The sequence below is a fragment of the Erythrobacter sp. W36 genome (assembly GCF_057364935.1).
This window is the reverse complement of sequence record NZ_CP200281.1, coordinates 2964286-3079628: the sequence shown is the minus strand read 5'-3', so window position 1 is coordinate 3079628 and position 115343 is coordinate 2964286. Positions and strand designations below refer to the sequence as shown.

Genomic DNA, 115343 nt, shown 5'->3' with positions numbered 1-115343 from the left:
GAGGATGCGCGCGGTAAGGGCCAATCCCTGTTTGAGCGGCTGAAACCCAAAGCCCGCAGCGAGAAAAAGCCTGCGAAAAAACGGCGTGCCAAGAAAACGTCGATCGCTGCGCATAAGGCGTTTGTCCCGCTGCTCGCCGGTTGGGGCGCGGCCCTTGCAGGCCTGTTGGTCGCGGTCCTGCCCGCATCCAGTATCACGGGCATCATGCAAACCGCTCAGTTGACCGTTTTGGGAGGCGCTGGCCGGATCGTGCTTGCATTGCTTGCGGCTTTGTTTGGCGGGTTGATCGCCTTTGCGATTGCCCGCGTTTGGAGCAATTCAGCCTCATCTAACCGCTTTGATAGCGCCGCCGCGCTGGACGGCGATTACGACCGAGTTCGCCCGATCGATCCAAGCGCAGAGCTGGGCAGCGAAAGCCTCGATGCGCCGATTGATCCAGAGCTTGCGGCGGAATTTGCCGCTGAGACGGAAGAGTTTGAAGACGAGCTTGGCGAACCAGAATTTGAGCCTGACGCATTCGAAGCTGAAGCTGAAATTGAAGTTCCCACTGAAGAGTTCACTCCCCTGGAATTCGCAGAGGAAGCACCGCTAGAAGAACCGCTCGACCTGGCCATGATCGCAGAGGTTTTGCCAGAGGATGAATTGGTGCTCGACACCGAGGTTCTCGAGCTCGCAGAAGAGGCCGAAGCACCAGAGCCAGTGGCCGAGACCGCGCCGCCTCTGCCTGCGGACGCGCCAGACTTCTTGCGCGGAGCTGCGCTGGAAAGCCTGCGTCAGATCCCCAAGGACGAGCTCAGCCTGATGCAAATGGTGGAGCGCTTTGCCGCTGCCCTGCACGCGCATCAGGCAATCCACGGCGAAGGCGCTCAGCCGCGCCGCGATGCCGCTCTTGCCGAGGCACTGCGTGCGCTCTCGCTATTCACCGAAGGCGAAGCCAAGATGGCGCAAATCCCAGCCGCCGCTGCGGTGGCCGATGGATCAAGCCTCGACGGCACAGCCGCGCTCGGCGCAAATGGTTTTTCCGAGCGTGCCCAGCAGACCGAGCGCGAATTGCGCGATGCGCTGGCGAAACTGCAAAAGCTCAGCGGCGCTGCTTAACTGTTTTCCGCACGCCCATCCGGGCGCGCGATTTCCTCGCAGCTTGCGGACAAGTCCGCGCTGCTGCGGGCGGCCACAAGGGCCTTGCGGTCGCTGGCGCGACCGTGCTCCGCCACCAAGCCATTTGGGGAAGCGCTGGTTCGACGCCGCAGGCGTCGCAAGGGCCTTGTGCCCGCCCGCAGCGACGCGACCTTCAGGTCGCATGAGCGAGGAAAGCAAAGTGAACGGATGTGAACGCCTAGCGCTTGAGGCTAAACAAAAACGCAACAAAAACCCTGCTTACTTGAGCGGCGCGCAATCGCGCTAAAGCTCAGGCATAGCTATGCGAAAGAATGCTACGTTCTTCGCGGTTGCAAAATCTCGATTCTGTCGGCAAAAGGCTCCCAAGCGATGCAGATCGCGCCCCTCAGGGGCCGTTTTGCGTGCATTTCTGCTTAGCCACAAGCCCACCGGGCCTGTCGCCAGTGCCGGCATCTGACAGAATGGATTTTTCGATGGGACAGCCCGCGGCCCAAGGCCTTTATGACGCTCGAAACGAACACGATGCCTGCGGTGTCGGCATGGTCGCGCATATTAAAGGCGAAAAGAGCCACTCCATCATTGAGCAATCGCTCGAGATTCTGAACCGGATTGACCACCGCGGCGCTGTGGGCGCGGACCCATTGCTGGGCGATGGCGCCGGAATTTTGCTGCAGATTCCAGACCCGTTGTTCCGCAATTGGGCAAACGACGCTGGCCATGATCTGCCCGCAGCGGGCGATTATGCGGTGGCGATGTGCTTCATGCCGCAAGACGCCGCAGCGCGCGCATTTGTGACCGAACAATTTGAGAAATTCACCGCCAAAGAAGGCCAGCGGTTTGTCGGCTGGCGCGATGTCCCGACCACGCTTGATGGCCTGGGCAAGGCGGTGATCGATTCGATGCCCGTGATCCAGCAAGCGGTGATCGCGCGCGGCGAAAACTGCGCCGATCAAGACGCATTTGAGCGCAAGCTGCTGGTGATTCGCAAGCAGGTGCAAAATCCGCTCGCCAAGCTGGCGGTAAAGCACGATCTGCCCGGCCTAACTCAGCTTTACCTGCCAAGCTTCTCCAGCCGCACTATCGTCTACAAAGGCCTGCTGCTGTGCGATCAGGTTGGTAGCTTCTTCAACGATCTGCGCGATCCGGCCTGCGTTTCCGCGCTTGGCCTGGTGCACCAGCGTTTCTCGACCAACACCTTCCCCAGCTGGCGGCTCGCCCACCCGTTCCGCCTGATCGCGCATAATGGCGAGATCAACACGGTGCGCGGCAATGTGAATTGGATGAACGCGCGCCGCCGCACGATGGAAAGCGACCTGCTCGGCGTTGACCTCGATAAGATGTGGCCGATCATTCCGCACGGCCAATCCGACACGGCCTGCCTCGACAATGCGCTCGAGCTACTGCTCGCCGGCGGATATTCACTCGCGCACGCGATGATGATGCTGATCCCAGAGGCGTGGTCCAAGAATGAGCTGATGGATCCAGACCAGCGCGCGTTCTACGAATATCACGCGGCATTGATGGAGCCGTGGGACGGACCCGCCGCCGTCGCCTTCACCGATGGCCGCCAAATCGGCGCGACACTGGATCGTAACGGCCTGCGCCCAGCGCGTTTCTGCGTTACCAAGGACGACATCGTCTGCCTCGCCTCGGAAAGCGGCGTTTTGCCGTTTGCCGAGGAAGACATCACCCGCAAATGGCGCCTGCAACCTGGCAAGATGCTGCTGATCGATCTGGAGCAAGGCCGGATCATCGAGGATGACGAGCTGAAGGCTGATCTGGCGGGCGCAGAGCCCTATGCCGATTGGCTCAAAAAGGCTCAGTTTAAGCTGGAAGATATCGCCGATATCGAGCCGGAACTGTCCGAAGTGGTTGAGCGCGACGAGGCGGATGGCAATTCGCTGCTGAAGCGTCAGCAAGCCTTCGGCTACACTCAGGAAGACATTTCGCGCTTCCTCGAGCCAATGGCGGTGAAGGGCGATGATCCGCTGGGATCGATGGGCACCGACACGCCGATTGCTGTGCTGTCGAACAAATCGCGCTTGCTCTACGATTACTTCAAACAGAACTTTGCGCAGGTCACCAACCCGCCGATTGATCCAATCCGCGAAGAGCTGGTGATGAGCCTGCTGTCGATGATCGGTCCGCGCCCGAACCTGCTTGGCCGAGAAGCTGGCACACATAAGCGGCTGGAGGTCGAACAGCCGATCCTGACCAATGATGATCTGGCCAAGATCCGCACCGTTGAAACCGCGCTGGACGGCGCGTTCCGCTGCGCCACGATCGATATGACTTGGGACGCTGAGGCTGGTGTCGAAGGCATTGAGCTAGCGATCAAGGAAATGTGCTGGGCCGCGACCGAGGCGGTGCTGCAAGATCACAATATTCTGGTGCTGTCAGACCGCGCGCAAAATGCGGACCGCATTCCCATGCCCGCTTTGCTTGCCACGGCTGCTGTGCATCACCATTTGGTGCGCCAAGGCCTGCGGATGCAGACCGGCCTGGTCGTGGAAACCGGCGAAGCGCGCGAAGTGCACCATTTCTGCGTGCTCGCAGGTTACGGCGCAGAGGCGATCAACCCCTACATGGCGTTTGAAACGCTGGAGGATATTCGCCGCAAGAAGCACCTTGAGCTGGACCCACGCGAGGTTGAGCAAAACTACATCAAGGCGATCGGCAAAGGCATCCGCAAGGTCATGTCCAAAATGGGCATCTCGACCTATCAATCCTATTGCGGCGCGCAGATCTTTGACGCGGTTGGCCTGTCCACTCCGTTTGTCGAAAGCTATTTCACCGGCACCTCGACCACCATCGAAGGCGTGGGCTTGGCGCAGGTCGCCGAGGAAAGCGTGCGCCGCCATGCTCAGGCTTATGGCGACAATCCGATCTATGAAAGCATGCTCGATGTGGGCGGCATCTATCAATACCGTCTGCGCGGCGAAGAGCATGCCTGGACGCCAAAGAACGTTGCCGATCTTCAGCACGCCGTGCGCGGTAACAATCCGTCAAACTACGAAGAATTTGCCAAGAGCGTGAACGAGCAATCCGAACGCCTTCTGACCATTCGCGGGCTGATGGAATTCAAGAAAGCCGACGACGCGATCCCGCTCGACGAGGTTGAGCCAGCATCGGAAATCGTCAAACGCTTTAGCACCGGCGCGATGAGCTTTGGCTCGATCAGCCACGAGGCGCATTCGACTTTGGCGGTCGCGATGAACCGCATTGGCGGGCGCTCCAACACTGGCGAAGGCGGCGAGGAACCATTCCGTTTCAAGCCGCTGGACAATGGCGATTCCATGCGCAGCCGGATCAAACAGGTGGCCTCGGGACGGTTTGGCGTCACGACGGAATATCTTGCCAACTCCGACGATATCCAGATCAAGATGGCTCAGGGCGCAAAGCCCGGCGAAGGCGGTCAGCTGCCCGGTCACAAAGTCGACAAACGGATCGGCGCGGTGCGCCATTCGACCCCCGGCGTTGGCCTGATCTCGCCGCCACCGCACCACGATATTTACTCGATCGAAGACCTCGCTCAGCTGATCCACGATTTGAAAAACGTGCAGCCAGAGGCGCGCATTTCGGTCAAGCTCGTGTCTGAAGTGGGCGTGGGCACGGTGGCCGCTGGCGTGTCAAAAGCGCGCGCGGATCATGTGACGATCTCTGGCTATGACGGCGGGACCGGCGCATCGCCGCTGACCAGCCTGACACATGCGGGCAGCCCTTGGGAAATCGGCCTCGCCGAAACTCAGCAAACCCTACTGCTCAACGATCTGCGCAGCCGCATTGCCGTGCAAGTGGACGGCGGCCTGCGCACCGGACGCGACGTTGCCATTGGCGCGCTGCTGGGCGCGGACGAGTTCGGCTTTGCCACAGCGCCGCTGATCGCGGCAGGCTGTATCATGATGCGCAAATGCCACCTCAACACCTGCCCCGTCGGCGTCGCCACGCAGGATCCAGAGCTGCGCAAGCGCTTCACCGGCCAACCAGAGCATGTGGTCAATTACATGTTCTTCGTTGCCGAAGAGCTGCGTCAGATTATGGCTGAAATGGGCTTCCGCACGGTCGATGAAATGGTTGGCCGCGCCGACCGTCTCGATATGAGCCGGATGCACCGCCACTGGAAGGCGAGCGGAATTGATCTCTCGCGTCTACTCCACATGCCAGAGCTTCCGGAAGGAGCCTCATTGCAGCACACCGAGGGCCAGGATCACGGCCTCAGCGGTGCGCTCGATAATGCGCTGATCGCGGATTGCGCAGAGGCGATCCAAGCGAAGAAGCCGGTTCAACTGACTTATGAGATCGCCAACAAAAACCGCACCGCTGGCGCGATGCTGTCTGGCAAGATCGCCGCCGCGCATGGCCACGAAGGCCTGCCGCCAGAGACGATCCGCATCAACTTGAGCGGTGTGGCTGGCCAAAGCTTCGGCGCTTGGCTCGCGCACGGGGTCACGCTTGATCTGTCAGGCGATGCCAATGACTATGTCGGCAAGGGCCTCTCAGGCGGGCGCATCATCGTGCGCCAACCGGATACGGCAAACCGCGACCCGAGCGAGAACATCATCGTTGGCAACACCGTGCTTTACGGCGCGATTGCCGGCGAGGCCTACTTTGGCGGCGTCGGGGGCGAGCGCTTTGCTGTGCGCAATTCCGGCGCGATCGCCGTGGTCGAGGGCGCGGGCGACCATGCCTGCGAATATATGACCGGCGGCGTTGTCGTGGTGCTGGGCAAGACCGGCCGCAACTTTGCCGCTGGCATGAGCGGCGGTGTCGCCTACGTCTATGACCCGGATGGCACGTTCGAGAGCTTGGTGAACAAGGCGCAGGTCGACTTGCTGCCAATCTCCGCAGAGCCTGACGCCGAAGACGGCACTGGACGCCCGGCGCAGCGCGCCAGCTCCGTGCATGATTTCGGCATGGGCGACATGCTGCGCCATGATGCAGAGCGGCTCAAGATCTTGATCGAGCGCCACCAATTGCACACGGGCAGCACCAAAGCTGGCGAATTGCTTGGCAATTGGGAGCAATCGCTGAGCCAATTCGTGAAAGTGATGCCAACAGATTACGCGCGCGCACTAAAAGCTCTCGAAGCTGAGCGCGACGAAGCCGCCTCGGTCGCGGCGGAATAAGGGTAAGAGACAAGACATGGGCAAAGACACCGGATTTCTCGAAATCGAGCGGCGCGAGCGCGACTATCTCGACCCCAAGGAACGGCTGAATAATTACCGCGAATTCGTGGTTCAGCCGGACGACAAAACGCTGTCTAATCAGGCCGCGCGCTGCATGGATTGCGGCATTCCCTATTGTCACAATGGCTGTCCCGTAAACAACATGATCCCGGACTGGAATCATCTGGTTTACGAGAACGATTGGAAGAACGCGCTTTCCGTTCTGCACTCGACCAACAATTTCCCGGAGTTTACTGGCCGCATCTGCCCCGCCCCATGCGAGGCGAGCTGCACGCTCAATATCGTCGACCAGCCCGTGACGATCAAATCGATCGAATGCGCGATTGTCGATCGCGGATGGCAAGAGGGCTGGATCGAGCCGCAAGTGCCCGCCAAGAAAACCGGCAAGACCGTCGCCGTGGTCGGATCAGGCCCGGCGGGCATGGCCTGCGCCCAGCAATTGGCGCGTGCTGGCCACACCGTCACCGTGTTTGAGAAAAGCGACCGGGTCGGCGGATTGCTGCGTTACGGCATTCCTGACTTCAAGATGGAAAAACAGCTGATCAACCGCCGCTGCGTCCAGATGGAGGCCGAAGGGGTTGAGTTCAAAACCAGCAAAGAGGTTGGCGTTGATGTCTCATTCCAGAGCCTCAATGAAAACTACGATGCGATTGTACTGTCCGGCGGCAGCGAAGACGCCCGCGCGCTCTCCATTCCCGGTGCGGAAATGGACGGTGTGCGCCTGGCGATGGAATTCCTAACCCAGCAGAACAAGCGCAATGCCGGCGACGACGAATTGCGCGCCGCCCCGCGCGGCAGCCTGCTCGCGACCGGCAAAGACGTGGTCGTGATCGGCGGCGGTGACACCGGCTCTGACTGCGTCGGCACCTCCAACCGGCAGGGCGCAAAAAGCGTGACCCAGCTGGAGATCATGCCCAAGCCGCCAGAGAAGGAAGACAAGGCGCTGACCTGGCCCGATTGGCCGCTCAAGCTGCGCACCTCCTCCAGCCACGAAGAAGGCGCAAACCGCGATTGGGCGGTTCTGACCAAGCGCGTGGTTGGCGACGGTGAGAAAGTCACCGGTATTGAATGCGCGCGGGTCGAATGGGTTGATGGCCAGATGCGCGAGATCGTCGGCAGTGAGTTCACAATTCCCGCTGATTTGATCCTGCTCGCGATGGGCTTTGTCGGTCCGAAGAAGACCGGCCTGCTCGATCAAGCGGCGGTCGAACTGACAACGCGCGGCAATGTTGCGGCGAATGAAGACGACTACGCGACCAGCGTGGAGAAGGTCTATGCCTGCGGCGATATGCGGCGCGGGCAAAGCCTGGTTGTCTGGGCAATCCGCGAAGGTCGCCAATGCGCACGCAGCGTCGATGAAGCTCTGATGGGTGCGAGCTCTCTGCCGCGCTAGGGGCGCATAACCGGGCGCGTATTTACGTGTGCTTTTGCCCGTATGTCCGGTCAACTTCTTGTCGCTGCAAACAATTGGGCAAGTCACAGGCACTATTGTTACGCAACTCCAAGTCGAAGCTAAGTGCTTGACCCGCCTGTTCTTGTCGGGCACCAAAGCATAATACGGCGGGAGAGAAGCGATTGGCGGCGCACCGGCGCGGCGAATTGCAAAACAACACTATGCGGGTCGCACCGAAAAGTTCGTACAAGCTTCAATTCGCGCGCCTCGCCGCTATTACTGCGGCAATGAGCGCAGCGCTGCTCGCCGCTGCGCAGCCAGTGGCCGCTGAAACGACGCTTCAGGATGAATTCGACGCGGTGTTTGCTGCCGCAGTGGCCGGAGCACCAGCGACTCATTCGGCGCAGGACAATGCAAGCGTCGATGTCGGGACCGCGCCCACTGCGGCATCGCAAAATACAGCAGCACCCGCGCCTCTCCCTGTCCTCGTTCCGGTCGCCGCACCGCAAGCTCCGCCGCCTTCCAAGCCGGTTGAGGCCAAGCTTTCGATCTCGCAATTCGTCGATGTTCCGGTTGCTGGCGATGCGCCCGGCACCTTTCGTTACAGCGGCCGGGCTGATGCCTATATCGACGTTCAGGGCAGCACGCTCGGCCTCGATGACAGCTGGACATTCACGCTGCGGCCCGAGTTCACCTGGGGCAAGGATTCCAATGGCGTCATCGGCCTGATCCCCAGCAACACCGCCCTGTTCCGGGGCGAGGGTGCGGGTGATTTTGACCTCTCGGCCAGCGTCTCCAAGCGCTGGAAATCGGGCACCAAGCTGACCGTGGGCAAGGTCAATGTGCTGGATCTCGGCGGCAAGCTGCCTGTGGTTGGCAGCAATGGGCATTACGGCTTTCAAAACCTCAGCGTCGCTCTGCCGCCATCGGCGATTATCGCCAACACGCTCACCGGCGCGCTGCTGGAGGTGCCGACCGACAATGCGCTTTACCGCCTGTGGGTCTATGATCCGGACTCGCAGTTTGAGCGCACCGGATTTGAGACCGCCTTTGGCAGCGGCGTCGGCTTTCTCGGCTCTGTCACGGTGCCGGTGAAGATTGGCGGCAAACCGGGCTATTACGCGCTCAAACTGTCCGGCTCGACCCGCAATGATATCAATGCAGATTCTCTGCCAGCCGCACTGATCCCGGCGCCGGGATCCAGCTTTGGCAATTCGCGCGGCGAGTTTGCCGCCGTGTTCGCGGGCTATCAATTCCTGGGTGTCTATCCAGAGGCACCGGGCAAAGGCTGGGGCATTTTCGGCCAGGTCTACGGCTCGCTCGGCGATCCGACCTTCCTTGATTACAGCGGTTTTATCGGTGTCTCCGGCAATCCGCGCGGCCGCCCGCAAGACCGATTTGGCGCGGCGGTGTTTCAATATTCCCTGACCGACGAGCTGGTGAGCGTGCTCGCTACCCGGCTGGGCCTAGAAGACGAGCGCGGCGTCGAGCTGTTCTACACTGTGGGCGTCGCTGATAAATTCGAAGTCACCGCCAACGCTCAGCTTATAGACAGCGCGGTCGCAGCGCGCGATACAGGCGTGCTGTTGGGGATGAGGCTGAATGCGACCTTCTAAATTGCGGCGCGCGAAAATGCGTGAGTTTTTCGTGCTCGGTGCACTGGCACTTGGCATTTCGGGATGTACAAACAGCGGCTCCGTGGCAGGCGAGGCACCAGTACAGCCAAGCTCCATATCCGCGGCGCAGGAAACTTCGCCCGCCACTCCGCCAGCCGCAAAACCGGCCAAGCCCGATCCCAATTCCAAGTTTATTGGGCGATACAATGGCGGCTCTTTCGAGACCGCGATGGGCATGGAACTCGCCGCGGATGGGACGTTCGGATGGGGCCTGTCTGTCGGCGGGCTCGACATGCGGGCGCGCGGCACGTGGGATCAGGAGGGCGAATTTGTCATCCTCACTTCCACCCCCAAGCCTGTGCCGCCTGAATTCAGCTTTCTGGATCTGGGGCAAGCCGATGGGATGCGCTTAGTCCAAGTGTCGCGCCCCAATGGCAAGCCATTCACTTACGCTAGTGCCATAATAGAATGCGCCGATGGGACAGTCGAACGTCAGCAGGTTATCGGCGACACATCCTATTATGAAGGCCAAGAAGAACAGCCGCCATGCAGTGATCCGATCGCCATCACCATGGAGCAGAGCAATTACAACATCACCTCGCCGAGATTTGAGCTGGCTGAGCTTGGGTGGGAGCAGGGCAAATCTCTTCGCTTTGAATTCAACCCAAACGACCTGGGCGTGGCCGATTTTACAGGCATGATCGGCGTTTTGGAGGGCAATGTCCTTAAACTCGTGCCGGGCCGAAATTCAGACCCGCGCTTGGGCCAATTGGAGCTGCGCAAAATTGCGCCGCGACCGGATACGGAGCAGGCAGACTAAACCCGGCCACCCGCACATTTCACACAGGTCGGAACGCTGGGGTCGTGGCGCAGGCGCGCTTCGGCGATGTCTTCGCCGCAGGTGGCGCAATATCCCCATTCATCCTCGTTCAAGCGCTGAAGCGCGGAGGCGATGCGCATGCGTTCGCCCGCGCGGCGGCGTTCCTGCGCTTGCGCCCCCAAGAAGCACTGGTGCCTGCTGCTGCATCGCATCCATTCGGCTGAGCCAGCCGACGCTGTCTTGCTGCAAGGTGACAGGCGCACGGCTTTCGCTGCTGATGCGGTCTTCCTCAGCGAGCTCTTCCTGCCGTTTGAGCAGGGCGGTGCGGGCCTCATCCTCAGTCATGATCGGACTTTCCTACAGCACGCGGTTTGAGGCAAGTTTGGGGCATGATTTACTCTGCTGCGCCGCGCCGCAATTCCAACATTTCAAAAGTCACACTTTGCCGCGCGCGGATCGCGATAAGGCGCTCTAATTACGCGTGTTTTCCCCAAAAGTCACAGATTCGAAAATCGCGTCTGTGTTCCAAGCCGCTACAGCGCCCAATCAATCGGTGTGAGGCCGTGGCTCTCAAGGAAGGCGTTGATTTGGCTGAAAGGTTTGGAGCCAAAGAAGCCGCGATAGGCCGACAAGGGGCTGGGGTGCGGGCTCGTGAGCACCAGATGATGCGCGCCGCTGCCAAGGGCCTTCACCCGGCCCGCCTTCTTCGCCGCATGGCTGCCCCACAGCACGAAGACGCAGGGGCTTCCACGCTCCGCCACCGCCGCGACGCAGGCATCGGTGATCGCATCCCAGCCGCGCCCCGCATGGCTGCCCGCTTGCGCAGCCTCAACCGTCAGCGTGTTGTTGAGCAGCAGCACGCCCTGCTTCGCCCATGGGGTGAGATTGCCGGTGGCGGGCGGCGGAATGCCCAGATCGCTCTCCAGCTCCTTGAAGATGTTGGCAAGCGAGGGCGGCGGCTTCACCCCTTCTTGGACGGAGAACGACAGGCCATGCGCCTGACCCGGTCCGTGATAGGGATCCTGACCCAGTACGACGACGCGCACATCCTCCAGCGGCGTCATGGCGAGCGCGGCAAGGCGCTCCCCGCGCGGCGGATAGATCACCTTGCCCGCATCCTCCTGCGCGCGCAGCCATCCGCCAAGCTTACGCGCCTCGGCGCTGGCCAGCACCGGCTCCAGCGCGGCGCGCCAGCTTTCAGGGATGGGATCACTGCTCATCTGTCAAAAGCTACACTGCCAGCGCAGTCCAGCGCCATGTCCCCTTCCCCTCTTTCCCCAATGCTTCTAGGAGACTGAGCCTATGACAGTCCATTTCCATGAAGAAGACCTGCCCGCAGGCGTGCTCGCCGATGGCCCCGTGGCCGTTGATACTGAAACCATGGGCCTGATCACCCACCGTGATCGGCTGTGCGTGGTGCAGATCAGCGACGGCAAGGGGGATGAGCATCTGGTGCGCTTTGACCCGGATAGCGACTATGCTGCGCCCAATCTGAAGGCGGTGCTAGCGGACCCTGCGCGGATAAAGCTCTATCACTATGCGCGCTTCGATCTGGCCGCGATCCATTACTACCTGGGTGTGATGGCCGCGCCGGTGTTCTGCACCAAGATCGCGAGCAAGCTGGTGCGGACCTACACCGACCGGCACGGTTTGAAGAACCTGGCGCATGAGCTGCTCGGTGCGGAGATCTCCAAACAGCAGCAATCGAGCGATTGGGGCGGGCCGGAGCTGAGCGAGGCTCAGCGCGAATATGCCGCTTCTGACGTGCGCTATCTCCACGCCATGCGCGAGGAGCTGATCAAGCGGCTCGAGCGCGAAGGGCGGACCGAGATCGCGCAGGCCTGTTTCGACTTCCTGCCGACGCGCGCGCTGCTCGACATGGCCGGTTGGTCAGAGCACGACATCTTCAGCCACATGTAAGGCGGAGCCGGGCAAAGCACTCTTATGGTCATCAAACGGCGCATCGAAACAAGCAAGGCAAAGGCGCTTCGCGGCAAGCGCCAGGACTTTGCTGCGCCCGGAGGATCGCATGACAGACTGGTCGGCTTCTTGGCCCGCGCCCTGCCGATGGGCGTTGGCATCATGGCAGCATTGATGATCATCACTCCGCTCAGCCCACGCGGAGAAATCTCGTTCCTGCTCGACCGCAACAAAGTGGCAATGATCAACGAACGGCTTAGCGTCGATAACGCCATGTACCGCGGGCGCGATGAGCGCGGGCGGCCATTCTCGATCCAAGCGGGCGAGGCGGTGCAGCGATCCAGCGCGGAAGGCATCGTGCGGATGGACGATCTGATCGCTCAGCTGCTGCTGCCAGAGGGGCCTGCGCGGATCAGCGCACCCGGCGGAGCCTATGACATCGATGAAGAGGTCGTCGATGTCGACGGCGCAGTGCGCCTGCGCGCCGCCGATGGCTACACCATGACCGCGCGCGGGGTCTCCGTTGACCTTGAAGAACGCGCCATGCGCGGCGATGACGGGGTCGAGGGCGCTGTGCCTGCTGGCACGTTCAGCGCCAATACGCTGAGAGCGGACCTGTCGGCGCGCACCATCACGCTGGAAGGCAATGCCAAACTGTCCATGATACCGGGCGAATTGAGGATACCATGACGCACATCGCACCCCTTCACTGATCCGCACTGCGGCCCGCTGGGCGCTTGGCGGATTGGTCGGCACCGCAGCCTTTATGGGCGCGATCCAGGTTGGCGCTCAGGGCATTGCCGCGCATAACAGCCGCGCCCCGGTCGACTTCGACGCAGGCCGAATTGAGCTTCAGGACCGGGAGAACCGCGTCGCGCTGTCAGGCAATGTGATCGTGCGTCAGGCGGGCCTCACCGTGCAATCCAATCGCATGCTGGTGAATTACAGCGACAGCGGATCGCTCGACATTCAGCGCATCACCGCAACCGGCGGCGTTACCGTGTCGCGCGGGAATGAGCGCGCGAGCGGCGATGTTGCGATCTATGACTTTGGCCGCATGGGTCATCACCATGTCGGGCAATGTTCGGCTCGCGCGCGGCGGCGATCGTCTGAACGGCGGTCGCTTGGTGATTGACCTTAGAACCGGGCTATCCAGCGTTGATGGCCGGGCCTCAGGCGGTCCAGCTGGCACAACCCAAGGCTCAGACGGACGGGTCACTGGCAGCTTCTCCGTCCCACAAGACGGCGAATAAGCGGCGCTCAAAAGGCGCGGTCGTGGCGCAGCACGGACAAGGTACGCAAAGTGATCTCCACATCGCGGCGCAAGGTCCAGCCTGCGATATACTCAAGGTCGGATTGAAGTCGATCGGTGAGGTCCGATTCCTGCTCTGTCGCGCCCCGATGCCCGCGCACTTGAGCCAGCCCAGTCAGCCCGGGTTTGAGCGAATGGCGCCGCCAATATTGGCCATCGACCTCCCAAAACAGCTTGTCGCCCGCCTGGCTGCCAAGCGCGTGCGGGCGCGGCCCCACAATCGACATCTCACCGCGCAGAACGTTCCAAAGCTGCGGCAGCTCATCAATGCTGCTTGAGCGAATGAACCGGCCAATGCGGGTGACACGGTCATCATCGCGCGCGGTTGACCGAAATTTATCTTCAACACTCATTCTCATCGTTTTCAGCAAAGTTGATACTTTTTAGCGACTTATCGAATGCAGTGGTTCGCGAAATCATGAAAACACCAAATTGGAGCTAAATTTTAGCTGCCAAATATTTACAAGGCTAAGCAAAAACGCCTAGTTAAAAGAATAACAAAAAATCGTGAGGATGATGCATATTTAGCAATATAGTGTTTAGGGGGCACGAATGATGGCAGCGAAGGCTAATAAAGTTACAAGATCAGACGTTTTGACCGTTGATCAGCAAGAAGTCATGGAACTTGTGGCGCTCAACGTCCCTCTTGGTCAAATCTCGAAGTTGACCGGCAAGAAACCCGACACAGTTCAAAAACTATTCCGATCAGCTTCGGCGGTACTGAATGCAAATGACGATGCCGTATCGGATTACCTCGCTTTCATTGACCAATGGGACAAGGATAATGGCACTCATCTGCTTGAGCCAACCCCTGCTCCGAAAGGAGCTTTCGATCTCTTAGACAAGCAAGCCGAGAGATATTGGGAAAATCACGCTCGCGGAGAAAAGTTAAACGAATCGGATCACCAGGCGTCGAGGCTAGTTGACGAGCACAATGTAGGAAACCCTTCGCATGCTTCCACTAGCTATACAGCGGACAAAATCCGTGTGCTTGGGACTCACCTACTTCGATTAGCGAATGCTATCGAGAACGCATGGTCAACCGACCAATTAGAGACAGCATTAGAGCTACCAGAACGCATTGAAGCTATTGACCACCAAGTCGCTAGATTAGTCGTGGTGGCGGAGATCATTCTTGAGCAAATCCAATTCCGCCGCAAGCTTCTGAACTCTGACTTCTTGGGTGATCCATGTTGGTACATTCTGATTGATTTGTTCATACTCAAAGCGCGTGCGAAGAAGGCGACATGTAAGGAGCTAACTTTCATAACTGGTCGACCTGCAACTTCGACACTACGCTACATAAAGATAGTCGAAGACAATGGCCTCACTGAAAGCAGCAAAGACCCAAATGACCAGCGGCTTACACTGCACGAACTCACGCCGAAGGGTGTGGCAACCGTTGGTAAAGTACTCGAAAAAATCTACATCGACTATCGACAGTTTGAACTAAAGAATAGGGTCGCCTAAACAAGAAGGCGGAGCTAACGCTTGGCAGCAAATCTTGCGATTTCAGCCAGTCCTTGGGCCAGCAGCATCTCCGCCGCTTGGCTGTTCGACAGCAGCGATCTGTGCATCTCGATCAGGCGCGGGATCAGCCGGTCGAGCTTGCGCGCATGCCATTTTGTGAGTTGCTGGCGAATGTCGCGCTCCTCGCGCCAGAATATGCCGAGCTGCGCCTTTTCGCCCTTGCCCAGATTGTCGAGCGAGCCGCGCGGGCCTAGCTTCGCGGTGATCTGAGCCAATTGCGCCGCACGCCGCTCAATCGCCAGCAGCAAACCCACCGGGTTTAGGCCCAGCTCTCGCATCCGGCGGATTTCGCGGTCGATCCGCGGCAGCTCGCCGCCCATCACCGCATTGACCAGCGGTTGGAAACCGTCCTCCTCAGTCGCTGCGCCAATCTCGCCGTAATCCTCGATCAAGGCGGTCTTGGGCTCCAGCGGATCAGCGCCGCAATAAAGCGCCAGCTTGGTCACTTCTGATTGCGCCAGCCGCACATCGAGGCCCGCGGCGCGCGCAATCCGCTCGGCCAAATCGCCGCCCAGTCGTAGACCTGCTGCATCAGCCATCGCCCGCACAGAGACCGCGACGGAGGACAGGTCCGGCGGCCAGAACATCGCGACCATGCCGTCCTTGCGTTTCTCAATCAGCTTGGCCGTGCGCGCTTTGTCAGTCGCGGAAGTGGCGACGATCAGCACCGGAGCCGCCTCGCCTGCGCCCGCGTCGGTCGTCTCAATCAGAGCTTTGACCGCGTCATGGGCTTCATCACCATTGGCGCGGACAAACAAATGGCGCTTATCGCCGAACAAGGAGCCAGATCGGGCCTCGTCCCCCAGCATCGCCGGGTCTCGTTTGAGGTCGCCGCCCGATATTTCGATCCGCTCGCCCGCATCGGGCAGGCCTTCGATGATTTTGGTGGCTGCGGCAGAGGCCCCTGCTTCGTCGGGTCCGCAGAAAAAGAAGATGGAGCAATTGGCCGCGCCGCTGGGGAGGCCGCGTGCAAAGTCGCGCTGGGTCGCCTTCATTGGCCCGCTGGCGCGCTGTCCGCCGCGCTGGCTTGCGTGCGCAGGGTGAGGGCGATCTGGGTCACCATCCGATCCGCCACCTCTTTGGAGAGGTTTTCAAGCGCGGTCTGCTCCGCCGCAATGGTCGCATATTCGGAGCTGACCACATCGATACCAGCGTCGGCCCCGGCGGTCGCATCAAGCAAGATTTCGCCGCTGGCGATGTCGATCAATTGATAGCGCGCGCGCAGGATCCGGCGCTCGCGGCTGATGGTGTCATCATTTAGTACGCCCAGAGCTTCCAGCGCATCATCGAGCCTCACATCGAGCCGGTAGCGCGGGGCGACAGCGCCTGAGACTTGCAAGCGATCTTCCAACGCTCCACGCAGCAGCCAGCCACCGCGCCCGGGAATGGTCGGAATCTGGACGGCGGCCAATCCATTGGTCACCCCGGCATTAGTGCCATCGGCCGAGTAGAGCGGTTGCAGCCCGCAGGACGCCAGAGCCGGTGACAGCGCGAAACACGCGAGCAAGGCAAGCGCGCGGCGCATCACGTAACGATGTTCACCAGTCTATCAGGCACCACGATCACCTTGCGTATCTCTGCTCCATCGAGTGAACGCTGGACCTTCTCGCTCGCGAGCGCAAGCGCTTCGAGGTCTTCTTTCGCAGCCCCTTTGGGCGCGGTCAGGGTATCGCGTAGCTTGCCCTTGTGCTGGACCGCGATGGTCACTTCATCTTCGACCAGCATCGCTGGATCGTGTGCTGGCCAAGCAGCATCGGCGATCAGCCCGCTTTCATTCTGCCTCGACCAGATCTCTTCCGCCAAATGCGGCATCATCGGGCTGACGAGATGCAAGATGGTGCGGATCGCGAAATTGCGGCTTTCGCTGGGCGCTGCTTTTTCCGCCGCTCCGGTAAGCTCGTAAATACGCGCCACCGCTTTGTTAAAGCTCAGCGCCTCAATGTCTTCAGCGACTGCAACAATGGCCTGATGGGCCTTGCGAGCGAGCGCTTTGTCTTCGCCTGAAGCGGCCGGATCGAGGCTTTCGAACAAGCGCCAAAGCCGCTGAACGAACCGACCGCAGCCTTCAATACCGGCCTCTGACCACGGCAAATCGCGCTCTGGCGGGCTGTCTGACAGCATGAACCAGCGCACTGCGTCCGCGCCATATTCATCGATGATCCCATCCGGGTCGACGACGTTCTTCTTCGACTTGGACATCTTGATGACGCGGCCAGCGGTAACGGGCGCGCCATCTTCGATCCGGGTCCAGTCAGCCCCATCCTTGCGTACTTCATCAGGCGACAGCCAGCTGCCATCGCCGAGACTATACGTCTCATGCGTTACCATGCCCTGAGTGAAGAGCGCAGCGAAGGGCTCCGCCACATCGATCTTGCCGATATGCTTCAGAGCGCGGGTCCAGAAGCGGGCATAGAGCAAGTGCAGGATCGCGTGCTCAATCCCGCCAATGTAATGCTCCACCGGCATCCATTTGGCGACTTCGTCCGCGTCGAAGGGCGCATCCACAGGCTGGCTGGCAAAGCGCAGGAAATACCACGAGGAATTGGTGAAGGTGTCGAGCGTATCGGTCTCACGCCGCGCATCGCCGCCGCATTTAGGGCAGGCCGTTTTGCTCCAGGTCGGATGGCGCTCCAGCGGGTTGCCCGGTGTTTCAAAATCGACATCCTCAGGCAGCGTGACCGGCAGCTGATCTTTCGGCACGGGGACAACACCGCAAGTCTCGCAGTGGATGAAGGGGATCGGCGTGCCCCAATAACGTTGGCGAGAGACGCCCCAATCGCGCAGCCGCCAGACAGTGGTGCCTTCGCCCCAACCGTCCGCTTCAGCGCGGGAATTCACCTCGGCCTTCGCATCTTCGACGCTCATGCCATTGAGAAAATCGGAGTTGACGATCACGCCGTCGCCGGTGGCCGCTTCGCCCTCCAATGGGGCATCCGCTTCGCTCACATCGCTGGCGACGACGCGCGCGATTGGCAGTTTGTATTTGGTTGCAAATTCAAAGTCGCGTTGGTCATGGCCGGGCACGCCCATCACCGCGCCTGTGCCGTAATCCATCAGCACGAAGTTGGCGATGAACACCGGCAATGGCTCGCCCGTAAATGGGTGCTTTGCCGTGACGCCGGTATCAAAGCCGAGCTTCTCAGCGGTCTCGAGCTCCGCCGCGGTCGTCCCGCCGCGCTTGCATTCCTCAATGAAGCTCGCCGCCGCCGGATCGCTCGCGCCAACCTGCTGCGCCAGCGGATGGTCGGCTGCGACCGCACAGAAACTCGCGCCGAAAATCGTGTCCGGACGGGTCGAATAGACCGGCAGCTTATCGCCGTTTGAAAGCTCAAACGAAAACTCAAGACCGGTGGATTTGCCGATCCAGTTTTCCTGCATCAGCCGGACCTTCTCTGGCCAATCTTTGAGCTCACCCAGCCCACCGAGCAGTTCGCCAGCAAAATCAGTGATCTTCAAAAACCACTGATCGAGCTTGCGCTTTTCAACCTCGGCGCCGCTGCGCCAGCCCTTGCCATCGATCACCTGCTCATTGGCGAGCACGGTCATGTCGACCGGATCCCAGTTCACCTCGCTGCTGCGGCGGTAAACCAGCCCGGCCTCATACATATCTATGAACAGCGATTGTTCGTGGCCGTAATATTCTGGATCACAGGTCGCTAACTCTCGCGTCCAATCGAGCGCAAAGCCAATGCGCTGCAATTGCGCCTTCATCGCCTCGATATTGGCGCGCGTCCAGGAACCGGGATGGACCTTCTTTTCCATCGCCGCGTTTTCAGCCGGCATGCCGAATGCATCCCACCCCATCGGGTGAAGCACTTCGTGTCCGCGCATTTTCTTATAGCGCGCCAGCACATCGCCCATCGTGTAATTGCGCACATGCCCCATGTGGATGCGGCCCGAGGGATAGGGGAACATCTCAAGGATGAAGCTCTTGGGCTTGGACGAAGAGCTGTCAGCGGTAAAAGTGCCCGCCTCGCTCCACGCACGTTGCCAGCGCCCGTCGGCACTGGACGGATCAAAACGCGTATCAGTCATGAAACCCCGCTAGGGAAATTTGGCTTAGCTGGCTACAGCTTTGCGGCGCAGATCGCGCGCTTTCGTCAGGATAATGTCTTCCAGCTTCTGAACGGTCGCGGCCTGCACCGGCGCATCGACCCATCCGCCGCCCTGAGCGACCTGGCGGCTGGCAGCAACGCGAAGCGCGTCGGCCCGCAAGTCCTGATCGAGAATGGTCACGGTTACTTTCACGCGCTCATTCGGATTGCTCGGGTTCGCATACCAATCGGTGACGATAACGCCGCCCGCGCTGTCCGCTTGAAGCAGCGGCGCGAAGCTGACGGTTTCGAGCGATGCGCGCCACAGGTAGGAATTGACGCCAATCGTATTGACCTGCGAAGCGGCCATATCCGCTTTGGGCCGATCGCTGCCGCCACATGCAGCAAGCGAAGCTGCTCCCAATCCAGCAAGCAGAACGCGGAACGAACGAGAAAGCGTAGTTTGAGCGCGGGTCACAGCGGTAAATTCCTTTTGCATCATCAAATGTCTCTATAGCCTCGCGTGCCAGCGCGGCAAGCGGTCACGCGGCCAGACGGGGCCAATTATCCGCGTATTCTAGCGCTGCAGGCGCCTTTATGGCGGCTGAACTGCGGCATCGGACGGAAAAACATTCTGCAAATCCAATTGTGTGCACAATGCAACAGATTCGCCGGAGTCTTGCCAAAAACGCTAGGGTTCGGCGGGATTCAGCCTCCGGAGGATTGCCTAGTGAGGACTCATGGTTCTACTATTCCTACTGCTGCATAAAAGCGGCGAGTCGTTTTGGGGCAAACTCAGCCAATGTTCAGGCAGGGGATGCTTTGATCAGGACGATAATGATCGAAGGATTTGAGTGAACGCCATGACAGGCAAGGCTAACCAGATTGGAAGTAAGGCGCAGCGCAAGCTGCCGCTGATGCTTGCCGCTGGCGCGCTGGCGCTTGGTGTTCCTTCGACGGGTCTCGCTTTGGTAAGCCTCACAGAGAGCGTGCCTGGACTAGAAGGCTCAGCGCTCGATATTTTCACGCCTGCCTCGGTTGATCCAGAACTTGCCGCGATGTTCGCAAGCAAGGCTGGCGGCGATGGCATGCGCTTCACCCCAGCGGGCGCCGCGAGCGCTGGCAATGGTGACCGCACGGTGACAGTCGCTGTTCGAGTGGACAGCGATATCGCTGAAGCAATCTCCGTGCGCTCTGCAATTGACGCAGCGCCCGGCGTTAGCGGCGGCATCGCAGCCGTTCAGCCAACCCGCTACAATCTCGGCATTGCACGCGGGTATGATAGTTTCGCACGCCCAGTTGCTCTGCCTGATACGGTTCGCAATCTGTCGATGCCTGATCTTGCGACGTTTGAGCCTGCTGGCCCAACCGCCAAGGACAAGCCAAGCCGTCTTCAGCCGCGTATTGAGCTTGAAAGCGACAGTGTCGCTGGCAGCTCGCCCAACACTCTGGGTGCACTTGAGCGGCAGACCCTTGATGTGGGCGGCGCTTACCGGATTTCGCGCAACCTCAACGTGACCGCTGCAGCGTACGCCTGTCGCAAGAGCGCGATCGTTTGGATCCGCTGACCAATGCCGATCAAGACAATCAGGCCGTTTACGTGGGAACTCAGTTTAAGTTCTGATCCACCTCCCGCTCGCTCGGGTAAGGGAAATTCGTATGCAAGACCTCGCTTTCGCGGGGTTTTTTGTTGCCTGACGCTACGGCAAGCCTATCCCTGAGGAGGATAAACGACTCACAGGGATGACAGACATATGAGCAAAGTAGCAATCGTCACCGGGGGCACGCGCGGCATCGGAGAGGCCATCTGCCAGCGCCTCAAGCGCCAAGGCCACACTGTCATCGCCAATTACGGCGGCAATGATGAAAGCGCCCGGGCCTTTACTGAGGCAACCGGCATCCCGTCGATGAAATGGGATGTGGGCGATCACGAAGCCTGCCTCGAAGGCTGCGCCAAAGTGGCCAAAGAGCACGGGCCGGTCGATATCGTCGTCAACAATGCCGGCATCACGCGAGATGGCACGTTGCACAAGATGAGCTTCGACGATTGGAACGATGTTATGCGCGTCAATCTGGGCGGCTGCTTCAACATGGCGAAAGCGACCTTCCCCAGCATGCGCGAGCGCAGCTGGGGGCGGATCGTCAATATTGGCTCCATCAACGGGCAGGCTTACCAATACGGCCAGGTAAACTACGCCGCCGCAAAATCGGGCATTCACGGCTTCACTAAAGCGCTCGCACAGGAAGGCGCCAAATTCGGCGTGACTGTTAACGCCATCGCGCCCGGCTATATCGACACCGATATGGTCGCCGCCGTGCCGGAACCGGTGCTGGAGAAGATCGTCGCCAAGATCCCCGTGGGCCGCCTGGGTCAAGCAGAAGAAATCGCGCGCGGCGTAGCCTTCTTCACCTCCGACAATGGCGCATTCATGACCGGCTCCACCATGAGCATCAACGGCGGCCAGCATATGTATTGAGGTCGGATTGGGTCAGGCGTCCGGTTCGGGATCGGGGTCTCTGGGGGTGAACTCGCCGAGCAGCGCCGCACCTGTCCAAACAGCCAAGGTAATCACGAGTTTCTCGTCCACGCCCTCGATCGCCCTTTCGACCAGGCCCAGCCACGCATATCCAGCCATGAAGATCGTCAATTGTACGGCCAACCAGATCCGCCGCGTGGTCTTGGAGACCATCAGGATGAACCCGATCAAGGTGGCGGTAATGAACAGCAGAATGGCGTAGTCGGCCGAGCTCAGATCGGTCAGTCCGGCAAAATTGACGCCAACAATGGCACCGAAAAACAAGTTGAGCGCATCAACCGAGGCGCGATATTCGGATTCGCGCAAGCGGCCGGTATCGCTCAAGCCTTTTGCGATCTCCTTTGCGCCCTTCGTGATCACCCCTTTGCGATCAGCCATCAGCAATCCCCTTATCCGACCTTGTGCGCATTAAGACTTAGCGCGCTGGCGCGAGATGGGAAGCCCACCGGGGACCATGAGCGGATTTGCAGGGCCCACTACTTCAGGCGAAACTTTGCGCGCGCAGCCTCCACTTTGTCCCGCGCCGCGCAGCCCGGGGCGTGGTCATTCACCAGACCCATCGCCTGCATGAAGGCATAGGCTGTGGTCGGACCGACAAACTTCCATCCGCGCTTCTTCAGATCTTTCGAAAGGGCCGTGGATGCCTCGGTAAAGCCTGGCATGTGCTTGCCATCCCATAGGCGCTCGCGCGGCTCATATCGCCAGAAAAAAGCGGCCAGAGAGCCTTCGTCTTCGACCATTTCAATCGCGCGGCGGGCATTGTTGATCGTCGCCTCGATCTTGCCGCGGTGGCGGATAATGCCTGCGTCTTCCAGCAAGCGCTCGACATCATCTTCGTGAAAATCAGCCACTTTGTGAAAGTCGAAATCATGGAAAGCAGCGCGAAAGTTCTCACGCTTTTCCAGGATCGTCCGCCAGCTCAGACCCGATTGGAATCCTTCCAGGCAGATCTTCTCAAACAAGCGGCGATCATCGCCAACCGGATAGCCCCATTCGCTGTCGTGGTACTGCTGATATTGCGGTGTTGCGCTCGACCATCCGCAACGCGCCACTCCATCTTCGCCCGTGACGATCTCGACCATTTTACCCTCCAAATTGCGGGCCGAGAGCACCAGATCGCCCGGCGCACGTCAATCGCCAATGGGCAACACGCAGTCGGTGCGCTATCGCTGACGGCGCTATGGCGGATACACCTTATCACCCTCCGGTCAAACGCTCGGTCGAGATCGCCGGGCACAAGACCTCGATCAGCCTGGAGCCGGTGTTCTGGGACATGCTGCGCCGTGCAGCGGAGGCAGAAGGGGTTCCAATCAATGCGCTGGTTGGGCGGATCGACGAAGAGCGGATCAAGGCTGAGACCCCGCCAGGCCTCGCCGGAGCGATCCGGATTTGGTTGGTGAGTGGAGTATAGCGCAAGGCACTGACACGTTAGCCAGCTACCAAAACAAAGTTAGCGCTTAGCGGTAACGGCGATAGGCACGCCGCTCTCGCCTCTCTTCATAGCGCTTATCTGCCCATTCTCGGTCAAATTTTGCGAGCTCGCGGTCGCATTCGGCCGCCTTCTCGTAATATTCGCTCCTGCTTTGCGCCTCGCGGAGCTTTTTGTCGCAATCAGCAACCTTGTTGGCGCGATTTTCGTAATAGTCATTCGCGTCAGCAAACGCAGGGCTCGCAACAGACACGAGGAAAGCCGCTGCCCCTCCAAAGACACACAACCGAACTTTCATCTCATATCTCCATGAAGAACAGAGGCAGATATTCTCGCAATCTGGTTGAACCAGAGTTGAACTCATCGAGATCAGTGCAAGTTTTCCGAGGCCCGTTAGTCGTCGACCCGCTCAATGTCGGCGCCGACCAGCTGAAGCTTCTCCTCCAGCCGCTCATAGCCGCGATCAAGGTGATAGATCCGGCGCACTGTCGTCTCGCCTTCCGCTGCGAGCGCCGCGATAATCAGGCTCATCGATGCGCGCAGATCGGTTGCCATCACCTCTGCGCCGGTCAGCTCTGAGGGGCCTTTTACAATCGCGGTGCGGCCCTCGGTCGCGATATCCGCGCTCATCCGGGACAGCTCTGGCACGTGCATGAAACGGTTTTCGAAGATCGTTTCTTTGAGCACGCTGGTGCCATGCGCCTTGCACAGCAGGCTCATCAATTGCGCCTGCATGTCGGTGGCGAGGCCGGGATAGGGCGCGGTGGTGAGGTCAGTGGCTTTCAGCGGTCCATCGGCTCGCACCGTCATGCCGCGCGCGTCCTCTTCGATCTCCACCCCGATATTGCGCAGCGCGTTATTGGTCGCTGTCATCTCGCTGGCATTGGCGCCTTCCAGCCGCACTTCGCCGCCCGTGATCGCCGCCGCACAGGCATAGGAGCCTGCCTCGATCCGGTCGGCCATCACTTTATATGTTGCGCCGTTGAGGCGTTTGACGCCATGAATGGTCAGATCAGATGTGCCAATGCCTTCAATCTCTGCGCCCATCGCGGTGAGCAGATTGCATAGGTCGACAATCTCTGGCTCGCGCGCGGCGTTGAACAATCGGCTCGTGCCGTTGGCGAGCACCGCCGCCATCAATGCGTTTTCTGTCGCTCCGACAGACACCACTGGGAAGTCAAAGTCCCCGCCCGGCAATCCGCCATCAGGAGCAATCGCTTTGACATAACCCTGCGCCAGCTCAATCTCTGCGCCGAACGCCTCGAGCGCCTTAAGGTGCAGGTCAATAGGGCGATTGCCGATTGCGCAGCCGCCCGGCATTGAGACGGTCGCCTCACCCGCGCGCGCGAGCATTGGCCCGAGCACAAGAATCGAGGCGCGCATTTTGCGGACCAAATCATAAGGCGCGACATTTGAGGTCAGGCGCTGAGCCTCAAAGGTGACGACACGTCCAAAATCCTCAGGACGCTTGCCCTGAATGCTCACCGAGACACCGAATTGCCCCATCAAATGCTGAAACCCGTCAATATCGGCAAGCCGCGGCAAATTGCGCAATGTCATCGGCTCTTCGGTCAGCAAAGCGCACGGTATCAGCGTGAGCGCCGCGTTCTTCGCGCCAGAGATCGGAAGAGTTCCTGAAAGGCGATTGCCGCCCCGAATAAGCAATTTGTCCATCGCCATGCCTTAGCCAAAAACGCGTGGCGCGCAAACGGCATCTCCGCTCGCTATACACGCGCCAGTTGACGCGGCTCGCAATGCGTCCGTATCCCTTGGCCCATGACCAATCTCAACACGTCCGCGCCAAAGCCGATCAAGAAAGCGGTTTTCCCCGTTGCCGGCCTCGGCACACGCTTCCTGCCCGCGACCAAAGCGATTCCGAAGGAATTGCTACCCATCGTTGATCGCCCGCTCATTCAATATGCGGTGGACGAGGCGCGCGAGGCGGGCATTGAGCAGATGATCTTCGTCACCGGCCGCGGCAAAACCGCGATCGTTGAGCATTTCGATGTCGCCTATGAGCTCGAAAGCACAATGAGCGAGCGCGGCAAGAATATGGCTGTGCTGGAGCCGACCCGCGCCACCCCCGGCGACATCATCACCGTTCGCCAGCAAGTGCCGATGGGGCTTGGCCATGCGATCTGGTGCGCGCGCGCGATTGTCGGTGATGAGCCCTTTGCGATCTTCCTCCCTGATGAGCTGATGATCGGCAAGCAAGGCGGCAGCGGCTGCATGAAGCAGATGGTAGATGCCTATCAGAAGACCGGCGGCAATCTGATCAGCGTGCTGGAGGTGCCTCAGGACGAGGTGTCGAGTTACGGCGTGATCGATCCGGGCGCGGAGAATGGGGCTTTGACCGAAGTGCGCGGTTTGGTTGAGAAACCCCCGGTTGACGAAGCGCCGTCGAACAAGATCATCTCAGGCCGCTACATTCTCCAACCGGAGGTGATGCGCACGCTGGAGACGCAGGGCAAAGGCGCAGGCGGAGAGATCCAGCTGACCGATGCGATGGCGCGCATGATCGGCTCGCAGCCTTTCCATGCGGTGACCTTCGACGGTAAGCGCTATGATTGCGGCAGCAAATTGGGCTTTGTCGAAGCGACCCTGGCTCTCGCATTGGAACGCGAGGACATGGGCACAGAAGTGCGCGCTATGGCCGAGCGCTTGCTGCGCTAATATCGAGCCTCAAAACAAAACCTCCCGATCAGCGTGAAGCCAACCGGGAGGCGTTGTGAGCTATTGAAGACCGCGAGGCCTTCCTGATCGAGACTATTCAGCGGGCTCTGGGCTTGCGCCGCTACCATCAGCTTCTGGGGCTTCCGAACTTGGCCCGTGATCCGCCTCTGCTTCGATAACCTGCTTCTCAACATCGCTGAGAACCTTGGTCAGCGTTAGCGCTTCGTCGCCGCTCTCTTGCGCAGCCGCTTCGACGAGTGATCCGAGTGAGGAGCCATTCAGCCCCAGCTCTTTCATCAGCCCGTCAAGCACTGGGGCCTGAGCGCGGTAGGCGAGCGCGGCGGAGACCGCATCGGTGGCAAGGTTGCCGGAACCGCCACCTGCGCCGCCGCCATCATTGGCTGCGCCTTTGCCAGAGCCGCCATTGGTGAGCCCGTCAACCTGAACGATCTTGATCGAGTCGATCGCTTCCATAGGTTTCGCGCTTTCACGGATAACCTCGGGCAGCACTTTGAGCAGAGCCAGCTTGGTCTGAAGGCTGATTTGATCCATTGAGAGGATATTGGCCGCCTCGTTGATCGCTTCTTGACCGGCTGCTTCGACTTCAAAGCGGACCCGGTCAGCCTCGGCGCGCAGGATTTCAGCATCCGCGTCACCTTTCGCCTCAAGCCGAGCTGCTTCAGCGCGGTTGGTCGCCGCGTCTTTCTCAGCTTCAGCCTCGACCTTTATGCCAATCGCTTCGCGCTCAGCAACTTTCGCCGCTTCGATCAGTTCGATCTTCTTCTGACGTTCGGCAATCTCGCTTTCACGAGAGGTTGCAACCTGCTCTTCAGCAGCCACCGCTTTGGCGCGGGCCGCGTCGGCCTCTGCTTTGGCCTGGCTTTCCTCACGGCTCTTATTCTGAACCGCGATCTGCTGCTCTTGGCGAGCAATCTCGAGCGCTCGGGTCTGATCGATCCGGGCTTCCTCGACCAAGCGATCCGCCTCAATCTGCTGCGCATCGACCTGCTTTTTCGCTTCGATCTTCGCTGCATCGGCCTCGCGCTGGCGCTCTGCCTGCTCGCGGGCGATTTCCGCCATTTGAGCCGCGCGGCGCACTTCAACTTCGCGTTCCTGAGCAAGCCGCGCGTATTCCTGATCACGGCCGATCTCGAACGATTTGGCGTCCGCCTCAAGGTTCTTCGTTTCCATCTGAACCCGCGTGTCTTGCTCAATATCGTTGCGCAGTTTCTTGCGCGCTTCGATCTGCTCAGTCAGCTTGGTCAGACCTTCCGCGTCAAACGCGTTGTTTGCGTTGAAGTGCTCAATGCTCGTCTGGTCAAGGCCGGTAAGCGAGACCGATTCGAGTTCCAGACCGTTCATCGCCAGATCGTTTGAGGAGACTTGCTGCACCTTCTGGACGAAGTCCGCACGCTGTTCGTGCAGCTCGTTCATGCTCATGCCCGCGGCAACGGAGCGCAGCGCGTCGACGAATTTACCCTCGACGAGATCTTTGAGCATTTCTGGCTGCATCGTGCGCTGACCCAGGGTCTGCGCGGCCATCGCGATCGCTTCGGAGTCGGGACGGACGCGGACGTAGAATTCCGCCTTCACATCAATCCGCAAGCGGTCGAGCGTGATCAGCGCCTCTCCATCGCGGCGAACCACGGCGAGCACCAAAGTGTTCATATTGACCGGCATGGTCTCGTGGAAAATCGGCAGCACCAGCGCGCCGCCATTCATCACGACCTTCTCGCCGCCAACACCGGTCCGCACAAAGGCGATTTCCTTCGACGCCCTGCGGTAAAGCCGCATCAGGAAACCGATTACGATGATGAAGAACAGCAGGCCTGCGCCTATCAGTATCGCTAAGTCTAAAAATTCTGGCATTTTCTCTCCTATGAGGTTTCGATTTTTGGGCTGGGCCTAATTCAACTCGAGCAAGCGGTTTTCATAGCGAATGGCGAAGAACGTTCCTTCTTCGCGGCGCACCAGCAGGACTGTTTCGCCTTCGCGCAATTCCGCGCTCGGATCATGGGGCTCAACCATGACAAAATGAGGTTGTTTGAAACGATCAAGCACTTTGGCCCGCGCAGGTGACCCGGCGCGCGCAGTGCCCGTCTGGATGATCGCATCGCGCCTAATCAAGCTGCTCAGCCCGACCGCGCTCGTCTCATCCTTGGGCAGCAGAGCCCCAACGGGTCTGACGAAAGCAGCATTGGTGGGCACAGCGGCAAGTCCGGCAAGCGGCGCGGCCAACCATGCGGGCAGCGGTGCGCCCAGCAAGCCCGCGATCACGGACTGACCAATCACGCCAATTGACGCGAAGACCAGCAGCAGGCCCGCGAGCCAGATCAGGAAAGGCACTCGGCCAAACCCAAGCAGGCTGAGCAATCCGTCCATAAATCCGCCGGATGTGATGGCTTCGATCCCGTCAGCATCGACATCAACATCGAGGTCTAAATCAACATCGACATCTGTCCCATCAAACATATCCGCCACGCCCACCACTTGCGCGATGGCAATGATTGCGAGCAGCATTAGTGCAATCGCAAATGGCAGGTTGTGTGTCTCAAGCAGGCTCAACGGCCCGTCGCTGCACCAATAGCAACGCCTCTGTTCCAAGTTTTTCCCATGAACGCAGTGTTAACACATGTTGCAAGCAAATAACAGGAAAATCGTAAACACAGCCCGATTAATGCGCCAATACCATCGATATTGTTATGCAGACCTTGTTTTATTGCAAATACTCCCCATATCGAGGGATTAGGTGGCTGCAATTCGCAGTGGCAATGCCTTTAAACCGCCAACAAATGTCGACTTGGCGCGTTTCGCCTCTCCTGCTGGCTCAACACTCTCAATCCGGTCGAGCAATTCTTCAAACAGAATGCGCATTTCAAGACGTGCGAGATGCAAGCCGAGGCATTGATGCGCGCCCGCGCCAAAGGCGAGATGCCGATTGGGCGAGCGGCCCGCATCAAAGCGTCGAGGCTCAGGAAACTGCGCTGGATCATGATTGGCCGCGACATAGTTGATCATCAGCCAATCCCCTTTGCAGATCGTCTGCCCGCCCAGCTCCACATCCTCGGCTGCTGTGCGCATGAAATGCTGCACTGGAGAGGTCCAGCGAATCGCTTCCTCAACGATCCCCGGCAGCAGGCTGCGGTCCGCCTTTACCCGCGCAAATTGCTCTGGATCATGGGCCAGCGCCATCATTGCGCCCGCCGTTGAAGCGCTGGTCGTGTCATGTCCAGCAGCCGCCAGAATGATGTAATAGCCCATCATATCGCGGTCATTTAGCGGCGCGCCATCGACCGTCGCATTGGCGATCACGCTCGCGACATCACTGGTCGGCTTGGCCCGCTTCTGCGCAGTAATCCCGGCAAAATAGGCCTCAAAATCCTTCACCGCACCCGCGACCAGCTGCGTGATCTGCTCCGGCGTCATATTCGCCATGCCCGACTGGTTGAGATCATCATCCTGCCCGCCAAACATCTGCTGGGTCAGCATCAGCATGCGCGGCTCATCCTCTTCCGGCACGCCGAGAATCTGCATCACCACATGCAGGGGATAGGGCGCGGAGACGAGCTTTACGAAGTCAGCCTCTGGTCCAGCCGCAATCAGCCGGTCGACCGTCCGCTTGGCCAGGCTGCGGATCTCCGCCTCTACCGTTCGCAGGTTCTTGGGCATGAACCATTCCTGCGTCAGCTTGCGGTATTTCATGTGGATCGGCGCATCGAAGGTGACGAGGCTGGCGACCATATGTTCGCTGCCGCCAGTCATGGCCTTGGCAAACTCGATCCCCTCATCAAGCGAGAACACCACCGTTTGCGGATTGTTGAGGAAGGTTTGATTGTCTTTCGACACCTGCATCACCGCATCATAGCTGGTCACCAGCCAAAATGGCCGGTGAAAGCCTTCTTGCCCTTCGATCCAAGCCACCGGAGATTCGGCCCGGATCGCATCGAACCGGTCGAGCAGGCTGTCCCATTCCGCATAGCTCGCCGGGTCAATAACCGCGCGGGCGAGCTCCGCGTCCAGCACCGGGGCGCTCGCCATCAGGCCGCGCCCGCCTTTGCCTTGGCCTCATATTCATCGCGCAGCTCCCGCTTATAGAGCTTACCATTGGCCTCGCGCGGCAGATCAGGGCGGAAATCGAACAGCTTGGGCATTTTGATGCGCGCAAGGTTGGGCGCGAGGAATTCGCGCAATTCCGCCTCTAGCTCTTCGCCAGCATCGCCCATATCCACCGGCTGCACCACGGCAACGACCTTCTCGCCCAGATCCGGGCAGGGCGCGCCAATCACCGCGGCATCCATCACCTTGGCGTGGGTTTGCAGCAGGTTTTCGACCTCCTGCGGATAGATATTGACCCCGCCAGAAATGATCATGTGGCTCTTCCTGTCTGTCAGATAGAGAAAGCCGTCTGCATCGACATGGCCAATATCGGCCAATGTCATCCAGCCTTTGGGATGCATCGCCTCAGCGGTCTTGTCAGGATCGTTGTGATAGGTCGGCAGGATATCATTCTCAAAATAGATGAGGCCATCCTCGCCAGGACCAACTTCCTCGCCATCGGGGCCGCAGACATGCAGCTTGCCATGGATCGCGCGGCCAACGCTGCCCGGATGGGTCAGCCAGTCCGGCGCCTTCACCAAGGTCATGCCGATGCCTTCGCTGCCAGCGTAATACTCATTCACGATCGGTCCCCACCATTCGATCATTTCCCGCTTAATCGGCACAGGGCACGGGGCGGCGGCATGCAGTGCGCGCTGGTGGCTGGAGAGGTCGTATTTCGAGCGCGTCTGCTCATCCAATTTCAGGAAACGGACAAAATGGGTCGGCACCCATTGGCTGTCAGTGACCTTGTATTTCTCGATCGCAGCGAGCGCATTTTCCGGATCGAACTTCTCCATCAAGACGATCGTTCCGCCGAGCCGGTGGACTGTCGAGCACCAGCCAATGGGCGCGGCGTGATAAAGCGGCGCGGGCGAGAGATAGATCATAGAGCCATCTGCCGGCATGCCAGCGCCCATCATACCCAGCGCCATGAGCGGGTTGGGCGCCTGCGGATCGGGATCTTCTGGCGGCGCGGGTCGCACGCCTTTCGGCCGTCCGGTCGTGCCGCTGGAGTACAGCATCACCAGACCAGCGGTTTGCTCAGCCAGTGGCTCCGTGCTTTGAGCGCTCAATGCCGCGCCGAATTCCTGCGCATCGCCGCTGTCCATGATCAGCATGTCGAGATCGGGGCATTCCGCTCGCACTGTCTCCAGCACATCGGCGAATGCACCTGAAGTGATCAGCAGCTTGGTCTCGCTGTCCTTCAGAATATAGGCAATCTCTGGCCCTGTCAGCCGGGTAGAGATCGGCACCAGCATCGTGCCCGCGCGCTGTGAACCCCAGATGATGGTGAAGTACTCCATCCGGTTTTCCAGCAGAACCGCGAAAGCTTGATCTGGGTTCACGCCGCGCGCGCGCAGCAAATGCGCAAACTGGTTGGCCTGGCCCTCCATCTCGCCATAGGTCATCGTCTCACCGCTGCTCGCCATGATCACGGCGGCTTGGTCAGGGCGGTTTTGCGCATGCGCAATTGGATGCAGGCTCATCGATATCTCTCCCATGCGGCGCATTGAGGCCGTCAGTTGCGAGGCGAAACCTAGCCTGCGCGGCGCAGCCCGCAAGTCAATTCGAAGAAAATTAGATGCCGTTGAACGAGCGGGAGCGTGCCAAGAAAAAAGGCGGCGGGATAACCCGCCGCCTATGCTCGAACACCCTCTCCAATGTTCGATCCCGCGTTCAGCGGGGAAACTCTCAAAAGCGCGCTAAACCGCTAAGGGCTTATTCGCCGCCGCGTCCTTCAAGGACGGCTTGGCGGTCGAACTGCTGCTGCGCCTGTGTCTCTACCATATAGGGAATAGGATTGACCGCAACCCCGTCGATCCGGACTTCATAATGAAGGTGCGGACCAGTGGAGCGGCCGGTTGAGCCGACATAACCGATGATGTCGCCCTTTTTCACGCGCTCACCAGCGGCAACCGCCAGTTTCGACATGTGAGCATAGCGCGTTTCAAGGTCAGCGCCGTGATCGATGCGGATGTAAAGACCGTAGCTGGAGAACCACTGCGCCTTGCCAACGATACCGTCAGCGGTTGCGAAAATTGGGGTGCCCGTTGGCGCAGCAAGATCGACGCCTTTGTGCGCGCGGCGTTGGCGCAGCACCGGGTGATTGCGCATGCCGTAACCGCTGGTCAGTTTGAAACCGTCCAAAGGCATGCGTGACGGGATAGCGATGCTGGGCTGCTCGGTTGGAGCGTTTGGCCCGGCGCTATCGAGCGCTTGCCAATTGGCGAACAGCTGGCGGAACTGCACGTCGCCGCTCGTCAGATTGTCATCCTGAGCCGCGCGGATCGGTTCGCTAATATCAACAGCAGCGTTAGCTGAACTGTTAGCTGAAGCTGGCGCTGCAGCGGCGATTGCCGCCAAGCCAAATGCGCTCAAAGCAGCTTTAGCAATGTGACGCTTCGTAAGCGTTGTCATCAAATGATGCCCTAAATTTCGGCGAAATGTCGCCCGATTTCGTGTCGAGAGGACTTATTCGGGCTCAAATCTTAAAGAGCAACTTAACTGTAGAACTCCCGCGATAAACCGGCTGCAAGACGGGCTGAGTCGTTAAATGGCGGCTTAACGGCCCCCCGAAAGTAAGTTTTTACTAACCTTTTCCACGTGGATTCGGGTGATTCCTGCGCCTTATCGGCCAATGCGATAAAGTGTTTGGTGCCAAACGCGACATGGCGAATTTCGTCGTCAAGGATTCGCGTCAAAATTTTTGCGCCATTCTCATCGCCCGCTGCCCGAACCCGTTCCAAGGTTGCTGGCGTGACGTCCAATCCGCGCGCCTCCAGCACCATAGGCACAATCGCGAGACGGGCCAGGACATCATGCTTGGTTTCGTCCGCAGCTTGCCACAATCCGCCATGAGCCGAGCAGCGCGCCGTAATAGCTACCCAGCGTCTTGAGCTTGCGGTCGAGCAAAGCGAAATGCATCGCCTCATCGGCGGCAACGCTCAAGAAGTCAGAGACGAATTCCTCGCCCATCTGTTCGCCAAAGCGCCCTGCCATGTCGAGCGCGAGATCGATCGCGACGAACTCTATGTGCGCTAGGCTGTGCCACAAGGCGATCCGGCCGCGCTCTGATCCGCCTTTGCCGCGTTTGGGCATTTGGCTTGGCGCCAACAGCTCCGGCGCGCTGGGCCGCCCGGGCTCATCTGGCATCGTGACGTCAAACTGCCATGCAAGCGCGCCCTTGTTCCAGCGGCGCACGACGTCGCGCGTCGCAAAGCATTTTGCGCGCGGATCAGCGGTCAGCAATGCGCCGCGAATGGCAGAGGCCAAGGATGGCATTGGCGTTGGCATTTTGGCTTAGAGCGCCTTTGCGGCGGCCAGCACTTCTTCAGCGTGGCCTTTGACCTTCACCTTGTTCCAGACCTGCGCAATCTTGCCGTTTGCGCCGACCAGATAGGTGGTCCGGACCATGCCCATATAGGTCTTGCCGTACATCTGTTTCTCAGTCCAAACGCCGAGCGCATCGGACAATCCACCCTCTTCCGCATCGGTCGCGAGAGGGGTCGTGAGATCATGCTTGGCGATGAAGTTCTGGTGCTTCTTCGCGCTGTCCTTGCTGACACCAAGCAGCTGAGTTCCCGCCGCATCAAATTCGCTTTTGAGCGAAGTGAAGTCCTTTGCCTCGGTGGTGCAGCCCGGTGTGTTGTCCTTGGGATAGAAGAACAGCACCAGCTTTTTACCATGGAAATCCGATGGCTTCACCGTGCCGCCATCAGGGGTACCCATTTCAATATCGGGTAGGGCGTCACCAACGCTTGCAAAATCGCTCATTCGTCAATCTCCAATTGGTGCTCGAGAATCGTCTCCCAAGCTTTCGCGACCTCATGCCGCGCCTCGGTGAGGCTGCGCAAGAGGCCTTTGTAATTCTGCGCCTTACAGGCCCGCGCCAGCGCGTCGGCGGCGGCAGACGGAGGCTCCTTGCCATCGGGCGCAAGCAATCGCCCGGCGACCAATATGCGGGTCATCAAGTCATAGGCCGCGATCAGCGGCTGCGGCAAAGCACCCTCTTCCACCAGCATCGGAATGGCCGTGCCCAGGTCTGGATCGAGCCCCTTGCCATCACGCAATTGCAGGAAGTGGATGAGGAACTCAAAATCAACCAAGCCGCCGCGCAGCAGCTTCACATCAAGCGGTCCGCGAGCGGGCTTATGCTGCGCCATTTCGCTGCGCATGGTCAGCACATTGGTTCGCAATTCCGCCGGATCGCGAGGCTTGCACAGAACCCCGGTGATGATTTCGTTGAGCTGGCCGCTCGCCTCCTCCGACCCGATCAAAACCCTCGCTCTTGCCAGCGCCATATGCTCCCAGGTCCAGGCCGCCTCGCGCTGATATTTGGCGAAGGCCTCAAGCGATACTGCGAGCGGGCCCTGGTTCCCTTGCGGACGCAGCCGGGTGTCGACTTCATAGAGCGCGCCTTGCGCTGTAGGGACAGATAAAGCTGCGCTAATACGGCTTGCCAAGCGGTTGTAATAAAGCGTTGCGCCAAGCGAGCGCTCGCCATCGGACTGCGCGTCAAAATCGCCTGAAAACAGATAGATAATATCTAGGTCAGAGGCATGGGTCAGCGCCCCGCCGCCAAATCTGCCCAGACCAAGCACGCAGACCTCGCTGCCTGTGATTTGTCCGTGCACACGCTCAAACTCGTGCGCGGCCGCAGCCGCTGCCACGGTGAGCCCCGCCTCGGCCACGCGAGACAGGCCGCTGGCGATATCAATCGGATCGCTCAGCGCCTCAATCAGCTGAACGCCGAGCGCAAAGCGCTGCTCACCAGTGACCACGCGAATGGCGTCCAATTGCGCCTCATAATCGTCGCGGGCGGCGATCCGCCGCATATCTTCGGAGATTTCAGAAGCAGAACCGGGCAGTTCCAACGCGCTCTCATCGATCAGAATGTCGAGCAATTCCGGGCGGCGGCCAAGCTCGTCGGCCAGCATTGGCGACAATGTGAGCGCACCCACCAATTGCGCGAGCAGCGCAGGGCGCGCGGACAGCAAGTGAAACAGATTGATCGCAGAAGGCGCATTGGCAAGCACACTCTCCCACCGGGTCAGCGCGCGGTCCGGATCATCCGCCCCAGCGAAAGCAGCGATCAATTCCGGCAGCAGCGCATCAAACGCCGCGAGCGCTTGCGGGGTGCGCAGACATTGATAGCGCCCCTCGCGCCACCCCTTGATCCGAGCCGCCAGCGCATCCGGCTCAGCAAAGCCCAGATTGCTCAATTGCTCGGTCAGTGCCTCAGCTTGCGGCGGCTCCGGCACGGGCGGAGAGGCACTGACATCATCGCCGATAAGCTTGTCATATACCGCGCCTGCCGCCTGCGTCAGGCTGTCCAGCTCTGCAATCAGCGCCGCGCCATCTGCCAAACCGTCAAGCCGGGCCACCGCATCGAGCGCTTCGCATTCTGGTAGGATATGCGTCTGGCGATCGTTCACCATTTGCAAGCGGTGCTCAATCACGCGCAGCCTGTCATAGGTCGTGCCTAGCAGGTCCGCCTCACCGCCATCCACGCGCCCAGCCGCCACCAAAGCATCGAGCGCCGCACGCGTCCCCTTCACCCGTAGGCTGGGATCGCGCCCACCGTGAATAAGCTGGTGGGTTTGCGCGAAGAACTCGATCTCGCGAATGCCGCCGCGCCCGCGCTTCACATCAAACCCGGGGCCAGGGCGGCGCGGACCATCATGATTGGCTCGAATTTGCGCTGTGAGCTGGCGGATTTCTTCAATCGCGCCAAAATCCAGACTCGAGCGCCATACGAAGGGCTGGATCCGCTGCAGAAACGCCTCTCCGGCGGCAATATCGCCGGCGCAGGCGCGCGAGCGGATAAAGGCCGCCCGCTCCCAAGCCAATGCGGCGCTTTCATAATGCGAGAGGGCCGCGCCTTCAGACACGGCCAGCGGGCTTACTTCGCTGGCAGGCCGCAGCCGCAGATCGACCCGAAAGGCAAAGCCATCGGCGGTGTTTTCGGACAGCAATTGCACAATCTGACGCGCATAGCGCGCTGCTGCTTCGCCCGGCTCATCCTTGGCGCGGCGCGGCAGCGTTTCTGGATCGTAAAGCAGGATTGGATCGATGTCGGAGGAGTAATTGAGCTCCCTCGCGCCCTGCTTGCCCAGCGCTAAGGCATAGAGCCCTCGCGCCGCTTCGCCATCGGTGCGCTCCGCAATGACATGGGCAGTCGCGCGGTCGAGCGCGCGGTCGGCGCAATCGGACAGCTCCTGCATCACGCGGGTGAGCGAGAAGGCTCCGGCCAGATCGCCAACGCCGAGCGCCACTGACAGGGCAATACGCTCTCGCCGCAAAGCTGCGCCCAAGTCATCTACGCCATCACCAGCGGATTTGGCCCATGCGAGAGCGCCCTTGGCATCTCCGCTGCCCAGCAATTCGGCGAGCGGCGGCATCCGCTCCAGTCCGCGCGCCAGAAACGGCGCCTCGGCCCGCGCCCGCGCCAGTGCTCCATCCCAGTCATGCGAATTTGCCTGCGCCATCTCCGCCTCCATGGCGCGGCAGTGCTTGTCTCGCAAGCGCCCTGGCCATCAATCCGCCTTGCGGGCCGCGCTCCGCTCTGCAAAAGGTGCGCGCAATGATTTTGGATGAGAGGAATCACCGACAATGATCAAACAAGCATTGAAGCTTGGCGGATTGGCCGCTTGCGCACTTGCGCTGACGGCATGCGATGCGATGAGCTCGCTCGGCGGCGACGCTGGCGCGGATGCTTTGGACATTCCAGAAGTCGCGGCAGGCGAGCTGTCTGAAGAGACAATGGTCGACATCACGCGCACGCTTTCCAGCGATGAGTTTGAAGGCCGCATGCCCGGCACCAAGGGCGAGGAACTGACTGTTGCTTTGCTGACCGAACGGTTTGAGGCCGCTGGCCTTCAGCCCGGCAATGGCGAGAGCTGGGTGCAAGAAGTGCCGCTGGTGGAAATCACTGGCAAGAACTTTGCGCCGCTCACCATCACCAATGGCGAGACCGATCTGGTCTATGATTTCGGCAGCGAATGGGTCGGCGTGACCTACCGCGAAGATGCGCAAACGCAGCTGGCCAACAGCGAAATGGTGTTCGTCGGATACGGCATCAACGCGCCAGAGCGTGATTGGAACGATTACGAAGGCGTCGATGTCACAGGCAAGACCGTGGTCGTGCTGGTCAATGACCCTGACTATGAAACATCCGGCCTTGAAGGGAAATTCAACGGCCGCGCGATGACATTTTATGGCCGCTGGACCTACAAATATGAAGAGGCCGCGCGCCAAGGCGCAGCAGGCGTTTTGATTGTCCACGACACCGAACCGGCAAGCTATGGCTGGAACGTGGTGGAAAGCAGCTGGTCCGGCCCGCAAGCCTATCCTGCTCGCGGAGACAATCCGCCACCGCTCACCACGATGAACGGCTGGATCCAGAAAGAGGCAGCCCGCGAATTGCTGGCGGCAGCAGGGCAGGATCTCGATGCGCTGACAGCGGCGGCGAAAACGGAAGAATTTGAAGCGGTTGAACTAGGCATGTCCGCCTCTACCAGCTTTGAAAATGACATTCGCACGTTCCAATCGCAAAATGTGATCGGCATTTTGCCGGGCAGCGAAGCGCCGGGCGAATATGTGATCCACACCGCGCACTGGGATCACCTTGGCCGCTGTAAAGCAGCGCCCGATGGCGATGACATTTGCAACGGAGCAGTCGACAATGCGACCGGCACTGCGGCTCTGGTGGCCTTGGCAGAGGCTCATGCGAAAGCTGGCGCACCTAAGCGCAGCCTCGTGTTCCTGGCCGTAACGGCTGAGGAATCCGGCCTGCTCGGCGCGTATTACTATGCCGCAAACCCAGTGTTCCCGCTCGATCAGACGGTTGGCGGGATCAACATGGACGCCTTCCAAGTGGCTGGCCCAGCGAAAGACGTGACCGTGGTTGGCCCCGGCAAGTCTCAGCTTGATGCCTTCATGATGGGCGCGCTGGAGGCCGATGGCCGCACCATGACACCCAATCCAAACCCAGAGGTCGGCTATTACTACCGCTCTGATCACTTCGCCTTTGCCAAGCAGGGCGTGCCAATGCTCTACATCAATGGCGGGCAAGATCTGGTCGAGGGTGGACGCGATGCAGGCGCAGCAGTGTCCAAGGATTACCGCGACAATCGCTATCACGGGCCAAAGGACGAGTTCAACGAAGAGTGGGACTGGTCCGGCGTGATGAGCGATTTGCAATTGTTCTATCGCATTGGCCGGATGATGGCAGAAAGCAGCAGCTGGCCGAATTGGAACGAGGGCGATGAGTTCAAAGCCGCCCGTGACGAAAGCTGCGCCAGCGCCGAGACGGGCTGCTGATCCAGCATCCGTTTAGCTGACGAATTGAAAGCCGGTTCATGACCGTCCTGATGCCTCCTGAATGGGCGCCGCAGGATTGGTTGTGGATCGGCTTTCCGCATTTGGCCGAGGAATGGCCAGGCTTTCTTGAGGCGGCGCAGGAGCAAATCGCGGCCTTTGCCAATGCTGTCGCTGACAGCGGTCAGGCCGTGCGTCTGCTCGTGCGCGATGAAGCCAATGAAGCCCGCGCCCGCGCTCTGGTGAGCGAAGCAGTTACGCTGGAGCGGCGGGTCTACGGCGATATTTGGTTGCACGACACCGGGCCGCTGATTGTATCCGACAATGGCAAGCGCGCCGCGCGCCGATTTGGCTTCAATGGCTGGGGCGGCAAATATGAGATGGCGGGCGATGAGAGCATTGGCGCGCAATTGGCGCGCGACGCGGGTTTGCCGCTCGAAACCTCGCAAATGATATTGGAGGGCGGCGCGGTTGATGGCGATGGCACCGGATTGTGCGCGGTGACCGAGCAATGCCTTCTCAATCCAAACCGCAATCCGGGCATGTCGCGCGCCGTGATCGAGGCGGAGCTGAAACGCACGCTCGGCTTTGACCAGGTGCTGTGGCTTGGCGATGGCCTCATCAATGACCACACGGACGGCCATGTCGACAATCTGGCGCGCTTTGTCGGTCCTGGCCTGCTCGTTGTTCCTGAGGCGACTGGCGAAAATGATCCCAATGCAGCGATCTATGCAGATGCAAAGCGGCGCGGCGAAGCATTCGGGGTAGAGGTGGTGACCATCCCTTCACCTGGCCTGATCCAGCGCAATGGCGAGGTGGAACCGGCGAGCTATGTGAATTTCGCAATCACCACACATCTGGTGGCGGTGCCGACCTTTGGCTCAGTGCACGATGCGGCGGGCGTCGCGGCGATCGCTGCTCTGTTTCCGGATCGTCACACCATCGGCCTTCCAGCGGATGCCGTGCTCGCTGGCGGCGGCGGATTTCACTGCGCCAGCCAGCAAATGCCCTCAGCGCTAATTTAGGCGATCCTGGTTAATCTTAACGACCTGTTAGCATTTGCCCGCGAACGTAGCCGTCATGGACAAAGCAATCGCCATCACTCGCAAGCCTTTGCAGGTTGCAGCGGCCCATCCGGCCGATATCGCCCGTTCAGTCATCGTGCTGGCATGCGGTGCGGCGTTGATCTTTGCCGGTCAACCACTCCCACTCTAAGCGCCCCTCGCTGTAACCAAGCAGCGCTTTGGCGCGAATATCCCTGCAATGCTCAGCAGATGCTTGTGAGGGACGCGCATGACAAAAACTCTATTCGGTCTGGCCATCGGTTCCGCCGCGCTGGCCATCGCCTCTGTCGCTGCGCCAGATTTCAGCCAAGCGCAAAGCCCGCCTGAGCAAACCGGCACTTTGGGCGAGCCTGTGCTGCTCGAGCTCTTCACCAGTCAGGGCTGTTCTTCCTGTCCGCCAGCGGACCGGCTTTCAGCCAAGCTTGCGCGCGAAGACAGCTTGGTCGTGATCGCTCGCCCGGTCACCTATTGGGACCGTTTGGGCTGGAAAGATACGCTCGCGCGCAAAGACAACACCAACCTCCAACGCGATTATGCACGCCGCGGCCTCGCCGGATATAACGGCGTCTACACCCCGCAATTGGTGGTCGATGGAGAGCTTGGCCAAGTTGGCTCTAACGAGCGCGTCAACCGCCGCCACATAGCGCTGGCGCGCGGTTCGCAAAGCGCCGCCATCCGCATCAAGCCAGCGGGCGGACTGGGCTATGGCATTGGCCTCAGCGGCACGGCGGAGAAACCCGCTGAGCTGGTGTTGATGGCGGTATCGAGCGAGGAAAGCGTCGCGATTGGCCGCGGAGAAAACGGCGGACGCCGCATTTCCTACACCAATGTTCTGCTGGATGAGAAAGTGCTCGCCCGCTGGGATGGCGGCACAGCAAGTGTTGAGCTGCGCCAGGACAGGCTCACCACGCCGGGAGCGGATGCACATGCGCTGGTTTTGCGCGAGCCGAACGGCGGGCGGGTGCTCGCCGCGCGCTGGGTCCGCTAAAACAGGCGGGTGAGAGCCGCAAAGGCCGCGGCGAACAGCACCAGGCCAACAAAGCTCCGCCAGACCGTGTCGCTGACCCGGCCGTAAGCGAGACCGCCGAGCCAATTGCCGAGCAGCACAGCGGGAAACAGCCCAACCGAAAGCAGCACAACGCGCTGATCAATCACGCCAGTCAAAAACCCTGAAATGATCGCCGCAATCGAAGCTATTGTGAAGATCAGCAGCATCGATGCCTTGGCCGTATCGCGCGGGATCGCCCGGCCGACATAATACGGCACAACCGGCGGCCCAGGCATCCCAGCAAAGCCGGTGAGAATGCCGCTGGTCACACCTGTTACACCGGTCTGAACCGGCCCGGGCACGCTGGCTGAACGCTGAGGCAGGAGCACGAGCGCAAAGGCGGACAGCGCCACCATTGCGATCAGCAGCCGTGCAAGATCAGGCGGCGTTACTGACAAGAGCAGCAATCCCGGCGCGGTTGTGACCGCAACCAGGGCGCTGATCATCCAAGCGGACTTTTCAGCGCCCAGAACCAGACGCCGGATCTCCAACATGCCGATAAACAGCATCAGGAAATTGGCGATCATCACCGCCTCAACCGGGGTCAAAGCGAGCGCCAAAACCGGCACCAGCAAAATCGCCATGCCGAACCCGGCCAGCCCGCGCACGAAAGATGCGCCAATGGTCGCTGCAAATGCCGCCGCAATCTGCGCTGCGCTAAGCCCGGCCAGCCAGTCCATGATCTATTCGGTCAAATGCGATTAAGCGCTGAGATCGGGCGGTGTAGCGGCCTTTGTGATCAGCGCCAGCGCATCATCCAAAGACAGCACCTGCTGGTCCTTCTCGCCCAAGGTCCGCAGGGCAATCGTGCCCTCTTCTTCCTCGCGCTTTCCGACCACAAACAGATACGGAACCTTCGCCAGCGAGTGTTCACGCACTTTGTAATTGATCTTCTCATTGCGAAGATCGCCTTCGACCCGGATGCCTGCCGCCTCAAGCTTGGCCATAACCTTAGTGGCATAGCCATCAACGTCCGACACAATCGGGGCAACCACGGCCTGAACCGGGGCGAGCCATGGTGGCAGGCGCCCAGCATAATGCTCGATTAGAATACCGATAAAGCGCTCGTAAGAGCCGAAGATCGCGCGGTGCAACATCACGGGACGGTGCTTGCCGCCATCCTCGCCAATATAGGTCGCATCCAAGCGGTCGGGCAGCACTCGGTCGCCCTGGATCGTGCCAACTTGCCACGTCCGGCCAATCGCATCGGTTAGGTGCCATTCGAGCTTAGGCGCATAAAACGCGCCTTCGCCTGGCAGCTCTTCCCAGCCATATTCTTCATTATCCATGCCCGCCTCGGCCACGGCATCGCGCAATTCCTGCTCCGCCTTGTCCCAGTCGGCATCAGAGCCAAAGCGCTTTTCCGGACGCGTGGCGAGCTTCACATGATAGGTGAAGCCAAAATCCTTATAGACGCCGTTTGCGAGCTCGCAGAATTTGCGCACCTCCTCAACCACTTGGTCTTCGGTGCAGAAAATATGCGCATCATCCTGAGTGAATTGGCGCACCCGCATCAGGCCGTGCAGCGCCCCATGCGGCTCGTTGCGGTGACAGCAGCCCATTTCGCCCAGGCGGATCGGCAGATCGCGATAGGATGTGATGCCTTGCTTAAACACCAGCACGTGGGCCGGGCAGTTCATTGGCTTGATCGCCATCCAATCAGCGTCTTTTTCAACCGCAGGCTTGGCCGGGCCGTCGCCGTCCTCGTCGACTTCGGGCACCATGTCGGGCACGGCAAACATGTTTTCGGCATATTTACCCCAGTGGCCCGATTGCTCCCACTGGCGGATATCCATCAACTGAGGCGTCTTGATTTCGCGGTAGCCGCCGCCATCCATCTTGCGGCGCATATAGGCCTCCAGCTCGCGCCAGATCCGGTAGCCTTTAGGGTGCCAGAAGACGCTGCCATGCGCTTCTTCCTGAAGGTGGAACAGATCCATCTCGCGGCCCAGCTTGCGGTGGTCGCGCTTGGCGGCCTCTTCCAGCCGGTGCAGATGTTGCTTCAGCTGTTTCTTGTTGAGCCAGCCGGTGCCGTAGATCCGCGTCAGCTGGGCATTGCGCTGATCACCGCGCCAATAGGCACCTGCCACCCGCATCAGCTTAAACGCCGCGGGATCAAGCTTGCCGGTGGAGGCCAAATGCGGCCCGCGGCACATATCCAACCACGCGCCGTCGCTGCGCGGTTCGCCCGACCAATAGACCGTCAACTCTTCGTTTTCGGGCAGTTCTTTGGCCCACTCAGCCTTAAACGCCTCGCCGTCCGCTTCCCATTTCGCGATCAGATCAGCGCGCGACCACACTTCGCGCACCAATGGCTTATCCGCGGCAATGATCTCGCGCATTTTCTCTTCAATCGCGGGCAGATCATCCATGCTGAACGGCTCGCGATCAGCCGGGGCCATCACGTCATAGTAAAAGCCATCATCGGTCGCAGGACCAAAGGTGATCTGCGTGCCGGGATAGAGCGCCTGAACGGCCTCAGCCAGAACATGCGCAAAGTCATGGCGCGCCAGTTCCAGTGCATCGGCCTCATCCCGGCTGGTGATGAGCTCAAGCTCCGCATCACCCTCAAACGGGCGGCCAATATCGCGCACCTCGCCGTTGACGCGCGCCGCCAGCGCGGCCTTCGCCAGGCCAGGGCCAATCGCGGCGGCCACATCGGCCGGCGTGCTGCCTTCAGGCATTTCACGCGTGGTGCCATCGGGCAGGCTGATCTTGAGCAGTTCGGTCATCGTTCTTCCGTCTCGTTTGCGTTCACGCCCATGACACACTCATGCGCGCGCTTGAAGAGCGGTGTCTTGGTATTTTCTGCTTTTTCAGGAGGCTGACACCGCGCCGCCCGAAACCGAAAGTTCGGGGCGCGGGTGTGGCTGGATTAGACCAACAGCAACCGGCCCCGGAAATCCGGGGTGGTGGTAGTGGTGGTGGTAGTCACACGGTTGGCCATGAGCGCAGATATAGGCGCGGCGAACGGCTATGTCATTACCCGTGTTTCGCATTAGCAACCGGAAAGCACCCGCTCCATTATGGAAAGTGCGCTTGACAAACATACGAATCAATGACAAGTATACTTTCCATAGTTGAAAGGGAGCTTTACTAATGACAATTCGAAACAAAGCGATTCTATGGGCCGTGATCATCATCACCGCCGCGATATTCTTGGCCGCTAGCGAGCTCAGCAACGGCGCATCCTTCGGGATCATCGGCGGCCTGAGCGGCGCGGCGATGGGCATGCTCAATGGCGGCTGCAAGAGCAATTCGAAGTGCCTGCTATGAGCGAGCAAGCAGATAAGAACGCAGCCGTGATGGGCCGCAGCCCCGCCTTTTGGGGTGCGCTCATGGGCGTCTCTTATGCCGCGATTGGCGGTCTGGCGGGGACCGGCGCGATCGAGGGCACAGCACTATTAATCCTGATGCTCGTGCCGATGGTCATGATGGTCCCTTTGATCAAATCCGCCAATCGCCGGGTCGATGCCGGCGGCAACGCCTGCTTTGCCAAAGGTGAGGCGCAAAAGCGGTATTTGAAGCGCGTGGCGATCTCGTCCTCGATTTACATGTTCGCCATGGCTGGGTTGGTCTTTGCCGAAAATGCAGAAGGTATCGCCGATACGTGGCGCATTCTTGCGGCCATCCCGCCCGGCCTTGCGATCATCGGTGTCTTCTGGGCAATCGGGCGGCTTATCGTCGAAGAGCAGGATGAGTTCATTCGCATGCTGGTGGTCCGTCAATCACTGATCGCAACCGCAATCACGCTCAGCATCGCAAGCGTCTGGGGCTTCCTCGAGATTGCTGACGCGGTCCCGCATGCCGACGCCTATTGGTGGGCCGTGGTATGGTTCGCTGGCTTAGGTATTGGCGCTGCATCAAACCGCGTCGAATATGGCGCGTGGGGTGCAGTGTGAACAACCGCCTCAAAGTGCTGCGCGCAGAGCGCGATTGGAGCCAGCAAGACCTCGCGGATCAGCTGGATGTCAGCCGCCAATCCGTCAATGCGATTGAGAAGGGGCGCTATGACCCGTCCCTACCGCTCGCATTCAAAATCGCCGACGTATTCGGCCTTGCAATCGAAGAGATATTCCAACGAGAAGGAGCCAAGTAATGAAAGTTTGGACCAGCATTATCACAGGCCTTTCATTCCTTGGGTCCACTCCCGCACTCGCGGATCAGCCACAGGAGGCTTGCCCGCCATACGAAACGCTCGGTGCGGGCCCTGATCTGATCCTTACACCAGGACTTGGCTCGTCACCGGCAACTTGGGACAGTGTCAAAGACGCCCTTAGCGAAAGCTACAAGGTTCATCTTGTGCATGTTGCAGGCTTTGCAGGTCGTGCACCAAACGGGCCACCTGAGACGATTATTGCGCGGGCCGCCCAAGAGATTGTCGACCATCTCGACTGCAACAAGGTTGAAAGCGCACTTTACGCAGGCCATTCACTTGGCGGATTCCTCGGCCTCAAGCTGGCAAAAGGTCATCCCGATCGGATCAAAAAATTGGTGATCGTCGATGCACTACCGTTTTTTCCGCTCCTATTTTCACCCCAAGCAACGGCTGAAACAGCCGCGGCGCAAGCCGACGGGTTCAAGAGGCAAATTCTCGGGCAATCCGCAGGGGAGTTCGCGCAAACTCAGCAAGTCGGCGTCCGGTCACTGGTAAAGAACAGTGAGTACCACGGCACCATAGCCGATTGGTCGATAACCAGTGATAGGGCGACCTTTGCGAGCGCCATATATGCGCTGATGACGACCGATTTGCGCCCTGCGCTTAAAGACATGAACACGCCCACGACCATTATCGCCGCGAGCAATGCCTTCGCTCCGCGATCGCGGATTGAGGCGCTGTACCGAGATGCTTACGCATCGCTCGACACTGCTGACATTCGAATAGTCGAAGACAGCTACCACTTCATCATGTTTGACCAACCTGAGCTGTTCGAGACCGAGCTTCGCCGCGCTCTTGAAGAGCCCGCAGATTAAGGCTCGAATCAGTTTCGGCCCTCTTGCGCGCACCCGCCGCTTGCGGGCATGAGGGCGCGCATGAGCGAGATACAATTTCACGAATTTGGCGATGGGCGCAAAATAGCCTTTCGCCACACGGCCGGCACCGGCCCAACCTTGGTCTTTCTGCCCGGCTATATGTCAGACATGGACGGCGGCAAGGCGACCGCCATGTTCGCCCGCGCGCAGGAAATGGGGCGGGCTTGCCTGCTGCTCGATTATTCCGGCTGCGGGCGGAGCAATGGCGATTTTGCCGATGGCACGCTGTCCCGCTGGCGCGATGAAGTACTGAAGCTGATCGAGGATCATGTGGACGGCGACGTGCTGCTGATCGGCTCGTCCATGGGCGGCTGGCTGATGCTGATGGCGGGTGAGGCATTGGGCGAGCGGCTGACCGGGATGATCGGCATCGCGCCTGCTCCCGACTTTACGACTTGGGGCTTCACGGACGAGCAGCGCACGCAGATGGCGGCGGGCGAGGTGCTGTATGAAGACAATCCGTACGGGCCAGAGCCAACGCCGACGCATCCGGGCTTTTTCGCGGACGGAGAGGCCAATCTGAAACTGGAAAGCGCAGTCGCGATTGATTGCCCGGTTCGCCTGCTGCACGGCCAAAAGGACGAGGATGTGCCGTGGGAAATCAGCCTGCGCCTCGCCAAGGCGATACGTTCGGACAATGTACAGGTGACCTTTGTCAAAGACGGCGATCACCGCTTGTCGCGCGAGAATGATATCGCGCTGCTGCAAGCGACGGTTGATCAATTTTACTAGGCGAACATCCACGTGTCTTTTTCCAGCGCGCTCATCCTTATGCTGCTCCAGGTCGGTCCCAACCCGAGCACTGGTGCGATCCAGGGCGCGCCCGACGAGCTGCTCAATCGTCCGCCGCGCACCGCCAATGAAATTGCTCCGCCGCAGCCGACCGATCCGCTCAGCATTTGGCTGGCCGATTGCCTTGATCTGGTCGAAAGCGACCCCGCCCGCGCGCACACCAAAGCGCAGATTGAGCGCAACCAGACAACCGGTGATGCAAGGGTTATTGCCAATCATTGCCTTGGGCTGGCCGCAACGAAGCTGAGCCTGTGGGACGATGCGATTGCCGCTTTCACTGCAGCGCGCGATGAGACACCGGCGGATGAACCGCGAGCACGAGCGCGTTTTGGCATTATGGCTAAGCAATGCCGCCCTCGCAAACACGCTTTGGGCTGACGCCTATAATATTTTGAGAGAGGCACGCACGGACGCCAAAACCGCTGCATCTGGTGCACTTCAAGCAGCAGCAGCACTCGACATGGCCCGCGCCCTGGTTGAGATTGATCAGCCGGAAGAAGCTCTCATTGAATTGGACAATGCAACGCGCCTGATGCCCGGCGATGCTGAGGCGTGGCTGCTGAAAGCAACCCTGCTACGGCGTGAAAACAGATTGCCAGAGGCGCAAACGGCGATTGAAAAGGCGTCGGGTCTTGCGCCGCTTGATCCACAAATTGGGCTGGAGGCAGGTGTTATAGCAGTGCTGGATGCGCGCGATGATGCCGCTCGCGCCAGCTGGCAATCGGTGATCGACACAGCGCCTGATAGTCCGCAGGCAAAGACCGCTAGCGGCTATCTGAAACAGCTGGGGCCTGCTACGCCAGCCCAATAGCAAGAGGGCTGCCATGACCGAACTTTCCGTGCTTGATCTGATCCCGGTTCGCGAAGGCGGGAGCGTGGCAGAGGCTTTGGCCGATGCGACAGAGCTGGCGCGCGCGGCAGAACGAGTGGGTTGCAAGCGCTTTTGGGTGGCGGAACACCACGCGATGGATGGCATCGCCGGCGGCGCAACATCGGTGGTGCTCGCCCATATCGGCAATGCGACCAGCCGGATCCGGATCGGCTCTGGCGGCATCATGTTGCCCAATCACACTCCGTTTCAAATCGCGGAGCAATTCGGCACGCTCGACGCTTTGTTTCCGGGCCGAATTGACCTCGGTCTGGGTAGAGCGCCGGGCGCTGGTCCAGAATTGCAGCGCGCTCTGCGCAAAAACCTGCATCAGGCGGCTGAGTATTTTCCGCAGGATGTGGCCGAACTGCGCGCGCTCCTGACCGGCGATCTCGACCTGCCCATCACGGCCTCCCCAGGCCTCGGCGCAAAGCCGGAGATGTGGATGCTCGGCTCCAGCCTGTTTGGCGCGCAGCTCGCGGCCAAGCTCGGCCTGCCCTATGCCTTCGCAGCGCATTTTGCGCCCGATCATTTGGACGCCGCGCTGGAGCTTTACCGCAGGGACTTTGAGCCGTCAGACGCGCTTGATCGCCCACATGTGATGGTGGCGATGAATGTTTTTGCCGCGCCAAGCGAAGCGGAAGCCCGCCTGCTTGCCTCCAGCCAGCAACAAAGCTTCGTCCGCCTGCGCAGCGGCAATCCGGGCAAGCTACCGCCACCGATTGAGGACTACACCTCCACCCTGCCTGCGCCAGCGCGCGCCATGCTGGATCATATCGGCCAAGCCGCCGCCATTGGCACCGCCGATATGGTGGCAAGCCAAGTCAGCGATTTTATCAAGCGAACCGGCGCGGACGAAATCATGCTGTGCGGCGCGACCTATGATCCAGCGGCGCGAATTCGTTCGCTGGAAATCACCATGCAGGCGCTCACTGGCGCATTGACCTCCTAACGCTGAACCGCATTAAAAATCGCGCAGTTAGATAATGAACACGGTTGCGCAAACGTATCCACAAGGCGTATCGGCGACGCATAAGAACGCTCAAGAATAATATTGTTTCAAAGGGGCGAGGATGGTTTCGAAACCCGCTAAAAAGCTCGCAGGAAAAGCTTCAACCAAGCTAAAATCGGTGCGTAATCCGCGCCGAAGCAAGCATCATACCGCTCTGTCAAAGCGGCTGAGCGATGCGATCCTGCCCGGTGACACGCCCTTTGCAAAGCAAGCGCTGGAAGAGGCGACCGCCTTCCTGCTGGCCGCCGCCGAGCAGCGCGAGACGGACCGCGCCTCGCTCGTTATGGAAACCGAAACCGATGAGCGGCGCATTATGCGCATCGCTTTGGTCAATGACGACATGCCGTTTCTGGTCGATTCGGTTGCCTCCGCGCTCGCCGCCCAAGGGGTCACGATTGACCGGTTGGTGCATCCGATCATTGCGGTGAAGCGCGACAAGTCGGGCAAGCTCACTGAGCTCGGCTCTGGCAAGGCGCGCGAATCGATGATCTATATCGAAACGCCGCGGATTGATGCGCGCCAACGCCGCGAATTGCTAAAAGAACTGCGGCTGACCCTGGGTGATGTCCGCGCCGCCGTGAACGATTGGCCCAAAGTACAATCCGCCATGGAAGCGGATATTGAACGGGTCGAAGAACCGGAATTCAAAGACCTGCTAACGTGGCTCAACAGCGGGATGCTGACCCAGCTGGGCCATGTCACCCGCCGCCGCGATGGCAGCCAATCGGGCCTCTTGGGAATTTGCCGCAAGAGCGCGCGCTCTTTGCTGGCCGATGCGTCCTACGACAAGGCATTCAAATGGTTCGGGCAGAAACGCCCCGATGGCCGCACGCGCGAGCTGTTGATCATCAAATCGAACCACACCGCCAAGGTTCACCGCCGCGTTCCGCTTGATCTGTTTATCGTGGCGATCCGCAAGAAAGGCAAAGTGGAGGCCCTGTCGGTTCATGCCGGGGTTTGGACCAGCGCCGCGCTCGCCTCTGCCCCCGCCAATGTGCCGCATCTGCGCGAAAACCTCGATACGCTGACCAAAGAGCTGGGCTTCAACCCATCCGGGCACACCGGCAAAGCGCTGGTCCATGCCTTTACCGCGCTGCCGCATGATCTGCTGATCGCGTTCAACCGCGCGGATATTGGCCGCCTCGCAACGACTATGATGAGCCTGGTTGATCGGCCGCGCCCGCGCTTGTCGCTCGCCGCTTCGCAATTGGGCCGCCATGTGTTCGCCTTTGTCTGGCTGCCGCGCGATCTGCTCTCCACTCAAGTGCGCTTGCAAATTCAGGAGCTGCTGACCGCTGAGGCTGATGCAAAAGTCCTTGATTGGAGCCTTGAGGTTGAAGGCGGCAATCTGGCGATGCTGCAATTCGTACTCGATGTTCGCGAAGCGAAAGCCATGCCGGAAGAGGCTGAGCTGGAAGGCCGACTGGAGGACATGCTACGCGGTTGGGGCGAGGGGGTCGAGCGCCACCTTGCCAAGAGCGAAGACCCGGCGCGCGCCATGGCGATTGCCGCGCGTTTTGCAGGAGCCTTTCCGGCCAATTACCGGCTGCTCTATGGCACCGCAGAGGCGGCGACCGACATCCGCCGGATCCGCGCGCTCAGCGCGCGCGCCAGCGGCGATGATGACGCAGCCTTGCGCGATGTGCGCTTGTACCATCTCGACAGTGATGCAGCCGACAATCTGCGGCTCAAGGTCTATCAAAGCAGCGGCGCTTTGCCATTGTCTGATGCGGTGCCAGCACTGGAGAATTTCGGCTTTCGCGTGATCACCGAAATCCCGACCGAGCTTGTTGAGGGCGCGCTTGGTTCGATCCATGATTTCACCCTGGCTCTGCCTGAAGGGGACGAGGCCGCGCCGCTGCTGGAGCGTGCAGGCGTTATCGAGCAGGCCATTGCCGCCGTGCTCAATGGCAATGCCGAGGATGATCCATTCAACCGGCTCGTGATCGGAGCGGGACTGAGTGCGCGGGAAGCCAATTGGCTGCGCGCCTTCTATCGCTATCTGCGCCAGACCGGCATGGGTTTTACGATCTACACCGTGGTTGATGCGCTGGCCGCCGCTGTGCCAGTGACCAAAGCAATGATCGCGCTGTTTGCCGCGCGCCATGACCCCAAGTTTGATGGCAATCGCGAAGAGGCCGAGAAGAAGGCTCGCGGCGATTTCTCACGCGGGCTGGCTAAGGTTTCCGCGATCAATGATGACCGGCTGCTGCGCCTCTACAATGCAGTTATTGGCGCGATCCTGCGCACCAATGCGTTTGCTGACGCCGCGGACGAAGCGCTGGCATTTAAGTTCGATTCTGCGCAGGTGCCCGACCTGCCAAAGCCCGTGCCATGGCGGGAGATTTTCGTCTATTCGCGCAGGGTGGAAGGCATTCACCTGCGCGCTGGCGTGATCGCACGCGGCGGCCTCAGATGGTCGGACAGGCGCGATGACTTCCGCACTGAGATCCTTGGCCTGATGAAGGCGCAGCGGGTCAAAAACGCGGTCATCGTGCCGACCGGGGCAAAGGGCGGCTTTTATCCAAAGCAATTGCCATCACCTGCGAAAGACCGCAATGCCTGGGCCGCAGAAGGTCAGGCGAGCTATGAGATTTTCATCCGCACCTTGCTCACGATCACGGACAATATCGTGAAGGATAAGGTCGTCCATCCAGCGGATGTGGTGGTGCGCGACGGCGAAGACCCCTATTTCGTGGTCGCCGCCGATAAGGGCACGGCGCGCTTCTCTGACGTGGCCAATGGCATCGCAGAAAGCCGAGATTTCTGGCTCGATGATGCCTTCGCGAGCGGCGGCTCCAACGGCTATGACCACAAGGCAATGGGCATCACCGCGCGCGGCGCTTGGGTCTCTGTCCAGAGGCATTTCCTCGAAATGGGCATCGACGTGCAAAGCGACAGCGTCCGCGTGGCGGGCTGCGGCGATATGTCGGGCGATGTGTTCGGCAATGGCATGCTGCTGTCTAAAGCGATCAAGCTGGTCGCAGCCTTTGACCACCGGCACATCTTTATCGATCCTGACCCCGATCCGGCGCAAAGCTGGAAAGAGCGCAATCGACTGTTCAATCTGCCGCGCTCCAGCTGGGAGGATTACAATTCCAAGCTAATCTCCAGCGGCGGCGGCGTGTTCGCGCGCGATCAAAAGAGCATCAAGCTGCCCAAGAAGGCGCGCGAAATGCTCGGGCTTGAAGAGGCCGAGATTGCGCCCGATGATCTGGTGACGGCGATCCTTAAGGCGGAACTTGATCTGATCTGGTTCGGCGGAATTGGCACCTACATCAAAGCTGAAAGCGAGGGCGATGCAGCCGTGGGTGATCCCGCCAATGACGGCCTGCGTGTGACCGCCGCTGAAGTGCGCGCGAAAGTGATCGGCGAGGGCGCGAACCTGGGCGTGACGCAAGCGGGCCGGATCGCATTCTCGCTCAACGGCGGGCGCGTAAACACCGATTTTATCGACAATTCGGCCAGCGTTGATTGCTCCGATAACGAGGTGAACATCAAGATCGCGCTGGCAGCGGCCAAGCGCGATGGCAAGCTGACCGAAAAGAAGCGCGTTGCCGTGCTCGAGGCGATGACCGACGAGGTCGCCGCAATCGTGCTCGAGGATAACCGCCTGCAAGCGCTCGCACTGTCGATTGCAGAAGCTGGCGGCTGCGAGGCGACTGCATCTTACACGCGCCTGATCGAGACGCTGGAGGATATGGCCGATCTTGATCGCAAAACAGAAGGGTTGGCCGCAAGCGAAGTGCTGATCCGCCGCGCGGGCGACGGACACGGCATGACCCGGCCAGAACTCGCCGTGCTGCTGTCATCGGCCAAGCTCGCCCTGCAAGATGCGATCGAAGAAAGCCCGCTGTCTGCCGACAAGGCGATGGAGGACGCGCTGATCGCGATGTTCCCAGAGCCGATGCAAAAGGACTATGCGAGGCAGATCAAGCAGCACCGCTTGAGCCGCGAGCTGGTCGCGACCGAGCTTGCCAATCGCATCATCAACCGCATGGGCATTTTGCCTGCATTCGAACTCGCCGAAGAAGAAGGCGCGTCGCTGGCTGCGGTGACCAACGCCTTTGTCGCCGCCGACCGCCTGTTTGGAACGCGCGCGATTTGGGAAGAGCTCGACACGGCCAAGATGAGCGAGACCACCCGCATCATGCTGTTTGAGCGGGTCGCCATCGCCCTGAGGGGTCATATGGCAGACCTGCTGCGCGCTGGCGCGGCCAAGCGGCCGCCCGCTGAACTGGTCGAGGAATTGCGCGGCGGGATCGACGAATTGCACGGTGCCACCGACGCTCTGCTGGCGGGAGAATCGCGCCAACAGGCAAACAAAATGCGCAGCGAGCTGGTCGAAGCGGGCGCGCCAGAGGCGCTGGCGAAAAAGGTCGTGCATCTGTTCGAAATGGACGGCGCGATTGGCCTCGCAAAGCTCGCGCGCGACGCCGATGTCGCGGCGCTGCAGCTGACCGACGCCTTCACCGATATGGGTGTGCGCCTGGGCCTCGATTGGGCGCAAGCGACAGCCGCGCTGATGGAACCCTCCGATGTTTGGGAGCGCTTGCTGGTAGCTGGCCTCGCGCGCGATTATCAGCAGATGCGGCTCGATTTCCTGCGCCAGCTGGTGCGGCGCAAGAAAGGCAAGGCTGATCCAGCGAATGCAGTGGAGCAATGGGCGAGCGACAATGCCCCCGCGATCCGCCAGTTCAAGGCGATGGTTGGCCGGGCAAAAGCGCACACACCAGTGGCGCCAGCGGTGCTCGCGCAAATTGCCAGCCAAGCGCGCAATCTGCTTGATCCCTAAGCCGTCATCACCCCGGCCAAAGCGCGCAAGACGCTTGACCTAAGCCAATTTTGGGGCAAGCGTCCGCGCCATGGATAGCGCCGATATCGTAATCGTGGGCACCGGGCATGGCGGCGCGCAAGCGGCGATTGCTCTGCGCCAACAGGGGCATGAGGGTTCGATTGTGCTGGTTGGGCGCGACGCCGTTCCGCCGTATGAACGCCCGCCGTTGTCGAAGGAATATCTCGCAGGCGACAAGCCGTTTGAGCGGATCTTGATCCGGCCGGAGAAGTTCTGGGCCGACAAGGATATCACCCTGAGGCTGGGCCAGGGGGTCACCGAAATTGACTGGATGGCGCATGAAATCGCGCTGATGGATGGCAGCCGGATTGGCTATCGAAAGCTCATCTGGGCGGGCGGCGGCGATCCGCGCAGGCTGCCATGCCCCGGCGCAAATCTACACGGCGTTTTCTACGTGCGGGACAAGCGCGATGCCGATGCGATGATGACCGCGATTAAGGGCGGCGCAAAACGCGCGGTTGTCATCGGCGGCGGCTATATCGGGCTGGAGGCGGCCGCAGTGCTACGCAAGCTTGGCGTCGAGGTTACCTTGGTGGAGGCTCAATCCCGCCTGCTGGCCCGCGTTGCTGGCGAAGAACTATCCGACTTTTACGCCGCAGAGCACCGCAGTCACGGCGTCGACATCCGCCTCGGCGCGAATGTCCAAGAAATATCCGAAACAGACGGACAGGCCAGCGGCGTCTTGCTTGAGAGCGGTGAGACGCTCGAATGCGACATGGTGGTTGCCGGGATTGGCATCATCCCCTCGGTCGCGCCTCTGATCGCGGCAGGCGCAGCGGGATCAAACGGCGTTGATGTCGACGTCTATTGCCGCACGACCCTGGACGACATTTATGCGATCGGCGATTGCGCCGCCCATGCGAATGATTTTGCGGATAGCGCGGTGATCCGTCTGGAATCGGTCCAGAACGCGCATGATATGGCGAACACGACCGCGCGCGCGATCATGGGCGATAAACAGCCCTATCACGCACTGCCATGGTTCTGGTCGAACCAATATGATCTCAAACTGCAAACCGTCGGCCTCAGTCTCGACTACGACGAGACGATCCTGCGCGGCGACCCTGCCGCGCGCAAATTTTCGATCATCTATCTAAAAGAAGGCCGCCCAATTGCCTTCGACTGCGTCAATGCGATGAAGGACTATGTCCAAGGGCGCAAATTGCTCGAAAACGGCATTCAATCGGCCGACAAAGCGCTGCTCGCCGATCCTGAAACGCCGCTCAAGGAATTGCTCTAAAGCCTAAGCGGCTATCGACACGCGAATTCGGAAAGAGGCATTTTCATGCAAACAGGCGATGGCGGCTCCATGCTTCAGGGTCTGAAGGTACTGGACCTCACCACGGTCGTGTTTGGACCCTATTGCACGCAAATCCTGGCCGATCTTGGTGCCGATGTCATCAAGGTTGAGGCACCGGGCGGCGATGCGCTGAGATATTCAGCGAAGCCCGCCAAGACAAACGGCATGGCGCCGAGCTTTCTCGCGCTAAATCGCGGCAAGAAGTCACTGCTGCTGGACTTGAAAGACGACGAGGCGAAAGCGCAATTGCGCAAGCTGGTGGCGGAAGCAGATATGCTGATCCACAATATCCGGGCCGAGGCGATCGAACGGCTTGGGTTCGGATATGAGGCCGCCAAATCGCTCAATCCTGAGATCATCTATGTCCACTGCGTCGGCTTTGGCTCCGACGGCCCCTATGGCGGATTGCACGCTTATGACGATGTGATCCAGGCGGCGAGCGGCGCGGCTACCCTGTTGCCCCGCGTCGATGGCAATGAAAAGCCGCGCTATCTGCCTTCGCTGATTGCCGACAAAGTCGCCGGATTGCATGCCGCCTATGCTTCAATGGCAGCGATGATCCACAAGCTGCGCACGGGCAAGGGTCAGTTCCTTGAAGTGCCGATGTTTGAGGCGTTCTCAAACTTTATGCTGAAAGAGCATCTGGGCGGGCTGACATTCGATCCGCCAGTTGGCCCCGCCTGTTACAGCCGCCAGATTGATCCAGACCGCCAGCCTTTCCCGACCAAAGACGGTTATATCTCCATCGTCCCGTACCAGATCGACCATTTCCTCAAAGTTGTGGCGCTGCTGGGTGATGGGGAATTCGCGCGGGAGGCGCGGTTCCAAAGCGTCAAAGGGATCATCGAAGGCAGCCCAGACATCTATCGCCGCATTGGCGAGCTGACCGCGCAAAAGACGACCGACGAAGTGCTGGCGATCATGCGAGGCGCGCAAATGCCCGCAATGCCCGTGCGCGATATGCAGGATATGACAGCCGACCCACATTTGGATGCTGTTGGCTTCTTCCAGCGCAGCGAGCATCCGACCGAGGGCACAGTGCTCAACCTGCGCGAACCGACGCGGTTCTCAGATTGGAGCCCGGCAAACCCGCGACCAGCGCCCAATCTGGGCGATGTTTCGGACGGCTTTGAAAGTTAGAGCCTTAGCGCTAACCAGCGCGAAGCTGGTCCAAGGCCCAGCGCGCAGCATCCGCCACCACTGGATCCTCGTCTTTCAGTAGCGCTTCGACCGGAGCACGCAGGGCGGCATCCCCGCTATTGCCCGCCGCATAAAGGCAATTGCGCACAAACCGATTGCGGCCAATCCGCTTAATCGGAGAGCCGGAAAAAACGGCGCGGAAACCAGCGTCATCAAGCGCGAGCAATTCAGCCAGACGCGGGGCGGCGAGCTCAGCGCGCGGCAGAAATTCGCGCGCCGCATGAGAGGCTTGCGCAAATTTGTTCCACGGACACACCGCCAAACAATCATCGCAGCCGTAGATCCTATTGCCCAGCGCCGCGCGAAACTCCTCCGCAATCGGGCCCTTGTGTTCAATCGTGAGATAGGAAATGCAGCGCCGCGCATCGAGCCGATAGGGGCTGGGAAAGGCGTCGGTTGGGCAGGCATCGAGGCACGCGTGGCACGATCCGCATTGGTCCCGCTGTGGCTCGGTCAGAGGCAGGCCCAACGTCGTGTAGATCGCGCCAAGGAACAGCCAGCTGCCATGCTCCGGACTGACCAGATTGGTGTGCTTGCCCTGCCAGCCGATCCCGGCCGCTTCGCCGAGCGGCTTTTCCATCACAGGGGCGGTGTCGACAAACACTTTAACCTCAGCCTCCGGCACCTCCGCCACCAGCCAGCGCGCCAAGGCTTTGAGGCGCTTCTTGACCAGATCGTGATAGTCCTTGCCCTGCGCATAAACAGAGATGCGCGCACGCTCGCGATGCGCTTCCAAAGCCAAGGGATCGTGCGCGGGCGCATAGCTCATGCCCAGCGCAATCACCCGCTGCGCCTCTGGCCACAGCCCTTGAGGCGAACGGCGGTGATGCTGGCGGGTCTCCATCCACTCCATAGAGCCATGATGCCCCTCGCCCAGCCATTGCTCCAGCCGCTCTGCGCGCACCGGATCTTCCGCGGCGCTCGTCACTCCAAAGGCGGCAAAGCCAAGCTCGCGCGCTTTGTTTTCAAGGCGTTTGCCAAGATCAAGTGTTGCGCCTGCGTTAACCACGCTTAGGGTTACTCCCGTTTAGGCCCGTCCACTAACGGTGCGGGCCATGGATATGGCGGTAAGCGATCAAACAATCTTGAGCAATGAGCAGAAACCTCTCGCAATCGAGGCGCGCGGGCTCGTCAAACGCTTTGACGGCACTTTGGCCGTGGGCGGGGTCGACCTCGAAGTGCCTGAAGGCGCGATCTATGGTGTGCTCGGCCCCAATGGCGCAGGCAAGACGACGACATTGCGCATGCTGCTGGGCATTATTGATCCAGACGAAGGCGTGCGCCGCGTGTTCGGATATGACCAACCGCACGATATTGGCCGCCTGATCGGATACCTGCCGGAGGAGCGTGGGCTTTACCCGGCGATGAAATCGATCGAAGCGATTGCCTTTATGGGCGCACTGCGCGGCCTGCCGCTGGCCGAAGGGCGTGTGCGCGGGCTTGAATTGCTGGAACGCCACGGGCTGGGCCATGCCGCCGAACGCCAAATTCGTCAGCTGTCGAAAGGCATGGCGCAAACGGTGCAATTGCTCGGCACACTAGTCCACCAACCGCGACTGGTTGTTCTGGATGAGCCGTTTTCCGGCCTCGATGCGATCAACCAAGGCAAGCTGGAAGGAATGATCCGTGCTCTGGCCGATGACGGCGTGACGGTAATTTTCTCCACCCATGTGATCCACCATGCAGAGCGCCTTTGCGAAGGTGTGGCGATCATCGCCGGGGGCGAAGTGCCCTATGCCGGCAGTGTTGAGGCCGCCCGCGACCGGATCCCAGCACAGGTACGACTGGAAACGCGCGCTCGCGAAGGCGGCTGGACCGCTGCTTTGCCAGACGACACACGGCGCACCGGTGATTTCTTCACCTTCTCTCTGCCCGACAGCGGGATTGAACCCCTGCTGCGGACATTGATCGAAGGCGAGGCTGGCATTCTTTCGCTCTCGATCGAGCGGGCCGGATTGCACGATGCCTTCGTCCATATCGCGGGCGAGGCAGCTGCGCGGCAGCTCGAAGTGGATGCCGCCGCATGGGGAGCAAAGCTGATGAGCAATTTTGATCAAGCAGCAATCGCCGCCAAACCTCGGCTGAGCTATTTCCAAGCCGCATGGGTTGTGGCCCGGCGCGATTTTGTCGCTGTCCTGTTCAGCCGCGCATTCCTGTTCTTCCTGATCGGGCCGCTGTTCCCAGTGCTGATCGGCGGACTGGCTGGCAGCATCGGCAAGACCACGTCTCAGCAAGCCGTCAGCGTCGAAATCGGCCTCGCCATGAGCGCAGCAGACAACGCCGCGATGGAGGCCGCCGCCGAAACGCTCCGCCCGCAATTGGGCGGTGCTTCGCCCGTGCTCAAACGCGTACCCGAAGCTGAAAGCTCCTCTGAGTTCGACGCCCGCGCCTTCCTCGACACCGGCGGGCGCAGCTATGTCGCAATCCTGACCGGCACGCTCGAAGAACCCAAGCTGGTCGGCACGCAAAGCCAGGTCGACCGCTGGAAAGGCCGGATTGAGCTGCTCGCGGCCACGGCCAGCGCTTCTGCGCCTAGCCGCTATCCCGATGCGGCGAGCGAGATTGTCGTCTCCAGCGGAGCCTCTGACCGGTATAGCCGGGTGCGCACCGCGCAGGCTGCGCAAATGGTATTGTTCCTGCTGACCATTTTGCTGGGCGGCATGGTGCTGTCCAATCTTGCCGAAGAAAAAGGCAATAAGATCATCGAAATCCTCGCCGCCGCCCTGCCGATGGATGCGGTCTTCATGGGCAAACTATTCGCCATGCTCGGCGTTTCCTTTGTCGGAATTGCTGTGTGGGGCACGACTGGTTGGGCATTCTGGGCAGTCGCCGAGGACGCCATTGTCACCGTCACGCAGACCAATTTCCGCGAGCTTCCCGGCCCGGCGATTGGCTGGCCGATGTTCATCGCGCTCGGCATCATCTATTTCTCGATGGCCTATCTGCTGCTTGGCTCTTTGTTCCTCACCATTGGCGCCATGGCCAGCAGCGTGCGCGAAGTGCAGACCATGTCGATGCCGGTCACCATGCTGCAGATCATGGTATTCTTCCTCTCGGCCGCGAATATCGGGCAGACCGGCACGCCGCTGGAGCTGACGTCGGTGGTCTTCCCGCTGTCCTCGCCCTTCGCGATGATGGCCAGAGCCGCTTTGGAAGAAACGCTGTGGACGCATGCGGTCGCACTCGTTTGGCAGGCATTTGCCGTATTCATCCTGATCAAAGGCGGCTCCACCCTGTTCCGCAAGCGGGTGATGAAGTCAGGGCCAGGCGGCGCGAAAAAGCGCCGGTTTTGGCAGCGCAAACCGCCAGCGGCTGAGCCCGCTGAATAGGTTCCTTATCGCAACCGACTATTGACACTGCTGTCAGTTAAGGCACCATGCGACTCACCAGAGCGGCAAAAGCCGCCGGATAGGAGAGAGACATGGCAACCATTGCGCCGCCAGCGAGCGATCAGAATTCCGCACCTGAATGGCGCACGTCGCCCACCGCGCATGACGCGCTGATGGAGCATTTTGCCAAGCATCCCGAAGAACGTCCGCTGCATCCGCACAAATGGGACGTCAGCCGATCCGACATCTATTACGAGGATCGCTGGCAGCCGATCTTCAAGGAAATGCAGGACGCAGGTCCGCTGCATTACATCCCGGAAAGCCCCTACGGCCCATACTGGGCGGTCGTTGGCCACAAGGCGATCCAGCATATTGAAGCCCTGCCAGAGGCGTTTTCTTCAAGCTGGGAATATGGCGGCATCACCATTCTGGAACGGCCAGAAGAAGAAGAGGCCAAGCCAGAGGACGAGCGCTTCGAACTGCCGATGTTCATCGCCATGGACCGGCCCAAGCATACCGGACAGCGGCGCACAGTTGCCCCCAAATTCACGCCCAGCGCGATGACCGCGATGGAAGGCGACATCCGCGCGCGGACCGGCGAATTGCTCGATTCGCTACCACGCGGCGAAGTGTTTGATTGGGTCGACAAGGTTTCGATCGAACTCACCACGGGCATGCTCGCTCTGTTGTTCGACTTCCCATGGGAAGACCGCCGCTTGCTGACTTTCTGGTCGGACTGGTCGGGCGATACAGAGCTCGGCTCAATCCGCGAGCTCGACGAGTTCCGGCGCGGTATCCTGCACGAAATGGCGGCCTATTTTCAGCAGCTGTGGGTCAGAAAAACGCAGGAAGAGCCCGGCGACGATCTGATCTCGATGATGATCCATTCCGATGCGATGAACCAGATGAGCCCGCAGGAATTCATGGGCAATCTGGTGCTGCTGATCGTTGGCGGCAATGACACGACGCGCAACACGATGAGCGGCATTGTCCATTCCTTCGATAAGTTTCCTGATCAGCGCAAATTGTTCGAGGAACAGCCCGAACTGATCCCCAATGCGGTGCAGGAATGCATCCGTTTCCAAACGCCGCTGGCGCATATGCGCCGCACCTGCACCGAAGACACCGAAGTGTTCGGCCAGACCATCAAACAAGGCGACAAGGTCGTCCTGTGGTATCTCGGCGCGAACCGCGAAGAGACGGTGTTTGAGAACCCGCACAAGCTCGACATCACACGCGATAATGCGCGGCGCCACATCGCCTTTGGCTACGGCATTCACCGCTGCGTCGGAGCGCGGCTGGCCGAATTGCAACTGAAGGTTCTGCTGGAAGAAATGCACAAACGGCGCATGCGCGTGCATGTCGCCGGTGATGTTGAGCGGGTGCGCGCGAACTTCGTCCATGGCTTCCGCAAATTGGAAGTCGAAATCACTGAGTTTTGAGCGCATTTTTAGCGGATTTTTTCGCGAAAAATGTAACCATTTGCCGCCTACGTGCGTATCTAAGTGTGACGCAACTCTTAGGACGGACGAGTTTAGCCATGACAGACATCAGACAAGACTTTGTCTCTCACCGCCGCACATTCCTCGGCCTGATCGGGCTCGGCGCGGCTATGCCGATGCTGGCCGCTTGTGGTTCTGCCCCAGCGCAGGCCAAAAGCTTCCCCATCACCCGCAGCGATGCGCAGTGGCGCAAGAAGCTGACCCGCGAGGAATACCGCATTCTGCGCAAAGCCGGCACAGAGCGCGCCTTCACTTCACCGCTCGACAAGGAAAAGCGCAAGGGCACGTTCGTTTGCGCAGGCTGCGGCAACAAGCTCTATTCCTCGGCCACCAAATACGACAGCAAGACCGGCTGGCCGAGCTTCTGGAAGGCTCTGCCCGGCGCGGTTGGTACCGCCACCGATTACAAAATCGGCTATCCGCGCACCGAAGTGCACTGCGCCGATTGCGGCGGGCATTTGGGCCATATCTTCGGTGATGGTCCAAAACCAACAGGCAAGCGCCACTGCATCAATGGTGTCGCAATGGATTTTGTCCCGGCCTAACGTGAGCTCGGGTATACCGCCGATTTAGTCGTGATCGAGCAGAACGGGCGCTTGTAGTTGGGCGGCGAGCCGCGCGAATTCACCCAGAGTGTAAGTGTCGTCAAACACCACGCCATAATGGTTGTCGCGCCGCCAGCGCACTTTGGCGCGCACCTCTTTTAGGCCTTCGCCAACCAGGGTCACAGTTTGATCAATCGCAAACAAGCCATCGCATTCAAGCCGCGCGCCTTGTTGAGATAGGTTTTCAACGAACGCCTCATACTTGCCCGCAAGAGTTACCAACTCAACTGGGAAGTACATGCCCAGACGCATACCGCGCTTAGGATATTCGTCGGCCTCCTGGACCAGCTTTGCCACATCAACAGGATGCTCAAACTCAAACCCGGCTTCATTGCCGCGCTCCCAAACGCTGCGGATCTCATAGATCGCGCCGCTGGGCATATGCAGTTCCATGGTTTCGCACGAGGGGAGCTTATGAAACATGCGAACGCTGACGCCAATTTCAGAGACATCGCGAATAACGCACACGAATTCGCCCTGGCCAGAGATCAGCTTGGCTGCACGGATGAGAATGGTCACCCGCTCCGCGCGGCGTGCGTCATCGACCACATCTGGTGCGGTGTCATCAAATTCAGGCGTTTTTGCCGCGTGATCCATGCTGCACTTCCGACCTTGCCCGCCAGATCATCCGACGGGACTGCCCAACCAACGGGCCGACTCTGAGGATGGGAATAAATCAGATTGGGTTAAGAGCAAGATAACGTTGTCATAAGGGTCTGATAGGACCCAGCAATCTTTGCACCGGGTAGGCCGCACTGTCAGAATGAGAGATGGTGCGGGTGGCGGGACTCGAACCCGCACGATCAAAAGATCAGGGGATTTTAAGTCCCCGGCGTCTACCATTCCGCCACACCCGCTCGGCCGCTGCCCTAGCGAGAGATTTGACGCGCTGCAATGCGCGAGCAGCCATGGACATCAGCGCCGTCTTGCGCCAGCAAAGCGCCGAGCATTAAGGCAGCGAACAGGCGAGGGCGCACAGTGGCAGATGCCAGCGAAGTGATTGAAACGATCCAGCCCGCAGTCACGCTGTTGGGGCTGGGAATTGGCGCGGCGCTCGCGTCGCGTGCCTGCCGCCTCAACCCGATCGTTGGCTATCTCGGTCTGGGCCTCGCCATTGCCGCGCTCGGGTATAAGGATGCCTTCAGCGGACCGGTGGTCGTAACCCTGGCGGAAGCCGGAGTGATGTTTCTGCTGTTCAACCTCGGCCTGCATTTCTCGCTCGGCCGGATCAGGGCGGAGGCGCGCAACATCTTTGGGTTCGGCAGCCTGCAGATGCTGGTCGCTGGCGGCGGGTTTGCGCTGATCTTTCTCGCCATTGGCCTGCCCACAGAATTTGCGATTATCGGCGGATTTGCGATGGGCCTGTCGTCCACAGCTGTGGTGATCGGACTGGTGCGGGAGCGCGACCAAGAGGATTGTCCGGTTGGCCGCGCCTCGCAATCGATCCTGATCTTTCAAGATATCGCCGCGATCCTGCTGCTCGTCGCCGCTGGCGCATTGGGCACGGGCGGCGCGCTGGCGCCGCAATTGGGCATGGCTGGGGCAAAAGCGCTCGCCGCCTTTGCCATCGCTGTGCTGTTTGCGCGCTATCTGACCGGGCCATTGTTCCGTCTGATCGCGCGCGCAGGCAGCTCTGAGGTGTACACAGCCACGGCTTTGTTCATTGCGCTTGCCGCGGGATATGCGACCGGGATCGCTGGGCTGTCGCTCACGCTCGGGGCGTTTCTGGGCGGCATGGCGGTGGCGGATTCGCGCTATCGGATCATGGTCCAGACAGAGATCGATGCTTTTCGCGGCCTGTTCCTCAGTTTCTTTTTCATCTCGGTAGGCCTCAGCATTGATCCGGTGCTGCTCGCGGAAAATTGGGTGCTGGTGCTTGCTGCGGCGGCGGGCCTCATCACGCTTAAATGCCTGTTCAACGTGCTCGCGGGCCTCGCCAATCGCTGGTCCGTGCCCGGCTCCATCCAGCTTGGCTTTCTTTTGGGGCAAGGCAGCGAGTTTGCGCTGGTGCTATTCGCTCTGCCAGCGATCGCTGGGCTGATTGAACCGCGCATGCTGGCAATCTTGGTGACGGCCATTGCGATCAGCCTGGCGGTCACGCCGTTTATCTCCAACCTTGGACGGACGTTCGCTGGCAAGCTGCGGACCGGGCCAGCTGACAAGAAACTCGCCGGTGACGATGCCCCAGTGGTGATTATCGGCCTTGGTCCATCAGGGCGGGCGGTGGCAGATGCGCTGGCGCTCAATGGAATCGGTTATCTCGCGGTGGAATCGGAAACCGCGCGCTTCGAAATCGCGCTCGCCGATGGCTATCATGTGCATCATGCGATTGCCGCCGATCCGCGCAGTTGGGACGCGCTGGGCATGGCGAAGCGCGAGGTCGTGCTGGTCTCCACTGGCAATGTTCAGATCACCCGCGAGCTCACCCCGCTAGTCGAAGAACGGCTGCCGGATGTGCGCCGTGTCGTCTCGGCGCGCGGCGCAGCGGAAGTCTCCGCATTGGGCGACAGCAACGCGCATATCATCGATGTCACCGCAGATGGCGGGATTGAGCAGATCGTTGACGCTGTGTTTTCGGCACTCGGCGTAGAGCGCAAGCGCCAAACCGCACCGGGCCAAGACCAAGCGGAAATATTGCAGGACGCAGCATAAAGCGGTGCGCCGCAGCGCAGACCATCACACTAGCAATGTCGGTGGATGCTTACTCACCGTTGAGACGGCGACGCATTTCCTTGCCTGCCTTAAAGTAAGGCACGCGTTTCGCAGGAACACTCACAGCCTCACCAGTGCGGGGATTGCGGCCCTGGCGCGCTTCGCGTTCGCGGGTCGAAAACGCCCCGAACCCGCGCAGTTCGACCCGGCCGCCTTCGGCCAGTCGCTGCGAGATTTCGTCAAAGAAAATGTCGACGACTTGCTCAATCTCTTCAGCGCGCAGCTCAGGGTTGTCCTTGTGCAGCGCTTGGAGCAATTCGGATCTGATCATGTCAAACTCCTGGCATACGTCATTTTGCGACGCCGCCCGCGGGGTCACCCCCAATTATTGCCTAACCCCGACCCGCTGGGTTGCGAACTATGCAACGCACACTGGCAGAGCGAAGCCATTCCTGCAAGTCAGCGCCGAAATATTACAGATCTGAATAGTCCATTCTGGCACAGCGGGCGAGTCCAAAGCGCTCAATATATTGTATTTCCTCGCAAACACTCGCCCCGTATTTGCTTAATTTGCCTCTAAGGTGCCCGCGAGTTCCGCCAGATCAATGCCCAATCGCTCCATCCGGCTGCGGATTTCCGGCCATTCTTCGCGCAAAAACTGCTCACGCTCGCTCGAACACAGCCGACCAGCCGCGCCAGTAACGACATACATGCCAACCCCACGCTGGACCTCAACAAGGCCATCATTTTGAAATTGCTGATAGGCTTTGGCGACTGTCAGCGGGTTGGCCCCCTGCTCCGCCGCGAGCGCTCTAACCGATGGCAACATCTCCCCTTCCGGGTATTTGCCTTCGATAATGGCGGCGGCGATTTGATCGCGCAGCTTAAGATAAACGGGTCGACTCTGGCTCATAGGTCCTCGCTAGGTGCATCAGTGACATAATACACTCATGCGCGTCAAGTTCCCGAACAATCCGCTTTCGCTGCGATTTTGCGACCAGCCGCGCCGCTTTTGCGTGCAACTAAGACTTCACAGGCGAGAAACAGGCGCTAGGGTGCGCGTCATTCTGGTTCCCTGGGGAGGGCGACCACACAAGAGGGATTACATACTCAAATGGCAACACAGCAACTTGCTCATGGGGACAGCGCGGGGACTATCCTCGGCCACCCCAAGGGCCTCTTCGTCCTATTCTTTGCCGAGATGTGGGAGCGCTTCTCCTATTACGGCATGCGCGCTCTGCTCATTTTCTATCTGACCAAGCACTGGCTGTTTTCAGATAGCGATGCTGGCATCATCTACGGCGCTTACACAGCCTTGGTCTACATCACGCCGGTTGTCGGCGGGTATATGGCCGACAAAGTGTTGGGGCAAAGAAAGGCGGTGGCCTTTGGCGCCGTTCTGCTGACGCTGGGCCACTTCTTTATGGCCTTCGAGGGCGAAGCCGCCGCGGGCAACACCGACAATCCGGTGATCTATGTCTTCTGGCTGGCCTTGGCGCTGATCATTGTCGGCTCGGGCTTCCTCAAAGCAAACATCTCCGTGATCGTTGGACAGCTCTATCCGCGCACCGATGTGCGGCGCGATGGTGCTTACACCATCTTCTATATGGGCATTAATCTCGGCGCTGCTTTCGGCGCGCTACTTTGCGGATATGTTGGAGAAACCTTTGGCTGGGCGTACGGGTTTGGCCTTGCCGGCATTGGTATGTTGTTTGGCCTGCTCGTCTTCACGTGGGGTAAGCCAATGCTGCTGGGCCGGGGCGAGCCGCCCAAGCCGTTGGCGAAAGCAACCGAATGGCAAATGTATGGCATCGGCTTCGTGCTCGTTGCAGTATGCTGGGCTCTCATCCAATATCAACAAGTTGTTGGTGGGCTCCTAGGAACTTTCGGTGCCGCGCTGGTCAGTTACGTACTCTTTATCGCCACCTTCAAACTACCGTATGGAAGCTACGCAGAGTCACCAAAAGGCCCGGCCAACCTGTTTCTAGTCGGAGGCGCTATCCTGACAGTTGGGATGCTGTTGGTTGTAACTGTTGGGTCTTCTCTTCAAGCGATACCGCTAGCAGGGCTCGCATTGATTATTAGTGTCATGGCACAGCAGATGTTCACCAAAGTGGCCCATGATCGCGACCGTATCGTAGCAGCAATGTTCTTGATCATCACTTCGATCATTTTCTGGGCTTTGTTCGAGCAAGCAGGCTCATCTCTCAACCTGTTTACTGACCGCCATGTGGACCGGGAGTTTCTAGGCATTGTATGGCCGGCTTCGACGTTCCAGTCGATCAATGCGTTCTACATTATCATGTTGGCACCAGTCTTCGCGACAGCTTGGACATGGATGGGTCGCAAAGGTGTTGAACCATCTTCGCCATTTAAATTTGGCCTCGGTGTGGTTCAGGTTGGACTCGGCTTTTTGGTTCTTGTCTGGGGCGCCCAATCGGTTGGTCTTGGCGCGGCAACGCCAGTAATCTTTATTTTCTTGATCTACCTGCTGCACACGACCGGCGAACTCTGCCTTTCGCCTGTTGGGCTTTCTGCCATGAACCGATTGGCACCAGCTCAGCTTGCATCGCTCATTATGGGCGTTTGGTTCTTCGCGTCGGCGACAGGCAACTTTGTAGCTGGCAAAATCGCCGAACGGACTGGTGCAGATGGCCTTGATGAAGCCGCAGGAAAGGAAGTCGTTCTCAATGTCTACTCGACCGTTGGTTGGGCGGCCGTGGCAGTTGGCATCGGCGTGCTGGTCATCAGCCCGCTGATCAAAAAGCTGATGCACCTCGACACGCTGACCGACGATGAAGGTCTGGCGGGCGCAGCGGAAGCTGGACTTGAGGCGCAAGAGGCAGGCATTCGTCCGGCCACGCGTCCGGCAGAATAATAGGAAAACGGGGTAATATGATGCGAGCAAAAGCGCTTCTCATGTGTGTGGGGGGCGCTTTTGCGCTCAGCGCCTGCACTGCGGCCGGATCGGGCGAGAGCTCTGTCAAATCGGCCTCCGCCGCCAACACTGGCGATACGCGCACGGAGTTTCTGGGCGAAGACGGCAATGTCCCCTTCCCCTCGACCTACCGCGCCTATCCCGGTGCGGACACTTTGATCATCCCGACCACGGTTTTTGACGGTGCAGGCGGGCGGATCGACAATGGCTGGGTGCATTTTCGCGATGGCAAGATCGTGGCTGTTGGCGGGCCAACCACCGCTCCGCCAGAGGTCGCCAATGTCGTCGATGGCTCGGACAAGTTCGTAACGCCCGGCATCATCGATATCCACTCACACCTGGGCGATTACCCCTCCCCATCTGTTCCGGCGCACGGCGATGGCAATGAAGCCACCTCGCCCACCACGCCGGACGTTTGGACCGAGCATTCGGTCTGGCCGCAAGACCCCGGCTTCAGCCGAGCAATGGCCAATGGCGGGATCACCAGCCTGCAAATCCTGCCCGGCTCTGCCAATTTGATGGGCGGGCGTTCGGTTACGCTCAAAAACGTGCCGAGCCGCACAGTGCAGGGCATGAAATTCCCCGGCGCGCCTTACGGTTTTAAAATGGCCTGCGGTGAGAACCCGAAACGGGTTTACGGCGGGCGCGGGCGTAAGCCTTCGACCCGGATGGGCAATTTTGCGGTCAACCGTCAAACCTGGCTCGATGCGATAGCGTACGGCGAAAACGACGATGCCAAGCGCGACCTTGGCAAGGAAACATTGGTAGGCGTACTCGACGGCGATATCCTGGTTCACAACCATTGCTATCGCGCGGATGAGATGGCGCTGGTGATGGATATGGCCAAGGAAATGGGCTATAAAGTCAGCGCGTTTCACCATGCGGTTGAGGCCTATAAAATCGGCGATCTGCTGCGCGAGAACGGTGTGTGCAGCGCGATCTGGGCCGATTGGTACGGCTTTAAGATGGAAAGCTATGACGGCATTCCGCAAAACGCCGCCTATCTGCAACGCGAAGGCGCCTGCGTGGTCATCCACTCAGACGATGAAAACTCAATCCAACGTTTGAACCAAGAGGCCGCGAAGGCGCAGGCCGCCGGCGCGCGCATGGGCGTCAACATCGACGATGCGACCGTCATCACCTGGATCACTCTGAACGCAGCGAAAGCGATGGGCATCGACGATATGACCGGCAGCCTGGAGCCAGGCAAAATGGCCGATGTGGTGCTGTGGAATGGCGACCCGCTGAGCGTCTATTCACGTCCAGAGAAAGTCTGGGTCGATGGCGCGCTGCTCTACGATGCGAATGATCCAAAACGCTTAGCCAGTGAGCGATTTTGAGCTTGGCCAGCCCGGTGCAGGAGATGTGAAATGATGAAGCGTCTTTTGACCAGCGCAGCCTGTGCCGCGATCGCCTTTACCGCACCTGCCGCTGCGCAAGATGTGGCCATCGTGAATGCCACGGTCGCCAAAGGCGATGGCAGTGAGCCAGTGGCTGACAGCCGTGTTATTGTGCGGAATGGCACGGTGTCGGTCGTTGGGCCCAATGCGCCAGTGCCCGCCAATATTCCGACAATCGATGCGCAGGGCGCGTTCGTCACCCCCGGCATTGTCGCGGCAGTAACCGACCTAGGCCTGTATGATGTTGGCGCAGTTGGTGCGAGCAACGATAAGTCCGCAGGCAATGCGCGCTTCAACGCCGCGCTCGATGTGGCGCCCGCGATCAACCCCAGCTCGCAGCATGTGAAAGTCAGCCGCGCTGGCGGCGTCACCCGCGCGCTGGTGACCCCGTCACACGGCAATTCGCTGTTCGCCGGGCAAGGCGCTGTGATCGACTTGGGGGCTGATGCCAATGCGGTGATGGAGGCCAAGGCATTCCAAATGGCCAATCTGGGCGAACGCGGTGCGCGCCTATCCGGGGGTAGCCGGACAGCCGCCTATGTGGAGCTGGAAAACGCGCTGCGTGAAGCCAGCGCTTTTGCCAGCGGATCGTGGGAGGGCGAGGAGGCTCTGCTGACCCGCGCCGATGCCGCCGCTCTGGTGCCGGTGATCAATGGCTCGCAAGAGCTTTATGTCGAGGTCGAACGCGCAGCGGATATTCGCAATGTGCTGGGCCTGAAACGCACCTATCCCAAGCTCGATTTGGTGCTGGTTGGCGCAAGCGAAGGCTGGCTGGTGGCGAGCGAAATTGCCGCCGCACGTGTGCCGGTGATCGCCGACGCGCTCGACGATCTGCCCGCCAGTTTTGAACAATTGGGCGCGACCCAGTCCAATGTCGGCCGCATGGCAGCGGCGGGTGTAAAGGTCGCAATCGGGCGCATGTCTGGGGGCACCGATGGCCATCCGCGCAGCGCCGCACAATTTGCAGGCAATCTGGTAGCCTTGGGCAAAGTGCCCGGCGCGAGCGGGCTGTCCTGGGGTCAGGCGTTCGCGACGATCAGCTCCATTCCGGCAGAAATCGCCGGGCATGGCGGCAAGTTCGGCGTCCTGAAAGCGGGCGCGATCGGCGACGTCGTGATCTGGGACGGTGATCCCTTGGAGGTCGATTCCGTGCCGAACCGAGTCTTCATCGCTGGTATCGAACAACCGCTGGACAATCATCAGAGCGAGCTCGCCAAACGCTATCTCGATCTTGATGAGAGTCAGCTGCCAAAGGCGTATGACTGGTGAGCCGGGTTCTTACTAGGGCCGCTCTGTGCGCCGCGCTCCTCACCGCTACGCCGGCTTTTGCGCAAAGTGAAGCGCCGCAGACCAGCGCCGCAGACAATGCGCAAAGCATGGCATGGCACACCCGGCAGCAAACCTATCTGCTGGGCCTGAAGCCCGCCGATGGGTGGCGCTATATCGACGGCGGCATCCGCTGGCGGTGGCTGGAGTACAATGGCGGCGAGAACCGCCCCAGCGTCTCAGACACTGTTACGGTGCATTACGAAGGCACGCTGATCGATGGGACGGTGTTTGACAGTTCTTTTCGGCGCGGCAAGCCAGCGAAATTCCCGCTCGCACGGCTGATCCCGGCATGGCAGCTGGCGATCCCGAAAATGGCAGTGGGTGAGACGATTGAAATCGCGGTACCTGCTGACCTCGCCTATGGCCCGCGGGGTAGCAGGTCCATTCCAGGCAATGCGACGCTGATCTTCAAAATAGAGCTGATCGGGATCGGCGAATAGGCGATTTGTCGCGCGTGCTGTTTCAATGTTAGGCTCTGAGGCATGAACAGCGCTCTGCTTGAACTTGCCGCCGCGAACGGCGCTTTTGTCGGCACGCATTTTGCCATGTCGCACCCGCTGCGCGCAGGGCTCGTGCGCATGACGGGCAAGGTCGGCTTCCAAATTCTCTATTCGCTGGTGAGCGCGGCAACGCTCGCTTGGGTTTATTTCGCCTTTGTCGATGCGCCGAGCGGCGATTTGCCGGGCTCTGGCGAGATCGGATGGGTCATCGCCACAGTGCTGACCTTGCCAGCTTTAGTCCTATTCGCCGGTTCCTACATCGGCAATCCAGCCTTGCCGACACCCATGGCCGAGGAGCAAGCGCGCGCTGAGCCGAAGGGCGTGTTCGCGGTCACTCGCCATCCGATGATGTGGAGCTTTGCGCTGTGGGCGCTTTCCCACATCATTCTGCTGTGGTCTTGGCGCACGATGATCGTGGCGCTGTCGATGGGGTTTTTGGCGCTGGTCGGCGCGAAGATGCAGGACCGCAAGAAGCAGGTGCTGATGGGCGATGCCTGGGTCCAGTGGGAGAGCAAGACGAGCTATTGGCCGCGTTGGAGCAAGCTGCTGGGCGCAGGCGCATTGCCATGGACCGCCGGGCTGATCCTGTTCGTGTTCCTTAGCTGGCTGCACACGCCGCTGGGCGGAATTTCCGCCGGAATCTGGCGCTGGTTTTAAGGCAGCACTCGCTGCGCTTCAGCGTCAGAAACCGCCAACTCTAAGGCAAGAATCCAATCAGCCCGCGCCTCGCCAGAGCTTCGCACAAACGACAGCTCGTGCCCCAACCCGTCAAAGGATTGAAACTCCGCACTCTGCGCCGCCTCCGCCAATGCGCGGCCTTGGCTTTGCGGGATCAGGCCATCCCGCGTTCCGTGCTGCACCAGTACCGGCATGCTGAGCTGCGTGATCTTATCAAGATTGCGGTATTGATCGCGGACCAGTGGCTTTGCCGGGAGCCACCACAGGTTCGCCGCTGCTGCCTCTGGCAGGGATGTGAACGGCGAGACCAAGATCAGCGCCGCAGGATCATGGCGCAGAGCCATTTCCGTCGCCACCCCTCCGCCGATGGAATTGCCGACGATGACCGTTTGCGCGGCCGATATGCCGAGCGCGCGCAGCCAAGCGATGGCCGCATCGCCATCCTTGTAAAGGCCTTCCTCTGATGGCTCACCCGGATTGCCGCCATAGCCGCGGTACTCAACCAGCAGCACGCCAAACCCGCGCTCTGCCAGCGCAGCATTGGCCACGCCCGCCCCGGTCAGCGAGCCGCCATTGCCATGGAAATAGACTAATGTCGGCAGGTCACCGCTCGCGGAACGATAGAACGCGCGCAGGGCCAAGCCATCTTCAGTGGTGAGCGAGACCTCTTCATAGCCAGGGATGAGCGGCGCGGCGTCTTGCGGCGCAGGATAGATCATCTTGGCCTGCATGGTCCAAAGCAGGATGATCAGCGCCAGATACAGCGCCGCGCCCACCACCAGCAAGCGGATCAGGATCGCAGTCATTGCGGGCTATTCGCCTTTAAACTCTGGCGCGCGCTTCTCAATCAAGGCGGCCACACCCTCTGCGTGATCCTGGGTCGTGTGCATTAAAGCCTGCGTGTTGGCCGCCATTTCAAGCGCGCTGTCATAGCTGACTTGCTGACCCTGGCGCAGCAGCATCTTGGCATGGCGCAGGGCGTGGGGCGGCATGGCCGCGACCTTATTTGCCAGAGCGCGGGCCTCTTCCAGCAAGGCATCGTGTTCGACAACACGGCTAACCAGGCCCCATTCTTCCGCCATGGCCGCACCGATCACATCGCCGGTGTAGAACAGCTCAGACGCGCGGGCCTGCCCGATGACACGCGGCAGGATCCACGTGCCGCCGTCGCCGGGAATGATGCCAAGCTTGAGGAAGGTGACGCCAAATTTCGCTTTGTCGGAGGCGATGCGGATATCGGCAAGGCATGCGACATCGCAGCCAAGCCCGATCGCCGGGCCATTGACCGCCGCGATGACAGGCACGCGCAGGCCGTACAGCGCGCGCAGCATAAGGTGGATATTGTCGCGGTAACCGTCCGAAATGGCGGGCGCCGACCCGCCAAACGTGCCGGTCTTGCTCTGCATCGCCTTGATATCGCCGCCCGCCGAGAAGGCGCGGCCAGCGCCGGTCAGGATGACGCAGCGCACATCCATATCGCGGTTGATCGCATCGCAAGCGGCGCGGAATTCATCACCATCGCCGGGCGCGCCCAGCGGGTTCATCGTGTCCGCGCGGTCAATTGTGAGGGTGGCTATGTGGCCGTCACGAGTGGTCTTGAGGAGGGTCATCTGGCGTCTCTGCCATGTCTTATCCGCTTCGTCACCCCGGCAGAGTTAGCAAGCCATCGCCTTTCCAGTAGCGGTTAGGTAACGTCAGATGTCACGCCATTGCGAGGTCTAAAGAAGTGCCCGGGAAAGTAGTCGCAGTTGCCAAAGATGCGGGCCACAATTTTGCCAAGCAAATTGTGCCGGAAATCGAGATCATTGCTGGCTTCGGTGTTGAAGGGGATGCGCATAACGGGAAGACGGTGAAGCACCGATCGCGAGTCAAAGTTGATCCGACTCAAGCAAATCTCCGCCAAGTGCATTTGATCCACTCAGAATTGTTCGAGGAAGTCGCCGAAAAGGGATTCACAGTTTCGCCAGCCGACTTGGGTGAGAACATTACCACGAGAGGAATTGACCTGCTCGGTCTGCCGCGCGGCACTATCCTGAAGATCGGGAAGGAGGCTCAATTGGAAGTGACTGGGCTGCGCAACCCCTGCGCTCAAATTGACAGATTTCAAAAAGGCCTTCTCGCTGCCGTGCTCGATAAAGGAGCAAACGGTGAGTTGATACGCAAGTCCGGGATTATGGCGATCGTGCTGCAAGGCGGTACGGTCCGTACCGGGGACAACATTGAAGCCGAATTGCCAAACCCGCCTTTCTTACCGCTTGAGCGTGTCTAGACATGCGACTGAGCACGGGCGCTTCTAAGGCAGCTATGCTAATTTACAATTAGACGGTCGACCGACGGCGCTAACCAATCCTAAGCCCGTGCGCCTGCTTCTGCCTCGCTCTCGGCAACGCCGGCTGAATTGTGCTTCAGCGCTTTCAGCACGCAATCGACGATTTGCGGCGCGTTGAGGCCAGCCTCGTCATATTGCTTGTCCGGGGAATCCTGATCGATGAAGGTGTCGGGCAGACGCAAAGTGCGGACCTTCAAGGCCGTGCCGCTGTCACCATCCGTCAGGCCTTCATCGCTGGCATAGGTCAGCACATGCGCGCCCAGCCCGCCAATCGCGCCTTCTTCCACCGTCACGACAACTTCGTGCGTGCGCATCAGTCTGGCGATCAAATCCTCATCCAGCGGCTTGGCAAAGCGCATGTCAGCGATGGTGGTCGAAAGCCCCTTCGCCTCCAGCTGATCGGCGGCCTTCTTCGCCTCTTCCAGGCGCGCGCCGAGCGAGAGGATCGCGACCTTGGTGCCTTCGCGCACGATCCGGCCCTTGCCGATCTCCAGCTTCTCAAGCGTCTCTGGCATCGGCACGCCCGTGCCATTACCGCGCGGATAGCGGAAGGCGATTGGCCCCTCGTCATATTCCGCCGCTGTGTAGGTCATATGCGCGAGCTCAGCCTCATCAGCCGCCGCCATCACCACCATGTTTGGCAGGGTGGCGAGATAGGTGATGTCAAAGCTGCCCGCGTGGGTCGCGCCATCCGCCCCGACTAGACCGGCGCGGTCAATCGCGAAACGCACGGGCAGGTTCTGGATCGCGACGTCATGCACCACTTGGTCATAAGCGCGCTGAAGGAAGGTTGAGTAAATCGCCGCGAAAGGCCGCATTCCCTGCGCCGCCAGACCAGCGGCAAAGGTGACGCCGTGCTGCTCGGCAATGCCGACGTCAAAGCTGCGCTCCGGATGGGCGGTGGCAAAGCGGTCTACCCCGGTACCCGATGGCATCGCCGCGGTGATCGCGCAGATGCGCTCGTCCGTCTCGGCCAGCTTCGCCAGGGTGTCGCCAAACACGTTTTGGTACGCGGGCGGGCCAGCCGCGCCTTTCTTCTTCTCGCCCGTGACCACGTCAAACTTCGGCACGCCGTGATATTTGTCGGCGCTTTCCTCTGCGTATTTGTAGCCCTTGCCCTTGGTGGTGACGACATGGATCAGAACCGGGCCCTCGGATGTGTCGCGCACATTTTCCAGCACTGGGATCAGGTGATCAAGATTGTGGCCATCGATCGGGCCGACATAATAAAAGCCGAGCTCTTCGAACAAAGTCCCGCCGGTCACCATGCCGCGCGTGTATTCCTCTGCCTTGCGAATGCCTTGATGCATCCGGCGGCTCATTTTCTTGACCGCGCGGCTCGCGAGGCTGCGCAGGCCGAGATATTCGCTGGAGGACACCATCCGCGCGAGATAGGCCGACAGCCCGCCAACCGGCGGCGCAATCGACATGTCATTGTCATTGAGGATCACGACCAAGCGATTGCCGGCCTGAGCGGCATTGTTCATCGCCTCATAGGCCATGCCAGCGCTCATCGCGCCGTCACCGATGACTGCGATCCCGCGTCCCGGCTCACCCTTCAGCTTGTTCGCCACGGCAAAGCCGAGCGCGGCTGAAATCGAGGTGGAGGAGTGCGCGGCGCCAAACGGATCATATTCGCTTTCCGCCCGCTTGGTGAAACCAGACAGACCGCCGCCGCTGCGCAAGGTGCGGATCCGGTCGCGCCGCTCGGTCAAGATTTTATGCGGATAGCATTGGTGGCCCACGTCCCACACCAGCTTATCGTCCGGTGTGTTGAACACATAATGGATCGCCACGGTCAGCTCGACCACGCCAAGACCCGATCCCAAATGCCCGCCAGAGACACTGACCGCATCGATCATCTCTTCGCGCAATTCATCGGAAAGTTGGCGGAGTTGCTCGGCCTTAAGCTCCCGAAGTTGTGCGGGATTGTTGACGGTATCGAGCAGCGGAGTGTCAGGCTTAGATGTCATTTGAAGAGCCTTACACCTTCAAAACAAAACTGTCGATGAACGCTTTATCGCTTATGGGGCACGGTTCATCGCCGCCAGATGCGGGAAATGCAACGCTCTGTCGCTCGCCCGCAGCTTAGGTGCATGCATAGCACAGGCCGCGAATCTCCAGCACTGGCCTGCGCGTTTGAAAATCGCGGGCGCTGGCGAGATTGCGGACGGTGCGGCTAACCTCGTCATCATCAATATGCGCGGTCTCGCCGCATTCATCGCAGACGAGAAAGATGCAATCATGCGCGCAGCCCGGATGGGTGTTGGCCAGATAGGCGTTCGCGCTTTCAACCCTGAGCGCGAGATTGTTGCTCACGAACAGGTCGAGGATGCGGTACACGCTATTGGGCGCCACACGCTTGCCGCGCGCGGCAGAAAGGTTGTCGGCAATATCATAGGCGGAGGCTGGCCGTTCATGCTTGGCGAGCTCGGTGAACACCGCCTCACGCATTCCGGTCCATTGTTCGCCTGCCGCGATCAACGCCGCCTGAGCGGCCTCAATCAGGTTTTCGCCAGAATGCTCTTCGTGTGAATGATGGTCGTGCGCTGTTGCCATAGGCTGCAATATAGGCACGTTTGGCCCGCGTTGCTAGTCAGCCGTCACTCAGGAACGATGCGCGATATTGCGAAGGATACATGGATTTGAGCGCGCGCACCTTTGGCGCGTCCCAGCGCACGATATATCCGTGGCGCGGGTTCTTACGCATGAAATCCTGATGATAGCGTTCAGCCGGATAGAACTTCTTATAGCCCTCAATCTTCGTCACGATCGGTCCGCGCCATTTGCCCGATGCACCCATCTGCTTGAGATAAGCGCGTGCAACGCGGCGCTGCTCGGCATTTTGCGGGACGAGGGCAGAGCGATAATGCGCGCCGACATCCGGACCTTGGCGGTTCTTTAGGGTCGGGTCAGCCACAACCGAGAAGAAAATCTGCAGCAGCTCATCATAACGCACGACATAGGGATCATAGGTGATCCGCACCGCTTCGGCGTGATTGGTCATGCCAGATATGATGGTGTTGTATTTCGCCGTCGAAGCTTTGCCGCCATGATAGCCGGAGACGGCCGATTTCACGCCTTTGACATGGCTGAACACGCCTTCCACGCCCCAGAAACACCCGCCAGCAAAGACGGCGGTTTTCAGGCCCGCGCCTTCTTTGGCGATAGTCTTGGAAGCAGGCGCATTGACCGGTTTTTCAAGCGCTTCGGCGGGAGAAGAACAACCAGCCAGGGCAAGGCCCGCGCTGGCAGCTAGAATGGCAAAAGACTTCATTATTCGCTCTCGATGATGAACTCACTCGAAGCTTGCACCGGATCAAATTCCTGCATCTCAGCCGCCTGAGCCGGGCTGGCGAAATCGCCGCTCAGCCCATCAGTCGCGCTCAAACCGACCAGAACAGCACCAACGGCAAAGCCGACGGCGAAGCTGCGATAGAGGTCAGATTTGAACAGTCCCATGGGGCGTCTCTTACAGTTTGATTGTTGTTGGCGAGGGTCTTTAACACCCGGCGCTTTCCAACTGGTGAACGATGGCTTCAGACTGTGTTTCGCTGGACCACTCGCAAAAGTTACGCATGAGCGCGCAAAAAGTTGCTTCTTTTAGGTTCCGCAGCACCTCCGTGCTGCGATATCCTCGGGATTTTTGTTTCGCCTCAAGCGCTAGGCGTTCGCATCCGCTCACTTGGCTATCCTCCGCGCACAGCGCTCCGGGCGGGCAGTCGCCCTTGCGACGCCTACGGCGTCGATTCAGTCCAATTCTACCGGTTTGGTCGCGGAACTCGGTCGGCGACTAGTCGACCGCAAGCCCGACCGGGCGCCCGCAGGCGATCCGTAGCGAAGCGGAGGAGTATCGCCGAGGACGAGGGCGCGGATGCGCCCTCGCAACAAACTAATGCCTGAAGTGGCGCATCCCAGTGAAGACCATGGCCAGGCCCGCTTCATCAGCGGCGGCGATCACTTCTTCGTCGCGGATTGATCCGCCTGGTTGAATCACAGCGGTCGCGCCCGCTTCTGCAGCTGAGATCAAGCCATCGGCAAATGGGAAGAAGGCGTCTGAGGCCACGGCGCTGCCCTGAGTGCGCGGCGCATCCCATTCATAGGTTTCGGCCGCTTCCGCCGCTTTGATCGCGGCAATCCGGGCCGAATCGCGCCGGTTCATTTGGCCTGCACCAATGCCGCACGGTCGCGCCGTCTTTGGCATAGACAATCGCGTTAGACTTCACATGCCGCGCGACGGTCCACGCAAACAGGCAATCCTTCAGCTCTTGCTGCGTTGGAGCGCGCTTGGTTACCACCTTCAAATCATGCGGCAGCACTGCGCCATTGTCACGCATCTGCAGCAGCATGCCGCCCGCAATCGTCTTCATCATAAAGCCGCCGCGGCGCGGATCCGGCAGAGCGCCGCATTCGAGCACGCGCAAATTCTTCTTCTTGGCGAAGATTTCGCGCGCCTCGGCGCTCACTTTGGGCGCGATGATCACTTCAGTGAAGATGCTGGCGATCTGCTCTGCGGTTGCGCCGTCGAGCTCCGTATTGACCGCCACGATCCCGCCAAAGGCAGAGACGCTGTCGCATTTCAGCGCTGCATCCCATGCCTCAACCAGGCTGGAACCTTGAGCCACACCGCATGGGTTGGCGTGTTTGACAATCACGACTGCCGGGTCACTACCCGCAAATTCCGCCGCCAATTCAAGCGCCGCATCCGCATCGTTCAAATTGTTGTAGCTGAGCGCCTTGCCCTGCAATTGCTCCGCCTGCGGAACGCCCGCTGCACCGGCGGATTGCGGGACATAGACCGCCGCTTGCTGATGCGGGTTCTCGCCGTAACGCAAAGTGTCTGAACGTTTTAACGCCAGTGGCATGGTGTCAACAAATGGCGTCGCTTTCAGCGCCTCTGCGCCCAATGGATTGGTGAAGGCATCGCCGAACGCAAACCAATTGGCGATCGCCGCGTCATAAGCCGCCGTGCGGGCATAGGCCTTGCCGGCCATACGGATGCGAAACGCATCTGACGTCGCGCCATCATTGGCGTCTAGCTCTTCCAACAGCTCGGCATAATCGGCGGCATCGGTCATGATCGTCACAAAACCGTGGTTCTTCGCCGCAGAGCGAACCATGCTCGGCCCGCCAATATCGATGTTCTCAATGATCTCGGCCCGGTCCGCGCCTTTCGCAACGGTTGCCTCAAACGGGTAGAGGTTGACGACAACCAGATCGATCGCGCCAATGCTGTGCTCATTCATAGCGGCAACGTGTTCGTCATTGTCGCGCAGCGCGAGCAATCCGCCGTGCACAGTTGGATGCAGGGTCTTCACCCGGCCATCCATCATCTCTGGAAAACCGGTGAGCTCAGAAACATCGCGCACGTCCAGACCCGCCTCGCGCAGCGCCTTTGCCGTGCCGCCAGTGCTGACCAGCTCAACCCCGCGCGCCGCCAGGGCCTTGCCCAGATCTGCCAATCCGCTTTTGTCGGACACTGAAAGCAATGCCCGTTTGATCGTTTTATCAGCCATAGATGTCAGCCCTTGGGCCTTACCCCATTTTCTTTAGCAGCCAGGAGAATTCCCCTCCGCTGCGCGATGTCATACCTTCGATAACCAATTGCTCGGTCGCGTGCGGCGCGCCGGCGCCATCGACCCACAGACTGTCTTCGCAGTTCAAAGTGGCCGTCTCGTCATCGCCCCGCATGCGGAATTGCCACAAGCCGCCATCCGGCAGCAGCAGGCTGGCCCCGCGCTTGTCATCAGACAGATGCACCTCAACCCCGCGCCCGAGGTGGAAACGGATGGCAAAGCTGATCTTGCCGCGCTTCGTCTTGCGCGAAGCGGGCAGCAATACGTCTTGGCCAGACAGCTCAGTTCCGTCGCTGCGCAGGGCCAATGTGCGGCGATGCGTGAGGCCAAAGCGGGCGGCATAGCCATCATGGCTGGCCTCAATCAACGTCGCCGCATGGCTACCTTTGCCAGAGCTGCCCTCGCCAATCAGCCGCCGCTCAACCTCGACCAACTCCGCGCCTTTGCCGAGCTTGCCGTGCAGTTTGACCGCAGTGGAATTGGCATCGTTCAGCACCAAAGTGGAATGCGCCGCTGTCGCGCGCAGGCCCTGACGAATGCGCGCGGGAATTTGCCCGCCAGCCAGCGCAGAGCCGCCGCAATTGACGACCAGACGCTGAGGCCCGTCGGACATTTCAAACGCCAAAGTGGACGCACATCCGCAGCGGGTGTGGCGCGCACGCGGCGGCGGGGCCGCGTCAAATTGTACCACCGTCTGGCCGCCGCGCAGCCGCTGATACCCCCAATGTTCGACATCTTTGAGCGGACGTGCGCGAATGCCGCTTGCCGCGATCAGGGCCGAGACCCGGTCCGCGCTGATCGCGCCATTGCCCTGCCAATTGCCCAGTGCCCCGTCGCCGTGGCGCAAGGTCAAAAGCGGCGGCACGAGCAATTCGCGCATCACGCCAAAGGCTTGCGGAGGCTCGATATTCACCGCTTCATAGCAGGCATCAAGATCGATCAGCAGTGCGAGGCTGAGCATTTGAGCATCGGGACAGCGCGACAAAACGCCGCCATCTTCCGCCACCAGATCGCCCAATGCGCGGATCAGGCCAGCCTCTCCATAAAGGCGGCGCGGACGGCCCTCTGGCAGCAGCAATCCCGCAGCGGTGATCGCAGACCAGCCGGCAAGCTGGCCCAGCCCGCTGACCCCGCTATTTGAGACATTGCGATCAAGCCAACGCGCGGTGTCCTCGATCACGCTGAGCAACCGCGCCTTAAGCTTCGGATCGTCGCCCGCCAGCACCAGCGGTGCATGAACCAGCCAGGCGAGCAGTCTTTGCCCGGTCAGCTCCACATCCCAAGCCCGGCCTTTGCCGGTCGATGGGCAGGAATTTAGCCAAGCACGGGTGATCCGCTCAGCCACAGGCACGCAGTCTTCGCGCGGTGCGCTGCACGCAAGATCGCGCAGCCAGCCAAAGCCGTGAACGAGCTGGTCAAACACAGGGCCAAGGCGATTGGAGGAATCAAATTCGACTCGCGCAATGGGCAATTTCGCGCCATTGATCAGGAAATGTCCCGCCCTCAGCGCAATGCCAGAGGATCGATCGCCCTTTAGAGGGCTGTCGACTGTCGCCAAAACGCGCGTCTTGCGCGGGCGGCGGAACGGCGCGGACAATGCATGGCCCGGCACGCCGAGACGGTATGCGAAGCGAAGCATCGCCTCGCCCGGGCTGGCCCGCGGGGCAATCACATCGGTTAGAGCAAGCGCGCGATCCGCGGCCAAAGGTGCAGGCGTCTCGCCATATTTGGGTGCGCCGTCAGAGCCATTGCCCGCTGGCGCAATCAAACGCTCATCACCATCGGGCAGCGGGATCGCGAGACTGGGCTGGCGCTCATCCATTTCTGTTTCGCTGGAAGGAGCAGGCGCATTGACCCCCGCTTCATCGCGGGCCTCCCCCTCAGTGTCGCGAAACAGCGAGTCCATCAACCCTCGCCCTTCAGCGCGGAAATGTTGGAGGCGTAATGATCTGGTCCGCCTTTAAACGTAGCGGACCCGGCGACCAGCACATCGGCCCCGGCATCAACGCACAGCCGGGCGGTTTCCGGGTTCACCCCGCCATCCACCTCGAGGTGAATATCGCGGCCCGTCGTATCAATCATCGCGCGAATGCGCTCAATTTTGGCCAATTGCGAATGGATGAAGCTCTGCCCGCCAAAGCCGGGATTGACGCTCATCACCAAAATCAGGTCAGCAAGGTCAATCAGATTGTCGAGCACATCGACCGGCGTGCCGGGGTTCAAGACCACGCCCGCCTTTTTGCCGAGCGCCCGGATCGCCTGCAATGTCCGGTGGCAATGCGGCCCAGCCTCTGGGTGAACGGTGATGATGTCCGCGCCCGCCTCAGCGAATGCCTCAAGATAGGGATCGACCGGCGAAATCATCAAATGCACGTCGAACGTCTTGGCCGTGTGCGGGCGCAGCGCCTTCACCACGTCAGGACCGATAGTGATATTGGGCACATAATGTCCGTCCATCACATCAATGTGGATCCAATCGGCGCCCGCCTTGTCGATTGCGCGCACTTCTGCGCCGAGCTGCGAAAAATCAGCCGATAGGATAGAGGGAGAAATCAGCGGTGCTGCCATGACGGGTCCATTGCCGTGTGTCCTAGCGACACGAAATTTGCACTATGCCAGGTTAATGCCGAAGTAAGGGTCTGCGAATCGGCTAACAACCGCCGTTTTGCCCTTTTCCACGGGAGTTAAGCCGAGCTGCGCCTCTACCAAGCCTGAACGCATCAAATCAGACAAATTCAGCCGCAATTCAGCGCGGCACGGCCATAAGCGTAGGTGTACAGGCCCAGCAATGGGCCAGAAACGCTGCGTATCAAAACGGCGCAGCGGGGGCAAAAGACAGAAATTGAAGGTTAGTATGAAGACTATTTTCGCAGGATTGAGCGCGCTTGGACTGGCGCTGACAGGCGCTGCTGCGCTTTCCACGCCAGCCGCTGCGCAGGGCGAATACCGCCAGAAAATCTCCAATGACATGCGCAAATGCGCGCCTGGCAAAGGGCCCGCCGTGCGCGTGACCGTATCCGGCATCAAAAGCGCAACCGGCAAGGTTCGGGTGCAGCTGTACCGCGGGACAAAGGCCGAATGGCTTGCGAAAGGGCGCTGGCTCAACCGGATCGAAGTGCCTGCGCGCAAGGGCAATATGACGTTCTGCGTCCCCGTGCCCGCGAGCGGTAGCTACGCGATTGCCGCGCGCCATGATGCCAATGGCAATGGCGAAACCGATATTCGTCAGGATGGCGGCGCGATGTCGCGCAACCCATCGATCAATATCTTCAATCTGGGCAAGCCAAGCGTCAGCAAAACGCGCTTTAACGCCGGCGCGGGCGTCAGCTCGATTGCCATTCAGATGAAGTATTTCAGCTAAGGCTCAGCTCTGACGGCGGTGCCGCCACAGCGCAAACAGCACGCTGGGCGCCGCCAATAGCGGGTATTTCTCGCGAAATGGCGTCACTTCCACCGGCATTCCGGTGTGGCGCTCCACCTTCCACGCGGCATAGCGCGCCGCGCCCTCAAAGGTCGTGCTGGCCTTGATCAGCCGCAAGAAATTGAGCGGTTTGCCAAGCCGTCTGCGCTTGCTCCACCAGGCCAATATGCGCGCACGCTCGGCCTCTGAGAGGTGCGGCGTTAGTTGCTCATCATTTCTATCAAATTCAATGCCTTGTGCGCCTAACGCAAGTGGCAAAAGGCCAGCAAAATGCCCTGCATTGACCGAGAGAATATCGTTCTCGCGTCCCGCCTTTTCGACCCGGAATTCCGCTTTGTAGGTCGCCTGAAACAGCGCGCGCCAGTAATCCTCTGCGCTGCCGGTTTTGGGCCCTAGCGCCGCGGCCAGCCGTGCCGCCGTCATCGCCGCTTGGGCAGCAGCCGCCGTGACGTCAGCCTGCGCGGCGTCATCGCTGGTCCAGATCAGCGCGCTCGGCTGAACGAAGCGCGCCCAGATCGTGGTGTCGGTGAGTTCCCCTGCGGCAGCTTTCGCAAAAGCAACCAAAGACATGGTCGCGACCTTGGCCCTCAGAGTGACGCCGCCAGCAATCTCTCGCTCATGATAGCTCACGCGCGGCCAAATCCGTTCGATCTGATCACCGGGCAGCAGCACGTAAAAATCGAGCACACCTTCAAGCGATCCTGTGCGCAAGTTCGACCCATAGAACAGCACCGCCCGCGCACCCGCCGCCTCGCCCAAAGCCGCGGCAAAGCTGCGCACTTCATCGCCAATCGGCGCGGCCAATTGTTTGGTGATGCGCGCTTCAAGCGCCGCTGGCGCCTGCTCCTGCGCGTTCACGGGGTTACGAATTCCAGCTCTTGGCTTTGCTCGATCCGGTATTTCCCAGCCGGAAATGCCTCACCGTCCAAAATCACCTGGCCATCAATATCGAGCGTAAAGCTGGGCGCGCTGACCTGGTGAATGCCGCGTTCCCGCAGGTTCTTCGGCGTCCACCCGCGCGTCAAAATCGGCAACATAGCAGCGGTGCGGCGCGAGATCTGATCAAGCGCAACCAGCCGCAAGCCCTTGGTGAGCTTGCCAAATGGTTTAAGACCGGCGGGCAAGCGTTCCAAGGTGGAGGCAAACAGCAGCTGCCGCCGTTTGGGATCGCCGTGGCCGCTGTGCTCCATCAAAGCGCTGCTAGGACCGAGCCTAAGCTCCATTTCTGTGCCCCGACGCCAAACGTTCTTAGTCGAACCTAGTAACGACTGGAGAATAACCCAAGCGGTCGTGAGGCCGACGACAACGGAATCGAAAGCGCCCAGTCGGTGCGCGCTTTGGCCAGTTTGCGTTGTTGCCCGCGCGAATGCGCCTGCGCCCATGATAAAGCCCAAAACCCGCGCCTTGGGTCCGGTCAACGCAGTGAGCGCCATCGGACGGCGCAAAATCCGGCGGCCATTGTCGAGCGCATCGATCGCGCCTTGCAGCGTCCAATCGAGCGGTACATCAAGATCAACCGTCAGTGCATTTGTCTTACCCTTAGGCAAGACCGCAATCGGCGGCCAATCATCACCAAAAATACTCTGCCCGCAAGTCAGCACATCGCGCACAGTCCCATCGCCGCCATTAATGACGAGCAGATCGATCCCGCGCTTGGCGAGGCTGGACAGGGCCTGAGGCAGCTGATTGCGGTCACCGGGCTGGACGATGTAAACATCCGGGCTGATCCCGCAGTCAAAGTCCTGGCCTTTGTTGCGGTGGCTGCGCGGATTGTAGATCACGCCAACAGTCGGCGCCTCACCCGGCGCGCGCGTGCGGCGCGGCCCGGAACGGGGCGCAGACACGGCTCCGCGCGCAGCATCCGGCTGCGAACTCTGCGGAAATTCATATATCGACGTGCCCATAATTGCGGCTCCTAGCGGCAAACGGGGTTAGTCTGCCAGAAATTTCTCGCCCTGCTGACGTTACGGTTGGCGGGCGCCGCCGGTTACATCGGGGCTAAATTGTCTATGGCAAGCCCAGATTTGCGACCGGCGGAGGCACATGTGCACCAGATACGGCGCGGCGCGCGCAATTCGGGCTGGCCCGCAGGGGGTGAGCGGGGTTAGACTGCGGCCCATGCTTACATCCGCGCTCATTTCGCCCGATCTTGCCGCCTCTGCCGAGGAGCTTGGCCCTAGCCTTGTCGCGCTGAGGCGCGCGATCCACGCCGAACCGGAATTGGGCCTGGAGACTCCCAAAACGCTGGCGAAAGTGCGCGAGGCGCTGGCTGATATCGATCTTGAATGGCGGATCGGCACCTCTTGCACCGGAGCGGTCGCAACCCTCAAAGGCGCGAAACCGGGCACGCCGAGCCGCGAGCGGGTTGTCCTGCGCGGAGATATGGACGCTTTGCCAATGGCGGAGAAAACCGATCTCGAGTTTGCCTCCACTATCCCGGGACGAATGCATGCCTGCGGGCATGATACCCACACCGCCATGCTGGTGACAGCGGCCAAGCTGCTCGATGACAGCCTGCTTGGCGGGGAGGGCGACAGTGAGCGCACGTTGCCCGATGCCGCCTTTGCGCTGCACATCATGCCGAATGCCGCTTACGGCGTGCTCGCGGGCAAGCCGGGGCCGCTAATGGCAGCCGCCGATCAATTCACGATCACGGTGACGGGGAAGGGCGGCCACGCCTCTATGCCGCATGATTGCGAGGATCCCGTTCCCGCCGCAGCAGCTATCGTTGGCGCAGTGCAGGCAATGGTGACGCGGCGCTTCAATGCGGCCAGCGCCGTCGTGGTGACTGTGACGCAAATCCACGCTGGCACAGCGCATAATGTCATCGCAGATGACGCCACTGTGTCAGGCACGATCCGCACTTTAACCGCAGAAAACCGAGCAAAAATGCACCGCCTGATGGCTGACGTCACCTCAAACACGGCGGCGGCTTACGGCGTCACGGCGACCTGCGAGATTGAACCCGGCTTTCCCGTGACGCTGTGCGATGGACGCGCGGTGGAGCTGGGCCGCAAGGTTGCGAGTGCTTTGAATGATGGCGAGACGGACGCCTGGCGCGACCTCGCCGACCCGATCATGGGAGCAGAGGATTTCTCTTACGTGCTGGAAAAGGTGCCGGGCGCGATGTTCTTCCTCGGCGTAGCGCCGGATGGAGAAGATTGGAGCAGCTGCTGCGCCATTCACTCACCGCGCATGCATGTTGACGAAAGCGCGCTACCCAGAGGCGCAGCGATGCTGGCCGACTGCGCGCTGGAGTTTCTGGAAAACGGTTGGGCGTAAGCTGGATCCATAGAACCTAGCCACCCACTCCCTCCGCCCTTCCACCCGGAACCTACCGGGATACAATCCGGGTGGAAGGGCGGAGGGAGTGGGTGGCTATGGCCGAAAACTCTAGAATACGAACGGGAAGCGAACGACAGCGCGCATATCGGTGGCGTCATCGGTGAGGCCCGCTTCGATCCCGAAATTCACGCTCGTCTTCGGATTGATCTTATAGGTCGTCCCAAACAGGAAGCGTCCAATTTGGAGATCGCGTGAACTTTGAGTAACCGCTTCAGCACCCTCGGTGAGAGCCCGTGTAGTGGTCTCAGTCCCGAAACCCCAGCTGTGCGCATAGCCAAAGTTCAGCGACAGGCGCGGGTTGAGCGCAAGGCCAACCCCGGCGCTGAAGGAAATGACGTCACCGGGATCCACTCGCTCGATCTGCACTGGCGGCAGCACCGCATTGACGTCACGCGCGAAGTTCTTGGTGTAGCTGAGGCTACCGAACAAAACGCCCGGATCGCTTGGGATGATCGCAGTGATTCCCGGGGTTACGCCCCAGAAACCTGATCCAGTTGCCGCCTCGCTCGCTTCACCAAATTGATTACGAGTGAGTTCAAATGGGCCTTTTCCGGTTGGAATATCAACCTGCAGATTGCCGATCAAATATGCGCCAAAGCCCTTGGGGGCGTGCAATTGCTTGCGCAGCAGCACTTCAACATCGCCAATGCCATAGCCGCTCGCGCTGTTGTCGATCTCGCGCGTCTCGCCATTGGCGTTTGGCCCCGCGACCGGTGTGAGGACGGAGGTGTCCCAGCGGGCGATAAACGGCACATCGACGCCAATTTCGAGATCATTGGTCAGGCCATATTGCAGGCCGACCTTTTGCGTGAACACGTCCTGGCGGCTTTCGTTGATGTCGAACACGCCGACAAGGACGGATTCGACTACCTCAACCCCGCGGAACAAGGCGCGGTTGCGGTCTGCGCGGGCATAGCTCCACTCGACCTCGCCGCTCAATTTGCCCTTTTGGGTGATTGCGCTGCCCTGACGGCCTAGCGCAGCAATTTCTGGTTGGCGATCGGCATCTTCTGGCGCGACGCCCACGGCGCCCTGCGGGCGGCCCTGAGAGCCCCCTGTTTGGGCGCTGCGAGCACCCTGCGGAGCCGCAGAGGCAACACGGCGCGGCGCGGCACCAGGCTGAGCCTGAGATGGCGTAGCGGCAGCGCGGCGAACCACTGGCTCTTCGCCCAGAGCAAGCGCCAAGCGCCGCTCCATCGCGTCCAATTGGTTTTGCTGAGCTTGAAGCGCGCTGATCTGCTGCGCGATCGAATCCCGCTGCGCCGACACTTCGGCGCGCAATTGCGCGAGTTCAGCGGCGTTTGTGGGAGTTTTTGTCTGTGCGTCCGGCTTTGTAGCCACGCGCGCTACTGGCTTGGCCGAGCGCGGGCCAACAGGCTGCACCACGGGCCGCGAAACCATTTCGATTTCGCGCGTCTGCGTGCCAGCGCCTTGCCCAGCGTTCTGGGCCACTGCGGGCCCTGCGAGCAAAGCGGCGCCCATAAGAGCGAGGCTCAGAAATGCGTTGCGCATTGTGTACTACCATCCGTCCGGACAGTCGCGACTTAGGTCAGTCGAAACTGAAGTTTGCTGCATCCTCAGCAAGCGAACCCAGTGACGGAATAAGCGAACCAATTTGACCAGTCGCCATTCTCGAAAGGTCGAGATCAATGGTGGTGACGGTCGAAATGGTGCGATCATCGGCGGAATTGGTGATGATACTGCCGGTTGCCCGGCCTGCTAGGTGAACAACCTGAGTTTGAGGAACCGAAATGGTTATACGGCTGCCTGTATCGTCGCCATCGGTTTCCACCGACACGTCCTGAGACACTTGCTCAATCGATACAACGGGTCCGCCCTCAGCCAGCACATAGGACGAGCGCAATACGAGCTCTCCATCAATACTGGTTTCCTGGGTGATGGCCATGTCCAGATCGATGCCACCGGGAAGAATAAAACCGCCGCGCTCACCAGCCAAAGCAGCGTCATCCATCGCCGCAACCGCGCCAAATGGCGATTGCGCAGCGACAGGTGCAGCCACAAAGGCAAGTATCACAGCAAGATAGCGAATAATTCGCATCGTTAAAATTCCCCGTAGCCCGGCGCGGTAAGGTTCAGAACTTGCTGACTCACCGGCTGGAACATGCCTTGGTCCGCCCCAAATGCTGCGACGCGGCCCCATTGCGCGTCTGCATTAAAGGCAAGATGGTTAATTTTTGCTCCACCAGTCACGACAAAATAGACGCCATTCCAGGTTTCTTCGAATTCTTCGCGGTCCATCCGGCGTAGTCCCAGCGAAGGGTCTCCGACCAGGACGAAGCCGTCTTCAATGCCCTTAACCACCACAAAATGGCGGTATCCATTCGGCGCGATCAGCGCGATGCCTGGGGTTTCAGCCTGGCGAACTTGGTCAAGCGAGACCTTATAGCCGTTTGCGTCAATTCCCTGAGCGCCAAGGTAACGTTTCATGTCGAGCAGAGAGAAACCCTGCTTCTGAATCGCCGCCTGATCGCCATCACGCCACATTCCGCGAAACACCAGGCCTTCGCCCTGCTCGCGGCCGTAATGATAAGTCAGCAGCGTTGCGAGCGCGGCGGAACCGCAACTGAAATCAAATTGCTGCCGAACGACAGTATCATAGCGGGTCTCAACCATGCTGCGCGGCGCGTTTTCCAGCGCCAGCGAGCCGGCATGCGTTGTGAGCTGAAACCCGCCGTCACTGGCGGGCACAGCGGCACAAGCAGGCAGGAGCATAGCCCCTGCCATTGCCGTGATCATTCGTGAGACGCCGCGAAATGCCATAGTGCAATACTGGCTTATTGCGCCGGAAGCGCGATGTTCACCTGGATAGAGGCGTTGATCGCAACATTATTGCCGGTGTTGGCATTGAGAATGGTCATGCCATTCATATTGTTAAAGGCATTGTCGCTGATTGAGATCGTGCCCGTGTTCGAATTGTCGCCGACGCTGTTGCCGTCAACGCTGTTCGTCTGATCCGAATTGGTCAGCTGGGTGAGATCTTCCTTACCGGCGATTTTGGCCAGCTTGCCCTCGTCCACCGGAGTGGCATCAGCAAACACTGACTTTGCCGCAGGCGCGCTTTGCTCTGCAGGCGCTGGTTTCGCGTCTTCGGCAAGTGCCGGAGAAGCAAATGCAGCAGCCGCCAGTGCAAATGCCATGCTGATCTTAGTCATAGCTTAAACTCCTTGTTCTCAGGCGCCTGCGCCAGCCCGCCCATGCGAGAAGGCGGCGCAAGGCAGACCTGAAAGAGGGCTTAGTTTCCGCCGAAACTGTCGCCTGAAACAGCGATGGTAACGCTGGCATTTTGCGACGCGCCCACACCAGTGTTCTGGTTCAGCGCATTGTTGCCTGCATAATTGCGGAAGGAGCTGCCACGGTTGACGAGATTGTTGCTGAGACGAGCTGTGTCTTGAAGATCACCGTAGTCAACGTCTACGCCGGTTACGACGTTCGAGAGAGCGGTGTCTGCAACGATTGCAGCGCCGTTGAAATTGTAGGTTTTGTTCGAACCTACGCCCTGAGCGATGTTGTCCGAGTTGTCGTCGAAGCTGTCAACGTAATCGCGATTGTCATCAAAGCTGTCGTTGAACTCGCGGTTTGAGTTGTCGTTGAAGCTGTTGTTGTCCGAGTTATCGTCGAAGCTGTCGTTGAAATTGTCGGTGTTGTTGTCGAAGCTGTCTTCAACAACCGTCACGTCTGTGTCCACGACGACGACATCGTTGTCGACATCAACGTCAGTGTTCGAGCTGGTCGCGTCCTGAGCGAAAGCTGAGGTGCTGGCCGAGAGTACGGCAACAGCGGCAATCAATGCGGTTTTCATTGCTTGGTCTCCTAAACGAATCGTGGACACCAAAGTGCCCGTCGCCACGTAGGAATACGGAGGTACCCGGTTAGAAAAGGGAAACCTTCATGCCTAAGGCGAGGTTAAATTTGGAGCTCTCACCCTCGGTGGAGTGGGCCTTAAACCCCTTAATTCTGGGCTAGTGATCTGCAATGCCGCGCCGGCTAGAAACGATAACCGATTCTCACGCCGACCCGGATCGCGTCATCGTCAAACCGCTCATCATTGGAGGATTTGAGGCGGTATTCCGCGCTGGCATTGGCATAGAGACCGCGCGATGCGCGTCCCCAGGCAAGCTCCACCGCGGGCGCGACATAGCTGTCTTCGCGCAGCGCGCCGTTCGGATCGCCCCGCGCAATGCGAGCGTCATAATCCCACTGGCGATATTCAAGTGACGGGCGAAACCGCAGACGTTTGGCAATCGGAACGCTGTATTTCACCCGCGCGCTTTGTCGGTCAAAGCTGCGGCGCGGTTCGTTATCGCTTTGCATGTCCTCTTGGCGGACATCCAGGCGGATCCAGTGATAGGGGCCAAGGCGGCGGTTGTATTGCGCGGTGACCTGATAGCCATCGCCATCGCCGCCGATGGTGGTGTCATATTCGCGCTCGCGATATTCAGCGGTCACGCGGACTCGGTCGTTGCCGCGCTGCCATTGCACGCGCGCGCCAATGCTGGTCTGATCGGCGCTAAACGCCTCCAAAACAGCGATATTTTCATAGCGGCGCACATGACCGCGCAGCTGAACCTCTTCAGAGACCTGATGCGTCACGTGCAGGCGGCCAACCGCCGTTTCCAGGCTGTCGCGGCCGTCATCGCGAAACTCAAACAGGCGCCCTTCGGCCTCAGCCCGGACGCTGGTTGTCTCGCTGAGGTCAAATGTCACGCCAAGCCGGGCGCGGATACCAACGCCGGAGCTGTCGATCGCATCGCCTTGGTCAAAATCCAGATCAGATTCAACGCCGCGGATTTCGACCAGCCCGTCGAACTGGACGCGGTCTTCACTTGCAGTCTCTTCAGTGGCGACGTCCTCTTGCGGGCCGGTGACCTGCGCGCCCGCTGGCGAGCCGAGAACGGCCAAAGCCAAAGCCGGGCCGAGCCATTTCATGGCCTGCGGCATGGCCAAAACAAACGGAAACTTCACGGCTCGATCCTTTCTTTGAGGCTTTTCGCAGCCTTCTGGAGGCGCTTTTTGAGCTCCTCCTCATTCATTTCTGCTTCGATCAGCGCATGCTCATGCGCGCGCGCCAACTCGCTCAGCTTGGCGTCTCCAAAGGTTGTCGCGGTCCCGGCAATTTGATGCAGTAAGTGTCTAATCTCATTGACAGTTTCAGCGCTGAAATCGGCATTTTTGATCGCTGTTTCGACCAGCTTGAGCGTGCGCTTGTTGCGGTCGCGAAATTGCTGCTCCAGCGCCTCCATCAGCGCTGGTTCAATCGTAGAGGCTGGTTTTGAGGCTCGTTTGTCCGCCTTGTGCCCCCAGGCCTCCAAAGTGGCGCCCAAATCTTTGAGCGCGACCGGTTTGGCTAGGAAAGCCTGCATCCCGCAGGCTCGGTACGAGCGGATCTCGTCAAAGCTGGTGGCGGCGGTGACCGCAACAATCGGCAGCGCATCGGCGTCAAACCCGCGCGCGCGCAGGCGCTTGGTCGTCTCAACACCGTCCAAAATCGGCATCATCACATCGACCAGCATCAGCGAATAGGGCCGACCTTCGGCTTTTGCGGCCTCGACCAGCTCGATCGCTTCCAGCCCATTGGCGGCAATATCCATCTCGACCGAGAAATGCTCGGCCATGGCCCGCATCGCCTCGGCGCTGATCGGCGTGTCTTCGGCCAGCAGAACGCGCAGCGCTTTCGCGCTGGCACCGGCTTTGGCGGTCGCCCACTGGGTGTTTGATGCTTCTTTCACCCGGCGCTTATGTAAGAATATGATTAAGACGGAGCTAACGATGTTTACCTAAGCCGCGCGGCTCACAACGCGTTCACTCCTTCGTGACGTCATTTTACATTTCGCGCGCTTTGCAGCCGCCTTCCCCGCGCAGGTCGCGCAGCGCCCTAATATACAAGCCTGTGATGATTAACGGTTAATTAGGGATAATTCCTTAGCGCCAGACCCTGAATAGTAACCATGAAAGGCAGCTTTGCTGGCTGCTTGGCCGGATCGCTCCGGCTGCGCCCACCAATTCATGGCCGATGAAACGGCCAGTTTGGGCGGGAAAACTAAGGGGGTCTGGGGCATATTGGCAGCTGGGTAGGCATCGCCGTCATTCTCGTATCTGTCCGCATCGCGGCAGGGGCGAGTGAGACCGCATCGCTCCATCATCTGCTGATCCCATACACATCGTGACCGCGCTTTCGCCCACTCCTGCTCTGGAAGACAGCAAGCCGTCAGGCTCCGCGTCTGCGCGCGGGAGTACGCGCAGCTCGCGGCGCATGCGCGCTGTCCGGCGCGAGCTGCTGGGCCAATGGCTTGGCCCGCTGCTGGTCGCGATTGCGCTGGCCGTCCTCCATCAACTGGGCGCCTTTGCGCAAGTGGATGGACGTTTCTTCGATGCCGTCACCGTCAATCAAGCGGGCAGCCAGCCCAGCGTGGTGGTGATTGAGCGCGATCCCGGTTTTGCCGCGCAAGACCCAGCCCAATATACCGCTCTTGAGCGCTCGCTTGCCAATTTGGGCGTTGAGCGGATCGGCTATCTCGGCGCTGATCGGGTCCCCGCGGCCTCGGCCGCTGTTCCCGTCATTGTCGGCCTGCCAGCGCAGCAATTGCCCGAAAATGAAAGCTGGGAGCTGCAAGGCGCGGGCACCGCCGGATCAGCCATCCCCACGGCGCGGACTTTGGCTCCGGCGCAATATGGCATCAACCGCGCGCAATCGGCGGTTCTGCCGGGACGCAGCGAGAGCATTCCTGTGTTTGACGCTGCCCTCGCTGGCAAAAGCCCGGCGCGCGGTGAGTTTCTGGTGCCGATGCCAAGCCGTCAGAGCATTCCGATCCTCAAAGCCAGCCAGCTGACCAGCGGCGAGATCCAGCCGGGCGAACTGTCCGGTCTGGTCGCTATGGTGGTTCGGCCAGATGCGCTGCGCGGTTCGCTCAGCACACCGCTCAGCCCGAACAGCCATTCCACCAGCGAGGCAATTTTCCGCGCCCATGCGGTGAACGCGCTGAGGACCGATCAAATCAGCTATTATGCCCGCGATTGGCAGGTTTGGGCCATGCTACTGGCGCTCGGCGCGCTGCTGTCACTGGTCTACCGAGAGACCGATCCCAAACGATTGGCGGTCTTGGTACCGATCAGTTTCAGCCTGCTCATCGCCGCGGCCTGCTGGGCTGTTTTGCTGTTTACGAACACTCTGCTGCCTGTCGCCGCGCTGATGCTCGCGCCGTGGATCATCACCTTCCAGCGCGTGATTGAGCGCGAAACCTCGCAAGATCGGCGCCTTGAACGCACCGCCTCGCGCGCGGTGCAGACCTCGTTCAACCGCTCGGCCTTGCGCGAAGGCGCACGCCTGCCTCAGCTGCTCGGTTCCGCCGCGCAATATGCCGGGGTTGAGCGCAGCCTGCTGGTCGAATTGCTGCCCAACGGCCAGCTGGAACCAGTCGCGGCCAACAACGCCTCGATCGAAGACATTGCCATTGCGCCCAAACAGCTCGCCGCGATCCTGAAAGACCTGCGCGCGACCTTTGCCGTGCGCGATGCCGCCGACATCGTCCCCAGCTGGACAGGCGAGGCGCGGATCGGCTGGGTCGGCGCGGGCGACCAACAATTGTTCTGGCTCCACACCCGTCCGGACACCGCCACGCCGGGCAAATCGGCGCATCTGGTGCGCGCAATTGTCACAAGTTTCCGCGAGCTGTTCCGTTGGCGCGCTGATCTCAACGCGCGGGCAAGCCAGGAAAGCCGCTATCTGCCGCTTGATGATAAGGTCGCAAGCGCCATCGCGCTGGTCGCCAACGAATCTGAGCAAGTGCGCCGCGGGTTCGACACGATCGACACCGCCGTCATCATTTTCCACCTGATCGGCTCTCCCTTGCACGCCAATGAAGCGATGCAGGAGCTCTACCGCGAGGCCGGGCTGGGCCTGTTCGACACCTCGCTGTCGGAGGCTTTGCTGGCGCTGACCGAGCTCGACGCAGAGCGGGTCGAGGCGCTGATCGAAGACCTGATGCTCAACGGCTCTGAAATGCGCATGCCGATGCGCGATCTGGGTGACGGCAATCGCCAAAGCGAGCGGATGCTGCGCCTCGCCGCGCCAGTCAGCCATGCTCACGGCGCAGACCGTATTCTGGTGCTTGAAGCGATTGATATGCGCGATGTGAACCGCGCCGCTGACCTGCGCAAAGCGGTCGCGAAATTCATCGATCTGCAATTGCGCAATGATTTTGAAGCGATCCTGCTCGGCTCGCAGCTCGCCAGTGACGAGCGGCTGGCCAGCGAACAAGTGCGCAGCGTGGTGGACCGCATCAGCGAGACCGCCCGCCGCGCAACCAGCCGCCTGGATGAGGTTGCTGGCCTGATCCGGTCCGAAACCCGCGACCTGACCGAGGCCTGCTATCCAGTGGACGCCGCTGCCGTTGCCAAAGACGCAATCGCGCGCGCCTCTACGCTGGCTGACGAGCTCGGCGTGATCATCGAAGCGGAGCACCCGAGCGTGAGCGGTTTCACTCTGGCAGAGCCCAATGCGCTGGCTGATATGCTGGTCGCAATGCTGCGCGTGGTGATCGCCGATACGCCGCAGCACGGTGTCGTCAAATTGAAGCTCGAAGAGCTGCACGGGCGCACACTTATAAGGATTTCTGGCGGCTTTGGCATCGGCTTTGACCGGCTCCTCTGGCTGATCGCCAATTACGAAGAAGGCGCGGTCGGCGAATACCGCGTGATCGGCGAGGGCATGGCCAAGGTCACGCGCTGGTCGGCCAGCGTTTCCTATTGGGGCAGCCAGTCAAACGGCTTTGGATTTAATGTAGATTTGCGAGGGGTCGGCTGATGGCGGCGCGTATTCTGGTGATCGATGACGATCCCATTCTGGCGGGGCTGTTGCAGCTGACGCTGCAGCTCGAAGGCTATGAAGTCGATGTCGCGAGCGACGGGGATGCGGGCCTGAAACAGGTGAAAGCAGCGCGCTTTGACCTGATCCTGCTCGACCTTGTCATGCCGAAAATTGACGGGATCAAATTCCTGCGTCTGCTGGCTGAGAGCGGCGCGCACCGCCCGCCGGTGATGATCGTGTCCTCTGCCACCGAAGAGAAGCTGACCGAGCAGCACCATGCCCTCGGCGTGGTTGATATTGCCCGCAAGCCGGTGGAGCCTGCTGAACTGGTCAAACGCGCAGCCCGCGCGCTGGCTGGCGGAAGCGCGCCGGTATCGGCTGACCCAGCGGCGGAGCAGGGCTGAGACAATACGCCGTGGACCTCTTTCCTCTCACCATATTTCCTGAAGGCGGATTGGCCGGATCGATCATCACGACCGTGTGGGTCGGTGTGTTCGTCATGTGCTTTTTCAACCTGCGTTATGGCTGGGTGCTGTCGGGTCTGGTGGTGCCGGGCTATCTCGTCCCGCTGATGATCGTGAAGCCGTTTGCGGCGCTCGTGATCAGCGTTGAGGCAATCGTCGCTTACCTCATCGTCTGGGTGTTCTCGCAAAAGCTCGCGCCGGGCCGCTTCCCCAGCCTGTTTGGCCGCGATCGTTTCATGGGTCTGATCCTCGCCAGCATCGCGGTGCGGCTGTCATTTGACGGCCTGCTGCTGCCGGAATTTTCCGGCTGGCTGGAGGAAAACTTTGACCGGCGGATCGATTGGGAAAACAATCTGCAAAGCTTCGGCCTCGTCATTATCTCATTGATGGCGAACCAGTTTTGGAAACCGGGCCTCAAGCGCGGCCTGCCAATGGCCTGCGTCACCATCGGCCTCACCTATCTGATCGTGCGCTACGGCCTGATGGAGATCACCAATTTCCGCATCAGCGGCGTGTTCTATCTCTATGAAGGGCTTGCAAGCTCCATCCTCGCCAGCCCCAAAGCCTATATCATCCTGACGCTGACGGCGCTGATCGCGAGCCATTACAACGTCAAATATGGTTGGGATTTCTCCGGCATTCTGATCCCGGCGCTGATCGCGCTGCAATGGTATCAGCCGACCAAAATCCTGACCTCGTTCGGCGAGGCGATCCTGATCTATTGCATCGCACGGATGATCCTGCAGCTGCCATTTATGGCCAATGTCACGCTGGAGGGCGGGCGCAAATTGCTGCTCTTCTTCAACATCAGCTTCGCCTGGAAAATGGCGCTGGGCTGGTTCATCGTGTGGCAGGGCATTGACGTGAAAACGACCGATTTCTTCGGTTTCGGCTATCTGCTCTCGACGCTGATCGCGATCAAAGCGCATGATAAAGACATCTTCCCGCGCGTTGCCCGCTCCACCTTGCAGGTCAGCCTGGCCGGCGCGGTGATCGGCAATTTCGTCGGCTTTACGCTGACCGCTGCGACCGCGCGCGCGCCTTGGAACGATGGCCCGGTTCAGGCCGATGGCCTGCGCTCTGGCAATTCGCCTCAGCTCAACGCGCTGATCGTGAACGCGGTTGGCGATGCGCACACCCGCGTGATGCGCGGCGCGGCTCAGCCCTTGTCGAATGAGGGCCGCAGAACCCTTTCGCGGCTGGTCGAACTGATCGAAGAAGGCGTGCCCGAAATCGCGCCAGAATTTCATCAGCGCGCCAGCGGTTGGCGTTTACTTCGGATCGAGGACGGTCGCCTCGCGATTATCCGCGATGATGACAAGGGCGCAGAATTGCTGGTGTTTGATCCCAATGCTGCGCGTGACGAAGCGATCATTCTGCCTGACCCGACAGCAATGCCGGGTCTCGCCAATGCCGCCCTCGCCCTTCAGCGAAATCAGGACGCGCGCTGGCTGGTGCTCGCCGCACCCGCCCCCGCCGGACGGAGCAGCGACAGCAATGTCGCGCAGATCTTTATCGATGCAACGCAGACGGCGCATATCGTGGTCAGCGCAGCGGACCCCGGCTCCGCCTCGCGCTTTGCCTTTGCCGATGGCGCAGGCGCCGCCGCCAATGTGGCGGCTTTGCGTGACCTTGCACCCGATCTCAAAGTCAGCCTGGCGGGCGAAGGACGCGGGCTGCGCGGCGATTATGCAACCTTGGAGCTGAGCGAAGCGTCCTTGCGTCACATCGCCAGCCTGACCGCACCCGCTCAAACCGCTGGACAACCAAAACTGTGCGCATTGTCGCGCGGAGCGGCCGAAGACAGCCATTGGGACGGCCTGCCTCAACTCGCCTTCGCACGGTTTGAAATCGCCACCCCTATGATCGAGCGCGTGCGCGCCGGTGAAACGCCAGAAATTGCCAGTGCTGCGGCGCAAATGGCTGGCATGGACATTGCCCGTTGCCGCTTTGGCTCCAAAATGCATTGGAGCCTGTCTGCGGCTGGCCGCGATGAAGGCAATATCTTCCTCGCCGAAGGACAAGAACCGCAAAAGGCGGTTTTGACCTTTGAAAACTCGCGCGGCGTCCTGCCCGCCCGGATTGGCGTCGCGGTGCACGGCAAATGGGGCTCAAACGCTCTGTTCGTCGCCACTCGAAGCGACAGTTTCCTGCGCGATCCGCACACGATCTTTGATGTCACATGGCAGGAATGGGTCCGCAGCCAAGAAGGCGTAGAGGATCCGATGATCTTCCAATTGCGCGCTCGCCCGCGCGAAGCGGTGGATTACCGAAAAGGCGTTGATGTGCTGGTCGCGAAAGACCGCATTGGGCCAGAACAGCCTGCGTTTAGCGAGGTCATCTCTGCCTTGCGCAGCGCTGGTCTGCGGGCTGAAACGGTCACCAATGCCTATGATCAGGCAGGCATGGAAGCCCGCCCCAGCATGTCGCTGCGCTATATCGAAAGCACCAGCGAGCGGCGCTACGCCTTTGGCTGGTTGATGTTCCCTGACATCGGGGAGCGCGCACAATGACACTGTCGATGCTCGCTAAGTCTTTGGTGTTTGCGCTACTGGCTCTGGCTTCGGGCTGGGCCGGGCGCGAATACGCTATGCCGCTCGCCAGCTACCTTACCGATGTGCGCGATATCACCGCGCGCGATGCCCGCATTTCAAAACGCTCCATCGTCTACCGCATCCCGGAAAATGACAATCTGGCCTTCACTTTCTCCCAGCCGGTAACCAAGGCCAAAATCCTGCTCGCCCCGTCGGTGACAGAGGATGTGCGCGGGCTTCAAAAAGGCTTTGTCTACGGCCTGCGGATGCGCTGGATCGGCGCAGATGGTGAGGTGATGTCTGTCCATGATGCCTATCTGCAAGCGGATTCGCCCGACGTCGTGTTTGCCTCGGGCAACACCTGGCGGTTTTTCCGCACCCAGCCCGAATTGGTCGCCGAGCAAGACCAATTGCTGGTCGAAAGCCCCGTGCCCGCCGCAAGGTTGGAACTGGAAATGTTCGACATTGATCGCGGCATTGTCGGCGTCGATGTGCAAGTGTTTGAACAGCGCACCTATCTCGGCAACCAGTCGCTCGCGGCCTACCGGCGCTTGAGCGATGACACGCGTGATCTTTTGACCGAGCCCAACGCTTTTCCAGCCGACATGCTGACGCGCGAAGAGCGCTTTTACCTGGGCCGCAACCATTGGCGCGCCGTGGGTCCGCTGGGCATTAGCGGGAGCGATTACACCCTGCTGGTGCTGTATGAGGCATCGCGCGACGAAATATCCGATGATATTACCCAAGGTGATGCGCCGTGAGCCGCGCGAAACCCATTCTGGCAGGCGGCGCAGCGGCGGCGATTCTCGCGGGCGCAGCCTATCTGTTCCCTCCCTTTGGCGGGGTCGAAGGCACGGCTTTCGCCGACAACGCTGAGCTGGCCCGCGCGCAAAGCGCCTTTGCCGAGCTGCTTAGCGGCAATAAGGATCGCTTGGCTGACCTTGCAGAGCTGGGCCTTATGGAGTCGGATGTGCCCGGCGCTGAGGGCGCTTTGCTGCTGAGCGAGGGCGCGGGCGATTGTCAGGCACGCGGAATCTACTGGGTGCGCGAAGGGGCTGCGCCGCCACTCGCGATCACCGCGCCGCACCGCGGATCAGACCGTCACACTGGCAGCATCGCCTCCGCTCTGTTTTTGGAAACCGGCGCGCAGGCCGCCGCGTGGAATTCCGCGCCGCGCCGCAAAACCAGCGGGTGCGAACACGCACTCGATCTGGCGCGCACCAAGGACCACCTGTTCAGCGCCTTCGCGCTTGGCTTTGCGCAGGCCGCGCCGAACGGGCTCAACGTGCAGCTGCACGGCTTTGACGGAGAACGGCGGGACAGCGTGGCTGCGCAAAGTGCCGGCATGATCCTCAGCAATGGCACAGAAGAACCCAGCGAGCGCCTGCTCGATCTGGCGGATTGCCTCAGCATGGCCTTCGCGCCTGTTCCCGTGCTCGTTTATCCCGGCGACACTGGCGAGCTTGGCGCTCTCTCCAACGCTCAAGGGCAATTGCTGCGCGAGGCCGGGTTCGACGGCTTCGTCCATATCGAAATCTCTGCCGATTTGCGCGCCGCTATGATCGAAGACGGCGCTCTGCGGGCAAAGCTTGGCGCATGTCTGGTGGAGGCTGCATCATGAGCGTCCACACCAAAATTGATGCCGGGCTCGCCGCGCCGCAAGAACGCCTGCTGGCCGACCGTTTGACCGCTGGGCTCGCGCCCAAAATGCGCCCCGTGTTTGAGGACGTCCATGCCGAAATTCTGGCGCTGGCCGACAAGCAGAGCGAGTTTGCCGATCCGCGCGTGCACGCCGAGCTGCTGGCGCAATATTGCGCTCAGCAAAGCGATTCCATCGCCGCGCTGGCCACTGCTGAACGGGAGTTTCAGACCCGTCACGCCAACGCCATCGACCAAGCCGAAGAGCGCGCAGCAATCCTCGATTTCGCCCGCGCATTGGGAGCAGACCGCAAGCAATTGAACAGCGACCGCAAGGCGTTTGATGTCTATTTCGATGCCGATGCAGCCGTCGAGCGGTTCCACAAACGTGTTGGTGAGCGAGAACGCGCTTTGGCCCATGCGGTTGAGCGGCTCGGCCTGATCGCAGCCGATGCGGTCGCGGCCGACCCGATGATGGTCCACACCGCGTTCTTCGTCGATCTATTCGACGATCTGCTCGACGCCATGCGTAGCTGGCGCGGGGATGCGCGCATCCGCTGCGCCGCGCACACCTGCCTTGCGACCATCGCCAAGCAAATCGACCATTGGCCCTTTGGCGCGTGGCTGGAGGCGGTGCTGAGCGCGACGCGCCGGGTGTGCCTCGATGAAAGCGAAGATGTGTGGGTGCAATGCGCCGCGTTTGACGCGCTGCTCGCGCTTTCGCCCAAATCCATCGCGACCGCTGTGAATGCGCGGCTTAAGCAGCCGCTCTCGGCCAAGCCTGCGCGCGCGGCAGACAATGAGCTGTTCCTGCGCCGCCATTTGGTGCGCCTGCTGAGCGCGAACTTCGCTCTGGATGAGGCGTTTGCGCGACTGCTCACGAAACTGGGCGAAGACGAAAGCGGCGCGGTGCGCCAATCGCTCGCCGATACGCTGCACCTGCTGCCGAAACCGGCCGCGGCGGAAACATTTGTCGCCCTGCGCGATGACAGCGACCACCAAGTTCGCGCCGCCATCTTTGCCGATGTGCCGCGCATGATGCGGGCCATGACGCCAGACGACTATGCAGCGCATATCGGCCATGTCCTGGCCCATGACAGCGACGAATTTGTGCTGCGGATCACATTGGACGCCGCCTCTGCGCTTGCCACCTTCTGCCGCCAGTCCGGCGACCTGGGATCCGACCGGACCATCACGCAAATCCGCCAGCACATCGCCGCGTTTCAGGCCCGCCGCCTCTCACCCAAGCTGCTGCGCTGGGCCGATGAAGCGGCTGAGCGCGCATGGCTGATGTCGGACCTTGATGCGCTCGAAATTGCCGAAGCGATCCGCGAGGTGACGCGCGATCAGCGCGAGGCGGATATCCGCACTGTCAAAGCGCTCAAACCATGGCTCGCTCAAGACAGCGAGCGGGTGGGCCGGGTGATGGCTGTGCTCGCGCAAAACGACTTTGGCCTCTCGCTCAAAACTGGTCGCCGCCCGCGCATTCAGCGCGGCGAGTGGATCAAGCGGCGACTGTGGCGCGTCCTGTTCGAGGGGCGCAATTCCGCCACCGACAAGCGCCAAGCCCATATCCACACCACCGGACGCCATTACTTCGGCACGATGCTCGCCCCAAGCGCGCGCATGGCCGAGCTCGCCCCCACCAAAGTGCCCGGCGAACCCCTGTTTGAAAGCAGCGAGGGCGGCTGGCGCAATTACCTGCCGCTGATCGATATGGTGCTGGCCGCGCTTGACCAAGGCAAGCCACTCGAGATTTTCGCCAGCGCCGGGATCACCACCCTGACCCCGCCTGCTGGCCTGTTCAGCCGCGCGCGCGCATTCTGGCGCATCTCGCGCGAATTCGCCGCGCTCGCCAATCAGCGCAACCGAGAGCCTGCGGAATTCCTTGAGGCTCTGCGCGGCTTTGGGATCGACACCGCATTCCGTGGCTATGATGCGGACAGTCCAGCCAATCCCGAAATTGCCAAGTTTTTCGGAGCGGAGGAGCCAGCATGATCGATACGCTCTCCCCGTTGATGGACAAAGCCTTTGTCTATGCCTCCACCGTCTATGAGAACAATCTCATCGAGCTGGCGATCTTCCTCGCCGCTGCCAGCCTGTGGTTCTTCACCCGGCACATTGTGCTTGGCTGGTACGCCCGGCGCCTGCGCAAATCGCTGAGCCTGGTGCTGGGCGGCTGGGGCACGCGCGGCAAATCCGGCACCGAGCGGCTGAAGGCAGGCCTGATGAATGCGGTGGGCCCATCCATAGTATCGAAAACCACCGGCTGTGAAGCCATGTTCCTGATCGGCACGCCGTTTGGCGGGCTCACGGAAATGTTCCTGTTCCGCCCCTATGACAAGGCGACGATCTGGGAACAGTTCAACCTGATGAAGACCTCCAAAGGTCTGAAAACCCGCGTATTCCTGTGGGAATGCATGGGCCTCAACCCCGACTATGTCCGCGTCTTGCAGCAGGATTGGATGCGCGATGATATCGGCACCATCACCAACACCTATCCCGATCACGAGGATATCCAAGGCCCGGCTGGACGCAATATTCCAGAGGTCATGTGCGAGTTCATCCCGAACGGATCACAGCTGCTCACCACTGAGGAAGAAATGCTGCCCATCCTGCAAGAGGGCGCGGCCAAAGGTCAGACCGATATGCGCACTGTCGGCTGGAAAGAGGCCGGGCTGGTGCATCAGGATCTGCTCGACCGTTTCCCCTATGAAGAGCACCCTTATAACATCGCTCTGGTAACCGCGATGGGCGATGAGCTGGGCCTCGAACACGATTACTGCGTGCGCGAAATGTCAGACCGCGTGGTGGCCGATTTGGGCGTGCTTAAAACCTATCCGCGTTCCACCATCAATGGCCGCACTCTGGAATTTATCATGGGCATGTCCGCCAATGAACGCTTTGGCGCGATGGGCAATTGGGACCGGATGGGCATGGCCGAGCATGACCTTGCTCACGATCCTGAGATCTTCATCAGCACCGTCGTCAACAACCGCGCCGACCGCGTGCCGCGCAGCCGGGTGTTTGCGCGCATGCTGGTCCATGATGTTGCGGCTGATCGCCACGTGCTGATCGGGTCGAATGTTGAGGGGCTGATCGGCTTCATCAACGAGGAATGGGAGGCATATGCCGCCAACCTCACCCTGTTTGAAGAGGGCACCGAGCCTTTGGCAAAGTTGGAGGCCCTGACCAAGCATCAGCGCATCGCTCAGGACCAAGCTAGCCTCGACGGGCTGCTCGCCGCTATGCTGGCCCCGCAGGCGGATGTGCTGAGCGCAACAGACGCGATTACCGCGGCTAAAACTGGTCAGCTCGCCGAAACTCTCCGCAGCGCCGAGGTTCAAAACCACGAGGCCATTCTCGCGCATTACGAGGCCATGGCAGAGAGCACACGCGACCTCGCCGAGCTCCAGCAAGCGGTCGCCAAAGGCGGCGACGCGGCTGCGCTTGATGCGCAAATGCGCGCGCTGCTGGGCAGGGCATTCAAGGCCAAGCTGCTGCCCGTGCGCGACACCTATACCAAGGGCGAGGCGATTGTGCGTCTGGTCGCCGACAGCACCCCGCCGGGTCTCACCAACCGCATCATGGGCATGCAGAACATCAAGGGCACCGGCCTTGATTGGGTGTACCGCTGGCAGGCGTGGGAAACGGTCGCCAAAGCGTGCGAGCAGCTCGCCTCTGACGAGCCAGCCGAGATCGAGCGCGGATACCGCGCGCTCGCCAGCTTCCAGGAATTTGGCATTTTGAGCGAGCGTGCCGTTCTGGAAAGCATCGCCTCAGCCCGCGCGCACCTCAATTCCGTGCCGAGCATTTCGCCAGCGCAATTGGACGCTCTTACGGCAAGGCTCTATAAACAAGTGCGCGCGCAGGATCCGGTTGATGCGAATGAAGACGGCAGCGACGATGAAACGCGCAGCGCCCTTAAAGAAGCTGCCGACCGCCTGATCAACATGGCCGAGGGCTTTATCGACCCCAGCGATGCCGTGCGCCGCCGCCGCACCTCTGACAAGATCTACAAAGCGCTGATCGCCGAGCAAGTATCCCTGCAACGCGCCGCCGCAGAACTGAAAGAAATCACCTCAAGGCAAAAAGGCGGCTGGCTGTCCAAATCGATCAAACAGCGCAGCGGGAAGCTGCTGCCGTTTAAGAAGGCGGCGTAACGCGCGGGATTACTGTGGGTGCGTGCAGCTGAGCATGCCGAGAACTCAGGCCTCAAACCGCCACGCCAAAATGGCGCACCCGAGAGGATTCGAACCTCTGGCCTCTGCCTTCGGAGGCACAAAATACGGTGCATTATGTTGCAACGCAGCAAAACGAAAATGAACTCTAAATAACGATTTTTTATAGGTAAAATTGGGTTCTTAGAGTTGCGAATCGTTCGCATTTGTTGCACTGCGTTCACATCTCCTGCACTTACATTTCACTTACGGATTCGCTACTTTGTGATCGAAGAAAAGATCGCAATGCATGCAGCGCTAAACAATTCCGTGGCATTGAGGGCAGCGGCCAAGGCGAAGCCGTATGAGTTGCGCGACCCTAATTTCGGCGGGCTTCTGCTTCGAGTTCAACCATCGGGCGTAAAGACCTGGTATCTCGAATTTGAGCGTGGCAAGCGCATCAGGCTCGGTCGCCTCACAAGTATGGGATATGGTGAAGCGGTCGAGGCTTCAAAGAGCGCGCTTGGCCCCTATTGGGCCGGTGTCGATCCACGCATCGAGCGCCAGAAGCGCAAGCAAGTCTCAACTTTCGGCGAGTTCATCGATGAGCACTACGCCGATTGGGCTCGGGTTCACCAGAAAACTGCCGAGGCCAATCTCAAGCGCCTGAAGGTTGCTTTCAAGAAATTTCTCAAGATGCCTATGGCGACCATCTCGCCACTCGATATGGAGCGCTGGCGTGCCCAACGCATGAAAGACGGCGTCAAGCCCAACACCATCAATCGCGACATCACGGCGATCAAGGCGGCGCTGAACCGAGCTGTCGATTGGGAGCTGATTGCAGTGAACCCAATCGCCAAGGTGAAGAAAGCGCGCGAGGATAAGGAAGTTCGTGTTCGATACTTGGACGAAGCCGAGGAATTTCGTCTGCGCGCACAAGTGAAGAAGCGCGAAGACAGAATGCGCAGCGAACGTGATACAGCCAATCAGTGGCGGCGTGAGCGAGGCCGAGAGCTCTTGCCCAGCCTTCGCGCCGTTCCGTTCACCGATCACCTGACGCCCATGGTGCTTATTTCGCTCAACACCGGTATGCGACGCGGCGAACTGTTTGACCTCAAATGGTCGCATGTGAATTTCGACAGGCGTATAGTCACGGTGTCGGCGCAAACGGCCAAGTCGCGAAAGACACGGCACGTTCCGTTGAACGCGGAAGCCTATGAAACTCTCAAATCCTGGCGCTCGCAATGCGATCTGGGCAACAGCCGCGTGTTCGAAAGCGAAGAGGGCGCTCGCTTCGATAATGTGAACTCCTCGTGGAAGAAGCTGCTGGATGACGCGAAGATCTTGGATTTCCGGTGGCACGACATGCGTCACCACTTCGCCTCTCGCCTGGCCATGGGAGCCGTGGACCTCAACACGATCCGCGAACTGCTTGGCCATAGCGATTACGCGATGACGCTACGCTATGCGCACCTCGCACCGGAGCATAAGCGCGAGGCTGTCGAAGTGCTCGACAAGCCAAGACCGCACCTCAAGATCGTAGCCACAAATTGAGGTGCCTAGCCACCAGTCCATACTTTATGCACCCGAACGGGCGCATTATGACCGGCAGCGCCAATCAGCAATCATTTCGCTCCCGTTCGGGATCAAATATTGACTTTGGACGCAGCAAGTGCCAATTTGCTCCCGAAAGGGATCAAAAATGAAACAGGTGACCGATAGCCAGCGGCTCCTCAAGGCTCTCAACGAACAGGATCAGGTGTTTCGCAAACTCGCCACGAGTGGGGCGCTCGATGCAGTGACGAAAGCCAACCGCGAGATCAGTGCTCGATTTACGGAACTAGTATCGCCCGCGCAGAAGCTCAGCGAGCAGCTGCGCAATCCACCCTATCAGCGGGCGATCGACATCGCCAGGCAGCTGTCCGAAGCGTCCATTGGCGCTTCGCCGACAAGGCTGTCTCCACCGCGAGTTGGGACCGTTCGCACGCAAAAACCCGGCGAACGTGTGCGAACGGTCGCAGAATTGGGCGCACTTGTCCGGCACGCGCGCAAAGCCATGAAGATGAACCAGTCAGAGTTTGCCGCTCATGCCGGAGTGGGGCGGAGGTTCGTTTCGGAACTCGAAAGCGGGAAACCCAGCCTCGAATTTGATCGGGTGATAGCCTGTGCCCAAGCGGCGGGCATTGATCTGACCGCACGAATGCGCAATCGCTGATGTTGATCCTGCAAGTCTGGCTCGAGGCATCGGCGGAACCAATCGGCTACCTCGTCAAGGGCGATGATGCCGACCTTTCCTTCACCTATAATCCACAATGGCTCACCGACCCGAACGGCCACCCGTTGTCGCTCTCGCTTCCGCTTCGCGCAGAGCCATTCGGCGATGTTCCAGTGCGCGCATGGTTCGGCAATTTGCTGCAAGAAAATGACCAACTCGAAGCGACGATGGCCCGCTATGGCATCGAGCGCAGCGACATCGCTGGCTTGCTCGAGCATCTGGGCGCTGACTGCCCCGGCGCGGTCAGCGTGCTGGGTACGGATAGTCCGCCGATCAAACGTCCGGGTACGCTGAGCGAAGACTACGACCCGCTAGATGATGCAACGCTGCGGGACATCGTCGAACGCCTCGCCACAGGCAAGCCCCTCCCGGACGAAATGCGAGACCCCTCTCCGGTTGCGGGCGTACGCCGCAAGATTTCGTTGGCCGCACTGCCTGACGGGCGCTTCGCACTTCCAAAGCAAGGCACTGGCGCACCTACCACCCACATTCTGAAACTGCCCGATCGCAACTACCGCAACGAGGCTCGCGATGAAGCTTTTTTGACCCAGCTGGCAGCCCAGTGCGGCTTTTCGATCGGCACCTGCGTAGCGGACAAAATCGCTGATCATGACGTCCTGCTCATCGAGCGCTTCGATCGCTTGATCGAAAACGACAAGGTGTATCGAGCTCACGTTGAGGACTTCGCGCAGGCCAGCGGCCTTCCTGCGGAGCTCAAATACGAACGGCGTGGAGAACCGGGGCGACGGTTCGATGCCGGGACCATCGGGGCCATTCTGGCAGCAACTGACCAGCCTGCGCGGGCCCGTGACACATTCCTAAGAATGACACTTTTCAATCTGCTCCTTGGCAACAACGACAACCATGCCAAGAACAATGGCCTCATCTTTTTGCCTGGCGGATCGACGCAGCTCGCACCGTTCTATGATCTGACACCAGTGCAAACCGTAGAAGAATACACCGACGAACTGGCGTTCAATGTAGGCGCAGCGAGCCTCTTCGACGATCTCACCGCAATTGACCTTACCGATTTCTGCACCGCTATTGGCATACCAACAGTGGGCGTGCCCGCGCTACTGAAGGCTGCGTCAGGCAATCTCATCGACCAGATCGAAAACCTTTCGGCGGACTTTCCCCGCGAAATGTCCGCTCTCGACCGTCTGTTCGGACATACGGCCGAGCACCTCAATGACGTGCTCGGTTTAGGTCGCGAATTACGCGAGCGAGACGCCCATGTGACTAGCGGAGGCGGTTGGGCTCTCAGCTGAGCCAAGCCCGGACGCTATGCGCCCGGCTGCTCCTTCTTTTCACTGTCGAGCGGTGTGCGCAGGACGATCCGGCCATTGATAGGAACGACCTCAAGCTGAAGTGAAATGCCCTTAGTGTCGCGGTGGAACCAGGCAGCTCCAACCTTGGTCCAGAATGCTTTCTCACCCTTATTGGCGACATGCCAGGCGATAAAATCGGGAGCCTTTGCTTCGGGTGCGGGATTGGAAGTATTGCGGGTCATGGAAGTGTCCTTTCGTGTCTGGCGGCTAGTTGCACCGAATGAATGGGCCGCACGGACAAGGGCAGCCGTCATGCCCAACACGGGTGAGCGCTTGCGCGAACCGGAGCGGGCCGGGCATTGATGGCTGACCGCGTGCGGCCAGTGCCGGTGCTCAAAACGAGCCGCTCGATCAGGAAAGGCGACAGGCCAGCCTAATTCCCACACCAATCTTAAGTTCCTTGCGCCCCTGGTCAGCGTCGACCACAAGAAAGTCATGGGTGACGAAGGCAGCACGCGCAGACGCTGGAGCAAGGAGGAGACGGTTCTCGCGCTCTACCTCTATTTCCAGCTACCGTTCGGCAAGCTTCATTCGGGCAATCCGGAAATCCAGCAACTCGCCGCCGTGCTGGGGCGGACAAGTAGCTCGATCGCCATGAAGCTGTGCAACTTTGCCAGCCTCGATCCCAAGATCACCGAGAGCGGACGGAAGGGCCTCGATGGCGCGTCCAAACTGGACCGCGCGACCTACGCCGAGTTTGGCCAGGACTGGTCAGGCCTCGTCGCCCGCGCCGAAGATATGTGGGCAGCGCAAGTCGAACACAGCGTGGCAGTACCAGCCCCAACCCGTCTCAAGGAAAAGCGTAGCGAATTCCGGTTCGAACCGTATCAGTGTGCATCAACGACCCAGGCACTCGTCAATCAGCGGGTCGGCCAGAACTTCTTCCGCCGTGCTGTCCTCGCGAATTACGAAGAGAGCTGTTGCATCACCGGAATTGCCGATCCGCGCCTGTTGGTTGCCAGTCATATCAAGCCTTGGGGCAAGGACAGCGAGAACCGCCACAACCCTGCCAATGGCCTGCTGCTATCCGCCACGCTCGACAAAGCGTTTGATCGCGGATTGATCACGGTGGGCCGCGATCGCCGAATTCAGGTCTCACGCCAATTGCGCGAAAGCCAGAGCCGCGAGACCCGCAATTATTTCGAGCAATTCGAGCAAGCAGTGCTGCGCCCGGCAATCCGCTTCGATCCCGAACCGGCCTTTCTCGACTGGCACAATCACAATTGCTTTATCGATCAGCGTGCAGCCTGATCCAACAGATGACCGCACCCTTGCAGCGGCGCGAAGCCGCTGGACGTCCTGCGCACGGACCTGTGGGCCAGCGGGCGTCCGGCAATGAGAGAGGCAAGAGTGCCTGCGGGTTAGTACAAAAACGCCGCGCCCTCAGGAGCGCGCAGCGCGGGACAGAGCGCGTCCACCAGAATTCCCGCTCCGCTTGATACTGCTCCTGATCGTCACCCGGATGGGCCGGGACTACAGGTCCGGTCTGCGTGAGCGGATAGAGCAGGTTGCCTGAAAGGCAGCGCCAAACAAACTTAGACATAGAAGCGCCCCCGCAGCCGAAGCTACGGAGGCGCTAGTTGCACGCAAAGTTCTTTTACGTGCGGTCGTACACCGGTGCGTTCGGAGCCACACGCTTCACGGCTTCAATACCGTTCTGCGCCGACTGCTTGGCGGTATAGACTTCTGAGTGGCAGAGCGTTTCTCCGTTGTTCGCCTTGAGGCGCCAAAAGAATCCGCCAGTGTTGGCCTTGAGAATTTCAAACATAGATTTGGCCCTCCTTAGGCCGGTGACGACCCAGCCGGAGCGCTGGGTCGTTGACTGGAAATGAGGGGCCCGCTAGAGATGAATTTCCAAGTACATCTATGGCGGGGCTCCGGCCCCTCGGAAAATCGGCTGCTACTGCAGTCGATTTTCCAACCATGCCGTTTTCGGGGTAAGATACGGTCCCGATGGCGGCAATTCTTCAAGGTTGGCATTAGGCACCTCAGGGTACCGGCTTCCGCCCTTGATTTCGGCGATTCGCCCTTGGTTGACTCCGAAGAATGCTGCGATGTCGTGGTGACGATCACCACGTTCGATCATTCCCCGTATCAGGGCGGCATCCTGCGCCGTCAGTGTGAGTCCACTGGACCCAGCTCTTGAACCCATAATATTCTCCTTAGTGTTTCGGTTCACCCGATCTCGCCGGGCAAGAAGCTCTCTACGCCCTGATTCGGCCATAGTCAACCTTATAATCTGATATTTCTGCAACGTAGCCGCCTACATTTCTTTTACGTATTGACTTACACTGGAATTCTGAGTAGAGCGTCGGTATGCATGAAGGTCAAAACATCCACTCTATAAAAGGAGTCTCTCGCAGGCTCGGCGATATCGCCGAAGTCTTCGCGGGCGTCGGTGTTTCGCGCGAAGATACTATGGAGCGTGATGGGGAAAAGCTGCCCATGATAGGTGTGCGTGACCTCGTCGATGATGGCGTAGCTGCAATTCACGATCTTGATGTGGTCGGGTTCTCCCGCCCGGAAAAGGCTGAGCCTTATCGCGTGCGGCAAGGTGACGCGCTGATAACGGGTCGCGGCACCGCTATGAAGTTCGGCCTGGTTGGTCCTGAAACCGAACATGCGATTGCTAGCAGCAATATAATCGTAATCCGCCCCCATGAGGGCGTCGTGCCAGCAGCACTCTATGCCATCGTATCGAGCGAGGCATTCAGGCCCAAGATCGAATTGCTTCGCCGTGGCTCGACTACGCTCTTGTCGCTGTCGGCCAAGGATTTGAAGAAACTCCAGGTACAGCTTCCGCCAATTGAGGAGCAACGCCGGATCGCAGCGTTGTTGATCGAGGCGCGCGAAGCCTATCTCACAGCAATAAAGTCAGCCGAGCTGAGGCGTGAATTGGCCCGGCAGCTGATCGGCCAACGCTTGTTCGGCCCCGGAATTGAAAGGTAAAATATGAAACAGCTGACGCGCTCGGCGCTGAACAACTATTTGTGGCAGGCGGCAGACATCCTGCGCGGGTCGATCGATAGCTCCGACTATAAGGGGTATATCTTTGGCTTCCTGTTCCTGAAGCGAATGTCCGACAGGTTCGAGGAAGAAGCGAGAGAACGGATCGCCGAAGGCGTGCCCGCCGATATCGCTTACAATGATCCGGACGAACACGAATTCTACGTGCCCGAACGCGCGCGTTGGGATGTCATCCGCAAGGCCACGACGGATATCGGCAGTACGCTCAACAAGGCGTGTGAAGCACTGGAAGATGCGAATGCAGCGATTGAAGGCGTGCTGGTCAACATCGACTTCAATAGCGAATCTCGATTGGGTGAGCCAAAGAACCGCGAGGTCGTGCTGGCCGCACTTATCGATCACTTCACCCGCATCGATCTGTCCAACGCTTCGCTGTCAGAGCCGGACATTCTGGGGCGCGCGTATGAATATTTGATCGAACAGTTTGCTGACGACGCGGGCAAGAAGGGCGGCGAGTTCTATACCCCCCACGAGGTGGTGAACCTGATCGTGCAGTTGCTCGATCCGTCGCCCGGCATGCGGATTTCCGATCCGACTTGTGGTTCTGGCGGCATGCTGATCCAGGCGGCGGAGTATGTTGGCAAGAAGGAAGGTAAGCGCCTGGGCCAGCCGATCAATGTCACGTTGCATGGGCAGGAGAAGAACCTCGGCACCTGGGCCATCGCAAAAATGAACCTGTTGCTGCATGGTTTGCGAGATGCACGGATTGAAAAGGGCGATACCATTCGCAATCCGCGCTTACTCGACCACGAGGGTAATCTGATCCTCTATGATCGCGTGATCGCCAACCCTCCATTTAGCCTGGACAAATGGGGTGCGATCGAAGCGGGAAGTGACACCGAGAAGCTGAGTTTCAATCGCTTCCGCTATGGCATTCCGGCCAAAAACATCGGCGATTTCGCATTTGTGCAGCATATGCTGGCGACGCTGAACCATGACGGGCTCTGCGGCGTAGTGATGCCGCACGGTGTCTTGTTTCGCGGATCGGGCGATGGCCGCATTCGTAAGGCGCTGCTTGAAGAAGATCTGATTGAGGCGGTTGTTGGACTTCCCGAGAACCTTTTCGCAGGCACCGGCATTCCGGCGATCATTCTCATTCTCAACCGAAACAAAGCAGCTGAGCATAAGGACAAGATCCTCTTCATCCACGCTTCAAAGGAATTTGAAGAGCGACCTAAAAAGGCTGTGCTTGGTCCCTGCAATATCAAACACATTGTCGATACTTTCAGAAACTGGAAGGAAATCGAGCGGTTTAGTCGCGTGGTCGAGATGAAAGAGGTCGAAGAGAACGACTTCAACCTCAACATTTCCCGCTACATTGACACTCTGGAGCCGGAGGCCCCGATCAACGTACAAGCTGCACTGGACGCGCTTTGGGAAGCCGAGAAAGCGCGAAATGTGGCAGAATGCCGCATGAATGCGTTGCTGGAGGAAATGGGTTATGTCGGGTAAGGAATTTCCTTCAACCCGAATGGGCGATGCCCTAACTCGTGTTAACCGGCAAGTCTCTGTCGAAGCGAACCGAGAATACTCTCTTATTGGCGTGAAACTTTATGCAAAAGGTATAAGGATTCAGGGCCAGATTCAGGGCGAAAACCTCAATTCGACTTATCTGTTTCGGCTCCTTCCTGGTGATATTGTTTACAACAAGATGTGGGCGTCCAAGGGGACCTTTGCATTGGTAGATGACCGTTTTGGTGAGATTTTCGCAACAAATGAATACCCTGCTTTCAACGCGAAAATTGGAAATAATCCTAAGTTCCTTTCGTACGTACTCTCCAATCCGAGGCTTTGGCATCGTGCCGATGCATGGAGCTTAGGAACGACCGGCAGAGCAAGGTTAGGCCCAAAGGACTTCTTGCTTTTGCCGGTCTGGTTGCCTGACGTAACTGAGCAAGACGCAATTACAGAAGTTTTGCAGTCGATCGAAAATGCGATCATTCAAACTAATCAAATGGTCGTTAGCCTAAGCGCAGCGAAGTTCGCAGTTATGAGAGGTCAACTAACGCGCGGCATCCGTGGACAGGCTACGCCTCTGCAAGAACTCCCTGAGCGGTGGGTCCTCGGGCGTGTCGCGGAAGGCGTCGAGCGGATACCCTCCGACTGGAAACTGGTTCGACTGACTAGCGTCGCGCAACTCAAAAGTGGGCATACGCCGGATCGAAAGCGACCAGACTATTGGGATGGCGATATCCCTTGGATTTCGCTTAGCGACACGGGTGAGCTTGACCGGCTGACAGTCGGGAAAACTTCAGAATGCGTGACCTCGTTAGGGATCAAAAATTCCTCGGCCCGCGTCCTCCCGAAAGATACGGTTATCTTCTCGCGCACTGCAACGGTCGGCAAAGCTACTCGGCTTGCGCTGCCAATGGCGACAAGTCAGGATTTTGCAAACTGGGTTTGCGGTCCAGACCTTAGCCCGCGTTATCTCGTGCAGGTATTCAGGCATATGAAGCGCGAATGGGACCGCCTGCAAGCAGGCAGCACCCATCAGACCATTTACATGCCTACGTTCAAGAAGCTGCAAATCCTGCTTCCGCCGAGAGCAGAGCAGGAAAAGATCGCCGATATGGGCGAGGCCTTCGATCTCCGAATTGAGGCGGAAAACGACATATTGGCCGAGCTGGAAGCAACGCGCGCGGCGCTTGCGCAAGAGCTCCTCTCCGGACGCCTGCGGTTGCCCAAAGCCATGGTCGCCCGCTTCGAGAATGCGCCGATAGCGGTGAATGCATGAACGAAAGTCGCGATAGGCTGGAGATCGAGATGGTCGAAGACCCGGCAGCTGATCTGCTGCGGGTATTGTTCGACTACAAATCTCTTTCGCTGTCAGACATTGCCGAGCTTCGCGAAGGCCCTTCTGACGCTGTCCTGACCGGGCGATTGGAGCAACAGCTGCGGCGGCTCAATCCCTGGCTAGACAGCGAAAGCACTGGTCGGGCCATATCGGCGCTGACCCGCATTTCTTCGGTCGACCTGATTGATGCCAACGAACAAGGCCATGTGCGCCTGACCTATGGCAGCACGCTACCATACACAGATGAAAAGGGGCGGCGGCAAGATCGCACCATCCGCTATTTCGACTTCGACGATATCTCGGCCAACATCTTCGAGTTCAGTCGGCAATATGTGATGAAGGGGCCGCGTCAGGACATCATCCCGGATATCACTGTGTTTGTGAACGGCATTCCGCTGGTTGTGATCGAATGCAAATCGCCCGCATTGGCGGACCCAATTGGCGAAGCACAGCGGCAATTCCGCCGTTACCAAGGGCTTGCAGAATTTAGAGGATTGGGCGCTCCGCGTCTGTTTGAAGTTGCTCAAATTAGTATCGCGCTAGCCCGTGATGCAGCGAAGTTCGGCACCACCGCTACGCCGCCGCGCCATTGGTCTGAATGGCGCGATCCATACCCCCTGACATCCGATGCGGTTTCGTCACGCATTGGGCGTCGGCCTACAGCTCAGGACATGCTACTTGCTGGGATGCTGGCTCCAGCAAACCTCCTCGATCTCGTTCGCAATTTTGTGGTTTTCGAAACGATCGATGGTCGGCGCCTTAAAAAGATGGCTCGGTATCAGCAGTTCGTGGCCGTGGGCCGGACGATTGATCGTATTCGCAAAGCGCCAAGCCCACAAAGGCGCAGTGGAGTTATCCATCACACGCAGGGATCGGGGAAATCCCTGACCATGGTTTTCCTGGCGGTGAAGCTTCGCCGCCTGCCGGAAACAGAGAACCCAACGCTCGTGATTGTAACCGATCGGACTGATCTCGATGGCCAGATTACAGGCCAGTTCCAGCGATCCGGTTTTCCCAATCCCGTGCAGGCTGAGAGCGGAGCTCACCTGCGCGAACTATTGTCAGGCGGGGCTGAGCACTACGGTGCTCACCACGGTGCACAAATTTCACACGGCTGTTCCCACGCGGACATCTGTCATCTCCGACGCTGAGAATATATTCGTGATGGTCGATGAAGCGCACCGTACCCAATATGGCGCGCTTGCAGCCAGGATGCGGGCTGGTTTGCCGCATGCAGCCCTGATCGCTTTCACTGGCACGCCGATCGATAAGAAGGATCGTAGCACACGAGAAGTGTTTGGCGATTATATCCATCGCTATCTCATCGACCAAGCAGTCAAAGACGGTGCAACAGTTCCTATCTTTTACGAGATGCGCGATGCAAAAATGCGGGTCGATGGGCGTGATCTAGAAGCTGACATCCGCAAGGCATTTCCTGAGCTGAGCGATGATGAAATCCAGAAGCTAAAGCAAGGAACTCGCCTGCAAGAAAGATATGCTGGCGCTCCCGAGCGGGTTTCTGCGGTTTGCAGGGACATCCTCCAACATTACCGCACTACAATCGAGCCGAATGGCTTCAAGGCACAGATTGTTACCGTGAGCCGTGATGTCGCGGTGAGCTACATTGAGGCATTAAGAGAGTTGGGAGCGCCAGAATGTGCGCTGATCATGTCGAGCTCAAACAATGATAGCGCGCGGTTGCAACGTCATCATCTGTCACGCCGCGAACGCGAAGACCTGATCGCCCGATTTAAACGCAAGGATGATCCTTTAAAGATCTTGGTTGTCTGCGACATGCTTCTGACCGGTTTCGACGCTCCGGTTGAGCAGGTCATGTATCTGGATGCCCCACTCCGCGAGCATACGTTGCTGCAAGCGATCGCACGCGTGAACCGAACGTATGAGAACAAGAGCCATGGCCTGATCGTGGACTACTGGGGCGACAATCGCCGCATTTCGGAGGCGCTCGACATGTTCTCCGAAGAAGACGGTGTCCTGAATGCGATGCGACCGGCGTCTGAGAAGGGCCAGTTGCTTGAAAGTCGGCACCGGGCGGCCATTCGCTTGTTCGATCACATCGACAGGGATGACGATGATGCATGCATCTTGTTGCTTGAAGCAGAAGATGTGCGGGCGAAGTTTGAGCTAGATTTCCAACGCTTTTCTGAAGCGATGGACATGGTTCTTCCAGATCCGAAAGCGCTCGAAGAACCTTATCTGACTGACCTAAAATGGCTCACCCGCATTCGGGCGGCCGCCCGCCGCCGCTACAGTGACGAGCGATTCAACGCGAAGCTTTACGGAGCCAAGGTAGGCGAACTGATTGCCAGTCATCTAAGCGCCGATGGTGTGGAGCAGTTACTTCAGCCACTCGATATCCTTGATCCGGCTTTTCGTGAGAGCGTCGATGAAATCAATTCGCCGGAAGCCAAGGCTGCACGGATAGAGCATGCCATACGGCATGAGATACACGTTCACCGAGATGAAAATCCAAGTGCCTACAAATCACTTTGGGAGGACCTGGAAGACTTGATTTCAAGGCGACGCGTCGACCGGGTCAGTGCCGCAAGCCAGCTTGCTCGGCTGGAGGAGCTAGCAACCCGCACAGAGCATTTGCGAAAAGAAAAAGCCCCTCAGGAGCTGTCGGGAACGTCTGGAGCGGTATTACCGCTTATCCAGTTTGGCGAAGGGGTCACGCAAGAGCAGAAGCAGACAGTTGCAAGCGAGGTCGCCAAAGACTTGGAGAGCCTTACGCAGGTAGTCGACTGGCAGCTGAAGGAAGATGTGAAGCGCCAGATGCGCCGAGCAATTAAGGCCAGCTTGCGCCAATCGGGCGCCGATTTTGCTTCGATCGAAGCATCGACGGCGAAGATTATGGACGTCGCGCGAGCACGGTTAGCCAGATGAGAAAAATGCTCGACCACCAAATTGATTTCGGCGGAGAAAAAATCGAATATTCTTTGATCAAGACATCTCGACGCAAAACAGTGGCGATTACGGTGGGCTTCGATGGTGTCCGTGTCCTTGCGCCGAGTGATCTCGACGATCGCAGAATTTCTGATCTCGTTCGGAAAAAGGCGGCTTGGGTTTTGCGAAAAAAGGCCGGGTATTCCGAACTAGCCGGTGTACCGTCCTCTAAGGAATTTGTGAGTGGTGAGGCATTCCACTATTTGGGGCGGCAGTACCGGCTGAAGGTCCTTCGCGATCCTGAGGCTATCGTCACAAGAGTTCGCGCTCGCGGGGCAAATTTAATCGCTCCAGTGTTGCCCGGACTAGATGCGCTGGTGGCCAAAAGTTCCGTGCGGAGCGGATTGCGCCATTGGTACCTCTCCAAGGCTGAGTGCCAATTTTCGAAGCGCATCCAAGCCGTAAGCAATTTACTCGGGATTGAACCTCGTTCGATTGCCGTCGTGGATCAATCGAAGCGATGGGGAAGCTGCGATGCAAAAGGCCGTATACGTCTCAATTGGCGACTTGTTATGGCCCCTGTTTCGCTCATCGACTACGTCTTGGCGCATGAAGCTTGCCACATGATT

The 115343-nt window shown here is 59.8% G+C and carries 100 protein-coding genes, 1 tRNA gene and 5 pseudogenes (2 of these 106 only partly in view); 58 read left to right on the top strand and 48 right to left on the bottom strand.

The features are described from left to right. The 5 genes from AC0V6U_RS15155 to AC0V6U_RS15135 all read left to right on the top strand — a co-directional run. A protein-coding gene (locus AC0V6U_RS15155) for a hypothetical protein (RefSeq protein WP_472643960.1) crosses the window boundary here: on the top strand, positions 1–1098 show its 3' portion. The gene continues 75 nt to the left of window position 1, outside the view; the window shows 1098 of its 1173 coding nt (coding positions 76–1173); the start codon falls outside the window, past its left edge; it ends in the stop codon at positions 1096–1098. A gap of 494 nt (positions 1099–1592) precedes the next feature. Then, complete coding sequence (gene gltB / locus AC0V6U_RS15150) at positions 1593–6245, top strand: glutamate synthase large subunit (RefSeq protein ID WP_472643959.1); 4653 nt, start codon at positions 1593–1595, stop codon at positions 6243–6245. Between the two features lie 16 nt (positions 6246–6261). Continuing rightward, entirely contained in the window at positions 6262–7698 is a 1437-nt protein-coding gene (locus tag AC0V6U_RS15145; RefSeq protein WP_472643958.1) for a glutamate synthase subunit beta, read from the top strand. A gap of 182 nt (positions 7699–7880) precedes the next feature. After that, on the top strand, positions 7881–9314 hold the full coding sequence (locus tag AC0V6U_RS15140) for a carbohydrate porin (protein WP_486169515.1): 1434 nt from the start codon (positions 7881–7883) through the stop codon (positions 9312–9314). 16 nt (positions 9315–9330) lie between these two features. After that, entirely contained in the window at positions 9331–10134 is an 804-nt protein-coding gene (locus AC0V6U_RS15135) for a hypothetical protein (RefSeq protein ID WP_472643956.1), read from the top strand. Here the strand turns inward: AC0V6U_RS15135 and AC0V6U_RS15130 are convergent. The 3 genes from AC0V6U_RS15130 to ung form a co-directional block, all read right to left on the bottom strand. Beyond that, entirely contained in the window at positions 10131–10274 is a 144-nt protein-coding gene (locus AC0V6U_RS15130) for a TraR/DksA family transcriptional regulator (RefSeq protein WP_472643955.1), read from the bottom strand. The two genes, AC0V6U_RS15135 and AC0V6U_RS15130, sit on opposite strands and share 4 nt — an antisense overlap. Next, entirely contained in the window at positions 10234–10479 is a 246-nt protein-coding gene (locus AC0V6U_RS15125; protein ID WP_472645807.1) for a hypothetical protein, read from the bottom strand. The genes AC0V6U_RS15130 and AC0V6U_RS15125 overlap by 41 nt, the downstream gene beginning before the upstream one ends. A gap of 188 nt (positions 10480–10667) precedes the next feature. Beyond that, positions 10668–11354, bottom strand: a complete 687-nt coding sequence (ung, locus tag AC0V6U_RS15120) for a uracil-DNA glycosylase (RefSeq protein WP_472643954.1) — start codon at positions 11352–11354, stop codon at positions 10668–10670. Between the two features lie 82 nt (positions 11355–11436). Here ung and AC0V6U_RS15115 point away from each other — a divergent pair, with 82 nt between their 5' ends. From AC0V6U_RS15115 to AC0V6U_RS15105, 3 genes and pseudogenes are all read left to right on the top strand, one after another. Further along, entirely contained in the window at positions 11437–12054 is a 618-nt protein-coding gene (locus tag AC0V6U_RS15115; RefSeq protein WP_472643953.1) for a ribonuclease D, read from the top strand. A gap of 24 nt (positions 12055–12078) precedes the next feature. Continuing rightward, the gene (lptC, locus tag AC0V6U_RS15110; protein WP_472643952.1) at positions 12079–12744 is read left to right on the top strand and encodes an LPS export ABC transporter periplasmic protein LptC; all 666 of its coding nucleotides are present in this window, start codon (positions 12079–12081) and stop codon (positions 12742–12744) included. Positions 12745–12820: 76 nt separating this feature from the next. Continuing rightward, positions 12821–13307: pseudogene (locus AC0V6U_RS15105) on the top strand (LptA/OstA family protein). A gap of 7 nt (positions 13308–13314) precedes the next feature. Here AC0V6U_RS15105 and AC0V6U_RS15100 read toward each other — a convergent pair. Continuing rightward, positions 13315–13731, bottom strand: a pseudogene (locus AC0V6U_RS15100) (sugar transferase); the annotation flags it as partial. A gap of 187 nt (positions 13732–13918) precedes the next feature. Here AC0V6U_RS15100 and AC0V6U_RS15095 point away from each other — a divergent pair. Then, positions 13919–14836 carry a winged helix DNA-binding protein gene (locus tag AC0V6U_RS15095; RefSeq protein ID WP_472643951.1) on the top strand — a complete coding sequence of 306 codons (918 nt, stop codon included), beginning with the start codon at positions 13919–13921 and terminating at the stop codon, positions 14834–14836. Between the two features lie 14 nt (positions 14837–14850). On the opposite strand, the gene holA is transcribed toward AC0V6U_RS15095, so the two are convergent. Genes holA through AC0V6U_RS15075 form a run of 4 tightly spaced genes read right to left on the bottom strand, consistent with a single transcriptional unit; the run spans position 14851 to position 19432 of the window. Continuing rightward, entirely contained in the window at positions 14851–15891 is a 1041-nt protein-coding gene (gene holA, locus AC0V6U_RS15090; RefSeq protein ID WP_472643950.1) for a DNA polymerase III subunit delta, read from the bottom strand. Then, entirely contained in the window at positions 15888–16421 is a 534-nt protein-coding gene (lptE, locus tag AC0V6U_RS15085) for an LPS assembly lipoprotein LptE (protein WP_472643949.1), read from the bottom strand. Before lptE ends, holA begins: the two co-directional genes overlap by 4 nt. Next, entirely contained in the window at positions 16421–18931 is a 2511-nt protein-coding gene (leuS, locus tag AC0V6U_RS15080; RefSeq protein WP_472643948.1) for a leucine--tRNA ligase, read from the bottom strand. Before leuS ends, lptE begins: the two co-directional genes overlap by 1 nt. Before the next feature lie 24 nt (positions 18932–18955). Beyond that, a complete protein-coding gene (locus tag AC0V6U_RS15075) occupies positions 18956–19432 on the bottom strand; it encodes a DUF3576 domain-containing protein (RefSeq protein ID WP_472643947.1) in 477 nt (158 codons plus the stop codon). Positions 19433–19793: 361 nt separating this feature from the next. On the opposite strand from AC0V6U_RS15075, the gene AC0V6U_RS15070 reads away from it, so the two are divergent. Then, entirely contained in the window at positions 19794–20498 is a 705-nt protein-coding gene (locus tag AC0V6U_RS15070; protein ID WP_472643946.1) for a hypothetical protein, read from the top strand. Between the two features lie 186 nt (positions 20499–20684). Then, positions 20685–21407 carry an acetoacetyl-CoA reductase gene (gene phbB, locus AC0V6U_RS15065; RefSeq protein ID WP_472643945.1) on the top strand — a complete coding sequence of 241 codons (723 nt, stop codon included), beginning with the start codon at positions 20685–20687 and terminating at the stop codon, positions 21405–21407. Between the two features lie 12 nt (positions 21408–21419). On the opposite strand, the gene AC0V6U_RS15060 is transcribed toward phbB, so the two are convergent. Then, positions 21420–21851, bottom strand: a complete 432-nt coding sequence (locus AC0V6U_RS15060) for a hypothetical protein (protein ID WP_472643944.1) — start codon at positions 21849–21851, stop codon at positions 21420–21422. Between the two features lie 92 nt (positions 21852–21943). Further along, positions 21944–22549 (bottom strand): DNA-3-methyladenine glycosylase I, encoded by a 606-nt coding sequence (locus tag AC0V6U_RS15055; RefSeq protein WP_472643943.1) that lies wholly within the window; start codon positions 22547–22549, stop codon positions 21944–21946. 98 nt (positions 22550–22647) lie between these two features. Between AC0V6U_RS15055 and AC0V6U_RS15050 the strand changes: the two genes are divergently transcribed. Beyond that, a complete protein-coding gene (locus AC0V6U_RS15050; protein ID WP_472643942.1) occupies positions 22648–22878 on the top strand; it encodes a ribbon-helix-helix domain-containing protein in 231 nt (76 codons plus the stop codon). A gap of 46 nt (positions 22879–22924) precedes the next feature. Here AC0V6U_RS15050 and AC0V6U_RS15045 read toward each other — a convergent pair whose 3' ends face one another. Together AC0V6U_RS15045 and murA are read right to left on the bottom strand one after the other, a co-directional pair. Next, a complete protein-coding gene (locus tag AC0V6U_RS15045) occupies positions 22925–23194 on the bottom strand; it encodes a hypothetical protein (protein WP_472643941.1) in 270 nt (89 codons plus the stop codon). A gap of 95 nt (positions 23195–23289) precedes the next feature. After that, positions 23290–24570, bottom strand: a complete 1281-nt coding sequence (gene murA, locus AC0V6U_RS15040) for a UDP-N-acetylglucosamine 1-carboxyvinyltransferase (RefSeq protein ID WP_472643940.1) — start codon at positions 24568–24570, stop codon at positions 23290–23292. A gap of 102 nt (positions 24571–24672) precedes the next feature. On the opposite strand from murA, the gene galU reads away from it, so the two are divergent. Beyond that, entirely contained in the window at positions 24673–25569 is an 897-nt protein-coding gene (gene galU / locus AC0V6U_RS15035; protein ID WP_472643939.1) for a UTP--glucose-1-phosphate uridylyltransferase GalU, read from the top strand. A gap of 93 nt (positions 25570–25662) precedes the next feature. On the opposite strand, the gene AC0V6U_RS15030 is transcribed toward galU, so the two are convergent. From AC0V6U_RS15030 to glnE, 8 genes and pseudogenes are all read right to left on the bottom strand, one after another. Beyond that, complete coding sequence (locus AC0V6U_RS15030) at positions 25663–27438, bottom strand: flotillin family protein (RefSeq protein ID WP_472643938.1); 1776 nt, start codon at positions 27436–27438, stop codon at positions 25663–25665. Between the two features lie 36 nt (positions 27439–27474). Further along, entirely contained in the window at positions 27475–28173 is a 699-nt protein-coding gene (locus AC0V6U_RS15025; protein WP_472643937.1) for an OB-fold-containig protein, read from the bottom strand. A gap of 141 nt (positions 28174–28314) precedes the next feature. After that, positions 28315–29607, bottom strand: coding sequence for a cytochrome P450 (locus tag AC0V6U_RS15020; RefSeq protein ID WP_472643936.1), 1293 nt, complete (start codon positions 29605–29607; stop codon positions 28315–28317). Continuing rightward, positions 29607–31154, bottom strand: a complete 1548-nt coding sequence (locus tag AC0V6U_RS15015; protein WP_472643935.1) for an acyl-CoA synthetase — start codon at positions 31152–31154, stop codon at positions 29607–29609. The genes AC0V6U_RS15020 and AC0V6U_RS15015 overlap by 1 nt, the downstream gene beginning before the upstream one ends. A 232-nt stretch (positions 31155–31386) precedes the next feature. Continuing rightward, positions 31387–32085 (bottom strand): M23 family metallopeptidase, encoded by a 699-nt coding sequence (locus tag AC0V6U_RS15010; protein WP_472643934.1) that lies wholly within the window; start codon positions 32083–32085, stop codon positions 31387–31389. Between the two features lie 83 nt (positions 32086–32168). Continuing rightward, positions 32169–32949, bottom strand: a pseudogene (locus AC0V6U_RS15005) (ferritin-like domain-containing protein). An 18-nt stretch (positions 32950–32967) separates the two neighbouring features. Next, on the bottom strand, positions 32968–33441 hold the full coding sequence (locus tag AC0V6U_RS15000; protein WP_472643933.1) for a peroxiredoxin: 474 nt from the start codon (positions 33439–33441) through the stop codon (positions 32968–32970). Then, complete coding sequence (glnE, locus tag AC0V6U_RS14995; RefSeq protein ID WP_472643932.1) at positions 33438–36155, bottom strand: bifunctional [glutamate--ammonia ligase]-adenylyl-L-tyrosine phosphorylase/[glutamate--ammonia-ligase] adenylyltransferase; 2718 nt, start codon at positions 36153–36155, stop codon at positions 33438–33440. Before glnE ends, AC0V6U_RS15000 begins: the two co-directional genes overlap by 4 nt. Before the next feature lie 124 nt (positions 36156–36279). Here glnE and AC0V6U_RS14990 point away from each other — a divergent pair, with 124 nt between their 5' ends. The 4 genes from AC0V6U_RS14990 (at position 36280) to AC0V6U_RS14975 (ending at position 40038) form a co-directional block, all read left to right on the top strand. Next, positions 36280–37989: a M28 family metallopeptidase gene (locus AC0V6U_RS14990; RefSeq protein WP_472643931.1), complete on the top strand. Its 1710-nt coding sequence runs from the start codon at positions 36280–36282 to the stop codon at positions 37987–37989. Positions 37990–38027: 38 nt separating this feature from the next. Beyond that, positions 38028–39011 (top strand): agmatine deiminase family protein, encoded by a 984-nt coding sequence (locus AC0V6U_RS14985; protein WP_472643930.1) that lies wholly within the window; start codon positions 38028–38030, stop codon positions 39009–39011. Positions 39012–39066: 55 nt separating this feature from the next. Beyond that, positions 39067–39201, top strand: coding sequence for a hypothetical protein (locus tag AC0V6U_RS14980; protein ID WP_472643929.1), 135 nt, complete (start codon positions 39067–39069; stop codon positions 39199–39201). A 78-nt stretch (positions 39202–39279) separates the two neighbouring features. Next, a complete protein-coding gene (locus AC0V6U_RS14975; protein ID WP_472643928.1) occupies positions 39280–40038 on the top strand; it encodes a DUF1223 domain-containing protein in 759 nt (252 codons plus the stop codon). Here the strand turns inward: AC0V6U_RS14975 and AC0V6U_RS14970 are convergent. Next, positions 40035–40778: a sulfite exporter TauE/SafE family protein gene (locus AC0V6U_RS14970; protein ID WP_472643927.1), complete on the bottom strand. Its 744-nt coding sequence runs from the start codon at positions 40776–40778 to the stop codon at positions 40035–40037. The genes AC0V6U_RS14975 and AC0V6U_RS14970 overlap by 4 nt on opposite strands. 21 nt (positions 40779–40799) lie before the next feature. Next, positions 40800–42830: a threonine--tRNA ligase gene (gene thrS / locus AC0V6U_RS14965; protein WP_472643926.1), complete on the bottom strand. Its 2031-nt coding sequence runs from the start codon at positions 42828–42830 to the stop codon at positions 40800–40802. Positions 42831–43197: 367 nt separating this feature from the next. Here thrS and AC0V6U_RS14960 point away from each other — a divergent pair, with 367 nt between their 5' ends. The 11 genes from AC0V6U_RS14960 to AC0V6U_RS14910 all read left to right on the top strand — a co-directional run bounded on the left by AC0V6U_RS14960 (position 43198) and on the right by AC0V6U_RS14910 (position 55099). Continuing rightward, positions 43198–43374, top strand: a complete 177-nt coding sequence (locus AC0V6U_RS14960; RefSeq protein ID WP_472643925.1) for a hypothetical protein — start codon at positions 43198–43200, stop codon at positions 43372–43374. After that, the gene (locus tag AC0V6U_RS14955; protein ID WP_472643924.1) at positions 43371–44000 is read left to right on the top strand and encodes a hypothetical protein; all 630 of its coding nucleotides are present in this window, start codon (positions 43371–43373) and stop codon (positions 43998–44000) included. Before AC0V6U_RS14960 ends, AC0V6U_RS14955 begins: the two co-directional genes overlap by 4 nt. Next, positions 43997–44197, top strand: a complete 201-nt coding sequence (locus AC0V6U_RS14950; protein WP_472643923.1) for a helix-turn-helix transcriptional regulator — start codon at positions 43997–43999, stop codon at positions 44195–44197. Before AC0V6U_RS14955 ends, AC0V6U_RS14950 begins: the two co-directional genes overlap by 4 nt. After that, positions 44197–45072 carry an alpha/beta fold hydrolase gene (locus AC0V6U_RS14945; protein WP_472643922.1) on the top strand — a complete coding sequence of 292 codons (876 nt, stop codon included), beginning with the start codon at positions 44197–44199 and terminating at the stop codon, positions 45070–45072. The genes AC0V6U_RS14950 and AC0V6U_RS14945 overlap by 1 nt, the downstream gene beginning before the upstream one ends. 60 nt (positions 45073–45132) lie before the next feature. Further along, positions 45133–45864: an alpha/beta fold hydrolase gene (locus AC0V6U_RS14940; protein ID WP_472643921.1), complete on the top strand. Its 732-nt coding sequence runs from the start codon at positions 45133–45135 to the stop codon at positions 45862–45864. A gap of 12 nt (positions 45865–45876) precedes the next feature. Further along, positions 45877–46302: a hypothetical protein gene (locus AC0V6U_RS14935; RefSeq protein WP_472643920.1), complete on the top strand. Its 426-nt coding sequence runs from the start codon at positions 45877–45879 to the stop codon at positions 46300–46302. Between the two features lie 82 nt (positions 46303–46384). Continuing rightward, complete coding sequence (locus tag AC0V6U_RS14930) at positions 46385–46735, top strand: tetratricopeptide repeat protein (RefSeq protein WP_486169514.1); 351 nt, start codon at positions 46385–46387, stop codon at positions 46733–46735. A gap of 13 nt (positions 46736–46748) precedes the next feature. Next, positions 46749–47744, top strand: a complete 996-nt coding sequence (locus tag AC0V6U_RS14925) for an LLM class flavin-dependent oxidoreductase (protein ID WP_472643918.1) — start codon at positions 46749–46751, stop codon at positions 47742–47744. A 121-nt stretch (positions 47745–47865) separates the two neighbouring features. Continuing rightward, positions 47866–52599, top strand: coding sequence for an NAD-glutamate dehydrogenase (locus AC0V6U_RS14920; protein ID WP_472643917.1), 4734 nt, complete (start codon positions 47866–47868; stop codon positions 52597–52599). Between the two features lie 70 nt (positions 52600–52669). Beyond that, positions 52670–53899, top strand: coding sequence for an NAD(P)/FAD-dependent oxidoreductase (locus tag AC0V6U_RS14915; RefSeq protein ID WP_472643916.1), 1230 nt, complete (start codon positions 52670–52672; stop codon positions 53897–53899). Between the two features lie 45 nt (positions 53900–53944). Further along, positions 53945–55099: a CaiB/BaiF CoA transferase family protein gene (locus AC0V6U_RS14910; protein ID WP_472643915.1), complete on the top strand. Its 1155-nt coding sequence runs from the start codon at positions 53945–53947 to the stop codon at positions 55097–55099. Between the two features lie 10 nt (positions 55100–55109). Here the strand turns inward: AC0V6U_RS14910 and queG are convergent, their stop codons facing one another. Continuing rightward, positions 55110–56168 (bottom strand): tRNA epoxyqueuosine(34) reductase QueG, encoded by a 1059-nt coding sequence (gene queG, locus AC0V6U_RS14905; protein WP_472643914.1) that lies wholly within the window; start codon positions 56166–56168, stop codon positions 55110–55112. Positions 56169–56214: 46 nt separating this feature from the next. Between queG and AC0V6U_RS14900 the strand changes: the two are divergent. The 4 genes and pseudogenes from AC0V6U_RS14900 to msrB form a co-directional block, all read left to right on the top strand. Continuing rightward, a pseudogene (locus AC0V6U_RS14900) lies at positions 56215–57174 on the top strand (ABC transporter ATP-binding protein); the annotation flags it as partial. 24 nt (positions 57175–57198) lie between these two features. Further along, entirely contained in the window at positions 57199–58488 is a 1290-nt protein-coding gene (locus AC0V6U_RS14895; RefSeq protein ID WP_472645785.1) for an ABC transporter permease, read from the top strand. Between the two features lie 92 nt (positions 58489–58580). Then, positions 58581–59930, top strand: a complete 1350-nt coding sequence (locus AC0V6U_RS14890) for a cytochrome P450 (protein ID WP_472643913.1) — start codon at positions 58581–58583, stop codon at positions 59928–59930. 98 nt (positions 59931–60028) lie between these two features. Beyond that, positions 60029–60535 (top strand): peptide-methionine (R)-S-oxide reductase MsrB, encoded by a 507-nt coding sequence (gene msrB / locus AC0V6U_RS14885; protein WP_472643912.1) that lies wholly within the window; start codon positions 60029–60031, stop codon positions 60533–60535. A 24-nt stretch (positions 60536–60559) separates the two neighbouring features. Here msrB and AC0V6U_RS14880 read toward each other — a convergent pair whose 3' ends face one another. Next, positions 60560–61192 (bottom strand): PilZ domain-containing protein, encoded by a 633-nt coding sequence (locus AC0V6U_RS14880; protein ID WP_472643911.1) that lies wholly within the window; start codon positions 61190–61192, stop codon positions 60560–60562. A gap of 174 nt (positions 61193–61366) precedes the next feature. Then, positions 61367–61452 (bottom strand) — tRNA-Leu (locus AC0V6U_RS14875). Positions 61453–61573: 121 nt separating this feature from the next. On the opposite strand from AC0V6U_RS14875, the gene AC0V6U_RS14870 reads away from it, so the two are divergent. Then, positions 61574–63247, top strand: a complete 1674-nt coding sequence (locus AC0V6U_RS14870; RefSeq protein WP_472643910.1) for a cation:proton antiporter domain-containing protein — start codon at positions 61574–61576, stop codon at positions 63245–63247. Between the two features lie 49 nt (positions 63248–63296). On the opposite strand, the gene AC0V6U_RS14865 is transcribed toward AC0V6U_RS14870, so the two are convergent. Together AC0V6U_RS14865 and AC0V6U_RS14860 are read right to left on the bottom strand one after the other, a co-directional pair. After that, positions 63297–63578, bottom strand: a complete 282-nt coding sequence (locus AC0V6U_RS14865) for an integration host factor subunit beta (RefSeq protein ID WP_472640050.1) — start codon at positions 63576–63578, stop codon at positions 63297–63299. A 234-nt stretch (positions 63579–63812) separates the two neighbouring features. Further along, positions 63813–64160, bottom strand: coding sequence for a GntR family transcriptional regulator (locus AC0V6U_RS14860; protein WP_472643909.1), 348 nt, complete (start codon positions 64158–64160; stop codon positions 63813–63815). A gap of 201 nt (positions 64161–64361) precedes the next feature. Here AC0V6U_RS14860 and AC0V6U_RS14855 point away from each other — a divergent pair, with 201 nt between their 5' ends. The 5 genes and pseudogenes from AC0V6U_RS14855 (at position 64362) to AC0V6U_RS14835 (ending at position 70071) form a co-directional block, all read left to right on the top strand. Next, entirely contained in the window at positions 64362–66125 is a 1764-nt protein-coding gene (locus AC0V6U_RS14855) for a peptide MFS transporter (RefSeq protein WP_472643908.1), read from the top strand. 17 nt (positions 66126–66142) lie between these two features. After that, positions 66143–67559 (top strand): annotated as a pseudogene (locus tag AC0V6U_RS14850) (amidohydrolase). Next, complete coding sequence (locus AC0V6U_RS14845) at positions 67559–68854, top strand: amidohydrolase family protein (RefSeq protein ID WP_472645784.1); 1296 nt, start codon at positions 67559–67561, stop codon at positions 68852–68854. The pseudogene AC0V6U_RS14850 and the gene AC0V6U_RS14845 overlap by 1 nt, the downstream one beginning before the upstream one ends. After that, a complete protein-coding gene (locus AC0V6U_RS14840) occupies positions 68851–69354 on the top strand; it encodes an FKBP-type peptidyl-prolyl cis-trans isomerase (protein ID WP_472643907.1) in 504 nt (167 codons plus the stop codon). Before AC0V6U_RS14845 ends, AC0V6U_RS14840 begins: the two co-directional genes overlap by 4 nt. Before the next feature lie 42 nt (positions 69355–69396). After that, positions 69397–70071 carry an NnrU family protein gene (locus AC0V6U_RS14835; protein ID WP_472643906.1) on the top strand — a complete coding sequence of 225 codons (675 nt, stop codon included), beginning with the start codon at positions 69397–69399 and terminating at the stop codon, positions 70069–70071. On the opposite strand, the gene AC0V6U_RS14830 is transcribed toward AC0V6U_RS14835, so the two are convergent. Both AC0V6U_RS14830 and AC0V6U_RS14825 read right to left on the bottom strand, forming a co-directional pair. Continuing rightward, positions 70068–70898: an alpha/beta hydrolase gene (locus AC0V6U_RS14830; RefSeq protein WP_472643905.1), complete on the bottom strand. Its 831-nt coding sequence runs from the start codon at positions 70896–70898 to the stop codon at positions 70068–70070. The two genes, AC0V6U_RS14835 and AC0V6U_RS14830, sit on opposite strands and share 4 nt — an antisense overlap. Positions 70899–70904: 6 nt before the next feature. Beyond that, positions 70905–71702 carry a crotonase/enoyl-CoA hydratase family protein gene (locus tag AC0V6U_RS14825; protein ID WP_472643904.1) on the bottom strand — a complete coding sequence of 266 codons (798 nt, stop codon included), beginning with the start codon at positions 71700–71702 and terminating at the stop codon, positions 70905–70907. Positions 71703–71818: 116 nt separating this feature from the next. On the opposite strand from AC0V6U_RS14825, the gene AC0V6U_RS14820 reads away from it, so the two are divergent. Beyond that, on the top strand, positions 71819–72361 hold the full coding sequence (locus tag AC0V6U_RS14820) for an MOSC domain-containing protein (RefSeq protein ID WP_472643903.1): 543 nt from the start codon (positions 71819–71821) through the stop codon (positions 72359–72361). 80 nt (positions 72362–72441) lie between these two features. On the opposite strand, the gene dxs is transcribed toward AC0V6U_RS14820, so the two are convergent. From dxs to rpe, 8 genes are all read right to left on the bottom strand, one after another. Further along, complete coding sequence (gene dxs, locus AC0V6U_RS14815) at positions 72442–74394, bottom strand: 1-deoxy-D-xylulose-5-phosphate synthase (protein WP_472643902.1); 1953 nt, start codon at positions 74392–74394, stop codon at positions 72442–72444. A gap of 115 nt (positions 74395–74509) precedes the next feature. Next, the gene (locus tag AC0V6U_RS14810; protein ID WP_472643901.1) at positions 74510–74980 is read right to left on the bottom strand and encodes a Fur family transcriptional regulator; all 471 of its coding nucleotides are present in this window, start codon (positions 74978–74980) and stop codon (positions 74510–74512) included. A gap of 37 nt (positions 74981–75017) precedes the next feature. Beyond that, positions 75018–75698, bottom strand: a complete 681-nt coding sequence (gene msrA / locus AC0V6U_RS14805; RefSeq protein ID WP_472643900.1) for a peptide-methionine (S)-S-oxide reductase MsrA — start codon at positions 75696–75698, stop codon at positions 75018–75020. Continuing rightward, a complete protein-coding gene (locus tag AC0V6U_RS14800) occupies positions 75698–75883 on the bottom strand; it encodes a hypothetical protein (protein ID WP_472643899.1) in 186 nt (61 codons plus the stop codon). The genes msrA and AC0V6U_RS14800 overlap by 1 nt, the downstream gene beginning before the upstream one ends. Positions 75884–76313: 430 nt before the next feature. After that, the gene (locus AC0V6U_RS14795; protein WP_472643898.1) at positions 76314–76583 is read right to left on the bottom strand and encodes a hypothetical protein; all 270 of its coding nucleotides are present in this window, start codon (positions 76581–76583) and stop codon (positions 76314–76316) included. Then, a complete protein-coding gene (purH, locus tag AC0V6U_RS14790; protein ID WP_472643897.1) occupies positions 76519–77937 on the bottom strand; it encodes a bifunctional phosphoribosylaminoimidazolecarboxamide formyltransferase/IMP cyclohydrolase in 1419 nt (472 codons plus the stop codon). The genes AC0V6U_RS14795 and purH overlap by 65 nt, the downstream gene beginning before the upstream one ends. 19 nt (positions 77938–77956) lie before the next feature. Then, positions 77957–79903, bottom strand: a complete 1947-nt coding sequence (locus tag AC0V6U_RS14785; RefSeq protein ID WP_472643896.1) for a heparinase II/III family protein — start codon at positions 79901–79903, stop codon at positions 77957–77959. Further along, a complete protein-coding gene (gene rpe, locus AC0V6U_RS14780; RefSeq protein WP_472643895.1) occupies positions 79903–80565 on the bottom strand; it encodes a ribulose-phosphate 3-epimerase in 663 nt (220 codons plus the stop codon). Before rpe ends, AC0V6U_RS14785 begins: the two co-directional genes overlap by 1 nt. A 286-nt stretch (positions 80566–80851) precedes the next feature. Here rpe and AC0V6U_RS14775 point away from each other — a divergent pair, with 286 nt between their 5' ends. Continuing rightward, entirely contained in the window at positions 80852–81358 is a 507-nt protein-coding gene (locus AC0V6U_RS14775; RefSeq protein ID WP_472643894.1) for a DUF2141 domain-containing protein, read from the top strand. 3 nt (positions 81359–81361) lie between these two features. Here the strand turns inward: AC0V6U_RS14775 and AC0V6U_RS14770 are convergent, their stop codons facing one another. Both AC0V6U_RS14770 and AC0V6U_RS14765 read right to left on the bottom strand, forming a co-directional pair. Next, positions 81362–82276: a hypothetical protein gene (locus AC0V6U_RS14770; RefSeq protein ID WP_472643893.1), complete on the bottom strand. Its 915-nt coding sequence runs from the start codon at positions 82274–82276 to the stop codon at positions 81362–81364. Then, positions 82273–83322: a diacylglycerol/lipid kinase family protein gene (locus AC0V6U_RS14765; RefSeq protein WP_472643892.1), complete on the bottom strand. Its 1050-nt coding sequence runs from the start codon at positions 83320–83322 to the stop codon at positions 82273–82275. The genes AC0V6U_RS14770 and AC0V6U_RS14765 overlap by 4 nt, the downstream gene beginning before the upstream one ends. 214 nt (positions 83323–83536) lie before the next feature. On the opposite strand from AC0V6U_RS14765, the gene AC0V6U_RS14760 reads away from it, so the two are divergent. Continuing rightward, a complete protein-coding gene (locus AC0V6U_RS14760; RefSeq protein ID WP_472643891.1) occupies positions 83537–84700 on the top strand; it encodes a M20 metallopeptidase family protein in 1164 nt (387 codons plus the stop codon). 111 nt (positions 84701–84811) lie between these two features. Here the strand turns inward: AC0V6U_RS14760 and AC0V6U_RS14755 are convergent, their stop codons facing one another. From AC0V6U_RS14755 to AC0V6U_RS14725, 7 genes are all read right to left on the bottom strand, one after another. Beyond that, the gene (locus tag AC0V6U_RS14755) at positions 84812–86275 is read right to left on the bottom strand and encodes a transporter (RefSeq protein WP_472643890.1); all 1464 of its coding nucleotides are present in this window, start codon (positions 86273–86275) and stop codon (positions 84812–84814) included. A 37-nt stretch (positions 86276–86312) separates the two neighbouring features. Continuing rightward, positions 86313–86822, bottom strand: a complete 510-nt coding sequence (locus AC0V6U_RS14750; protein WP_472643889.1) for a hypothetical protein — start codon at positions 86820–86822, stop codon at positions 86313–86315. 2 nt (positions 86823–86824) lie between these two features. Further along, positions 86825–87496 (bottom strand): C39 family peptidase, encoded by a 672-nt coding sequence (locus AC0V6U_RS14745; RefSeq protein ID WP_486169513.1) that lies wholly within the window; start codon positions 87494–87496, stop codon positions 86825–86827. Positions 87497–87558: 62 nt separating this feature from the next. After that, positions 87559–87936 (bottom strand): hypothetical protein, encoded by a 378-nt coding sequence (locus tag AC0V6U_RS14740; RefSeq protein WP_472643887.1) that lies wholly within the window; start codon positions 87934–87936, stop codon positions 87559–87561. 80 nt (positions 87937–88016) lie between these two features. Next, the gene (locus AC0V6U_RS14735; protein WP_472643886.1) at positions 88017–88583 is read right to left on the bottom strand and encodes a hypothetical protein; all 567 of its coding nucleotides are present in this window, start codon (positions 88581–88583) and stop codon (positions 88017–88019) included. A gap of 185 nt (positions 88584–88768) precedes the next feature. Continuing rightward, positions 88769–89746: a hypothetical protein gene (locus AC0V6U_RS14730; protein WP_472643885.1), complete on the bottom strand. Its 978-nt coding sequence runs from the start codon at positions 89744–89746 to the stop codon at positions 88769–88771. After that, positions 89743–90510 carry a response regulator gene (locus AC0V6U_RS14725; RefSeq protein ID WP_472643884.1) on the bottom strand — a complete coding sequence of 256 codons (768 nt, stop codon included), beginning with the start codon at positions 90508–90510 and terminating at the stop codon, positions 89743–89745. The genes AC0V6U_RS14730 and AC0V6U_RS14725 overlap by 4 nt, the downstream gene beginning before the upstream one ends. Positions 90511–91034: 524 nt before the next feature. Here AC0V6U_RS14725 and AC0V6U_RS14720 point away from each other — a divergent pair. The 10 genes from AC0V6U_RS14720 to AC0V6U_RS14675 all read left to right on the top strand — a co-directional run bounded on the left by AC0V6U_RS14720 (position 91035) and on the right by AC0V6U_RS14675 (position 105926). Further along, positions 91035–93584, top strand: a complete 2550-nt coding sequence (locus tag AC0V6U_RS14720) for a nitrogen regulation protein NR(II) (RefSeq protein ID WP_486169512.1) — start codon at positions 91035–91037, stop codon at positions 93582–93584. Further along, a complete protein-coding gene (locus AC0V6U_RS14715) occupies positions 93584–93991 on the top strand; it encodes a response regulator transcription factor (RefSeq protein ID WP_472643882.1) in 408 nt (135 codons plus the stop codon). Before AC0V6U_RS14720 ends, AC0V6U_RS14715 begins: the two co-directional genes overlap by 1 nt. Before the next feature lie 11 nt (positions 93992–94002). After that, on the top strand, positions 94003–96564 hold the full coding sequence (locus AC0V6U_RS14710; RefSeq protein ID WP_472643881.1) for a poly-gamma-glutamate biosynthesis protein PgsC/CapC: 2562 nt from the start codon (positions 94003–94005) through the stop codon (positions 96562–96564). Beyond that, on the top strand, positions 96561–97346 hold the full coding sequence (locus AC0V6U_RS14705; RefSeq protein WP_472643880.1) for a hypothetical protein: 786 nt from the start codon (positions 96561–96563) through the stop codon (positions 97344–97346). The genes AC0V6U_RS14710 and AC0V6U_RS14705 overlap by 4 nt, the downstream gene beginning before the upstream one ends. After that, positions 97343–98206 carry a hypothetical protein gene (locus AC0V6U_RS14700; RefSeq protein WP_472643879.1) on the top strand — a complete coding sequence of 288 codons (864 nt, stop codon included), beginning with the start codon at positions 97343–97345 and terminating at the stop codon, positions 98204–98206. Before AC0V6U_RS14705 ends, AC0V6U_RS14700 begins: the two co-directional genes overlap by 4 nt. Then, positions 98203–100221 carry a hypothetical protein gene (locus AC0V6U_RS14695; protein ID WP_472643878.1) on the top strand — a complete coding sequence of 673 codons (2019 nt, stop codon included), beginning with the start codon at positions 98203–98205 and terminating at the stop codon, positions 100219–100221. Before AC0V6U_RS14700 ends, AC0V6U_RS14695 begins: the two co-directional genes overlap by 4 nt. Then, positions 100218–102386 (top strand): hypothetical protein, encoded by a 2169-nt coding sequence (locus AC0V6U_RS14690; protein WP_472643877.1) that lies wholly within the window; start codon positions 100218–100220, stop codon positions 102384–102386. Before AC0V6U_RS14695 ends, AC0V6U_RS14690 begins: the two co-directional genes overlap by 4 nt. Before the next feature lie 303 nt (positions 102387–102689). Further along, positions 102690–103937 (top strand): phage integrase, encoded by a 1248-nt coding sequence (locus AC0V6U_RS14685; RefSeq protein ID WP_486169511.1) that lies wholly within the window; start codon positions 102690–102692, stop codon positions 103935–103937. 148 nt (positions 103938–104085) lie between these two features. Continuing rightward, a complete protein-coding gene (locus tag AC0V6U_RS14680) occupies positions 104086–104598 on the top strand; it encodes a helix-turn-helix transcriptional regulator (RefSeq protein ID WP_472643875.1) in 513 nt (170 codons plus the stop codon). Further along, positions 104598–105926, top strand: coding sequence for a type II toxin-antitoxin system HipA family toxin (locus AC0V6U_RS14675; protein WP_472643874.1), 1329 nt, complete (start codon positions 104598–104600; stop codon positions 105924–105926). The genes AC0V6U_RS14680 and AC0V6U_RS14675 overlap by 1 nt, the downstream gene beginning before the upstream one ends. A 14-nt stretch (positions 105927–105940) precedes the next feature. Here the strand turns inward: AC0V6U_RS14675 and AC0V6U_RS14670 are convergent, their stop codons facing one another. Then, positions 105941–106168 (bottom strand): hypothetical protein, encoded by a 228-nt coding sequence (locus tag AC0V6U_RS14670; RefSeq protein ID WP_472643873.1) that lies wholly within the window; start codon positions 106166–106168, stop codon positions 105941–105943. Positions 106169–106421: 253 nt separating this feature from the next. Between AC0V6U_RS14670 and AC0V6U_RS14665 the strand changes: the two genes are divergently transcribed. Then, positions 106422–107237 carry an HNH endonuclease gene (locus AC0V6U_RS14665; protein WP_472643872.1) on the top strand — a complete coding sequence of 272 codons (816 nt, stop codon included), beginning with the start codon at positions 106422–106424 and terminating at the stop codon, positions 107235–107237. 346 nt (positions 107238–107583) lie between these two features. Here AC0V6U_RS14665 and AC0V6U_RS14660 read toward each other — a convergent pair whose 3' ends face one another. Further along, the gene (locus AC0V6U_RS14660) at positions 107584–107754 is read right to left on the bottom strand and encodes a YegP family protein (protein ID WP_472643871.1); all 171 of its coding nucleotides are present in this window, start codon (positions 107752–107754) and stop codon (positions 107584–107586) included. Positions 107755–108302: 548 nt separating this feature from the next. On the opposite strand from AC0V6U_RS14660, the gene AC0V6U_RS14655 reads away from it, so the two are divergent. The 6 genes in view from AC0V6U_RS14655 to AC0V6U_RS14630 are tightly spaced (at most 3 nt apart) and all read left to right on the top strand, a layout consistent with a single transcriptional unit that may run on beyond the window. Then, a complete protein-coding gene (locus AC0V6U_RS14655) occupies positions 108303–108935 on the top strand; it encodes a restriction endonuclease subunit S (protein ID WP_472643870.1) in 633 nt (210 codons plus the stop codon). 3 nt (positions 108936–108938) lie between these two features. Beyond that, positions 108939–110465 carry a type I restriction-modification system subunit M gene (locus AC0V6U_RS14650; protein WP_472643869.1) on the top strand — a complete coding sequence of 509 codons (1527 nt, stop codon included), beginning with the start codon at positions 108939–108941 and terminating at the stop codon, positions 110463–110465. Next, positions 110455–111747 carry a restriction endonuclease subunit S gene (locus tag AC0V6U_RS14645; RefSeq protein ID WP_472643868.1) on the top strand — a complete coding sequence of 431 codons (1293 nt, stop codon included), beginning with the start codon at positions 110455–110457 and terminating at the stop codon, positions 111745–111747. Before AC0V6U_RS14650 ends, AC0V6U_RS14645 begins: the two co-directional genes overlap by 11 nt. Then, entirely contained in the window at positions 111744–112958 is a 1215-nt protein-coding gene (locus tag AC0V6U_RS14640) for a type I restriction endonuclease (protein WP_472643867.1), read from the top strand. The genes AC0V6U_RS14645 and AC0V6U_RS14640 overlap by 4 nt, the downstream gene beginning before the upstream one ends. After that, positions 112891–114714 carry a type I restriction endonuclease subunit R gene (locus tag AC0V6U_RS14635; RefSeq protein ID WP_472643866.1) on the top strand — a complete coding sequence of 608 codons (1824 nt, stop codon included), beginning with the start codon at positions 112891–112893 and terminating at the stop codon, positions 114712–114714. The genes AC0V6U_RS14640 and AC0V6U_RS14635 overlap by 68 nt, the downstream gene beginning before the upstream one ends. Continuing rightward, positions 114711–115343, top strand: the 5' portion of a protein-coding gene (locus AC0V6U_RS14630) for a M48 family metallopeptidase (RefSeq protein ID WP_472643865.1). 108 nt of this gene lie beyond the right edge of the window; 633 of the gene's 741 nt are visible here — the first part of the coding sequence; its start codon is at positions 114711–114713; the stop codon falls past the right edge of the window. The genes AC0V6U_RS14635 and AC0V6U_RS14630 overlap by 4 nt, the downstream gene beginning before the upstream one ends.

What these genes read in the sequence shown, in the direction of transcription:
- leuS (WP_472643948.1), bottom strand. Translation starts at nt 18,931, where the DNA reads ATGACTGATACGCGTTTTGATCCGTCCAGTGCCGACGGGCGCTGGCAA.
- AC0V6U_RS14990 (WP_472643931.1), top strand. Translation starts at nt 36,280, where the DNA reads ATGATCAAACAAGCATTGAAGCTTGGCGGATTGGCCGCTTGCGCACTT.
- AC0V6U_RS14795 (WP_472643898.1), bottom strand. Translation starts at nt 76,583, where the DNA reads ATGAACCGGCGCGATTCGGCCCGGATTGCCGCGATCAAAGCGGCGGAA.
- AC0V6U_RS14955 (WP_472643924.1), top strand. Translation starts at nt 43,371, where the DNA reads ATGAGCGAGCAAGCAGATAAGAACGCAGCCGTGATGGGCCGCAGCCCC.
- gltB (WP_472643959.1), top strand. Translation starts at nt 1,593, where the DNA reads ATGGGACAGCCCGCGGCCCAAGGCCTTTATGACGCTCGAAACGAACAC.
- AC0V6U_RS14960 (WP_472643925.1), top strand. Translation starts at nt 43,198, where the DNA reads ATGACAATTCGAAACAAAGCGATTCTATGGGCCGTGATCATCATCACC.
- AC0V6U_RS14640 (WP_472643867.1), top strand. Translation starts at nt 111,744, where the DNA reads ATGAACGAAAGTCGCGATAGGCTGGAGATCGAGATGGTCGAAGACCCG.
- AC0V6U_RS14895 (WP_472645785.1), top strand. Translation starts at nt 57,199, where the DNA reads ATGAGCAATTTTGATCAAGCAGCAATCGCCGCCAAACCTCGGCTGAGC.
- AC0V6U_RS14645 (WP_472643868.1), top strand. Translation starts at nt 110,455, where the DNA reads ATGTCGGGTAAGGAATTTCCTTCAACCCGAATGGGCGATGCCCTAACT.
- AC0V6U_RS15095 (WP_472643951.1), top strand. Translation starts at nt 13,919, where the DNA reads ATGATGGCAGCGAAGGCTAATAAAGTTACAAGATCAGACGTTTTGACC.
- AC0V6U_RS15145 (WP_472643958.1), top strand. Translation starts at nt 6,262, where the DNA reads ATGGGCAAAGACACCGGATTTCTCGAAATCGAGCGGCGCGAGCGCGAC.
- AC0V6U_RS14690 (WP_472643877.1), top strand. Translation starts at nt 100,218, where the DNA reads ATGATCGATACGCTCTCCCCGTTGATGGACAAAGCCTTTGTCTATGCC.
- AC0V6U_RS14775 (WP_472643894.1), top strand. Translation starts at nt 80,852, where the DNA reads ATGAAGACTATTTTCGCAGGATTGAGCGCGCTTGGACTGGCGCTGACA.
- AC0V6U_RS14970 (WP_472643927.1), bottom strand. Translation starts at nt 40,778, where the DNA reads ATGGACTGGCTGGCCGGGCTTAGCGCAGCGCAGATTGCGGCGGCATTT.
- AC0V6U_RS14930 (WP_486169514.1), top strand. Translation starts at nt 46,385, where the DNA reads ATGGCCCGCGCCCTGGTTGAGATTGATCAGCCGGAAGAAGCTCTCATT.
- AC0V6U_RS14910 (WP_472643915.1), top strand. Translation starts at nt 53,945, where the DNA reads ATGCAAACAGGCGATGGCGGCTCCATGCTTCAGGGTCTGAAGGTACTG.
- AC0V6U_RS14945 (WP_472643922.1), top strand. Translation starts at nt 44,197, where the DNA reads ATGAAAGTTTGGACCAGCATTATCACAGGCCTTTCATTCCTTGGGTCC.
- AC0V6U_RS14760 (WP_472643891.1), top strand. Translation starts at nt 83,537, where the DNA reads ATGCTTACATCCGCGCTCATTTCGCCCGATCTTGCCGCCTCTGCCGAG.
- AC0V6U_RS14765 (WP_472643892.1), bottom strand. Translation starts at nt 83,322, where the DNA reads ATGGGCACGTCGATATATGAATTTCCGCAGAGTTCGCAGCCGGATGCT.
- AC0V6U_RS14830 (WP_472643905.1), bottom strand. Translation starts at nt 70,898, where the DNA reads ATGACTGCGATCCTGATCCGCTTGCTGGTGGTGGGCGCGGCGCTGTAT.
- thrS (WP_472643926.1), bottom strand. Translation starts at nt 42,830, where the DNA reads ATGACCGAACTGCTCAAGATCAGCCTGCCCGATGGCACCACGCGTGAA.
- AC0V6U_RS14705 (WP_472643880.1), top strand. Translation starts at nt 96,561, where the DNA reads ATGACACTGTCGATGCTCGCTAAGTCTTTGGTGTTTGCGCTACTGGCT.
- AC0V6U_RS14925 (WP_472643918.1), top strand. Translation starts at nt 46,749, where the DNA reads ATGACCGAACTTTCCGTGCTTGATCTGATCCCGGTTCGCGAAGGCGGG.
- AC0V6U_RS14655 (WP_472643870.1), top strand. Translation starts at nt 108,303, where the DNA reads ATGCATGAAGGTCAAAACATCCACTCTATAAAAGGAGTCTCTCGCAGG.
- AC0V6U_RS15070 (WP_472643946.1), top strand. Translation starts at nt 19,794, where the DNA reads ATGACAGGCAAGGCTAACCAGATTGGAAGTAAGGCGCAGCGCAAGCTG.
- AC0V6U_RS14660 (WP_472643871.1), bottom strand. Translation starts at nt 107,754, where the DNA reads ATGTTTGAAATTCTCAAGGCCAACACTGGCGGATTCTTTTGGCGCCTC.
- lptE (WP_472643949.1), bottom strand. Translation starts at nt 16,421, where the DNA reads ATGCGCCGCGCGCTTGCCTTGCTCGCGTGTTTCGCGCTGTCACCGGCT.
- AC0V6U_RS15015 (WP_472643935.1), bottom strand. Translation starts at nt 31,154, where the DNA reads ATGAGCCTGCATCCAATTGCGCATGCGCAAAACCGCCCTGACCAAGCC.
- AC0V6U_RS15075 (WP_472643947.1), bottom strand. Translation starts at nt 19,432, where the DNA reads ATGATGCAAAAGGAATTTACCGCTGTGACCCGCGCTCAAACTACGCTT.
- AC0V6U_RS14880 (WP_472643911.1), bottom strand. Translation starts at nt 61,192, where the DNA reads ATGGATCACGCGGCAAAAACGCCTGAATTTGATGACACCGCACCAGAT.
- AC0V6U_RS14735 (WP_472643886.1), bottom strand. Translation starts at nt 88,583, where the DNA reads ATGAAAACCGCATTGATTGCCGCTGTTGCCGTACTCTCGGCCAGCACC.
- AC0V6U_RS15115 (WP_472643953.1), top strand. Translation starts at nt 11,437, where the DNA reads ATGACAGTCCATTTCCATGAAGAAGACCTGCCCGCAGGCGTGCTCGCC.
- AC0V6U_RS14845 (WP_472645784.1), top strand. Translation starts at nt 67,559, where the DNA reads ATGAAGCGTCTTTTGACCAGCGCAGCCTGTGCCGCGATCGCCTTTACC.
- AC0V6U_RS14785 (WP_472643896.1), bottom strand. Translation starts at nt 79,903, where the DNA reads ATGGACTCGCTGTTTCGCGACACTGAGGGGGAGGCCCGCGATGAAGCG.
- AC0V6U_RS14865 (WP_472640050.1), bottom strand. Translation starts at nt 63,578, where the DNA reads ATGATCAGATCCGAATTGCTCCAAGCGCTGCACAAGGACAACCCTGAG.
- AC0V6U_RS14680 (WP_472643875.1), top strand. Translation starts at nt 104,086, where the DNA reads ATGAAACAGGTGACCGATAGCCAGCGGCTCCTCAAGGCTCTCAACGAA.
- AC0V6U_RS14975 (WP_472643928.1), top strand. Translation starts at nt 39,280, where the DNA reads ATGACAAAAACTCTATTCGGTCTGGCCATCGGTTCCGCCGCGCTGGCC.
- AC0V6U_RS14915 (WP_472643916.1), top strand. Translation starts at nt 52,670, where the DNA reads ATGGATAGCGCCGATATCGTAATCGTGGGCACCGGGCATGGCGGCGCG.
- AC0V6U_RS14920 (WP_472643917.1), top strand. Translation starts at nt 47,866, where the DNA reads ATGGTTTCGAAACCCGCTAAAAAGCTCGCAGGAAAAGCTTCAACCAAG.
- AC0V6U_RS14800 (WP_472643899.1), bottom strand. Translation starts at nt 75,883, where the DNA reads ATGGGACTGTTCAAATCTGACCTCTATCGCAGCTTCGCCGTCGGCTTT.
- AC0V6U_RS15000 (WP_472643933.1), bottom strand. Translation starts at nt 33,441, where the DNA reads ATGAGCGATTTTGCAAGCGTTGGTGACGCCCTACCCGATATTGAAATG.
- AC0V6U_RS15050 (WP_472643942.1), top strand. Translation starts at nt 22,648, where the DNA reads ATGGCGGATACACCTTATCACCCTCCGGTCAAACGCTCGGTCGAGATC.
- AC0V6U_RS15030 (WP_472643938.1), bottom strand. Translation starts at nt 27,438, where the DNA reads ATGCCAGAATTTTTAGACTTAGCGATACTGATAGGCGCAGGCCTGCTG.
- purH (WP_472643897.1), bottom strand. Translation starts at nt 77,937, where the DNA reads ATGGCTGATAAAACGATCAAACGGGCATTGCTTTCAGTGTCCGACAAA.
- AC0V6U_RS14745 (WP_486169513.1), bottom strand. Translation starts at nt 87,496, where the DNA reads ATGCTCCTGCCTGCTTGTGCCGCTGTGCCCGCCAGTGACGGCGGGTTT.
- AC0V6U_RS14890 (WP_472643913.1), top strand. Translation starts at nt 58,581, where the DNA reads ATGGCAACCATTGCGCCGCCAGCGAGCGATCAGAATTCCGCACCTGAA.
- rpe (WP_472643895.1), bottom strand. Translation starts at nt 80,565, where the DNA reads ATGGCAGCACCGCTGATTTCTCCCTCTATCCTATCGGCTGATTTTTCG.
- AC0V6U_RS14750 (WP_472643889.1), bottom strand. Translation starts at nt 86,822, where the DNA reads ATGCGAATTATTCGCTATCTTGCTGTGATACTTGCCTTTGTGGCTGCA.
- AC0V6U_RS14980 (WP_472643929.1), top strand. Translation starts at nt 39,067, where the DNA reads ATGGACAAAGCAATCGCCATCACTCGCAAGCCTTTGCAGGTTGCAGCG.
- msrA (WP_472643900.1), bottom strand. Translation starts at nt 75,698, where the DNA reads ATGAAGTCTTTTGCCATTCTAGCTGCCAGCGCGGGCCTTGCCCTGGCT.
- AC0V6U_RS15135 (WP_472643956.1), top strand. Translation starts at nt 9,331, where the DNA reads ATGCGTGAGTTTTTCGTGCTCGGTGCACTGGCACTTGGCATTTCGGGA.
- AC0V6U_RS14720 (WP_486169512.1), top strand. Translation starts at nt 91,035, where the DNA reads ATGCGCGCTGTCCGGCGCGAGCTGCTGGGCCAATGGCTTGGCCCGCTG.
- AC0V6U_RS15020 (WP_472643936.1), bottom strand. Translation starts at nt 29,607, where the DNA reads ATGGCGAGCGCCCCGGTGCTGGACGCGGAGCTCGCCCGCGCGGTTATT.
- AC0V6U_RS14810 (WP_472643901.1), bottom strand. Translation starts at nt 74,980, where the DNA reads ATGGCAACAGCGCACGACCATCATTCACACGAAGAGCATTCTGGCGAA.
- AC0V6U_RS15010 (WP_472643934.1), bottom strand. Translation starts at nt 32,085, where the DNA reads ATGACAACGCTTACGAAGCGTCACATTGCTAAAGCTGCTTTGAGCGCA.
- AC0V6U_RS15130 (WP_472643955.1), bottom strand. Translation starts at nt 10,274, where the DNA reads ATGCGCATCGCCTCCGCGCTTCAGCGCTTGAACGAGGATGAATGGGGA.
- AC0V6U_RS15125 (WP_472645807.1), bottom strand. Translation starts at nt 10,479, where the DNA reads ATGACTGAGGATGAGGCCCGCACCGCCCTGCTCAAACGGCAGGAAGAG.
- AC0V6U_RS14715 (WP_472643882.1), top strand. Translation starts at nt 93,584, where the DNA reads ATGGCGGCGCGTATTCTGGTGATCGATGACGATCCCATTCTGGCGGGG.
- msrB (WP_472643912.1), top strand. Translation starts at nt 60,029, where the DNA reads ATGACAGACATCAGACAAGACTTTGTCTCTCACCGCCGCACATTCCTC.
- holA (WP_472643950.1), bottom strand. Translation starts at nt 15,891, where the DNA reads ATGAAGGCGACCCAGCGCGACTTTGCACGCGGCCTCCCCAGCGGCGCG.
- AC0V6U_RS14755 (WP_472643890.1), bottom strand. Translation starts at nt 86,275, where the DNA reads ATGCGCAACGCATTTCTGAGCCTCGCTCTTATGGGCGCCGCTTTGCTC.
- AC0V6U_RS14825 (WP_472643904.1), bottom strand. Translation starts at nt 71,702, where the DNA reads ATGACCCTCCTCAAGACCACTCGTGACGGCCACATAGCCACCCTCACA.
- AC0V6U_RS14675 (WP_472643874.1), top strand. Translation starts at nt 104,598, where the DNA reads ATGTTGATCCTGCAAGTCTGGCTCGAGGCATCGGCGGAACCAATCGGC.
- murA (WP_472643940.1), bottom strand. Translation starts at nt 24,570, where the DNA reads ATGGACAAATTGCTTATTCGGGGCGGCAATCGCCTTTCAGGAACTCTT.
- AC0V6U_RS14835 (WP_472643906.1), top strand. Translation starts at nt 69,397, where the DNA reads ATGAACAGCGCTCTGCTTGAACTTGCCGCCGCGAACGGCGCTTTTGTC.
- phbB (WP_472643945.1), top strand. Translation starts at nt 20,685, where the DNA reads ATGAGCAAAGTAGCAATCGTCACCGGGGGCACGCGCGGCATCGGAGAG.
- ung (WP_472643954.1), bottom strand. Translation starts at nt 11,354, where the DNA reads ATGAGCAGTGATCCCATCCCTGAAAGCTGGCGCGCCGCGCTGGAGCCG.
- lptC (WP_472643952.1), top strand. Translation starts at nt 12,079, where the DNA reads ATGGTCATCAAACGGCGCATCGAAACAAGCAAGGCAAAGGCGCTTCGC.
- AC0V6U_RS14940 (WP_472643921.1), top strand. Translation starts at nt 45,133, where the DNA reads ATGAGCGAGATACAATTTCACGAATTTGGCGATGGGCGCAAAATAGCC.
- AC0V6U_RS15055 (WP_472643943.1), bottom strand. Translation starts at nt 22,549, where the DNA reads ATGGTCGAGATCGTCACGGGCGAAGATGGAGTGGCGCGTTGCGGATGG.
- AC0V6U_RS14740 (WP_472643887.1), bottom strand. Translation starts at nt 87,936, where the DNA reads ATGACTAAGATCAGCATGGCATTTGCACTGGCGGCTGCTGCATTTGCT.
- AC0V6U_RS14665 (WP_472643872.1), top strand. Translation starts at nt 106,422, where the DNA reads ATGGGTGACGAAGGCAGCACGCGCAGACGCTGGAGCAAGGAGGAGACG.
- dxs (WP_472643902.1), bottom strand. Translation starts at nt 74,394, where the DNA reads ATGACATCTAAGCCTGACACTCCGCTGCTCGATACCGTCAACAATCCC.
- galU (WP_472643939.1), top strand. Translation starts at nt 24,673, where the DNA reads ATGACCAATCTCAACACGTCCGCGCCAAAGCCGATCAAGAAAGCGGTT.
- AC0V6U_RS14985 (WP_472643930.1), top strand. Translation starts at nt 38,028, where the DNA reads ATGACCGTCCTGATGCCTCCTGAATGGGCGCCGCAGGATTGGTTGTGG.
- AC0V6U_RS14685 (WP_486169511.1), top strand. Translation starts at nt 102,690, where the DNA reads ATGCATGCAGCGCTAAACAATTCCGTGGCATTGAGGGCAGCGGCCAAG.
- glnE (WP_472643932.1), bottom strand. Translation starts at nt 36,155, where the DNA reads ATGGCGCAGGCAAATTCGCATGACTGGGATGGAGCACTGGCGCGGGCG.
- AC0V6U_RS14650 (WP_472643869.1), top strand. Translation starts at nt 108,939, where the DNA reads ATGAAACAGCTGACGCGCTCGGCGCTGAACAACTATTTGTGGCAGGCG.
- AC0V6U_RS14695 (WP_472643878.1), top strand. Translation starts at nt 98,203, where the DNA reads ATGAGCGTCCACACCAAAATTGATGCCGGGCTCGCCGCGCCGCAAGAA.
- AC0V6U_RS14860 (WP_472643909.1), bottom strand. Translation starts at nt 64,160, where the DNA reads ATGAGCCAGAGTCGACCCGTTTATCTTAAGCTGCGCGATCAAATCGCC.
- AC0V6U_RS15045 (WP_472643941.1), bottom strand. Translation starts at nt 23,194, where the DNA reads ATGAAAGTTCGGTTGTGTGTCTTTGGAGGGGCAGCGGCTTTCCTCGTG.
- AC0V6U_RS14670 (WP_472643873.1), bottom strand. Translation starts at nt 106,168, where the DNA reads ATGACCCGCAATACTTCCAATCCCGCACCCGAAGCAAAGGCTCCCGAT.
- AC0V6U_RS14855 (WP_472643908.1), top strand. Translation starts at nt 64,362, where the DNA reads ATGGCAACACAGCAACTTGCTCATGGGGACAGCGCGGGGACTATCCTC.